108 protein-coding genes, 1 tRNA gene, 1 other RNA gene, 2 pseudogenes and 1 riboswitch (2 of these 113 cut by a window edge) are annotated in these 114,815 nt (G+C 67.9%); of the genes and pseudogenes, 43 read left to right on the forward strand and 69 right to left on the reverse strand.

The genetic code is table 11. The features are described 5' to 3' along the window. The 3 genes in view from ABLE92_RS08425 to ABLE92_RS08435 are tightly spaced (at most 16 nt apart) and all read right to left on the reverse strand, a layout consistent with a single transcriptional unit that may run on beyond the window. A protein-coding gene (locus tag ABLE92_RS08425) for a flavin-containing monooxygenase (protein WP_005195353.1) crosses the window boundary here: on the reverse strand, positions 1–871 show its 5' portion. Its footprint begins 170 nt before the window's first position; the window shows 871 of its 1,041 coding nt (coding positions 1–871); its start codon is at positions 869–871; the stop codon falls past the left edge of the window. Between the two features lie 16 nt (positions 872–887). Next, positions 888–2,111, reverse strand: coding sequence for an MFS transporter (locus ABLE92_RS08430; protein ID WP_005195350.1), 1,224 nt, complete (start codon positions 2,109–2,111; stop codon positions 888–890). 4 nt (positions 2,112–2,115) lie between these two features. Continuing rightward, positions 2,116–3,456, reverse strand: a complete 1,341-nt coding sequence (locus ABLE92_RS08435; RefSeq protein ID WP_074852727.1) for an NAD(P)-binding domain-containing protein — start codon at positions 3,454–3,456, stop codon at positions 2,116–2,118. A gap of 95 nt (positions 3,457–3,551) precedes the next feature. Here ABLE92_RS08435 and ABLE92_RS08440 point away from each other — a divergent pair, with 95 nt between their 5' ends. The 5 genes from ABLE92_RS08440 to lspA all read left to right on the forward strand — a co-directional run bounded on the left by ABLE92_RS08440 (position 3,552) and on the right by lspA (position 7,964). Then, a complete protein-coding gene (locus ABLE92_RS08440; protein ID WP_005195334.1) occupies positions 3,552–4,457 on the forward strand; it encodes a GNAT family N-acetyltransferase in 906 nt (301 codons plus the stop codon). 5 nt (positions 4,458–4,462) lie between these two features. Beyond that, the gene (locus ABLE92_RS08445; protein WP_005195331.1) at positions 4,463–4,780 is read left to right on the forward strand and encodes a hypothetical protein; all 318 of its coding nucleotides are present in this window, start codon (positions 4,463–4,465) and stop codon (positions 4,778–4,780) included. 351 nt (positions 4,781–5,131) lie between these two features. Then, on the forward strand, positions 5,132–5,509 hold the full coding sequence (locus ABLE92_RS08450) for an ArsR/SmtB family transcription factor (RefSeq protein WP_005195330.1): 378 nt from the start codon (positions 5,132–5,134) through the stop codon (positions 5,507–5,509). Next, the gene (locus ABLE92_RS08455; protein ID WP_005195329.1) at positions 5,506–7,464 is read left to right on the forward strand and encodes a heavy metal translocating P-type ATPase; all 1,959 of its coding nucleotides are present in this window, start codon (positions 5,506–5,508) and stop codon (positions 7,462–7,464) included. The genes ABLE92_RS08450 and ABLE92_RS08455 overlap by 4 nt, the downstream gene beginning before the upstream one ends. Further along, entirely contained in the window at positions 7,461–7,964 is a 504-nt protein-coding gene (gene lspA, locus ABLE92_RS08460) for a signal peptidase II (protein ID WP_005195328.1), read from the forward strand. The genes ABLE92_RS08455 and lspA overlap by 4 nt, the downstream gene beginning before the upstream one ends. A 97-nt stretch (positions 7,965–8,061) precedes the next feature. On the opposite strand, the gene ABLE92_RS08465 is transcribed toward lspA, so the two are convergent. Genes ABLE92_RS08465 through ABLE92_RS08490 form a run of 6 tightly spaced genes read right to left on the reverse strand, consistent with a single transcriptional unit; the run spans position 8,062 to position 12,787 of the window. Then, complete coding sequence (locus ABLE92_RS08465) at positions 8,062–9,123, reverse strand: ArsO family NAD(P)H-dependent flavin-containing monooxygenase (protein ID WP_005195327.1); 1,062 nt, start codon at positions 9,121–9,123, stop codon at positions 8,062–8,064. Between the two features lie 2 nt (positions 9,124–9,125). Continuing rightward, positions 9,126–10,109 (reverse strand): thioredoxin-disulfide reductase, encoded by a 984-nt coding sequence (gene trxB / locus ABLE92_RS08470; RefSeq protein ID WP_005195324.1) that lies wholly within the window; start codon positions 10,107–10,109, stop codon positions 9,126–9,128. Positions 10,110–10,161: 52 nt separating this feature from the next. After that, positions 10,162–10,593 (reverse strand): arsenate reductase ArsC, encoded by a 432-nt coding sequence (locus ABLE92_RS08475; protein WP_005195323.1) that lies wholly within the window; start codon positions 10,591–10,593, stop codon positions 10,162–10,164. Between the two features lie 27 nt (positions 10,594–10,620). Continuing rightward, complete coding sequence (locus tag ABLE92_RS08480) at positions 10,621–11,280, reverse strand: arsenate reductase ArsC (RefSeq protein WP_005195321.1); 660 nt, start codon at positions 11,278–11,280, stop codon at positions 10,621–10,623. A gap of 23 nt (positions 11,281–11,303) precedes the next feature. Next, positions 11,304–12,389: an ACR3 family arsenite efflux transporter gene (gene arsB / locus ABLE92_RS08485; RefSeq protein ID WP_005195320.1), complete on the reverse strand. Its 1,086-nt coding sequence runs from the start codon at positions 12,387–12,389 to the stop codon at positions 11,304–11,306. After that, entirely contained in the window at positions 12,386–12,787 is a 402-nt protein-coding gene (locus ABLE92_RS08490; RefSeq protein WP_005195318.1) for an ArsR/SmtB family transcription factor, read from the reverse strand. The genes arsB and ABLE92_RS08490 overlap by 4 nt, the downstream gene beginning before the upstream one ends. A 78-nt stretch (positions 12,788–12,865) precedes the next feature. Between ABLE92_RS08490 and ABLE92_RS08495 the strand changes: the two genes are divergently transcribed. From ABLE92_RS08495 to arsA, 3 genes are read left to right on the forward strand one after another with little or no spacing between them, the layout of a single operon-like run. Next, entirely contained in the window at positions 12,866–13,273 is a 408-nt protein-coding gene (locus ABLE92_RS08495; RefSeq protein WP_348804321.1) for an arsenate-mycothiol transferase ArsC, read from the forward strand. Between the two features lie 19 nt (positions 13,274–13,292). Then, positions 13,293–13,703, forward strand: a complete 411-nt coding sequence (gene arsD, locus ABLE92_RS08500) for an arsenite efflux transporter metallochaperone ArsD (RefSeq protein ID WP_074848795.1) — start codon at positions 13,293–13,295, stop codon at positions 13,701–13,703. Positions 13,704–13,714: 11 nt separating this feature from the next. Continuing rightward, positions 13,715–15,499 carry an arsenical pump-driving ATPase gene (gene arsA / locus ABLE92_RS08505; protein ID WP_074848794.1) on the forward strand — a complete coding sequence of 595 codons (1,785 nt, stop codon included), beginning with the start codon at positions 13,715–13,717 and terminating at the stop codon, positions 15,497–15,499. 105 nt (positions 15,500–15,604) lie between these two features. Here arsA and ABLE92_RS08510 read toward each other — a convergent pair whose 3' ends face one another. From ABLE92_RS08510 to ABLE92_RS08525, 4 genes are read right to left on the reverse strand one after another with little or no spacing between them, the layout of a single operon-like run. Next, a complete protein-coding gene (locus ABLE92_RS08510) occupies positions 15,605–17,944 on the reverse strand; it encodes a tyrosine-type recombinase/integrase (RefSeq protein ID WP_005195315.1) in 2,340 nt (779 codons plus the stop codon). Further along, positions 17,938–19,173 (reverse strand): tyrosine-type recombinase/integrase, encoded by a 1,236-nt coding sequence (locus ABLE92_RS08515; RefSeq protein ID WP_348804322.1) that lies wholly within the window; start codon positions 19,171–19,173, stop codon positions 17,938–17,940. The genes ABLE92_RS08510 and ABLE92_RS08515 overlap by 7 nt, the downstream gene beginning before the upstream one ends. Next, entirely contained in the window at positions 19,163–19,618 is a 456-nt protein-coding gene (locus ABLE92_RS08520; protein WP_348804323.1) for an MMPL family transporter, read from the reverse strand. Before ABLE92_RS08520 ends, ABLE92_RS08515 begins: the two co-directional genes overlap by 11 nt. Continuing rightward, positions 19,615–20,943, reverse strand: a complete 1,329-nt coding sequence (locus tag ABLE92_RS08525) for an MMPL family transporter (protein WP_348804324.1) — start codon at positions 20,941–20,943, stop codon at positions 19,615–19,617. The genes ABLE92_RS08520 and ABLE92_RS08525 overlap by 4 nt, the downstream gene beginning before the upstream one ends. A 259-nt stretch (positions 20,944–21,202) precedes the next feature. On the opposite strand from ABLE92_RS08525, the gene ABLE92_RS08530 reads away from it, so the two are divergent. Further along, positions 21,203–22,078, forward strand: a complete 876-nt coding sequence (locus tag ABLE92_RS08530) for an exodeoxyribonuclease III (protein ID WP_348804325.1) — start codon at positions 21,203–21,205, stop codon at positions 22,076–22,078. Positions 22,079–22,114: 36 nt separating this feature from the next. Here the strand turns inward: ABLE92_RS08530 and ABLE92_RS08535 are convergent, their stop codons facing one another. Then, a complete protein-coding gene (locus ABLE92_RS08535) occupies positions 22,115–22,972 on the reverse strand; it encodes a CPBP family glutamic-type intramembrane protease (protein ID WP_348804326.1) in 858 nt (285 codons plus the stop codon). A gap of 174 nt (positions 22,973–23,146) precedes the next feature. Here ABLE92_RS08535 and ABLE92_RS08540 point away from each other — a divergent pair, with 174 nt between their 5' ends. Next, positions 23,147–24,517: an LLM class flavin-dependent oxidoreductase gene (locus ABLE92_RS08540; RefSeq protein ID WP_348804327.1), complete on the forward strand. Its 1,371-nt coding sequence runs from the start codon at positions 23,147–23,149 to the stop codon at positions 24,515–24,517. A gap of 32 nt (positions 24,518–24,549) precedes the next feature. Beyond that, positions 24,550–25,485 (forward strand): alpha/beta hydrolase, encoded by a 936-nt coding sequence (locus ABLE92_RS08545; RefSeq protein WP_348804328.1) that lies wholly within the window; start codon positions 24,550–24,552, stop codon positions 25,483–25,485. Here ABLE92_RS08545 and ABLE92_RS08550 read toward each other — a convergent pair. Continuing rightward, the gene (locus tag ABLE92_RS08550) at positions 25,476–26,525 is read right to left on the reverse strand and encodes a PHP domain-containing protein (RefSeq protein ID WP_348804329.1); all 1,050 of its coding nucleotides are present in this window, start codon (positions 26,523–26,525) and stop codon (positions 25,476–25,478) included. The genes ABLE92_RS08545 and ABLE92_RS08550 overlap by 10 nt on opposite strands. A gap of 66 nt (positions 26,526–26,591) precedes the next feature. Between ABLE92_RS08550 and ABLE92_RS08555 the strand changes: the two genes are divergently transcribed. The 4 genes from ABLE92_RS08555 to ABLE92_RS08570 are packed head-to-tail and all read left to right on the forward strand — an operon-like array spanning position 26,592 to position 30,553. Continuing rightward, positions 26,592–27,512 carry a hypothetical protein gene (locus tag ABLE92_RS08555; protein ID WP_348804330.1) on the forward strand — a complete coding sequence of 307 codons (921 nt, stop codon included), beginning with the start codon at positions 26,592–26,594 and terminating at the stop codon, positions 27,510–27,512. A gap of 2 nt (positions 27,513–27,514) precedes the next feature. Then, positions 27,515–28,465, forward strand: a complete 951-nt coding sequence (locus ABLE92_RS08560; protein ID WP_348804331.1) for a hypothetical protein — start codon at positions 27,515–27,517, stop codon at positions 28,463–28,465. A gap of 10 nt (positions 28,466–28,475) precedes the next feature. Next, positions 28,476–29,870, forward strand: a complete 1,395-nt coding sequence (locus tag ABLE92_RS08565; RefSeq protein ID WP_348804563.1) for an adenylosuccinate synthetase — start codon at positions 28,476–28,478, stop codon at positions 29,868–29,870. Continuing rightward, complete coding sequence (locus tag ABLE92_RS08570; protein ID WP_425476239.1) at positions 29,867–30,553, forward strand: NUDIX hydrolase; 687 nt, start codon at positions 29,867–29,869, stop codon at positions 30,551–30,553. The genes ABLE92_RS08565 and ABLE92_RS08570 overlap by 4 nt, the downstream gene beginning before the upstream one ends. Position 30,554: 1 nt before the next feature. On the opposite strand, the gene pgm is transcribed toward ABLE92_RS08570, so the two are convergent. Beyond that, positions 30,555–32,195 (reverse strand): phosphoglucomutase (alpha-D-glucose-1,6-bisphosphate-dependent), encoded by a 1,641-nt coding sequence (pgm, locus tag ABLE92_RS08575; protein WP_348804333.1) that lies wholly within the window; start codon positions 32,193–32,195, stop codon positions 30,555–30,557. A 106-nt stretch (positions 32,196–32,301) separates the two neighbouring features. Here pgm and ABLE92_RS08580 point away from each other — a divergent pair, with 106 nt between their 5' ends. Continuing rightward, positions 32,302–32,961, forward strand: a complete 660-nt coding sequence (locus ABLE92_RS08580; RefSeq protein ID WP_348804564.1) for an alpha/beta fold hydrolase — start codon at positions 32,302–32,304, stop codon at positions 32,959–32,961. Here ABLE92_RS08580 and ABLE92_RS08585 read toward each other — a convergent pair. The 10 genes from ABLE92_RS08585 to ABLE92_RS08630 form a co-directional block, all read right to left on the reverse strand. Continuing rightward, on the reverse strand, positions 32,904–34,700 hold the full coding sequence (locus ABLE92_RS08585) for a long-chain-acyl-CoA synthetase (protein ID WP_348804334.1): 1,797 nt from the start codon (positions 34,698–34,700) through the stop codon (positions 32,904–32,906). The two genes, ABLE92_RS08580 and ABLE92_RS08585, sit on opposite strands and share 58 nt — an antisense overlap. A gap of 103 nt (positions 34,701–34,803) precedes the next feature. Further along, complete coding sequence (locus ABLE92_RS08590) at positions 34,804–35,514, reverse strand: hypothetical protein (protein ID WP_348804335.1); 711 nt, start codon at positions 35,512–35,514, stop codon at positions 34,804–34,806. Between the two features lie 66 nt (positions 35,515–35,580). Then, a complete protein-coding gene (locus tag ABLE92_RS08595; protein ID WP_348804336.1) occupies positions 35,581–36,540 on the reverse strand; it encodes an MlaD family protein in 960 nt (319 codons plus the stop codon). Further along, positions 36,537–37,577 carry an MlaD family protein gene (locus ABLE92_RS08600; protein WP_348804337.1) on the reverse strand — a complete coding sequence of 347 codons (1,041 nt, stop codon included), beginning with the start codon at positions 37,575–37,577 and terminating at the stop codon, positions 36,537–36,539. Before ABLE92_RS08600 ends, ABLE92_RS08595 begins: the two co-directional genes overlap by 4 nt. Beyond that, complete coding sequence (locus ABLE92_RS08605; protein ID WP_348804338.1) at positions 37,574–38,686, reverse strand: MlaD family protein; 1,113 nt, start codon at positions 38,684–38,686, stop codon at positions 37,574–37,576. Before ABLE92_RS08605 ends, ABLE92_RS08600 begins: the two co-directional genes overlap by 4 nt. Positions 38,687–38,688: 2 nt before the next feature. Beyond that, the gene (locus tag ABLE92_RS08610) at positions 38,689–39,726 is read right to left on the reverse strand and encodes an MlaD family protein (RefSeq protein WP_348804339.1); all 1,038 of its coding nucleotides are present in this window, start codon (positions 39,724–39,726) and stop codon (positions 38,689–38,691) included. After that, positions 39,723–40,769 carry an MlaD family protein gene (locus ABLE92_RS08615; RefSeq protein ID WP_348804340.1) on the reverse strand — a complete coding sequence of 349 codons (1,047 nt, stop codon included), beginning with the start codon at positions 40,767–40,769 and terminating at the stop codon, positions 39,723–39,725. Before ABLE92_RS08615 ends, ABLE92_RS08610 begins: the two co-directional genes overlap by 4 nt. Further along, complete coding sequence (locus tag ABLE92_RS08620; protein ID WP_348804341.1) at positions 40,766–41,806, reverse strand: MlaD family protein; 1,041 nt, start codon at positions 41,804–41,806, stop codon at positions 40,766–40,768. Before ABLE92_RS08620 ends, ABLE92_RS08615 begins: the two co-directional genes overlap by 4 nt. Continuing rightward, positions 41,803–42,669 carry an MlaE family ABC transporter permease gene (locus ABLE92_RS08625; RefSeq protein WP_348804565.1) on the reverse strand — a complete coding sequence of 289 codons (867 nt, stop codon included), beginning with the start codon at positions 42,667–42,669 and terminating at the stop codon, positions 41,803–41,805. The genes ABLE92_RS08620 and ABLE92_RS08625 overlap by 4 nt, the downstream gene beginning before the upstream one ends. Before the next feature lie 8 nt (positions 42,670–42,677). After that, positions 42,678–43,502, reverse strand: a complete 825-nt coding sequence (locus tag ABLE92_RS08630) for an MlaE family ABC transporter permease (protein WP_348804342.1) — start codon at positions 43,500–43,502, stop codon at positions 42,678–42,680. A gap of 163 nt (positions 43,503–43,665) precedes the next feature. Here ABLE92_RS08630 and ABLE92_RS08635 point away from each other — a divergent pair. The 4 genes and pseudogenes from ABLE92_RS08635 (at position 43,666) to ABLE92_RS08645 (ending at position 46,511) form a co-directional block, all read left to right on the forward strand. Beyond that, a pseudogene (locus tag ABLE92_RS08635) lies at positions 43,666–44,909 on the forward strand (CaiB/BaiF CoA transferase family protein). Next, on the forward strand, positions 44,909–45,817 hold the full coding sequence (locus ABLE92_RS08640; protein ID WP_348804343.1) for a hydroxymethylglutaryl-CoA lyase: 909 nt from the start codon (positions 44,909–44,911) through the stop codon (positions 45,815–45,817). Before ABLE92_RS08635 ends, ABLE92_RS08640 begins: the two are co-directional and overlap by 1 nt. A 198-nt stretch (positions 45,818–46,015) precedes the next feature. Continuing rightward, positions 46,016–46,246: pseudogene (locus ABLE92_RS26135) on the forward strand (hypothetical protein). A 19-nt stretch (positions 46,247–46,265) separates the two neighbouring features. After that, positions 46,266–46,511, forward strand: a complete 246-nt coding sequence (locus tag ABLE92_RS08645; RefSeq protein WP_348804344.1) for a hypothetical protein — start codon at positions 46,266–46,268, stop codon at positions 46,509–46,511. Positions 46,512–46,555: 44 nt separating this feature from the next. Here ABLE92_RS08645 and ssrA read toward each other — a convergent pair. The 9 genes from ssrA to ABLE92_RS08690 form a co-directional block, all read right to left on the reverse strand. Further along, positions 46,556–46,930, reverse strand: a transfer-messenger RNA (tmRNA) gene (gene ssrA / locus ABLE92_RS08650). 104 nt (positions 46,931–47,034) lie between these two features. Next, the gene (locus tag ABLE92_RS08655) at positions 47,035–48,249 is read right to left on the reverse strand and encodes a glycoside hydrolase family 27 protein (RefSeq protein WP_348804566.1); all 1,215 of its coding nucleotides are present in this window, start codon (positions 48,247–48,249) and stop codon (positions 47,035–47,037) included. A gap of 77 nt (positions 48,250–48,326) precedes the next feature. Then, positions 48,327–48,800 carry an SsrA-binding protein SmpB gene (gene smpB, locus ABLE92_RS08660; RefSeq protein WP_348804345.1) on the reverse strand — a complete coding sequence of 158 codons (474 nt, stop codon included), beginning with the start codon at positions 48,798–48,800 and terminating at the stop codon, positions 48,327–48,329. Between the two features lie 69 nt (positions 48,801–48,869). Next, positions 48,870–49,784: a permease-like cell division protein FtsX gene (gene ftsX / locus ABLE92_RS08665; RefSeq protein WP_348804567.1), complete on the reverse strand. Its 915-nt coding sequence runs from the start codon at positions 49,782–49,784 to the stop codon at positions 48,870–48,872. 82 nt (positions 49,785–49,866) lie between these two features. Continuing rightward, positions 49,867–50,553, reverse strand: coding sequence for a cell division ATP-binding protein FtsE (gene ftsE / locus ABLE92_RS08670; protein WP_348804346.1), 687 nt, complete (start codon positions 50,551–50,553; stop codon positions 49,867–49,869). A gap of 78 nt (positions 50,554–50,631) precedes the next feature. After that, positions 50,632–51,204 (reverse strand): Rv3103c transmembrane domain-containing protein, encoded by a 573-nt coding sequence (locus tag ABLE92_RS08675; RefSeq protein ID WP_348804347.1) that lies wholly within the window; start codon positions 51,202–51,204, stop codon positions 50,632–50,634. After that, complete coding sequence (locus ABLE92_RS08680) at positions 51,201–52,211, reverse strand: mechanosensitive ion channel family protein (protein ID WP_425476235.1); 1,011 nt, start codon at positions 52,209–52,211, stop codon at positions 51,201–51,203. The genes ABLE92_RS08675 and ABLE92_RS08680 overlap by 4 nt, the downstream gene beginning before the upstream one ends. Continuing rightward, on the reverse strand, positions 52,198–53,313 hold the full coding sequence (gene prfB, locus ABLE92_RS08685) for a peptide chain release factor 2 (protein WP_348804348.1): 1,116 nt from the start codon (positions 53,311–53,313) through the stop codon (positions 52,198–52,200). Before prfB ends, ABLE92_RS08680 begins: the two co-directional genes overlap by 14 nt. A 43-nt stretch (positions 53,314–53,356) precedes the next feature. Beyond that, entirely contained in the window at positions 53,357–53,731 is a 375-nt protein-coding gene (locus ABLE92_RS08690; protein ID WP_348804349.1) for a hypothetical protein, read from the reverse strand. Positions 53,732–53,749: 18 nt separating this feature from the next. Here ABLE92_RS08690 and hisN point away from each other — a divergent pair, with 18 nt between their 5' ends. Further along, positions 53,750–54,553, forward strand: coding sequence for a histidinol-phosphatase (hisN, locus tag ABLE92_RS08695; protein ID WP_348804350.1), 804 nt, complete (start codon positions 53,750–53,752; stop codon positions 54,551–54,553). Positions 54,554–54,767: 214 nt separating this feature from the next. Continuing rightward, the gene (locus ABLE92_RS08700) at positions 54,768–55,169 is read left to right on the forward strand and encodes a VOC family protein (protein ID WP_348804351.1); all 402 of its coding nucleotides are present in this window, start codon (positions 54,768–54,770) and stop codon (positions 55,167–55,169) included. Between the two features lie 22 nt (positions 55,170–55,191). On the opposite strand, the gene ABLE92_RS08705 is transcribed toward ABLE92_RS08700, so the two are convergent. Further along, a complete protein-coding gene (locus ABLE92_RS08705; protein WP_348804352.1) occupies positions 55,192–55,851 on the reverse strand; it encodes an MBL fold metallo-hydrolase in 660 nt (219 codons plus the stop codon). 171 nt (positions 55,852–56,022) lie between these two features. Here ABLE92_RS08705 and ABLE92_RS08710 point away from each other — a divergent pair, with 171 nt between their 5' ends. From ABLE92_RS08710 to ABLE92_RS08720, 3 genes are all read left to right on the forward strand, one after another. After that, a complete protein-coding gene (locus tag ABLE92_RS08710) occupies positions 56,023–57,393 on the forward strand; it encodes an acyl-CoA dehydrogenase family protein (protein WP_348804353.1) in 1,371 nt (456 codons plus the stop codon). A gap of 34 nt (positions 57,394–57,427) precedes the next feature. Further along, positions 57,428–58,648 carry an acyl-CoA dehydrogenase family protein gene (locus ABLE92_RS08715; RefSeq protein ID WP_348804354.1) on the forward strand — a complete coding sequence of 407 codons (1,221 nt, stop codon included), beginning with the start codon at positions 57,428–57,430 and terminating at the stop codon, positions 58,646–58,648. Between the two features lie 207 nt (positions 58,649–58,855). Then, entirely contained in the window at positions 58,856–60,187 is a 1,332-nt protein-coding gene (locus ABLE92_RS08720) for a hypothetical protein (RefSeq protein ID WP_348804355.1), read from the forward strand. A 26-nt stretch (positions 60,188–60,213) separates the two neighbouring features. Here ABLE92_RS08720 and ABLE92_RS08725 read toward each other — a convergent pair whose 3' ends face one another. The 8 genes from ABLE92_RS08725 to ABLE92_RS08760 form a co-directional block, all read right to left on the reverse strand. Next, positions 60,214–60,747: a universal stress protein gene (locus ABLE92_RS08725; RefSeq protein WP_348804356.1), complete on the reverse strand. Its 534-nt coding sequence runs from the start codon at positions 60,745–60,747 to the stop codon at positions 60,214–60,216. A gap of 12 nt (positions 60,748–60,759) precedes the next feature. Beyond that, entirely contained in the window at positions 60,760–61,125 is a 366-nt protein-coding gene (crcB, locus tag ABLE92_RS08730; RefSeq protein ID WP_348804357.1) for a fluoride efflux transporter CrcB, read from the reverse strand. Then, complete coding sequence (crcB, locus tag ABLE92_RS08735; protein WP_348804358.1) at positions 61,122–61,631, reverse strand: fluoride efflux transporter CrcB; 510 nt, start codon at positions 61,629–61,631, stop codon at positions 61,122–61,124. The genes crcB (ABLE92_RS08730) and crcB (ABLE92_RS08735) overlap by 4 nt, the downstream gene beginning before the upstream one ends. A 20-nt stretch (positions 61,632–61,651) precedes the next feature. Continuing rightward, positions 61,652–61,740, reverse strand: a riboswitch (Fluoride riboswitch). 20 nt (positions 61,741–61,760) lie between these two features. Beyond that, on the reverse strand, positions 61,761–63,641 hold the full coding sequence (locus ABLE92_RS08740) for a propionyl-CoA synthetase (RefSeq protein ID WP_348804569.1): 1,881 nt from the start codon (positions 63,639–63,641) through the stop codon (positions 61,761–61,763). Positions 63,642–63,841: 200 nt separating this feature from the next. After that, complete coding sequence (locus ABLE92_RS08745; RefSeq protein WP_348804359.1) at positions 63,842–64,090, reverse strand: DUF2630 family protein; 249 nt, start codon at positions 64,088–64,090, stop codon at positions 63,842–63,844. Between the two features lie 74 nt (positions 64,091–64,164). After that, on the reverse strand, positions 64,165–64,497 hold the full coding sequence (locus ABLE92_RS08750; RefSeq protein ID WP_348804360.1) for a histone-like nucleoid-structuring protein Lsr2: 333 nt from the start codon (positions 64,495–64,497) through the stop codon (positions 64,165–64,167). 207 nt (positions 64,498–64,704) lie between these two features. Continuing rightward, positions 64,705–64,781 (reverse strand) — tRNA-Met (locus ABLE92_RS08755). 110 nt (positions 64,782–64,891) lie between these two features. Next, positions 64,892–67,894 carry a UPF0182 family protein gene (locus ABLE92_RS08760; protein ID WP_348804361.1) on the reverse strand — a complete coding sequence of 1,001 codons (3,003 nt, stop codon included), beginning with the start codon at positions 67,892–67,894 and terminating at the stop codon, positions 64,892–64,894. Positions 67,895–68,210: 316 nt separating this feature from the next. Here ABLE92_RS08760 and ABLE92_RS08765 point away from each other — a divergent pair, with 316 nt between their 5' ends. Beyond that, the gene (locus ABLE92_RS08765; protein ID WP_348804362.1) at positions 68,211–68,726 is read left to right on the forward strand and encodes a PPA1309 family protein; all 516 of its coding nucleotides are present in this window, start codon (positions 68,211–68,213) and stop codon (positions 68,724–68,726) included. A gap of 11 nt (positions 68,727–68,737) precedes the next feature. On the opposite strand, the gene ABLE92_RS08770 is transcribed toward ABLE92_RS08765, so the two are convergent. Next, positions 68,738–69,787, reverse strand: a complete 1,050-nt coding sequence (locus ABLE92_RS08770; protein WP_348804363.1) for a YlbL family protein — start codon at positions 69,785–69,787, stop codon at positions 68,738–68,740. A 130-nt stretch (positions 69,788–69,917) separates the two neighbouring features. Between ABLE92_RS08770 and ABLE92_RS08775 the strand changes: the two genes are divergently transcribed. From ABLE92_RS08775 to ABLE92_RS08785, 3 genes are all read left to right on the forward strand, one after another. After that, a complete protein-coding gene (locus ABLE92_RS08775) occupies positions 69,918–71,393 on the forward strand; it encodes a zinc-dependent metalloprotease (RefSeq protein WP_348804364.1) in 1,476 nt (491 codons plus the stop codon). An 84-nt stretch (positions 71,394–71,477) separates the two neighbouring features. Further along, a complete protein-coding gene (locus tag ABLE92_RS08780; protein WP_348804365.1) occupies positions 71,478–72,434 on the forward strand; it encodes a TOMM precursor leader peptide-binding protein in 957 nt (318 codons plus the stop codon). Between the two features lie 17 nt (positions 72,435–72,451). Beyond that, positions 72,452–73,765, forward strand: coding sequence for an ABC1 kinase family protein (locus tag ABLE92_RS08785; protein WP_348804366.1), 1,314 nt, complete (start codon positions 72,452–72,454; stop codon positions 73,763–73,765). Between the two features lie 70 nt (positions 73,766–73,835). Here ABLE92_RS08785 and ABLE92_RS08790 read toward each other — a convergent pair whose 3' ends face one another. The 7 genes from ABLE92_RS08790 to ABLE92_RS08820 form a co-directional block, all read right to left on the reverse strand. Beyond that, positions 73,836–74,147, reverse strand: coding sequence for a WhiB family transcriptional regulator (locus tag ABLE92_RS08790; RefSeq protein ID WP_348804367.1), 312 nt, complete (start codon positions 74,145–74,147; stop codon positions 73,836–73,838). 515 nt (positions 74,148–74,662) lie between these two features. Then, positions 74,663–76,789: a UvrD-helicase domain-containing protein gene (locus ABLE92_RS08795; RefSeq protein WP_348804368.1), complete on the reverse strand. Its 2,127-nt coding sequence runs from the start codon at positions 76,787–76,789 to the stop codon at positions 74,663–74,665. Between the two features lie 84 nt (positions 76,790–76,873). Further along, positions 76,874–77,140, reverse strand: coding sequence for a mycoredoxin (locus tag ABLE92_RS08800; protein ID WP_348804369.1), 267 nt, complete (start codon positions 77,138–77,140; stop codon positions 76,874–76,876). Between the two features lie 61 nt (positions 77,141–77,201). After that, entirely contained in the window at positions 77,202–78,131 is a 930-nt protein-coding gene (gene nudC / locus ABLE92_RS08805) for an NAD(+) diphosphatase (RefSeq protein WP_348804370.1), read from the reverse strand. Between the two features lies 1 nt (position 78,132). Beyond that, on the reverse strand, positions 78,133–79,209 hold the full coding sequence (locus ABLE92_RS08810) for a potassium channel family protein (protein ID WP_348804371.1): 1,077 nt from the start codon (positions 79,207–79,209) through the stop codon (positions 78,133–78,135). 39 nt (positions 79,210–79,248) lie between these two features. Next, positions 79,249–82,701 carry an ATP-dependent helicase gene (locus ABLE92_RS08815; protein WP_348804372.1) on the reverse strand — a complete coding sequence of 1,151 codons (3,453 nt, stop codon included), beginning with the start codon at positions 82,699–82,701 and terminating at the stop codon, positions 79,249–79,251. After that, on the reverse strand, positions 82,694–86,239 hold the full coding sequence (locus ABLE92_RS08820; protein WP_496560782.1) for an ATP-dependent helicase: 3,546 nt from the start codon (positions 86,237–86,239) through the stop codon (positions 82,694–82,696). Before ABLE92_RS08820 ends, ABLE92_RS08815 begins: the two co-directional genes overlap by 8 nt. A gap of 65 nt (positions 86,240–86,304) precedes the next feature. Between ABLE92_RS08820 and ABLE92_RS08825 the strand changes: the two genes are divergently transcribed. Continuing rightward, positions 86,305–87,090, forward strand: a complete 786-nt coding sequence (locus tag ABLE92_RS08825) for an alpha/beta fold hydrolase (RefSeq protein ID WP_348804373.1) — start codon at positions 86,305–86,307, stop codon at positions 87,088–87,090. Next, a complete protein-coding gene (locus ABLE92_RS08830) occupies positions 87,087–87,389 on the forward strand; it encodes an MGMT family protein (RefSeq protein WP_348804374.1) in 303 nt (100 codons plus the stop codon). Before ABLE92_RS08825 ends, ABLE92_RS08830 begins: the two co-directional genes overlap by 4 nt. Positions 87,390–87,415: 26 nt before the next feature. On the opposite strand, the gene ABLE92_RS08835 is transcribed toward ABLE92_RS08830, so the two are convergent. The 3 genes from ABLE92_RS08835 to ABLE92_RS08845 form a co-directional block, all read right to left on the reverse strand. Further along, complete coding sequence (locus ABLE92_RS08835) at positions 87,416–88,270, reverse strand: TIGR02569 family protein (protein ID WP_348804375.1); 855 nt, start codon at positions 88,268–88,270, stop codon at positions 87,416–87,418. A gap of 88 nt (positions 88,271–88,358) precedes the next feature. Further along, on the reverse strand, positions 88,359–89,534 hold the full coding sequence (gene moeZ / locus ABLE92_RS08840; RefSeq protein WP_348804376.1) for an adenylyltransferase/sulfurtransferase MoeZ: 1,176 nt from the start codon (positions 89,532–89,534) through the stop codon (positions 88,359–88,361). Between the two features lie 72 nt (positions 89,535–89,606). After that, on the reverse strand, positions 89,607–90,827 hold the full coding sequence (locus tag ABLE92_RS08845; RefSeq protein ID WP_425476237.1) for a DUF3152 domain-containing protein: 1,221 nt from the start codon (positions 90,825–90,827) through the stop codon (positions 89,607–89,609). A 137-nt stretch (positions 90,828–90,964) separates the two neighbouring features. Between ABLE92_RS08845 and fasR the strand changes: the two genes are divergently transcribed. Continuing rightward, the gene (gene fasR / locus ABLE92_RS08850) at positions 90,965–91,630 is read left to right on the forward strand and encodes an HTH-type transcriptional activator FasR (RefSeq protein ID WP_348804377.1); all 666 of its coding nucleotides are present in this window, start codon (positions 90,965–90,967) and stop codon (positions 91,628–91,630) included. 84 nt (positions 91,631–91,714) lie between these two features. Here fasR and ABLE92_RS08855 read toward each other — a convergent pair whose 3' ends face one another. Beyond that, positions 91,715–91,945 carry a DUF3107 domain-containing protein gene (locus ABLE92_RS08855; RefSeq protein WP_348804378.1) on the reverse strand — a complete coding sequence of 77 codons (231 nt, stop codon included), beginning with the start codon at positions 91,943–91,945 and terminating at the stop codon, positions 91,715–91,717. A gap of 171 nt (positions 91,946–92,116) precedes the next feature. After that, complete coding sequence (locus tag ABLE92_RS08860; protein ID WP_348804379.1) at positions 92,117–92,830, reverse strand: ferritin-like fold-containing protein; 714 nt, start codon at positions 92,828–92,830, stop codon at positions 92,117–92,119. A 280-nt stretch (positions 92,831–93,110) separates the two neighbouring features. Between ABLE92_RS08860 and ABLE92_RS08865 the strand changes: the two genes are divergently transcribed. Then, positions 93,111–94,769 carry a DEAD/DEAH box helicase gene (locus ABLE92_RS08865; protein WP_348804380.1) on the forward strand — a complete coding sequence of 553 codons (1,659 nt, stop codon included), beginning with the start codon at positions 93,111–93,113 and terminating at the stop codon, positions 94,767–94,769. Between the two features lie 93 nt (positions 94,770–94,862). Beyond that, positions 94,863–96,122 (forward strand): Rv3212 family protein, encoded by a 1,260-nt coding sequence (locus tag ABLE92_RS08870; RefSeq protein WP_348804381.1) that lies wholly within the window; start codon positions 94,863–94,865, stop codon positions 96,120–96,122. Positions 96,123–96,138: 16 nt separating this feature from the next. Here the strand turns inward: ABLE92_RS08870 and ABLE92_RS08875 are convergent, their stop codons facing one another. Next, positions 96,139–96,930 (reverse strand): ParA family protein, encoded by a 792-nt coding sequence (locus tag ABLE92_RS08875; RefSeq protein WP_348804382.1) that lies wholly within the window; start codon positions 96,928–96,930, stop codon positions 96,139–96,141. A 103-nt stretch (positions 96,931–97,033) separates the two neighbouring features. Further along, entirely contained in the window at positions 97,034–97,540 is a 507-nt protein-coding gene (locus tag ABLE92_RS08880; RefSeq protein WP_348804383.1) for a hypothetical protein, read from the reverse strand. A gap of 85 nt (positions 97,541–97,625) precedes the next feature. Here ABLE92_RS08880 and ABLE92_RS08885 point away from each other — a divergent pair, with 85 nt between their 5' ends. After that, positions 97,626–98,576, forward strand: coding sequence for a diacylglycerol/lipid kinase family protein (locus ABLE92_RS08885; protein ID WP_348804384.1), 951 nt, complete (start codon positions 97,626–97,628; stop codon positions 98,574–98,576). Positions 98,577–98,940: 364 nt separating this feature from the next. Beyond that, on the forward strand, positions 98,941–99,195 hold the full coding sequence (locus tag ABLE92_RS08890) for a WhiB family transcriptional regulator (protein WP_006330074.1): 255 nt from the start codon (positions 98,941–98,943) through the stop codon (positions 99,193–99,195). 72 nt (positions 99,196–99,267) lie between these two features. Here the strand turns inward: ABLE92_RS08890 and ABLE92_RS08895 are convergent, their stop codons facing one another. Next, positions 99,268–100,782 carry a sensor histidine kinase gene (locus tag ABLE92_RS08895; protein ID WP_348804385.1) on the reverse strand — a complete coding sequence of 505 codons (1,515 nt, stop codon included), beginning with the start codon at positions 100,780–100,782 and terminating at the stop codon, positions 99,268–99,270. Positions 100,783–100,794: 12 nt separating this feature from the next. Next, positions 100,795–101,010 carry a biotin/lipoyl-binding carrier protein gene (locus ABLE92_RS08900; protein ID WP_348804386.1) on the reverse strand — a complete coding sequence of 72 codons (216 nt, stop codon included), beginning with the start codon at positions 101,008–101,010 and terminating at the stop codon, positions 100,795–100,797. A gap of 112 nt (positions 101,011–101,122) precedes the next feature. On the opposite strand from ABLE92_RS08900, the gene ABLE92_RS26140 reads away from it, so the two are divergent. Further along, positions 101,123–101,197: a 50S ribosomal protein bL37 gene (locus tag ABLE92_RS26140; RefSeq protein ID WP_373279550.1), complete on the forward strand. Its 75-nt coding sequence runs from the start codon at positions 101,123–101,125 to the stop codon at positions 101,195–101,197. Between the two features lie 101 nt (positions 101,198–101,298). Here ABLE92_RS26140 and rsrA read toward each other — a convergent pair whose 3' ends face one another. Both rsrA and ABLE92_RS08910 read right to left on the reverse strand, forming a co-directional pair. Continuing rightward, positions 101,299–101,589: a mycothiol system anti-sigma-R factor gene (rsrA, locus tag ABLE92_RS08905; RefSeq protein ID WP_348804572.1), complete on the reverse strand. Its 291-nt coding sequence runs from the start codon at positions 101,587–101,589 to the stop codon at positions 101,299–101,301. Between the two features lie 20 nt (positions 101,590–101,609). Beyond that, positions 101,610–102,443, reverse strand: a complete 834-nt coding sequence (locus tag ABLE92_RS08910) for a sigma-70 family RNA polymerase sigma factor (RefSeq protein WP_425476238.1) — start codon at positions 102,441–102,443, stop codon at positions 101,610–101,612. A gap of 197 nt (positions 102,444–102,640) precedes the next feature. Between ABLE92_RS08910 and ybaK the strand changes: the two genes are divergently transcribed. Together ybaK and ABLE92_RS08920 are read left to right on the forward strand one after the other, a co-directional pair. Beyond that, positions 102,641–103,132, forward strand: a complete 492-nt coding sequence (gene ybaK / locus ABLE92_RS08915) for a Cys-tRNA(Pro) deacylase (protein ID WP_348804387.1) — start codon at positions 102,641–102,643, stop codon at positions 103,130–103,132. 47 nt (positions 103,133–103,179) lie between these two features. After that, on the forward strand, positions 103,180–103,947 hold the full coding sequence (locus ABLE92_RS08920; protein WP_348804388.1) for an SOS response-associated peptidase: 768 nt from the start codon (positions 103,180–103,182) through the stop codon (positions 103,945–103,947). A gap of 27 nt (positions 103,948–103,974) precedes the next feature. Here ABLE92_RS08920 and ABLE92_RS08925 read toward each other — a convergent pair whose 3' ends face one another. The 3 genes from ABLE92_RS08925 to ABLE92_RS08935 form a co-directional block, all read right to left on the reverse strand. Beyond that, positions 103,975–104,985, reverse strand: a complete 1,011-nt coding sequence (locus ABLE92_RS08925) for a zinc-binding alcohol dehydrogenase family protein (RefSeq protein ID WP_348804389.1) — start codon at positions 104,983–104,985, stop codon at positions 103,975–103,977. 39 nt (positions 104,986–105,024) lie between these two features. Continuing rightward, the gene (locus tag ABLE92_RS08930) at positions 105,025–106,506 is read right to left on the reverse strand and encodes a flavin-containing monooxygenase (RefSeq protein WP_348804390.1); all 1,482 of its coding nucleotides are present in this window, start codon (positions 106,504–106,506) and stop codon (positions 105,025–105,027) included. An 87-nt stretch (positions 106,507–106,593) separates the two neighbouring features. Further along, positions 106,594–107,778: an ATP-grasp domain-containing protein gene (locus ABLE92_RS08935; RefSeq protein WP_348804391.1), complete on the reverse strand. Its 1,185-nt coding sequence runs from the start codon at positions 107,776–107,778 to the stop codon at positions 106,594–106,596. A 98-nt stretch (positions 107,779–107,876) separates the two neighbouring features. Here ABLE92_RS08935 and ABLE92_RS08940 point away from each other — a divergent pair, with 98 nt between their 5' ends. After that, positions 107,877–109,079, forward strand: coding sequence for an MFS transporter (locus tag ABLE92_RS08940; protein WP_348804392.1), 1,203 nt, complete (start codon positions 107,877–107,879; stop codon positions 109,077–109,079). A gap of 13 nt (positions 109,080–109,092) precedes the next feature. Here the strand turns inward: ABLE92_RS08940 and malQ are convergent, their stop codons facing one another. Then, complete coding sequence (gene malQ, locus ABLE92_RS08945; RefSeq protein WP_348804393.1) at positions 109,093–111,255, reverse strand: 4-alpha-glucanotransferase; 2,163 nt, start codon at positions 111,253–111,255, stop codon at positions 109,093–109,095. A gap of 129 nt (positions 111,256–111,384) precedes the next feature. On the opposite strand from malQ, the gene ABLE92_RS08950 reads away from it, so the two are divergent. After that, the gene (locus ABLE92_RS08950) at positions 111,385–111,999 is read left to right on the forward strand and encodes a cysteine hydrolase family protein (protein ID WP_348804394.1); all 615 of its coding nucleotides are present in this window, start codon (positions 111,385–111,387) and stop codon (positions 111,997–111,999) included. Between the two features lie 21 nt (positions 112,000–112,020). On the opposite strand, the gene ABLE92_RS08955 is transcribed toward ABLE92_RS08950, so the two are convergent. Together ABLE92_RS08955 and ABLE92_RS08960 are read right to left on the reverse strand one after the other, a co-directional pair. Further along, complete coding sequence (locus ABLE92_RS08955) at positions 112,021–113,373, reverse strand: FAD-binding oxidoreductase (protein WP_348804574.1); 1,353 nt, start codon at positions 113,371–113,373, stop codon at positions 112,021–112,023. A gap of 79 nt (positions 113,374–113,452) precedes the next feature. Beyond that, positions 113,453–114,097 (reverse strand): SDR family oxidoreductase, encoded by a 645-nt coding sequence (locus tag ABLE92_RS08960; RefSeq protein ID WP_348804395.1) that lies wholly within the window; start codon positions 114,095–114,097, stop codon positions 113,453–113,455. A 142-nt stretch (positions 114,098–114,239) separates the two neighbouring features. Between ABLE92_RS08960 and ABLE92_RS08965 the strand changes: the two genes are divergently transcribed. After that, entirely contained in the window at positions 114,240–114,713 is a 474-nt protein-coding gene (locus tag ABLE92_RS08965) for a MarR family winged helix-turn-helix transcriptional regulator (RefSeq protein WP_348804396.1), read from the forward strand. Between the two features lie 64 nt (positions 114,714–114,777). Then, positions 114,778–114,815: the beginning of an MFS transporter gene (locus ABLE92_RS08970; protein WP_348804397.1), read on the forward strand. 1,777 nt of this gene lie beyond the right edge of the window; only the first 38 of its 1,815 coding nucleotides appear in the window; it begins with the start codon at positions 114,778–114,780; its stop codon lies beyond the right edge, outside the window.

Below are 114,815 nucleotides of genomic sequence, written 5' to 3' on the forward strand. Positions count from 1 at the left end.
CGGCGAGGTAGGGCAGGTGGGGTGTGTATCCGGTGGCAAGGACGATCGCGTCGACGTCGCTGGAGGTGCCGTCGGGCCATACGGCGGTGTCGCCGTCGAGTCGGGTGAACATCTCGCGGGCAACGGGTTGGGATGCGGCGAGGGCGGCGCGGTAGCGGCCGGTGTCGAAGACCGGCACGGTGGGCGGGTTGGTGATCCGGTGCCCGATGGGGAGGGCGTCGATGCCGGTGATGGTGAACCAGAAGTGCATGTCGCGGCCGAGGGGGCGTTGCGGGGCGAACTTCACCGGTGTGCGGCTGGCGAGGGTGACTGTGGTGGTGTCGGCGAGTTCCGCGGCGATCTGGACCGCGGAGTTGCCGGCGCCGACGACGATGACGTTCTCCCCGGTGTGGTCGGCGGGGGTGCGGTAGGTGCTGGCATGCAGCAGTTTTCCGGTGAACGTGTCTTGTCCTGGCAGTGCCGGGAGGTGGGGTGAGCCGAATCCGCCTGTGGCGGCGACGAGCCGGGGTGCGGTGAAGGCGGTTCCGATGTCGGTGTGGGCGGTGAAGGTGTGGCCGTCGTGGTCGACGGCGTCGACCCGGTGGTTGAGGTGGATGTCGACGTCGAGGCCCTTGGCGTAGCGGCGCAGGTAGTCGACGACTTCGTCGCGGTGCGGGTAGTGGTCGGGGTCGCCGGGGAAGGAAAGCCCGGGTAGGGAGCTGTATTTCGCGGGCGAGAACAGGGTGAGGCTGTCGTAGTAGTGCGGCCAGGATCCGGCGGTGTCGTCGGAGGCTTCGAGGATCGCGGCGGTCAGGCCACGCTGGCGGAGGGAGTGGGCAGTGGCCAGGCCGGACTGGCCGGCGCCCACGATGAGGGCGTCGTAGTGGGACATGTGGGGGTCCTTCGAATCAGGGAGTGGCGTCGACGGTGCGGCGGGGGACGCTGGCGGCCGCGACGAGGGCTGCGAGGAGTGCGATGGCACCGAGGACGAGGTAGGCGTGGGCGTAGCTGCCGGTCCAATTCGACAGGGCGGTGCCGGCCCACGGGGCGAGTGCCATCACGATGACGATGGGGGCGGACATCAGGCCGTTGAGGCGGCCGTAGTGGACGGCGCCCCACCGGTCGGTGATGGCGGTGGCTTGGACGAGGGTGAACAGTCCACGGATCAGTCCGGCGCCGATCGCGACGGTGATCAGGGTCACGACCGTGGTCACGACACCCAGTAGTGCGGTGCTGACGGCGGTCGCGACGAGAACACCGATGGCACGGCTGCGAGCCGAGGTACGGGCCGCGAGGGGCAGGTAGCCGATGCGGCCGAGGAGCTGTCCCGCCCCACTCAGGCCGAGGGTCAAAGCCGCCAGAGACGGGGAGAAGCCTTGTTCGATGAGCAGCGGCACGAGGTTGAACACGCCAGCGAAGGCGGCGAACGCGCCGAGGCTCAAGGCGGCGACGAGGGCGAGGAACGCGGGGCTGCGGGAGGCGTCGCGGTGATCGGCCGCGTCTCCGTGCGCCGGTGCCGGTGGGTGCGGCCAGCGCCCGCGCAGCCCCCACAGGTGGGCGGGGATGGTGATGACGGCGAGGATCGCCGCGAGGATGAGATAGGTGGCGCGCCAGTCGGTTCGCTCGACCAGCGTCGCGGCGAGCGGGGCGAAGACGGTGCTCGCCAGGCCCGCGGCGAGGGTGAGGATCATCAGCGCCTTGACGTAGCTGTCGCCGTACCAGCGGGTCAGCGCCGCGAACGCGGGCGGGTAGAGAACGCCGCCCATCGCGATGCCGGCGAGGATCCAGCCGGCGTAGAACGTCGGCAGGTTGTGTGCGGTCGCGATGAGGAGCAGTGCGGGCACGGCGAGTACGGAGCCGGCGGTCATGATGGCGCGCGGGCCGATGCGGTCGATGATGCGGCCGACGGGGATGCCGGTGAATGCGGCGGCGAGCTGGCCGATCGAGAACGCGGCCATGATCGTCTGTAGGGACCAGCCGGTGTCGTCCGCGATGGACACCGACAGCACGGGGAAGGCGTAGTAGAGGATGCCCCAGCTGGTGATCTCCGTCAGGCACAGGATCGCCAAGACCCGCCGCAGACCAGCCGCGGGAAGGGTGTCGGTCTGCGGCGGGGCCTTGGTGTCCGTCATCGGGCTATCGTGACCCGCCGGGTGCGGTCAGGGTCACCAACTCTGGCTGCGGCGCGCCGCAGCAGCCGCCTTCCGAGGCGTCGGCGTCGGGCTCGTCGAATACCCCTGCGCCGCCGCAGACCCCGGTTTCGGGGAGGATCAGCTCGACGCGGGCGGCGGCCTCGTGGTCACCGGCGATCGCGGCGGCGATGCTGCGGACCTGCTCGTACCCGGTCATGGCCAGGAACGTCGGTGCGCGGCCGTAGCTCTTCATTCCGGCCAGGTAGAAGCCGGGTTCGGGGTGGCTGAGTTCCTCGGCGCCGTGCGGGTAGACGGTGCCGCAGGAGTGCACGTTCGGGTCGATCAGCGGGGCCAGCTCGATCGGGGCCTGCAGGACCGGATCGAGGCCGAGGCGGATCTCCGACAGCCAGGACAGCTCGGGCCGGAAACCGGTGAGCACCACGACACGGTCGACACCGTCGACCCGCTGACCGTTGTCGGAGGTCAGGGCAACCCGGTCCTGATCGGCGGGTTCGACTGCGGCGGTGCGGAACCCGGTGACGACGTTCAGCAGGCCGTCGTCGACGGCCTTCTTCGCCTTCAGGCCCAGGGCGCCGCGGGCGGGCAGCTGGTCGGATTCGCCGCCACCGAATGTGGAGGCGACGTCGCCGCGGCGCAGGATCCAGGTGATCCGGGTGCCGGGTGCTTCCTTCTCGAGCGCGGCGAGGGCAACGATGGCGTTCAGTGCCGAGTGGCCGCCGCCGGCGATCGCGGTGTGCTTGCCCGCGTACTGCGCGCGCACTTCCCGGTCGTCGAGGTCCGGGACGCGGTAGGAGATGACGTCGGCCGCGGCCTTCTCGCCGAGCGCGGGTAGTCCTTCGCCGCCGAGCGGGTTCGGGGTGCCCCAGGTGCCGGAGGCGTCGATGACCGCCTGCGCAAGCACACGTTCCTCGGTGCCGTCGGCGCGGCGGATGTGCACGGACAGCGGTTCGGTGTCGCGGCCGGAGTCGACGACGAGGTCGCGGCCGCGGCGGGCGACGCCGATGACCTCGGTGCCGAACTGCACGGCGTCACCGAGTGCGGCGGCGAGCGGGACGAGGTAGTCGCGGACCCACTCCTGCCCGGTCAGATACGCCTCATCGTCGGGGGCATTCCAGCCGGTCTGGTCGAGCAGGCGGCGGGCGGCGGGGTCGATGACCTCGGCCCAGCGGGAGAACAGTCGCACGTGGTTCCACTCGGCCACGGCAGCTCCTGCGCGGGGGCCCCGCTCGAAGACCAGCGGGGTGAGCTGGCGTTCGCGCAGTTCGGCGGCGGCGGCCAGACCGATGGGTCCGGCACCGATCACGACGACGGGCAAGTCGTTCATCATTCGACCTTTCATCGATGTTCTTCGATCAATGCCCACAGTATCGATGGCCATCGATGAATGCAACCATCGATGCCGATCGATATACTGAGTTCATGGTTACGTCCACTGAGTCCGCCGAGTGCCGTGTCCCGCCGAGTGCAGGTGCCGGGCATCCGTCGGCCGGTTTGGCGGCCGAGGACGCGGCCACCTACGCCGGTTGGTTCGCCTGCCTGGCCGAACCGACCCGTGTCCGGCTTCTCCACGAGGTCGCCAGCACCCCGGCCGGCGTCAGCATCGGGGAGCTGGCCACACGGCTGGGCATCGGCCAGCCGACCATCTCGCACCACGTCCGCAAGCTCGCCGACGTCGGCTTCGTGACCGTCCACAAGGACGGCACCAGCTCCGTCGTGGTGGTCAACCCGGCGTGCTGCACCGGCCTGCCGAGCGCGGCCGACGCAGTCATGGGCCTGCTCACCCAGCGCCCGTGCTGCCCGGACGATCTCCCCGGCGACGTGACCGTTCGACCGATGACCGACGAGGACTGGCCCGCCGTGCGCCGCATCTACAGCGACGCCATCGCCACCGGTCTCACCACCTTCGCCACCGAGGTGCCGCCTCGGAAGACGCTGGACACCCAGTGGCTCCCGGATCACCGGTGGGTCGCCGAGATCGACGGCACCGTCGTCGGCTGGGCCGCCCTAACCCCCGCGTCGCCCCACGAGCACTTCCGCGGGGTCGCAGAAAGCGCGGTCTGTGTCGCCGAAGGCTGGCGCGGCCGCGGCGTCGGCAAGGCCCTGCTCCGAACGCAGGTGATCGCCGCCGACCAGGCCGGCCTGTGGACGCTACAGACCTCGGTCTTCCCGGAGAACCGGGCCGCGATCGCGCTGCACCACTCCGCCGGGTTCCGCACCGTCGGGGTCCGCGAACGCATCGCCCAACTCGGCGGCGAGTGGCGCGACACCGTCCTGCTCGAACGACGATCCGAGACCGAGGCCGCCACCAGCTGCGCGGCGTTCTGACCGTCGTGGACATCGAGCTGCTCTACTTCGACGGCTGCCCCAACTGGCAGATCGCCCGGGACCAGATCGCCGAGGCCCTCGCCGCGACCGGGAACGCCGGAACGCCGATCGTGCTCCGGGCGATCGACACCCAGGACGAGGCAGAACGCGAAGCGTTTCCGGGATCGCCCACCATCCGCATCGACCGGGTCGACGCGTTCGGGCCGACCACCGGGGTGGGACTGACCTGCAGGGTCTACCACACCGCCAACGGCCCCGCCGGAGCACCGACAGTTCCCGACCTCGTCGAGGCGCTCCGCCAGGCGGAGCTGCGGCGACACTGACGTCAGACACTCAGTCCGCGTATGCGGACCGTGCGTTCGAGCATCGTCGAAATGTCGAATTGGCGGAAACCGACCCGATCAGTGACCTCGCGAGTGAGGGCAAAGATGCCCGCTCGTTCCGCCCACAGCGCAGCACTGCACCGAAGGCGACACGAGCGGGTTCACGGCCGAAGCAACATGCGACCTAGCAGCAGCCCGTCATCGGCGTGCACGCGCACATCTCACATGTTCCGTTCGCCATCATTACCTGACAGGTCCACCAGGCCTGCAGATTCGTCAGCCAGTTCTCCATGTCCTCACCTGATCTCCAACCCCCATCTAACATCGTAGTTCATCGGTTATCATCGCCGTATGACGATTGATCGTGCGGATGGTTGCCTGACAGCCGGGAGTACCGGCTCGACCCTCGATGCGGCGGTGGCGTTGTTCCACAGCCTGTCGGACGGGACCCGGTTGGCGATCGTGCGCCGCCTCGCTGCGGGTGAGGCTCGGGTGGCGGATCTGGTCGGCGAGTTGGGGTTGGCGCAGTCGACGGTGTCGGCGCATGTGGCGTGTCTGCGGGACTGCGGGCTGGTGACCGGCCGCCCGCAGGGGCGGCAGGTGTTCTATGCGCTGGCCCGGCCGGAGTTGATGGATCTTCTCGCCTCGGCGGAGACGCTGCTGGCGGCGACCGGGAACGCGGTCGCGTTGTGCCCGAACTACGGCACCGATGCCGAGGAGAAGTCATGAGCGACGCGTGCGGCTGCGGCCACGACGAACCCCGCCCCGAAGGCGAGGAAGAACACGAGCCCGAAAAGCTCTGGCACATCACCGAGATCCGCGCCGCCGCCGCGGCCGGCGTGCTGCTGGTCGCGGCGCTGATCGTTCGCGTGACCGGCGGAGCCGATGCGCTCGCTGTGGGGTTCGAGGCGGCCGCGCTGATCGTGGCGGGTTACACGTTCGTCCCGTCCACGCTCAAGAGGCTGGCCAAGGGCAAGATCGGCGTCGGCACGCTGATGACGATTGCCGCCGTCGGAGCGGTGCTGCTCGGCGAGGTCGGCGAGGCCGCCATGCTCGCGTTCCTGTTCGCGATCAGCGAGGGGCTCGAGGAGTACGCGGTCACCCGCACCCGCCGCGGCCTGCGGGCCCTGTTGTCCCTGGTCCCGGACACCGCCACGGTGCTCCGCGGCGGCCGCGAGGAGACCGTCCCGCCGGCCGAGCTCGCTCTCGGCGAGATCATGATCGTCAAGCCCGGGGAGCGGATCGCGACCGACGGCGTCATCCGCACCGGACGCACCGCCCTGGACACCTCCGCGATCACCGGCGAATCGGTGCCCGTCGAGGCCGGTCCCGGCGACGAGGTGTTCGCCGGGTCGATCAACGGCACCGGAGTCCTCGAGGTCGAGGTCACCGCTGGCGCGCAAGACAACTCGCTGGCCAAGATCGTGCGGATCGTCGAGGCCGAGCAGTCCCGCAAGGGCGAAGCGCAACGCCTGGCCGACAAGATAGCCAAGCCGCTTGTCCCGGCCGTGATGGTCGCGGCCGCGGTCATCGCCGCAGTCGGCAGCCTCGCCGGTGATCCGCGGGTGTGGATCGAACGCGCCCTCGTCGTGCTCGTCGCCGCCTCACCGTGCGCGCTGGCGATTGCCATCCCCGTGACGGTCGTCGCCGCGATCGGCGCCGCGTCCAAGCTCGGCGTCCTGGTCAAGGGCGGTGCCGCCCTCGAAGCACTCGGCCGCATCCGCACCGTCGCGCTGGACAAGACCGGCACTCTCACCCGCAACCAGCCCGTCGTGATCGACGTCGCCGCCGCTAACGGCGCCACCCGCGGCGACGTCCTCGCGGTGGCCGCGGCGTTGGAGGCCCGCAGCGAACACCCGCTGGCCCGAGCGATTCTCGCCGCCGTCGGCCACTACGTGCCCGCCGACGATGTCGATGCCGTGACCGGCGCGGGCCTGACCGGCCGCATCGACGGCGCACCGGTTCGGCTCGGTCGACCCGGCTGGATCGACCCCGGCCCCCTCACCGCCGACATCGAACGGATGCAGCGTGCCGGCGCCACCGCGGTCCTGATCGAGCGCGCCGGAACCGTGATTGGGGCGGTCGCCGTCCGCGATGAACTCCGCCCCGAGGCACACGAGGTGATCGCCGGCCTGCGCCGCGACGGCTACCAGGTCGCGATGCTCACCGGCGACAACGACCGCACCGCCCGCGCCCTGGCCGCCGACGTCGGCATCGACGAAGTGCACGCCGACCTGCGCCCCGAGGACAAGGCCCGCATCGTCGGAACCCTCCGCGCTGCGCGACCGACCGCGATGGTCGGCGACGGAGTAAATGACGCCCCCGCCCTCGCCACCGCAGACCTCGGTATCGCGATGGGCGCAATAGGAACCGACGTGGCGATCGAGACTGCCGACGTCGCTCTGATGGGCGAGGACCTGCGCCACCTACCTCAGGCGCTGCACCACGCGCGCCGGTCTCGGACGATCATGCTGCAGAACGTCGGCCTGTCCCTGGCGATCATCACCGTCTTGATGCCGCTGGCCCTGTTCGGTGTCCTCGGCCTGGCCGCGGTCGTCCTCGTCCACGAAGTCGCCGAGATCGTCGTCATCGCCAACGGCGTCCGCGCCGGACGCGCCCGAACCCTCACCGCAGCGACACCCTCGGCGATCACGCGCGAACCGATCGCCGGGACTCGGTCATGACCTACGCCGAGCCCACCACCTCGACCTCAGCCAGGTGGCGCCGCGGCCGCCGCACCCTCGTCGCGGTCGCCGTCGCCTTAGCTGCGATCGCGCTGGTCGTCGATCCGATTGCACGCGACACTCTTTCCTGGGGTCGGACCGTCGATCTCGGCCTGCTGCAACTGCGCCTGACCTACAACACCGGGGTCGCTTTCAGTCTCGGCGACCAACTCCCCACCGCCGTCGTTCTTGCCGCCACCGCGGCCATCACCGCCACGATCAGTGTGTTCGCGTGGCGTACCGCACCGGACAGTCACCCGATCCAGACCGTCGGGCTCGCCGCGATCGTCGCCGGCGCCGCCGCCAACGTCATCGACCGTCTTCTCGACGGCAAGGTCACCGACTACTTCCACACCGGATGGTTCGCCACCTTCAATATCGCCGACACCTACATCACCTGCGGCGTCGTCCTCGTCATCGGCGCATTGCTCCTCGAATCCAACGAGGACCACTCACCATGACCCGCATACCCGAGCACCTTGCGCAACGCCCACACCGCGGAAGCGTCCGGGTGAACGTGGGCGCGCTCGTCGCCGGTCCCTTATCGGACGAGTGTGGTCAGTCGTCGAGGTCGAGTTGGGCGACTGCAGCTTTGGCAGTGCGTCCGACGCCGAGGATGGTCGCCGAGCCGGGGCCGGTCCAGTCCCCGTAGCCGAGCAGGTGCAGGCGGGGCTCCTTGAGCGCCTTCGTGCCCGAGACGGCGATCGTGCCGTCGTGCTCGCGCAACCGCAGCGGACGCAGGTGGGCCAGCGCGGGCCGAAAGCCGGTGGCCCACACAATGACATCGGCGTGCTGAACCGTGTTTCCCCAGGCGACGCCGTCTCGGGTGAGACGGTCGAACATCGGTAGCGCCTGCAGGACACCACGATCGCGGGCCTCACGCACCTCGGGCACCATGACGATGTCGCCGAGGGAAGCCGGTCCGCCGGGATCGGGTTTCCCGGCGGCGATCGCCGCGGCGCGCTCGGATGCGACCTGGAACAGCACCCGCCCGTCGACGTCGTCGGCGAGGAAGCGGGGTGGCCGGGTCGTCACCCACGTGGTGGTGGCCACGGTGGAGATTTCGGCGACGAGCTGGGCGGCGGAGTTGCCGCCACCGACGATCACCACCCGGGCGCCAGCGAAGTCCGACGGTTGCCGGTAGTCGACCGTGTGGAGTTGGCGGCCGGTGAACTCCCGCGCACCCGGGTACAGCGGCCAGAACGGTTGCTGCCAGGTGCCGGTCGCGCTGATCACCCGCCGGGCCCGCCAGATCCGTTGGTTCGTGGTGACGGCGAGGTGCTGCCCGTCGCGGTCCACACCGGTGACCCGGACGGGCCGCTTGATCGGCAGGTCGTAGCGCTCCTCGTAGGCGGTGAAGTAGTCGACCACGTGCGAGGCGGGCGGGAAACCGTCCGGCCACGGCGGCATCGGCCATCCCGGCAGGGCCGCGAACTCCGCCGGGGAGAACAGCCGCAGCGACGGCCACGTGTGTGGCCATGCCCCGCCGGGTACCGGTTGGTCGTCGAGGATCACGAACCGGTGCCCGGCTCGCCGCAGGTAGTAGCCCGCGGCGAGCCCGGCCTGTCCGCCACCGATCACGACCACATCCATGTCGGTCACCGATCGCTGCTGCATCATGCTCAGACGGTGACGGGCTCGCCCGCGGCGGCGAGGGTGTTCTCGGTGATCTCCCCCTGGTCGGCCAGCCAGCGCTCGGCGTCGATCGCGGCGGCACAGCCGGTGCCGGCCGCGGTGATGGCCTGACGGTAGGTGTGGTCGACCAGGTCGCCGGCCGCGAAGACACCCTCGGTGGAGGTGGCGGTGGTCGGCGACTGCACCTGGACGTAGCCGGCGGCGTCGACGTCGACCTGGCCCTTGACGAGCTCGCTGCGCGGGTCGTGGCCGATGGCGACGAACATGCCGGTGACGTCGAGCGTGGACCGCTCGCCGGTGACCGTGTCGCGGACCACCAGGCCGGTGACGCTGTTCTCACCCAGCACCTCGACCGGCTCGGCGTTGGTGACGAAGCGGATCTTCTCGTTCGCCTTGGCGCGCTCGAGCATGATCCGGGACGCGCGGAACTCCTCGCGGCGGTGCACGAGGGTGACGCTGCGGGCGAACTTGGTCAGGAAGGTGGCCTCCTCCATCGCGGAGTCGCCGCCGCCGACCACGACGATGTCCTGGTCGCGGAAGAAGAAGCCGTCGCAGGTGGCGCAGGCGCTGACGCCGCGGCCGAGGAGCTTCTCCTCCCCCGGGATACCGAGGTAGCGGGCAGCGGCACCCATCGCGAGAATGACGGCGCGGGCGTAGTACGTCTCACCGTTCGCGACGACCTTCTTGACCGGGCCGTCCAGCTCGATCTCCTCGACGTCCTCGGTGCGGATGTCCGCGCCGAAACGCTTGGCCTGCTCGCGCATCTCGTCCATGAGATCCGGGCCCATGATGCCCTCGCGGAAGCCGGGGAAGTTCTCCACCTCGGTGGTGGTCATCAGCGAGCCGCCGAACTGGGTGCCCTCGAAGAGCAGGGGCTCGAGCTCCGCGCGGGCGGCGTAGACGCCGGCCGTGTATCCGGCGGGTCCGGAGCCGACGATGATCAGGTCGTGGATGGTCGCGTCAGTACTCAATGAGGAGCCTTCCGTGCGGCCCCCGCAGGGGCGAAGAGGTGGACGTTGTCGGTCAGGAACGGGCGGGCTCGGCGGTCAGTTCTGCGATCAGCGCCTCGACCTTCGCCTTGATCTCGTCACGAATCGGGCGGACCGCGTCGACACCCTGACCGGCCGGATCCTCGAGAACCCAGTCGCGGTAGGACTTTCCGGGGAAGACCGGGCACGTGTCGCCGCAGCCCATCGTGATCACCACGTCGGAGGCCTGTACCGCGTCCACGGTGAGGATCTTCGGGGACTGCGTCGAGATGTCGATGCCGACCTCGGCCATCGCCAGGGTCGCGGCGGGGTTGACCTGGTCGGCCGGGGCGCTGCCCGCGGAGCGGACCTCGATCCGGTCACCGGCCAGCGCGGTGAGGAATCCGGCGGCCATCTGGGAGCGGCCGGCGTTGTGCACGCAGACGAACAGGACCGACGGAGTGGCGTTCGGGGAATCGGTGGTCATCGAGAACCTTTCGGGAAGATGGAGGGGTCAGGCCTGGGTGGTGGTGGTGAGTTCGGTGAGCAGGCCGCGGACACGAATATCGATCTCGTCGCGGATCGCGCGCACCATGTGCGGCGATTGCCCTTCCGGGTCGGGTACCGACCAGTCGAGATACCGTGTGCCCGGATGGACCGGGCAGGCGTCGCCGCAGCCCAGGGTGACCACCACGTCGGCGACGGCGACGACCTCGTCGGTCAGCGGCTTGGGATACGCGGCGGCCAGGTCGATTCCGGTTTCGGCCATCACCGCGAGGACGGCGGGATCGATCCCGCCGGTCGGGGCCGAGCCCGCCGAATGGACGTGGACACGGCCGCCGCTGTGGTGGTCGAGCAGCGCCGCCGCCATCTGCGAGCGGCCGGTGTTGTGGGCGCAGACGAACAGCACCTCGGGCGCCGTCTTCACCACGGAACCGTCGGTGTGGGCGCGGGCGGTGAGGCGTTCGGCGGCCAGCCTGGGCGCGAGCGCCGTCAGATGGGTGTGCACCGTGGCGGTCTCGCGGAGCGCGGCGTACGACTCGAACACCGTCCGCTCCACCGTTTCCGGGGAGAAGACCCCGACGTATCTGCCGGCGAGATGCTCGGCGGCCCGCCGCAGGACCGCCTCGGGGACGAGTAGTTCGGACTGATGGCGGTCGACATGCTGGGACATGTTCGTCTCCTGGCCTTCTCGGGTCACGAAGCGATGGGTGCGGGAGAGTCCGTGCGGTTGAAGCGTTTGCGTAGCGCGAGGGAGACGTAGACCAGGCCGACGAGGACGGGGACCTCGATCAGCGGTCCGACGACCCCGGCGAGGGCCTGGCCGGAGGTGACGCCGTAGGTGGCGATGGCGACCGCGATGGCGAGCTCGAAGTTGTTGCCCGCGGCGGTGAACGCGAGGGTGGTGGTGCGCTCGTAGCCCAGTCCCATTGCGGCGCCGAGTGCGTAGCCGCCGCCCCACATGATCGCGAAGTACGCGAGCAGCGGGATCGCGATCCGGACGACATCGAGTGGCTGCGAGGTGATCTGGTCGCCCTGTAGCGCGAAGAGGATCACGATGGTGAACAGCAGGCCGTAGAGCGCCCAGGGGCCGATCTTCGGCAGGAACCGCTCCTCGTACCACTCGCGGCCCTTGGCCTTCTCCCCGAAGTGGCGGGTGAGGAACCCGGCGAGCAGCGGGATGCCGAGGAAGATCAGTACGGACTTGGCGATCTGCCACGGTGAGGTGTCGATGGTGGTCTGTTCGAGGCCCAGCCAGCCGGGCAGCACCGAGAGGTAGAACCAGCCGAGGACGGCGAACATGATTACCTGGAAGACGGAGTTGATCGCGACCAGGACGGCGGCCGCTTCGCGGTCGCCGCAGGCGAGGTCGTTCCAGATGATGACCATCGCGATGCAGCGCGCGAGGCCGACGATGATCAGACCGGTCCGGTATTCGGGCAGGTCGGGCAGGAAGATCCAGGCGAGCGCGAACATCAGCGCCGGGCCGAGGACCCAGTTCAGCAGCAGGGAGCCGAGGAGGAGTTTGCGGTCGCCGGTGACGGTGTCGAGGCGGTCGTAGCGCACCTTCGCGAGGACCGGGTACATCATGATCAGCAGACCGAGCGCGATCGGCAGGGAGATGCCGTCGAGTTCGACGGCCCCGAGTGCGTCACCGAGGCCGGGGATCATCCGGCCCAGGAGCAGGCCGGCGACCATCGCCACACCGATCCACACCGGCAGGAACCGGTCCAGGGTCGAGAGCTTGCCGACAACAGCGGGATGGGTGGTCGTCTCGGTCACCGGGCCACCTCCACGACCGCAGCTGCGGGCACGCAGGCCGAGCCTTCGACGACACCGACCTCGGACGCCAGCACCGCCGACAACTGCGCGAGCGCGGACGGGATCACCCGGTAGTAGACCCAGGTGCCGCGGCGCTCACAGTCGAGCAGACCGGCCTCGCGCAACACCTTGAGGTGATGCGAGATCGTCGGCTGCGACAGCTCGAACGCCGGGGAGATGTCGCACACACAGCTCTCGCCGTTCTCGTGGCTGGCGATCAGACTCAGCATCCGCAGACGCACCGGATCCCCGAGCGCCTTGAACATCCGGGCCAGGTCAGAGGCCCAATCTGAGGTCAACGGCTCCCGCGTGATGGGCGAGCAGCAGGCCTCGACCCCACTCGACGATTGATTCGACATACGTCTATATTGACTCTTATCGATTCAACTCGTCAACCGAACGGCCGGTGAACACGGCCACCCCGGAAGGATCCGAGCGTGAACAAACCTTCGGTGCTGTTCGTCTGCGTGAAGAACGGCGGCAAGTCCCAGATGGCGGCCGGGCTGATGCGCAAGGCCGCCGGCGACGCGGTCGAGGTGCACTCGGCCGGCACCAAGCCTGGCGCCGCGGTCAACGCCCTGTCCGCGCAGTCGCTTCTCGAGGTCGGCGTGGACATCACCGCCGAGACCCCGAAGGCGATCGACCCGCAGCTGCTGCGGGCAGTCGACGTGGTGGTCACCCTCGGCCGCGAGGCCCACGTCGATCCCGTCCCGGGGACCCGGTTCGAGAACTGGGACACCGACGAGCCGTCCGAACGCGGCATCGACGGCATCGACCGCATGCGCCTGGTCCGCGACGACATCGCCGCCCGCGTCGACCGGCTCACCGCCCCCACCCACCCCTGAGAACTGAGAGGCCCCCCTGATGACCCGTATCGAGGTTTTCGAGCCCGCACTGTGCTGCAACACCGGAGTGTGCGGCGACGACGTCGACCAGGCCCTGGTCACCTTCACCGCCGACATGGACTGGATCAACACCCAGGGCGGCGACATCGCCCGCTTCAACCTCGCCAATGAGCCCCTCGCCTTCGCCGAGCGGGAACCGGTCAAGGCGTTCCTGCAGCTCTCCGGCTCAGAGGGCCTGCCCCTCGTCCTCGTCGACGGCGTCACCGCCGTCACCGGCCGCTACCCCGACCGCGCCCAGCTCGCCAAGTGGGCCGGCATCGCCCCCGAACCGGTGGCCGCGCCCGCCGCGATCCAGATGCTCGGCCTCACCGACACCACCGACGCCGGATCCTGCTGCGGCGACGGCCCGGACAACACCAGCTGCTGCTGAAAGGTCGACCCATGAAGTTCCTCGACGGTGCACCGCGGTTCCTGTTCTTCACCGGCAAGGGTGGGGTCGGGAAGACCTCGATCGCCTGCGCCTCCGCCGTCGCCCTCACCCGCGAGGGCAAGAAGGTCCTGCTCGTGAGCACCGACCCCGCCTCCAACGTGGGGCAGGTCTTCGGGCTGAGCATCGGCAACACAATCACCGACGTCCCTGCCGTCCCGGGACTCTCGGCGCTCGAGATCGACCCCGAACAGGCCGCCGACGCGTACCGCGAACGCATCATCGGCCCCGTCCGTGGGCTGCTCCCCGAGAAGGAACTCGCGTCGATCACCGAACAGCTCTCCGGGTCGTGCACCACCGAGATCGCCTCGTTCAACGAGTTCACCGCGCTGCTGACCGACGAGACCACGATCGCCGGGTTTGACCACGTCCTGTTCGACACCGCCCCCACCGGCCACACAATCCGGTTGCTGCAGCTGCCCGGGTCGTGGACCGAATTCCTCGACGACGGCAAGGGCGACGCCTCCTGCCTGGGCCCGCTGTCCGGGCTCGAGAAGCAACGCACCATCTACGCCGGCGCCGTCGCCGCCCTGGCCGACCCGCAGCGTACCCGCCTGGTCCTGGTCGCCCGGCCGCAGCGGTCCCCGCTGGCCGAGATCGCCCGCACCCACACCGAACTCGCCGACATCGGACTGACCGAGCAGCACGTCGTCATCAACGGTGTCCTCCCCGCCCCCGACCGCAGCGACGCCTTGGCCTCCGCGATCTACGACCGCGAACAGGCCGCCCTCGCCGCCCTACCGGGCGACCTGCGGAAGCTGCCCCTCGACCAGGTCGAGCTCAAGGCCACCAGCATGGTCGGCATCGACGCCCTGGGCACCCTGTTCATCACCGAGTCGAACACCGCACCGGCACAGGCCGATTCCGAGACCGCTGCCGCCGTGCCGGAAGCGCCGCTGTCCGCGCTCGTCGACGAACTCGCCGCCGACGACCACGGCCTGATCATGTGCATGGGCAAGGGCGGGGTCGGGAAGACCACCATCGCCGCCGCCGTGGCCGTCGCGCTCGCCGAGCGCGGCCACCAGGTGCACCTGACCACCACCGACCCGGCCGCGCACCTCACCGACACCCTCGCCGGCAACCTCGAGAACCTGACCGTCTCGCGGATCGATCCGGCTGAGGCTACCGCCGCGTACCGGGACCGGGTCCTGACCAGCAAGGGCGCCGCCCTCGACGAGCAGGGCCGCGCCAACCTCGCCGAGGACCTCAAGTCCCCGTGCACCGAGGAAGTCGCTGTCTTCCAGGCCTTCTCCCGCATCATCCACGAATCCCGCCGGCACTTCGTCGTCGTCGACACCGCCCCCACCGGCCACACCTTGCTCCTGCTCGATGCGACCGGCTCCTACCACCGCGAGATCGCCCGGCAGATGGGCGAGAACACGAACTTCACCACCCCACTGATGCGGCTGCAGAATCCCGACGAGACCAAGATCCTCATCGTCACCCTCGCCGAAACCACACCCCGCCTCGAAGCCGAAACACTGCACGCCGACCTCGAACGCGCCGGGATCCACCCGTGGGCCTGGGTGGTCAACAACTCGATCGCTGCAGCTCACCCGACATCACCGCTGCTCCGACGGCGTGCCGGGACAGAAGTCGTCGAGATCAGCTCCATCACCAGCACACACAACCGGAGTGCGATCGTGCCGATGCTGGCCACTGAACCTGTAGGGATCAACGCACTGAATGCACTGACCCGCCCGTCCGAGACGACCCAGTCGAACCTCCCGCCGACCTAGAATCTCCCGCACCACTGGAACTTGGTCTGGTCATCCAATTCCCGACGTTCTTTTGAACTTCGGCGTGCCGCTGGTTCACTGAACGACCGTCTCGCCCTGAGCGGATCAGCGAGCCGACGGGATACCCAAGTCGGCCAGGCCTGTTCGGCCGTACGGGCCCGATCGGTCGAGGACCGTGAGCTTGCGGATCGCCGCGTCTCGGCTGGTCTCGAGCCCTTGGATTTCGCCGAGCCACCCGTTTGTTCGCGCTTCAGCGATCCTCTCGCGCAGGTTCGCGATGATCGCGACCAATCGTGGTCGCGCCCGGGGGTCGACACGGAGCATCGGGCAACGGATACAGGCGTGTTCATGGTTGCAGGGGGATCCGTAGGGGCGACCGCAGGTGCCGAGTTCAAGCTGTCGGGTCGCGAAGTGCTGCTCGAACTCAGCCCACTCTGTATCGGTGGGTTCCCGGTACTCGACGGCGGGGCGCATCGCTCGACGGTGGTCGAGGTAACGGCGGTAGGACCCGATCAGCTCATCCTGGAAAACCGCGACGTACCCCTGCGTGGTGGTGATGTTGGCGTGTCCGAGGAGCTTGGCGGCGATGTGGACCGGGAGTCCGCCCGTAACCGCGTCCGTGGCGAACAATCGCCGGAAGTCGTGCGGTGTGAAGTGCAACGGCTCGCCGGCCGCGTCACGAAGGCCGATGCGCTCGATCGCCTCTTCGAGAAGGCGTCGCAGGGTTCCGTACCCGATCACTGAACGTCGGTGCCCGTTGCGGCACTGGAAGAGGTGCGGAAGCGCTGGACCTGTCGTCCGCTCATGCTTGTCGTATCTGGCGACCAGCGGGATCACTCCATCGTTCTCACCGCGTAGTCGAGTGATAATCGAGGCGAGGACGCTGGCGAGTTCGGGGCTGACGAGCAGCAGGCGCTCCTCGTTGCTCTTCGAGGGAAGAATCTGCAGAAGTGGCACCGTCTCGCCCGTATCCGGCGGCCTGTAGGTGACGAGTGCGAGGTGAGTGAGTTCGCCGAGCTCTTCCACTCGTATTCCGGTGTGGCGCAGTGTCTCGATAACAGCCCAGGTCCAGAAGGCGTCGTCTTCCTCCTTGACGACGTCGATGCGCCGGCCCGCTGGATCGATGACGTGAACGAACGTCGTGTTGCCGTTGACGCGTCGCTTGTCGCTGGGGTCGACCCTGCGGTATTTCGTTGCGCGGTACTCGAACTCTTCGCCGGGTTGGGCCCTCCGCGCATGGTCGAGAAGCGCCGCCCGGTCTTCGCGATGGTCGTTTGCGCTGTCCACGAGACGGTCGAGATGTGGAAGCCGAGTGCGGACGCGTTGGTGCATCCGGGCTTGTCGGGTGCGCTTGGCCTTCTCGATTCCCTTTGTGTCCATACGGTGCACGGGAGACGGAGCCGCCCACGGAGCCCAATAGGGATCCGCGAGGGCCCACTCCTGGATGTCGAGGTAGAACGCGCGCACAACCATCAGCACGTCCAGGTAATTCAGCCGCGGTCTGGTGGACCCATCTCGATTCGTGACGGTACGCAAGCGCAGCTTCCAATCTCGCGCGGCATTGTCGCTGAGGTGCAGGGAGTCGACACCCGGATGGTGGGCTTCGATATCAGCCCAGAAGGAGCCGAGTAGGCGGGCTGTTGAGTCGAAGGAGGTGTAGTCCAGCGCTGGCTTCCTCTCGTTGAGATAGCGAACGAGGAGATCCCGGATAGCCGAGTTCTGGATGGCGAATCGGTCGATGATCTGTTCGGCGCTGCGCTGGCCGACTCTCAGACACGTCAGCAGGTCGTTGTCGGGAATGGGGGCAATCCCGCGGACGAGATCCCAGGCCGCGTGGACGCCGTTCGGGTTGGACCCGTTGGAGTGCCGGTTGTCTGCAAGATAGTCGGTGAAGTCATGTAGCTGCAGTTGGTTGAGGTCTCGGCCGGTTGCCAGGACCATCTTGCTCAACACCAACCGCGCTTCGCGGAACTGGTACGCCGTCAGTTTGGCGCGCGGTGCGTTGGCGGCGATGCGTTCCCAGAGATCGGGGCGGAGCCTCTCTCGAACCGTCTCGTACAGGCTTCGTGCCCTGTATGCGCGCAGGAACGCGTAGTCGACGATCACCACTCGATGGATGAGGAGCGCCGGCACTGTGTCGATCACGTTCCTGCGGGCGACTCCGCGCGCCGAGAGATGCTCGGTCATGGTGGTGATCCAGCTCGGGTAGTCGTTCCCCGATGCGGCTGACCACCGCTCTTGCCAGCCGGTTCCGGGGAATGTGGAGAGCCACTCGAGGATGCCGCGCAGCGCGATCGCGGCCCGCTCGCCGCGTACCGGGTGATTCCGCCAGCGAAGGTCTGCCTCCACGGCGGCAAGCACCTCATCGATCGAGTGGCCGTCGTGGTGTCCGTGAACGCGCTCGGGGCGGACGGTCACTGAGGGAGTTGCCACTGTCGTCAGCACAGATCCTCACCGCCAAACAGAACAGACATGTCATGGTCCCGGTATCCCAGCGACTTCCCCGCGAGGGGGTGTGGTGGTGAAGGCCTGCTCAGGTGCTCGAGTACACGCGACGCCACCTGGACATCTGATTCGTGCAGGTACACCTGGACGGTCGTGGCGATTTGTCGGTGGCCGAGGATTGTCTGAACGTCACGGAGCGAGAGCTTCGAGTCGTCGGCCATACGTCGTGCGGCAGTGTGCCGCAGATCGTGCATGCTCCAGTTGGTTCCGAGCGCGACGTTGGTGCGACGGAAGACGCCTCGGAGCGTTTCGTAGTTCATCGGTTGGCGGGACGCACCAGCCCGACGATTGCGGACGCGAAGGGTCCACCACAGTGGGGCGTTCGGTTGCACATCATCGATCTCGGACAGATACAGGCGGAGCCACAGCAGCGCCTCCGCGCTCACAGGTAGCCATTGTTCGTCCCGTGAACCTTTACGAGTCACCCGCACCAACTGCTCGCCCCAGTCGACGTCGGCCATCCGCATCCCGAGGATCTCCCCAGCTCGGGCACCATTGCTGACCGCCATCGACAGCAGTGCCCTGTCGCGATTGGAGGTGAGCGCACCGAAGAGCCGAACCCATTCCGGATCGGGAAGGACCCTCGGACGACGTTTCGGTATGGGCGGGTTGTAGCGAAGCCGGCCGTCGGTTCGGAATGATTCGAGGGGGTTGTGGTGCGCATGGGCGCGCCGGCTCGCGTTGCGCAACTGGACTGGGTTTACCAGGGGCCCAGTCCCTTCGATGATGGCCCATTCGTAGAAGGTGCGCAGCACCGCATTGCTGTGGCGGATGGTCCGCGGCTTGTAGCGGTCGTCGAGGTACTGCTTGCGTGTGACGGCGTTGATCGTGCCCGCGGTCGAGACGGACACGGTCCGCCGACCACTTTCCGGCTTGATGGCATCAGACAACCAGAGAACGAACTCGCGCAGGTCTTCTTGTGTGGCACGGTTCCACGGCCGGTCGATCACACGCAACCAGCGCCACCATAGCAGCAGGTCATACGCATAGCTCCGAACCGTCCCGGCGCGGTGACCACGAGTGACCAACTCCTTCAGAAACTCGCCGACCGGCTCGATCTCACGATCGTCCGGTCCAACCAGAGACCAGAACGGAACCCCATCTACTGGGTTCACACGACCCCAGGCCGGAAGCCTCGTCGGCACACCCTTCGCGTCTTCACGGTTCACGGACACTCCCTTCAACAGTGCCCTCGACAATGACCACGCTGACCGCCCCCGCCTCGATCGTCCTCGGCGTGTCCGAACTTAGTCCGGTCAACATCCCGTAGTCCATTGACAATCCGAACATCACACCGACGATCAGCACGGGCACCACGGACTCGACCGGACCCGCCGATCCTGCGCCGAGCAATGCCGAACCCCACCCGTGGCCGAATACCAGCACGATGATCCCCGCAGCAGCGCCGAGCACTGCCGTGTTCGCTACGGCGGCGATCACCACGATGAGGACACTCCGAAATGTCATGAGCAGCACCAGCATCCCAGCGATGAGCATGATCGCCACCAGTATCGGCAGCTTGTCAGTGATGGTGTCGGCGAAGTCGAACCCACCAACGGCGGCCCCGGTGACCGTGACACGAAGCGATGTATCGGCCGCCGCAGAAGGGATCACGGCCGCCCGCAGGTGTTCGACGAGGTCCTCCGTACGCTCATCCGACGGTCCGGTCTGGGGGTGACCGTCACCACAGCCCGACCCGGTGCCACCTGACTCTCGGTGACGCGTGCGACGCCGGGCACATGAGGCAGTTCTGAGATCAAGGTCGAGTAGGCCTGCTCTGCAGCCGGATCGGGCGCATCGATCAGCAGCGTGAGGGGACCGTTGATGCCGACGCCGAAGCCCTCGGCCAGCATGTCGTAAGCCTGGTGCCGTGACGTCGATTCCGGTGCACTACCAGCGTCTGCTGCGCCGAGGCGCAACGAAAGCGCGGGGATCGCGACGAGTGCCATCACTGCCGCGGCGCTGATCGCGACCACCACGGGGCGTCGTTCGACGAAGGCCACCCACCGCCTGGTGCGAACACCCGCCTCGGTGTCGTCGCCGATCCGCTCGCGCTGAGCAGCACTGAGCGCTTTGCGTCCCGCAACCGATAGCAGCGCGGGCAGCAACGTCAGCGCGGCGACGAGGGTCAGCAGCACGGTAAGGGCGGCGCCGATGGCCATCCCGGTGAGTGTCTGCACGCCCAGGACGGTCATGCCGAGCAGCCCGACGATGACCGTGGCCGCGGCGAACACCACCGCACGACCCGACGTCGACACCGCGCGTCCCACCGCGACGTCGACTGCGGCGCCACGCATCAGCTCCCGGCGAAAGCGGTAGGTGATGAACAATGCGTAGTCGATGCCGACTCCGAGACCAATGAGCGCTCCGAGAGTCGGTGTCGAGTCCGGAAGTGGCACCACATCGCTCAGCAGCATTGCGGCCATCAGTCCCGCGACAACGCCGGCTGCCCCGGTGACAATCGGCAACAGCGCCGCCCACGCCGAACGGAACATCACCACAAGGATGATCAGCGCGCCTGTCACACCCACGATCTCAGTGATCTCCGATACCGCGATCGTGCCCGCAAAGGCCTGCCCACCGGCCGCCTGAGTGAGTCCGGATTCCGCAGATTCCGACTCGAGGATGTCGGTGACGACGTGCTCCGCTCCCGACGAATTCGGGCCGAATGTGACCACCGCGTACGCGGTACGGCCGTCGGCGCTGACCTGCCCCGGATGGTCGATGGGTGAAGCCACTGAAACGACTCCCTCGGTCTGACCGACCTTGGTGAGCACGGAGTCGATGTGGTTGTGCCCGTGAGCCAGTACATCGTCGCCCTGCCAGACCACCTCACCGGTCACCGCCGTCGCGCCGCCGGTGGCGGACTCGAACGATGCCCCCACCGACAGCGCTGCACCGGTGAGCGTCACGATCGCCAGCACCCATCCGATGATCACCCCGATCCTGTGGTCGTGACACCATCTGCCAACTGCCGACATCCGTCTCCTCCTCAGCTGAACTCGGGCCCGTTGGCCCCGTGTTCCAGTCAAGTGGAGGACGATGCGCGGCGCCTCATGCCCGCCGACGAGATCCGACTACTCCATTCGTAGTAGTTCTCCATTCGTGGTAGCCGGCACATCTCGGGCCGGTCCTCGACCGGCCCAGGTCGTCGGATCACGCCGCCTCAACGGAACTCCCACTGGCACAGTGGTGATCATGGCTTCACGCATCGCCGAAACGTTCACGGTCGCGACATTCAACGTCAACGGCATCCGGGCAGCGCGTCGCCGCGGCTTCGACGAGTGGCTGGCACAGCGATCCGCCGACGTCATCGCACTGCAGGAACTGCGGTGTCCCGCACCGGAGGTGGGGGTGTTCCCCGGCTATTCGACCGCCCTCGACGTCGGATCGGTGCCGGGGCGTAACGGTGTGGCCGTGCTGACCAGAACACCCGCCGCCGCGGTTCGGACGTGGGTGACCCACCCACCCCGGGCCCGCGTGCTCGGCGAGTTCGCAAAGCACGGTCGCTACATCGAGGTCGACCTGGCCGACCATCCCGTAACGGTGGCCTGCCTGTACCTCCCCAAGGGCGGACTGCCCGCACACCTGCAACGTCCGGGCTCGATGCGTGAGCAACCCGACGGCGGGGCGAAGTACGAACGCAAGCAGCGATTCCTCGCCGCGTTCGCCCGTGAGGTGAGCCGCAACCGACTGGCCGCCCTGCGCGCGGGGCGCGAGTTCCTCCTCGTCGGCGATCTGAACATCGCCCACACCTGCCACGACGTGACCAATTGGCGCGCCGCACGCACCATGGACGGTTTCCTCCCGTCCGACCGCGACTGGTTCGACGAACTCCTCGGCACGCGCAGGCTCGTCGACGTGGTGCGCGCCGTCCACGGCGCCCGACCGGGACCGCTGACCTGGTGGAGTTGGGCGGGTCAGTCCTTCGTCAAGGATGTGGGCTGGCGGGTCGATCATCAACTCGCGACGCCCGGACTGGCTCGGCTGGCCACCCAGGTCACCGTCGACAAGGAGCCGTCGCCCGCCGAACGACTGTCGGATCACGCACCGCTCGTGGTGACCTACGGATGAGTCGAAAAACCGCGGCTGTCAACAGCTTCCCGGAAGTCAGCCGGGTGAGGCGACCCCGGACCGCGACTTCGCGTTTCGACGACGCGCCACCCCTGCCGCCACGGGGATCGCGACCGCGGCGATCATCACCAGCGTCGAACTGAGCGCGGCCGGCAGACCCGCGGCCGCATCGGTCGCCGAGGTGAGGTTGAACGCGGTATGCCACAGCGCGACGATCAGCACGCTATGCCCCGAGCGCGCGTAGATCCAGGCCAGCACGATCGAGCCGGCCGTCAGACCGACGAGCCATCCGACGGTGCCCGCCACACCGAAGTCGCGAAATGATCTGACCACCCAGAACATCGGCAGGTGCCACAGCGCCCAGGGCAGCGCGACGATCAGACCGGTGGTGGTGATGCCGAACCGCCCCAACAGCCCCTCGGCGAGGTATCCGCGCCATCCCGTTTCCTCGCCGAGTCCGTTGACGACGACGACGTAGATCAGCATCACGACCACCGGCCATGCGCCGACGCCGGAGTACGCGGCGAAGTCGGCGGCCGTGGGCGCAGCCGAGTCCGATAGCCACGCCGCCGGATAGGCGAGCAAGGCGCATGCGGCGGTGGCCAGCACCAGGACAAACCACCACCAGGACACTCGCCACCGGATCACCCGCGCCCACAGCCGCCGCAGGCCTTCCCGCCCTTCGGTCACCGCGACCACGACCACCGCGGCCACGGCCGGCCCGAGCAGCCCAGGCAGATGACTGGGCCATCCCTGACCGGGACCCACCGCGACATCGGTGAGCGCCAGCGGAATCCACCACGACCACGAGAACGCACAGGCCAGCAGCCAGTAGGCCACCAGTCGACGCCACCGCACGCTCTGATCGCCGAGGGGACCCGCACTCGCCTCCACGTCCCCACTGTGGCCCGATCCGCCACAATCGGGCAAGTGCCGTTGGACACCATTGGCCGATCCGTCGGTCGCTCCCCACCGCATTCACCCACCCTGACTTCAACCGTGGCATTCGGCACCCCGCAGCGATTAGCTGTGCGGCGTAGACGATTCCCGACACCACAAGGACATCCGATGACACGACAGCTGCACCTCGGCGGCTTCCTGATCGCCTCCCCCGTCACCCACTCTCATGCGGCGTGGCGGCATCCGGGCTCGGTGACCGACTACTTCGGGCCCGACCACTATCATCGCGTCGGCCGCATCCTCGAACGCGGAAAGTTCGATTTCGCCTTCTTCGCCGACCTCCTCGCGGCCCCGGTCCGGTTCGGCGGTGACCAGTCCGAGCCGTTCCGACGCGGCACCCAGGCCGCGGCCACCATCGATCCGTCGCTCGTGGCCGCCAGTATCGCCGCCGTGACCACTCACCTCGGCATCGCGGTCACCAAGTCCACCACCTACTTTCACCCGTATGAGCTGGCGCGTGTCTTCGGCTCGCTCGATCACCTCACCCGCGGCCGCATCGCCTGGAACATCGTCACCTCGCTGTCGGAGGCCGAGGCCCACAACTTCGGACGTGAGACCCATGTCGAGCACGACGAACGCTATGCGCGGGCCGAGGAGTTCGTGCAGACCGCGGTCAAGCTGTGGTCGAGTTGGGAGGCCGACGCTGTGGTCGCCGACAAGGAGTCCGGTGTCTGGGCCGATCCCGCCAAGATCCGGCCCGTCGACCACGACGGGAAGTATCACCGCACCCGCGGCCCACTCAACCAGCCACGCTCACCACAGCATCGTCCGGTCCTCATCCAGGCCGGATCGTCGAACACCGGCAAGGACTTCGCCGCCCGCTGGGCGGAGGCCATCTTCGAGATCGACCCCACCCCGGAGGGACGCCGCGCCTACTACGACGACGTCAAGTCCCGCGCCGACAACTTCGGCCGAAATCCAGATCACGTCAACATCTTTCCGTCGTTCATCCCGTTCATCGGGGAGACCGAATCGATCGCGCGGGAAAAGCAGGCATTCCACAACGAACTCGCCGACCCGATTTCGGGTCTGATCACGCTGTCGGTGCACACCGACCACGACTTCTCCCAGTACGACCTCGACGCACCCGTCGAGGATGTCCAGGTGAGCGGAACGCAGGGACTCTTCGATGTGGCACGCCGCCTCAGCCACCGCGATCGACTGACGCTGCGCGACATCGGGAAGCTCTACGCCCAGGGCGTCTTGCTGCCGCAGTTCGTGGGGACCGCATCCGATGTCGCCGACCAGATCGAGCAATCGTTCACCGGCGGCGAGGCCGACGGGTTCATCGTCTCCAGTGCACAGACGCCGGGCACGTTCAACGACTTCGTCGACTACGTCGTCCCGGAATTGCAGAGGCGCGGGCTGTTCCGGCGTGAGTACGAGGGCCGGACGCTGCGCGCACACCTCGGCCTGGGATCACCGGAGGAGGATCTGCCCGCCGACATCCGGGAGGGTTCGGGACTCGTCGCGGTCTAAACTGCGGTGTGACGTCCGCAGCGCAGGATCCGATGAGCGTGCGGCGAGCAGCACTGGTGCCGGTGGCCGCCGGTGACCTCGCCGCCACCCGCGAGTTCTACGCGCACCGTCCGAGTGGGGTGGGTGCACAGTCGCTCGACGAGGTGCACCGCGCGCGGTCGGCGCACACAGCGCCGCCCGCGGCCGGGCGCACGTCGGCCCTCACCATCGAGACCGGTGACCGCGAGGTCGCGATACGCATCACCCTGCCGCACCGATCTGCGATCACCGGCGTCCACCTCGCCATCCACGGTGGCGGTTTCTACCTGCGGCCCTCGGCCCGTGATGACGCCCGGAACGAACGCATGGCAGATGCGTTGGGTGTCGCCGTGATCGGGGTCGACTACCGTTTGGCTCCGGAGAATCCGTGGCCCGCGGCACCCGACGACTGCGAGGCGGTGGCCCACTGGATCATCGACCACGCGCAGCATCGCTTCGGCACCACCCGGCTCACCATCGGTGGGATGTCGGCGGGCGCGACCCTGACGATGACCACCCTGCTGCGGCTTCGGGATCAGGGATCGGCCGAGAGTTTCGCGGGGGCCGTACTCGAGGCGGGAACCTACGACCTCAGCGGCGCGACCCCCGCCGGGGCCACCATCACCGGCGAGTATTTCATCGAGGCATACGCCGGGCACGTCCGCGATCGCACGATTCCGGACATCTCCCCCATCTTCGGTGAGGTGTCCGGGCTCCCGCCGACGCTGGTCGTGATCGGCACCGACGATGTGCTCCTCGACGACAATCTCGCAATGGTGGAGCGTCTGACCGATGCCGGAAACAACGTCGACCTTCGCCTGTATCCCGATGTGCCCCATGGCTTCACCGGTCATGCCACGCCGGTCGCCACGCAGGCGCAACGAGACATCGACAACTGGTTGGGCGGCCGGGCCGATGGCCACGGCCGTGGTACACCGGGTCAGGAGTGATCGGCAAACGCGAGCACCCGTTCCACCGGCCACGTCGTGAGGATCCGATCCGGCTCGATACCGTGCTCCTGGGCGCGCCGCGCACCGAGAATGGGGAACTCCAGCTGACCGGGCGCGTGCGCGTCGGAATCGATGGCGAACAGACATCCCCGATCCCGCGCGATGTCGATCAGGTCGTCGGGTGGGTCGACACGCTCGGGACGTGAATTGATCTCCACCGCAGTGCTGTTCGCCGCGCACGCCTCGAAGACGGCGTGCGCATCGAAGGTGGACGGCGGCCGGTGACCGCGACCGGTCAGCACTCGACGGCCGGTGCAGTGCCCCAGGACGGTGACCCGCGGATCGCTCGCCGCCGCCACCATCCGCGCGGTCATCGCATCGTGATCCATCCGCAGTGCCGAGTGCACGGACGCCGTCACGACGTCGAGACGGTCCAGCATCTCGTCGGACTGATCGAGCGAGCCGTCGTCGAGGATGTCCACCTCGATCCCGCGCAACAGACGAAATCCGGTGCCGGATCGAGCATTCCACTCATCGATCTCATCGATCTGTCGGCGCAGTCGCTCGACACTCAACCCGTTGGCGACGGCGAGTCGGGGCGAGTGGTCGGTGATGGCCATCCAATCGAGCCCGAGTGCTTGTGCCGCAGCGGCCATTTCGTCGATCGATGCGCCACCGTCACTCCAGGTGGTGTGGGCGTGCAGATCTCCGCGCGCCTCGGCGACGAGTTCGGCGGCCACGCCGGGGTCATGGTGCGAACCCTCATCCTGCAATCGCGCGAGGTAGTCCGGTAGCCGACCATCGAGCGACTCCGCGATGACGGCGGCGGTGGTCTTCCCGATTCCCGGAATCGCCGTGAGAGTCCCCGCCACCGCGCGCGTGGCCAGATCCCCGGCCGGGTGCCCGGCGACGGCATGCGCCGCCCTACGGAAGGCCTCGACGCGGTAGCTGCTCTCCCGGCGGCGCTCGAGCAGCCACGCGATCCGCGTCAGGGCCGTCTCCGGCGACAACGGAGCCTCTACGGGCGCGAACGGCATCATCGAGCCAGGGTAACTGCCGATAGCGGCGATCTTGCGGCCAAGCTATTACTCAGTTAGAGTAATTTCATGTTCGCCACCACCCCCACCGACGCGATCACGCTCATCGAGGCGGCACGTCGACCCGCCGACGTCTTCAGCGGATCGGCCACCGACGCGGCCGATCGACGAGCAGCCCGTCGTCGCCATCGCATCCTTCTCGGCGCCGTCCATCCCGACCGCGCCGTATCGGTGGGCATCGACCCCGACGTCGCACGTGACGCGACGATGACCCTCAACGCGCTCTACGCCGCATTCACCGCCACCGCGGACGTCTCGGCCCCCACCGAGCCACATGTCCGTGGCTCATCCGGCATATACGCTCTGCGAGAAAGGCTCTGGGCGACCGACTCCGTGGCCGGCTATCGAACCGACAACCCGTCTGTACGCATCGAGATCGCCCGCACGCGATCAGCGAACGATGCCATCGGCACCGTGGGTCACGCGATATGCCGGCTGGACCGACACGGGATGTCCCGATTCGCCGCCGACATCGTCGACGACGCCGTCACCGCCAACCGACGCTGGATCGCCTATCGGCTCCCCGACGGACTGGTGTCGTTGCGTGCGGTGCGTGCCGCGAGCCCGCAGGGACTCGACGGGCGGGACTGGGCCTGGATGGCACGTCGCATCCTGATGACCCTCGACGCCGCGGCCACCCGTCACGGAAACCTCGGACTCGATACCGTCCTGATCCACCCGGGCGACCACGGTGTCGTGCTCACCGGCTGGTGCGGAGCACACGGCGGAGCCACATCCGACGGCGCCGCCCTGGCCGACCTCTTCGCGACGATGCTCGCGGATCGGGCACCGCGGCAGACCACCTTCGCACGGCGCAGCGCCGCACTCACCCCACGGGAGTCGCTCCGCGAATACGACCTCCTGATCGGAGTCCTGTACGGCCCCCGCAGATTTCGACCCTTCACCACACCCGTTCGAGAAAGGAATTGATCATGGGACAGGGATACTGGGACACCGGCGCCTACCAGGCGGCCGCCGACGCACGCCGCGCCGCCGGAGCCGACGATTTCGGCTACTCGGCACGGATGCGTAACACCCCGCGCCACCTGCGGATGGCCGCACCGGCACTCGATGCGTATGGCGCCACCGTCCGGGAGGCACGAGACAGCGCCGATCACCCCCGCTCCACCCCGATCGTCGTCCTGTTCGACGTCACCGGTTCGATGGGCCGGGTACCGATCACGGTGCAGAAACGATTGTCGGATCTGCTCGGGTTGTTGACGCGCGGCGGCTACGTCGACGACCCGCAGATCATGGTGGGCGCCATCGGCGATGACCAGTTCGATGCCGTCCCCCTGCAGATCGGGCAGTTCGAATCCGACAATCGGATCGACGAGCAGTTGCGTGAGATCTACCTCGAGGGCGGCGGCGGCGGCGACAAACGCGAAGGGTACGCCCTGGCCGCCTACTTCCTCGCCACTCGCTGCGTCACCGACGCCTGGGAGAAGCACGGGCGCAAGGGATATGTGTTCTTCATCGGCGACGAGATGAACAAGCCCGCGCTGTTCGCCGACTCGGTGCGCCGCTTCGTCGGCGACGACATCGGTGAGGATCGTGACGTCGCCGATGTGTACCGGCAACTGGCGCAACGCTTCCACCTCTTCTACGTGCTGCCGAATCTGACGAGTTACTACGACGATCCGGAGGTCGAAGACCACTGGCGGGCCATCGTCGGGGAACGCTTCGTCAAGCTCGACGATCCCGACGGGGTCGCCGACCTGATCGCCGTCACCATCGGTGTCACCGAGGAGTCGATCAGCGTGGCCGAAGGGGTGGCCGACCTGGCCGCGGCCGGCAGCAGTGCCGGTGCGGCGGTCGGAACGGCGCTGGCACGACTCACGCCCATCGCCGACGGCGGTGGCATCCTGCCCACAGATCTGTGAGGAGCACACCATCTTTCACACAGAGAACCGGACGCCCGCCACCCGTCCCCACGGGTCACCGATCGTGGTCGTCGGCCTGGGGTACGGCGACGAGGCCAAGGGCGCGACCGTCGACGTCCTGGCGTCGACGATTCCCGACACGGCCGCGGTCGTCCGGTTCTCCGGGGGCGCGCAGGCAGCCCACAACGTCTGCCACGGTGCCCGGCACCACACCTTCCGGCAGTTCGGTTCGGCCACCCTGCTGGACGTGCGCACCATCCTGCGCGCACCGATGATGATTAACCCGCTGCTCCTGGCGGTCGAGGCCGACGAGTTGGCGCGCCTCGGCGTCGTCGATCCGTTCGGCCTGATCGGCGCCGACACCCGCGCCCTGATCACCACGCCGATCCACGCGGCCATGAATCGGGCCCGGGAATCGTTGCGCGGCAACGCCCGTCACGGTTCGTGCGGGGAGGGCATCGGGGAAACCCGGGCCTATGACCTGGCCGTGGCACGCGGCGCCCGCACCGGCGAGACGATCGGGAATTTCCGGGTGTACGCCGACGCTCCCGACGTCGCGCCCCTGACGATGGGAATGCTGCGTGATCGACGGGCCACCATTCGGGCACTGGATGCGTTGAGCACTTTCGCCCGACCCTTGTTGACCGCGGCCGGTGCCGACGAGATCGAATCGGTCGGGACGATCGCCGACGCACTGGGCGACGTCGCCTCGGCGATCACCATTCTCGACGACGCCGACGCACATCTGGCGGCGACGCTGGCCTCGGGCACCGTGATCTTCGAGGGCAGTCAGGGTGCCCTGCTCGACGAGTGGCACGGTTTCCATCCGCACACCACGTGGGCGACGGTACTGCCCGGTGCGCTGCGACGAGAACTCACCGCCGCCGGGCACCGCCCGACGGTGCTCGGAGCGACCCGGTGCTACGCGACACGTCACGGCGCCGGCCCGATGCCGACGGAGGCCGCCCGTCCGAAGTTGCCCGACACCCACAATCGGGAGGGGCGATATCAGGGCGCGTGGCGCACCGGCCACCTCGACCTGCCCGCCCTGCGGTACGCGGCGGCGATCTGCGGTGGACTCGACGGCGTCGCCGTGTCGCACCTCGACGTGCTCGGCACACCCGGCCTGGCGGTGGCCGACAGTTGGGATGGCGCACGCACCCCGTTGCACCCGACACCGGCCGGGGATCTCGACCGGTTGGCGGAGCTGACCCGCATCGCCGGGGCGGCACGCCCGGATCTGCGACCACTGCCCACGTCGGCGGACGAGGTGACTAGGTTGATCTCCGAGGCAACCGGCGCTCCGGTCGTGATCACCGCGGACGGGCCCCGACGGACCGACAGGAGCATCACGTGGACAGCGCCGAGGAACACAACACCGAGGAGCGCACCGATCTCGGCATGACCTCGGCCGCTATCGACCCGGCCATCCTGAGCGTCGTCAGCGTCGACGTGGTGGCGCTGACCTACGACGTCTCCGCACGCCGGGTGCTGGTGGCCACCCATGCCCGCGAGACCGAGCCGTATCGGGGTGAGCGGGCGCTTCCGGGGGTGGTGGTGCGCAGCGGTGAACGACTGCGCGAGGCGGCACTGCGGGCGGTGGCGAAACTCGGCATCGACGTGCCGCCGAGCGCACTCGGTCAGTTGCAGACCTTCGACGAGCCGAGCCGGGACCCACGTGGGCCGTCGTTGTCGATCGCGATGTGGGCGACCTTCTGGAACGACGAGAGAATCCACACGCCCCACACGTTGTGGGAGCCGTTGGATCACGCTCCGGCACTGGTCTTCGATCACTCGACGATCGTCACGACCGCCCGTCGCTTGCTCGCCGAGCGGCTGTGGAGGGACCTCGATTTCACCCGCGGGTTGACCGGCGCCGAGTTCACCGCCACCGACGCCGTCGCCATCACCCGGCAACTCACCGACGCCGAGGTGCACCGCGCGAACCTCAATCGCGATCTCGCCCGGATCGATGTGCTCACCGAGGCCGGCGTGGCACCGACCTCCGGCGGACGCCCGCCCAAGTTGTGGCGGTGGGCGGCCGACGATGCAGGTCTCCTTCCTCCGGGGCGATCCGACCTAGCCTGACCTAGCCGAGCGCGGCGTCCACGACCTCCTGCGCCTGCACCTGGACCTCCTTGAGATGGTCTGCGCCCTTGAAGGATTCGGCGTAGATCTTGTAGACGTCCTCGGTGCCCGACGGGCGGGCGGCGAACCAGGCGTTGTCGGTGGTCACCTTGACCCCGCCGATCGCCGCATCGTTGCCGGGTGCGTGGGTCATGATCGCGGTGATCTTCTCGCCGGCGAGTTCGGTCGCGGTGATCTGATCCGACGACAACTTCGACAGGACCGCCTTCTGCTCCCGCGAAGCCGGTGCGTCCACCCGCGCGTACGCCGATTCCCCGTACTCGTCGGCGAGTTCCCGGTACCGCTGCGACGGTGTCTTGCCGGTCACCGCAAGGATTTCCGAGGCCAGCAGGGCCAGGATGATGCCGTCCTTGTCGGTGGTCCACGGTCCGCCGTCGAACGTCAGGAAGGATGCTCCCGCACTTTCCTCCCCACCGAAGGCGATCGACCCGTCGAGCAGTCCGCCGACGAACCACTTGAAACCGACGGGGACCTCGACGAGTCGGCGGCCGATACCGGCGACGACGCGGTCGATCAGCGAGGACGACACGAGTGTCTTGCCGACACCCGCGTTCTCCGACCATCCGGGACGGTGGGTGAACAGGTAGTCGATGGCGACGGCGAGGTAGTGATTGGGATTCATCAGGCCGGCGTCCGGGGTGACGATGCCGTGGCGGTCGGCGTCGGTGTCGTTGCCGGTGGCGATGTCGTAGTGATCGCGCGCGGCGACCAGCGATGCCATCGCGTTGGGTGACGAGCAGTCCATCCGGATCTTGCCGTCGGTGTCGAGGGTCATGAACGAAAAGGTCTTGTCCACCGTCGGGTTGACGACCGTGAGTTCCGGCAGGTTGTAGCGCAATCCGATTGCGGCCCAATACCCCACCGATGCCCCACCGAGCGGGTCGGCGCCGATCCGGATGCCGGCCGAGCGGATGGCCTCCATGTCGATGACCCCGGCCAGCGCATCGCAGTAATGCATCATGAACGGATACTCCGACACGTATTCACTGGCCCGCGCGGTTTCGAACGGGATGCGCTGGACGCCGACGAGTTTCGCCCGCAGCAACTCGTTGGCCCGGTTGGCCACCCACGAGGTGATGTTGGTGTCGGCGGGTCCCCCCGACGGCGGGTTGTATTTGAAGCCACCGTCGCGGGGCGGATTGTGCGACGGGGTCACCACGATGCCGTCGGATTCCACACCGGGATTGTCCGCGTTGAACTTCAGGATCGCGCGACTGACGGCCGGCGTCGGGGTGTACCCATCCCCCTCCGCGGTCAGGGTGGTCACCTTGTTGGCGGCCAGTACCTCGAGCGCCGAACGCCACGCCGGGATCGACAACGCGTGCGTGTCGTAACCGATGAACAGCGGGCCGGTGATCCCCGCGCCGGTGCGGTATTCGACGATCGCCTGCGTGGTGGCGAGGATGTGCGCTTCGTTGAAGGCGGTGTCGAGGCTCGAACCGCGGTGACCCGAGGTGCCGAACACCACCTGTTGCAGCGGGTTCTCGGGATCGGGAATGTTGTCGTAGTAGGCCTTTTCCACTGCGGCCACGTCGATGAGGTCTTCGGGCAGTGCCGGCGTGCCGGCGCGAGGATGTGCCATATGCCAAATTGTGCCATCGATCCGCCGGTCCGGAAGGCCTGCCGGGCCGAACGGTTACTGTGAACCCCGATCCCCTCGGCTGTGAAAGGAAACCCGCGTGACGCTGATACCTCTGCGCCCGGCGGCCACGCCGGAGTTGTTGGTCCTGGTGTTGCCGGGCGGCACCGACGCCAGCTATCGACGCTTCTCGCCCTGGCAGGGCTCGGCGCTGCGGATGTATCCGTTCACCTGGTCGATCCGGTTGCGGTTCGGTCGCCGCGTCGAGGTCCGTCAGGTGCGCTACCGCGTCTACGGCTGGAACGGCGGACAGGCCTCACCGATGCCCTACGCACGGGCCGCCCTCGAGACGATCACCCGCGACCATCCCGACACCCCGGTCGCGGTGATCGGCCATTCGATGGGCGGCCGGATCGCCGCACGACTCGCCGCCGACGAACGGGTGACCGGTGTACTCGGCCTGGCGCCGTGGTGGCAGTTCGCCGACTGGCGCGTCATCCACGGCACCGCCCGGGTGGTCGCGATCCACGGTGAGGCCGATACGGTGACGTCCGCCAAGCGAACCGCTCAGGGTGTCGAAGAACTGCGCGCCGCCGGGAACGATGCCGCCTACCTCCCGGTGCCCGGCGGAGGACATCCGATGCTCGACCACCTCCGGCTATGGCAGGGTGCGGCACTGGATTTCGTACGCGATCAGTTGGCGCGCGGTGGTCACGACGACGTGGCGGTCGGGCGCGCCGAACCCAGCGAGTCGACGAACTCCTCGTAGAACTCCACATACTCACCGCCGGAGAACACGTACACCGCGTCGTCACCGGCGCCGGAGAACGATTCCCGCCGTAGGTCCGAGCGCATGTTCTTGAAGGTCGAGGTGTGTTCGAGGTGATCGGTGATCCGGACGAAGAGCGGCACGGCGTAGCCCGGTAGACCGTCGGCGACGTGGCGGGCCAGATCGGCCGCGTCGAAGGTCGCGCCCTCGACGAGGCTGATCGCGGCCATCCCGGCCTTCCCGTCGGCACCGGGAACCGGCACGCCGAACACCACCGCCTCCGCGACGGCGGGGTGGGCGTCGAGGACCGCCTCCACCTCGGTGGTGGCGACGTTCTCCCCCTTCCACCGGAAGGTGTCGCCGATCCGGTCGACGAACCCGATATGCGAAAATCCTTGGTCGCGAACCACATCGCCGCTGTTGTACCAGCGGTCACCGGTCTTGAAGGCGTCGGTGACGATCTTCTTCGCCGACGCCTTCGCGTCGGTGTAGCCGTCGAAGGGCACCCGGCGATTGATCTCGGCGAGCAGCAGTCCGGTGCCACGTCTGCCGACCTTGATGACGCGGCCGGCGGCGTCGCGTCGCGGTTCACCGGACTCCTCGTCGTACTCGACGATGGCGTACTTCAGAACCGTCCATCCCGCCGTCTTCGGGATGCCGAGGATGTTGACGAATCCGATGTTGGCCTCGCTGGCGGCATACAGTTCGACGATGCGATCGATGCCGAAACGCTCGGTGAACTCGTCCCAGATGTCGGGTCGCAGCCCGTTGCCGACGGCCAGCCGGAGCCGATGGGCGCGGTCGGTGGATTTGGCCGGTTGCGCGAGCAGATACCGGCACAGTTCGCCGATGTAGCAGAACGCCGAGGCGTCGTTCTCGATGATCTCGTCGATGAACCGCGACGCGGAGAAAGTTCGGCCGACGGCCAGGCACGCCCCCGACGCCAGCACCGACGACACCGAGATGGTCAGTGCGTTGTTGTGGTAGAAGGGTAGCGCGGTGTACATGACGTCGTCGCTGCGCAGCCGGATCCCCACACCCCCGATGCCCGCCATCGCGGTGAGCCACCGGAAGTGACTCATCTTGGAGGCCTTGGGATATCCGGTGGTTCCCGAGGTGAAGATGTAGAAGGCGGTGTCGCCCAAGGTGATCGAGTCGGTGACGACCGGGTTGACCGGCGAGCACGTCACGACCTCGCGGTGCAGTTGGTCGAAGGAGACACGCTGCGGCGGGAGCACATGCTCGGGAACCGAGTCGAAGGCCTCGGCGAGGTCCTCCTCGTAGATCACCAGCGACGCATCGATCAGCCCGAGGCTGTGTTCGAGCACCGCCCCGCGCTGATGGAAGTTGAGCATGCCCGCGATGGCACCGACCTTCACGATCGCCAGCATCGTGATCACCACGTCGGGGTGATTGCGGGACAGCACGGCGACGACGTCGCCCTTCGAAATACCCTGGCGTGTCAGGTAATCGGCGATCCGGTTGGCCTGGGCATTGGCCTCCCGGTAGGTCATCGACCGGCCCTCGAACCGCAGAAAGTCGTTGTCCGGGTACTTCTCGACGGCCTGCACGAACCGCTTCCCGATCGACATGCGCCGGGTCGGTGGTTGCGGAATCAGGGCGGGCAGCGTCCGCACGATGCTCCCGAGGTCGCAGCGGAGCGACGCGATTCCGCGAAGGATGTCCCACAGTGAGATGTCGGGCAACAACCCGGAATCGGATGTCGTATGTGCGGACATGGTCCCTCCTGAACTCATTGGACAACGATGACGCGTGGGCAACACTAGCGGGTCGGTATGACGTCGAACACAGCCAGATCTCAGTGAATCACCGACGACGGCATCAGTTCCCCGGAAGCGGTGCCACACCGCCGGCGATGTCGGTGATCCGCCAACCGTTGCGATCCACCGTGATCGGATACAGCGCCGTCGTCTTGACCCCCTCCGGTGATTGGACGTTGCTGGTGGTGACGTTGACGAAGACCTGCACCTCGTACTTCCCGTCGTTCTGCGAGGCGATGTCACTGCCCACCAACGTGCCGGAGGACACCCACTGCAACTGTCCGAGCAGGTCACGCAGGGCGGGTTCACTGGTGGTGAACTGCTGGATCAGCGGATCGGCCACATTCGTGTTCAATGCCGCGAACCAGGGGTCGAAGTTGCGGTAATCGATCTTCGCGGCGGCCACCGCATAGTCCGAGGCGATCTGACGGGCGTGCGCGGCGTCGGCCTGTTGGGCCCGCAGCGTGGACAGTTCGTCGGCGGCCTGATGTTTCTGCCACGCCAGCACACCGGTCGTGACGGCCAGTGCGATCACGACGGCCGCGAGCAGTGCGGTCAGCAGACGCCCGCGGCGATGGTCGGGCCGGCGTCGATCCGGTGCGGCGTCGCGCGCGGTGATCGGGCCATCGGCGGTGTCGGTCGCGGTGGCGTCGGTGTCGGTGCCGGCGTCGGTGTCAGTGGTCTCGGTGTCGGCGGTGTCGGTGTCGGTGTCGACATCGGTCATCGCCGTGTCGCTCACTGCCATGTCGCTGGTTGCCGTGTCACTGCTCATCGTCAAACCTCGTTCGGGGTGTCGTCTGTGTGGGTGTCATCTGTGTGGGTGTCATCTGTGTGGGTGTCATCGGGGACCGGCCACCGTCAGTCGCAAGGTGCCGTTCTCGTCGACGATGGCGAGTCCCTGCCCGACCAGGGTGGCGAGGTTGACGCGACCGGCCGGTGCCACCGCGTTCAGGGTGGGTTGCAGTACGCCGAGGATGGCGGCCGCATCGGGCAGGATCGTGGCGAGGTAGTCACCGATCTTCTGGGTGAACGGGATGATCACGTCGTACCACCCGGTGGCGCCCTCGGTGGCCTGCGCCAGGCCGGGCAGCAGACTCCACAGTGTCGCGAACGGCACGTTCATGTGGGCGAGTTTCGGTGCGGTGGCCCGCATCACGGCTCCGATCCGGTCACCGTTGAGGCGAACCAGCAGTTGTTGCGCGTGATCGAAGACCCCGGCGAACTCCGAGCGATAGGTGCCGATGGTGCGTGCGGTGCGTGCGGAGAAGTCACCGATCACGGCGAGGTCGGCGTCACGGCCGCGCCAGCCCTCGGTGATGGTGCGGGCGAGTTCGTTGAGGGTGTCCGGATCGAATTGGCCGGTGAGTCCGCGCATGGTGGTGAGCATGTCGGCCACCGACACTCCCGGATCGACGTGATCGCTCAGTTCGGCGCCGTCGGCGATGTACGGCCCGGTCGCCCGGGTGGAGGAGAACTCGATGTACTGCTCGCCGACCATGGACAGGTTGGCGACGCGGATCTGCGCGTCCGCCGGTATCTGCGCCTGCGGGTCGATCTGCAGGTCCGCACGCAGACCCGCGGCTCCGGCGCTGATGGTGGTGACCTTGCCGACGGCGATCCCGTTGTAGAGGACCGCCGAATCCGGTTGCAGCCCTCGCGATGTGGACAACTCGACGCTGACGTGGTGATACCGGGTGAAGGGATGCAGGTGCAGTACCCCGACGACGAGGTAGGCGGTCAGCAGGATCGAGACAACCACCAGCATCACCAGGCTGATGAGTGTGCGGCGCGCGCTCATCGCATCGCTCCGATCATCCGGAGTACCGCGGCGACGGTTCGGGTGTCGACGCCCGACTGCCCCGACGGCCGCCCGTCGGGGCGGGTCACGTCGACGATGTCGATGGCCGGGTCGGCCAGCCAGGCGACCATCCGGTCGTTGATGAGGCGATCGAGTTTCTCCATGTCGGCCGGCGCCTGCGCGTCGAGACGCACGGCAGTCGCCACCAGGGGGTCGATGATGCCGATGAGCCCCTGCAGGGTGGCGTAACGCGGGAGGATGAGGTTGCCGATGGGATCGACGTTGGGGCCCAGGGCATTGAGAACGTTGGACAGACCCAGGAACGCCGACACCGCACCACTGACCCGGCGCGGACCGAATTCGAAGGCGAATCCCAGCCTCGTCCGGTTGGCGTCCAGGGTCGCCGCGACCGACGCCACCGAATCGATGATCCCGGTGACCGACCGGCTCTGCGACGCGCTGCGCGCGATCAGCGCCCGCAACACCTCGATCCCGACGTCGCGGTCGGCGGTGTCATCGGGAAATGCGTTGTTGGCGTTGCTGATCACCCGTTGCAGGGTGGCGACCGTGCCACCGTTGGCCAGGGCCGCGATTCCGCCGAGCAGTTCCTCGACCTGTGGCGCGACGGTGGTGCGGGCCAGCGGGATGACCGCGCCGGGGGCGAGGGTCCCGGCCGAACCGGTCGGCGGCGCGCTGAGGCTGATGAAGAAGTCACCGAGCAGTGTGGCCTGGGTCAGTTCGGCGGTGGTACCGGCCGGCAGGGAGACCTCGGAGCTGATGTCGACGGTCGCGACCGCCACTCGCGTGCCGTCGCGTTCGGCGACGTCCACACCGCGCAGCACCCCGATCCGGGAGCCGTTGTAGATGACCTTGCTGCGGGCGGGCAGGTTGAGTACCGACCCGAATTCGAGGTCGAGCGAATAGCTGTCGCCGTCGACGCGGGTGCCGGGCAACGGCAGATCCGTCGGCGAGACGCCGCATCCGGCCAGCAGAACCGTCAACGCCGACAGCGTCACGGCGACCCATCGTCGGATCATCGGGTACCTCCGGCGGTGGCCAGCACCATCTGCACGAGTGCGAGGTCGACGTGCCCGCCGGCGCCGGGGACGGGACGGCAGGCCTGCGGCATGACCGCGTTCACCTGAGCGCACACCGCCGCACTCGAGGTCGCGCCGACCCGCACCGCCGGCGGGGTGACGGTGATCCCGCCGGCTGCGGCACCGCCGGCGAGGATGCGCTGCAGCCCGGTCGACACCGTCGGCAGTCGACGCAGGACGGCGACGATCTCCTCGGTGGGGACCTTGTCCAGCAACGGCATCAGGGCGTCGAGCACCGAGAACACACCCGGGGAATATGTCCGGATGAGCCGCAGCAGCGACGGCGTCAGTTCGGTGGTCTGCACCACCGCCGGGTTCAGGACCGAGAACCACGCGTCGAAGGTCACCGCGAAGTCGCCGAGTTTGGTGAGTCCGAGTTGCAGGTCCGGCCATCGTTGCACGAAGAACTCGGTCAGTTCGTCGACGTTGGTGAGCAGGGATCGTAGTTGATTGTCGCGCAACGCCGGATCGCCGAGTGCCGCCGCGAGACCACCGACCGCGTCGTTGAAGTCCGCACCGGTCCCGCGCAGGCTGTTGTTGACACGATTCATGGTGTCGCGCACCAGTTCCCGACTCTGATCGGAGTGTGATGCGGCAGCGGTCACCTGCGCGGCGAGTTTGTCGAAGGCGGCGTAGGCCTCGCTGACGCTGGTGGGAGTGTGGGTGCGGGCCAACGGAATACAGGTGCCCATATCCCAGGCGGGTCCGGTGGTGCGGCCCGCCGGGATCTCCAGATGCCGGTCGGTGACGATGGAATCCGAGGTGGTGACGGCGGACACGTCGGCCGGGAAGTCGATGTCGCCGCCCACGGTGAACCGCACCACCACGTGCCCGTCGTGGGAAGCGATCGACGTGACCGACCCGATGGGCACCCCGCGCATCGTGACGTCGTTGCCCGGGTACAGCCCGACGGCGTCGGCCATCTCGGCGCATCCGGACCGGTCGTCGGAGCGATGGCGGACGAGGATCACGGTGGCCGTGGCGACCAGTGCGATCGCCACCAGTGCGATCAGGATTCGTGGAGCCATCCGTGTGGTCGGCAGACGCATGCTCAGCACCGCCGTTCCGTGCTCGGCACGCACAATCCACCGGCACCGAATTGTCCGGGCGCCACGCTCACCTGCGGCGCGTTGACGACCACCGAGGACAGGTCCACCCGGCCGGCGGTGTCGACCACACCCATCGAGTCGGCGATCTCCGCGACGATCGACTTCAGCCGCGCCAGCAGGTCATCGATGCGGGAAAGTTGGGCATTGAGGGTGTTCACCAGGTCGAGGACCTGCGTCACCTCGGGTTCGATGGTGCCGGTGAACGCGTCGACGGGTTTGCCGATGAAGGCGAACAGCGCCCCGATCGACCGGACCGTCTCCACGCCTTCGGCCTTGACCTGGTAGGCCTTGGCGCCGACGTACCCGATGAGCCGCAGCATCTCCACCAGGTCGGCGCGACCGGAGTTGAGGCCGGCGATGTACTCGTCGCTCAATGCGACGGCGGCGTCGAGGTCGTCACTGCGGTCACCGATCGCCGTGGTCAGTTGCCGGGTTTCGGCGATGATGTCGCGGATGGCGTCGGGTTGTCCGTCGAGGGCGGCGTCGACCTTCTCCAGGGTGTCGGCGATGGTGACGCCGTCGACCTTCGCGATCACCTTCCCGGAGTCGGCGATGACGTCGGAGAGGGTGTAGGGCACGGTGGTGCGTTCGGTCGGGATCACATTGTCGCCCAGCCGATTGTGTCCGGCGGGTCGCAGCGCCACATAGTGGCCGCCGACCGCGGTGAGCAGACGCACGTCGGCCGCGGTCTGATCGCCGAGCGCCATCCCGGAATCGACCTCGAGGGTCACCTCCACCCGGTCGGGGTGCAGCGTCACCGCCGACACCTCCCCCACCCGCACCCCGGCGATGCGGACCTCGTCGCCGGCGGTCAGTCCTCCGCTGGTGGTCAGCGCCACCGTCACGTCGTCGTGGCCGAACGGATCGAGGTAGACCACGCCGCAGATGACCGCGAGAATCACCGCCACCAAGACACCGAGCATGCCGATGCGGAACTGCCTGCGCCGCAGGGAGTGTTCGTCCCGTCGCCCGCGGATCATCGGCACATCACCACCGGTACCCCGGCGAGCAGGACCTGGGTGAGTGGGGTCGGGATCGCTTCCCCGGAGCTGCAGGTCAGCGAATTGTGCTGGGCCGCATGGACGGAACCGTCGAGGGCGTCGATCAGTCCGGGCAGGCGGCTCAAGGCGCCGGTGGCGGTGTTCATCCCGGGTATCCAGGTGCGCAGCAGATGGTCGACGGTCGCATAGTTGCCGTAGTAGGACTGCTCGAGGTTCTCCAGCAGCTGCCGGACGGGCCCCAGGCTGCGCGCCGCCAGACGCATCGACACCTGCGTCTTGTCCGCGGACGCGGCGAGCACACCGAACGCCTCACCCATCCGGGCGATCAGATCGTTGAGTTGGGGTGACTTGTAGCGGATCTCACCGGCGACCCGTCCCAACTGCGTCACGATGGTGGCGATGAGGGCCGACCGATCCGACACGACGCCCGCGATCTGACGCAGTTGCGCCAGCACCGATCCCACGTCGGGACCTCGACCCTCCACCACCGCAAGCAGATTGGTCATCAGCTCGTTGAGTTGTTCGGGCTGCAGGGTGCCGAACAGGGGCCGCAATCCGTTGAACATCTCGGTGATGTCGAACGAGCCGATGGTGCGATCGGCGGGGATGGTGGTGCCGGGTGCGACCGTCGGCGCGGTATCGGTGGGCGACGCGGAACCGGCTCCGGACGTCTGCAGGTCGAGGTAGCGCTGCCCGACGAGGTTCAGGTAGCGGATCGCGATCCGGGTGTCGGTGTGCAGGGTGGTCGTGGTGGTGACGGAGAACCGGACTTCTGCCTGCGCACCGGAATTCAGGTCATCGTCGACGAGGCGGATGGATTGCACCTTGCCCACCCGCACCCCGAGTTCGCGGACGTCGTTGCCCACGGCCAGTCCGGAGACGTCGGTGAATCGGGCGGTGAAGGTGTTCTGGTCACCGGGGACCGACGGGTTGAGCGCCTCGACGATCACCCAGCCGGCCACCAGGACGGCGACCACGAAGACCACGAAACCTGCTGTGGCGGTGGGGCGGACGCGGTTCATCGGCCACCGCCGGTCCCGGACGCGGCGAGCCCGGCGGTGATCGCGGGCAGGGATTGCAGCGTGAGCCCGAGGCGCAGCCGCACCTGGCCGTCGACCCGCAGCAGCATGCGGTCGAGACGACCGATCAGTTCGTGTGCGTCGTCGGCGGCGGCCGGCACTGTGGACAGCGTATAGCCCAGTGGCGCACCGAGTGTCAGGGAGGCGTCGAGGACGGTGGCGAGGTCGGTCGGGTTGTTCCCGACGGTCTGACCGAGGGTGATGAACGTCTGCACCAGGCCGGTCAGCGCACCGGTCACCTTCTCGGTCTGGGCCGGGTCGGCGTACATCTCGGTCTTCTCCACCAGCGTGGTGAAGAGGTTGACGAACGGATCGGCGAGGCTGTCGGCGCCGCGCAGGGTGTCGTCGGCGATCGCGAGCATCTGCGCGAACGGCATCTGCTGATGTTCGTGCGCCAACACGAGCAGGTCGAAACCCGAACGCATCAACGGCGAGATCTGTGCGACGACCCCGTCGAGCCGGTTGATCATCGCGGTGACGTCGGCCCCGGTGAGTGTGCTCGTGATCGAGCCGACGTCACGCAGCACCGCCACCGCCGAGACCTGCGAGCCGGATACGGTGGCCGCGATCCTCGCACCGTCGTGCAGTGTCGGGCCGGGACCGTCGGGCATCAACTCGATGCCGACCACACCGAAGATGTTCGACGGGACGAACCGCGCGGAGAGTCCACCGCGGATGTCGGCGGCCTGCCGGGCGTCGAGGGAGAGTCGAATATCTTGTCGCCCTGCGGTATCGATGTCGATGGAGTCCACCCGGCCGATGAGCAGACCCCGGTACTTGACGTCGGCGCCGGCGGCGAGGGAATCGGCGACACGGTCGGAGGTGACGGTCACCTCGATGCGGTCGTCGAAGACTCCGCGCGCGTACAGGGTGACCGGGACCGCGATCACCAGGATCACCGCCACCGCGATCAGCCCCCACCGGACCAGCGAACCCTGGGAGGGTCCGCGTCCGGACATGTCGACCGGCGGCCCGATCATCCGGAGAACCTGAATCCGACGTCGGAGCCCCAGAACACCAGGGTCAGCACCATGTCGAGGACGACGATGACGATGAAGCTGAACTTGATCGCCCGTCCGGTCGCGACACCCACACCCTCCGGACCGCCGCGGGCGTAGAAACCCTGATAGCAGTGGATGATCACGACGGCGACGATGAACACCACCGCCTTGATCACCGAGTACACCACGTCGACGGGTCGGAGGAAGGCGTTGAAGTAGTGCTCGTAGGTGCCCGGCGACTGGCCGTGGAAGCCGGTCACCACCAGCGTGCACGCCAGATAGGCCAGCACCAGGGTGATCAGGAACAGCGGGATGATGGTGACGATCCCGGCGACGGCGCGGGTGCTGACGACGAAGGGGATCGGTTGGACCGCTTGCGCTTCGAGGGCATCGATCTCCTCGGAGATGCGCATGGAGCCGATCTCGGCGGTCATCCGGCACCCGGCCTGCGCGGCGAAGCCGATGGCTACGACGATCGGCGCGATCTCCCGGGTGGTCGCGTAGGCGGACAGGAATCCGGTGAGCGGACCCATGCCGAACATGTCCAGCGAGCCGAACGCCTCGACACCGATCGATCCGCCGACCGACGCGCCGAGCACCACCAGCACCGCCACGGTGCCGCCGCCCACGATGATCGTTCCGTTGCCCCACATCATGTCGCCGAGCACGGCGAGGGTTTGGCGGCGGTAGCTGCGCAGGGCGTGCGGTATCGCGCCGAGGACCAGGGCGGTGAATCGCAGTTGATGGCCGAGCATCGCGAGCAGCCGCGCCGGTGCGCCGGCGTGCGCCGCGGCCCGACGCGCACGAGGGTGTGACGCCAGGTAGACATCAAGACCGAGCACCGCGTCGTTCACCCGACCTTGGTATGCAGGAACATCGAGATGATTTGCGTGGCAATCAGATTGAGTACGAAGCTGGCCACCACACTCAGCACCACCGCCGCGTTGACCGCGTCGGCGACACCGCGGGGACCGCCCCGCGCCTCGAGTCCTCGTTGACAGGCGATGGACACGACCACGAGTCCGAAGATCTCCGCCTTGGCCAACGCCGCCCACAGGTCGACGAGGCCGGCGAACTCGCCGAACGAACCGAGGTAGCTGCCGGCGGCACCACCCTGGAAGGCGACGTTGACGAAGTAGCCGGTGCCGACGCCGACGAAGATGATCTCGACGCAGATCAGTGGCGCGATCACGGCCACCGCCGCCAGCCGGGGCGCGATCACCCGTCGGGCGGGATCGATACCCATGGTGCGCATGGCGTCGATCTCGTCGCGCACGGTCCGGGATCCGAGGTCGGCGGCGACCGCGGAGCCGACCGCGCCACCCATCAGCAGTGCCGTCGCGATCGGCGCACCCTGCCGCAGCACCCCGAGCGCCCCGGCCGCGCCGGCCATCGACGACGCCCCGATCTGGGCGGTCAGGCTGCCCACCTGCACCGAGATGATCACGCCGAACGGGATGGCGACGAGCGCCGCGGGCACCGCCGCCACCCCGGTGAAGAAGACCATCTGCCGATAGGCCTCGCGGAACGGGAACCGCCCGCGGACCAGATCCGCGCACCCGCGGCTCGCGGCGGTGGCGAACAGTTCGAGCAGCCGACCGAGCGTCGCGATCGCCGAGCCCGCGGTGGACGCCACGCGCCCCGCAGACATCTGCTCGAACAGCTTCACCGTCACCAATGCCACCCCATTGTCGATTCGCGAACCAGTGTGGCAGAGATTTCAAATTCTGGCTTCATTTTCAGTTTTTCGCCGCCACTCAGGCGTTTTAGCACGTCAGAGGGCATTTGAACGTGGTGACGGATTGCTTCGGAGGCCGTTCACCGGCCACACTGGAGGGATGAACGCTTCCGCATCCCGGCCGACGGCGCCGCCGGACGACGAGCCCACCGGCCCCCTCGACGGGGTCACCGTGCTCGAACTCGGCACCCTCATCGCCGGCCCGCACGCCGCCCGGCTCCTCGGCGACATGGGCGCCGACGTGATCAAGATCGAACCGCCGAATCGACCCGACCCGATCCGAACCTGGGGCAGGCCGAGGTCGACGGGAACCGCTTCTACTGGACCGTGCACGGCCGCAACAAGCGGGCGATCACCCTCGACCTGCGCTCCGATCGTGGCCGGGAGATGTTTCTCCGTCTCGCCGACCGCGCCGACATCATCGTCGAGAACTTCCGGCCCGGAACGCTCGAACGTCTCGGCATCGGACCCGACGTACTCCTCGAACGCAATCCCCGCATCGTCGTCGTCCGGGTGTCCGGGTACGGACAGACCGGACCCGATGCGTCGCGTGCCGGATACGCCTCGGTCGCCGAGGCGGCGAGCGGGTTGCGCTACATCAACGGCTATCCCGGCCAATTGCCGCCGCGATTGTCGCTGTCGCTCGGCGACACCCTGGCCGGAATGTTCGCCGCCCAGGGCGCACTGGCCGCGCTGTATCGGCGCAGCGTCACCGGCAAGGGTCAGGTGGTCGACACCTCGCTCCTGGAATCCTGTGTCGCCGTGCAGGAATCGGCGATCGCGGACTACGACGTGGGTGGCGTGGTGCGCGGACCGTCGGGTACCCGACTCGACGGGATCGCCCCGTCGAACCTCTACCCCACCGCCGACGGCACGCACGTGATCATCGCCGCCAACCAGGATTCGGTGTTCGCGCGGCTGTGCGCGGCGATGGGGCAACCCGAGTTGGCCACCGACCCGCGTTTCGCCGATCATGCGGCGCGCGGCCGCAATCAGGACGAGCTCGATGCGTTGATCGGTGAATGGTCGGTGCGGTTCTCCGCCGACAAGCTCACCGACGTGCTGTCGGAGGCGGGCGTCGTGGTCGGCCCGGTGAACACCATCGCCGAGGTGGTCGCCGACCCCCATCTGCAGGCGCGCGGCATGATCGCCGATCATTTCGACGAACGGGCCGGTCGGGTGGTGCGCGGTCCGGGTGTGGTGCCGCAGTTCAGCGAGACGCCGGGACGGATCCGCAATGCCGGTCCACCCGAACCGGGATGTGACAACGCGGCGGTTTACGGTGAGGTACTCGGCCTCTCCGCGGAGCAGGTGGCCGAGTTGGCCGACGAGGGAGTGATCTGATGGATGTGACCATTCGCGACGTCGCGATGCGCGACGGCCTGCAGATCGAGGAACCGATCTCCACCGCCGCGAAACTCGAACTGCTCGAAGCGATCTGCGACACCGGCGTGCGCGAGGTGGAGGTCACCGCCTTCGTCTCACCGAGCAAGGTCCCGGCCCTGGCCGACGCCGCCGAGCTGTGTACCCATCTCGATCGCTTTCCGGGCGTGAGCTTCTCGGCCCTGGTCGCCTCGGTGGGCGGGGTGCGACGGGCACTCGACGCGGGTCTCTCCAACCTCGAATACGTGGTGTCGGCATCGGATGCGCACAGCCGCGCCAATGTCGGCCGGGACACCGAGGCGTCGGTCACCCTCATCGACGAGATCGTTGCGATGGCGCATGCGGCCGGTGCCGGCGTCGAGGTGATCGTCGCGACCGCGTGGGACTGTCCGTTCGACGGTCCGACGCCTCCGGAGCGGGTCACCGGAGTGATCTCGCGGGCCGTCGACGCCGGCGCGGACCGCATCAGCATCGCCGACACCATCGGCACCACTACCCCGGGACGCGTCAGTGATCTTGTCGCACAGGTGGTTCCGCTGATCGGCGAACTCCCGTTGGGCGCACATTTCCACAACACCCGCGGCAGCGGCCTGGCGAGCGCGTATGCCGCTGTGCAGGCCGGTATCTCACGTCTCGACGCATCGGTCGGCGGACTCGGCGGTTGCCCGTTCGCGCCCGGGGCGAGCGGCAACATCGCCACCGAGGACCTCGTGTACCTGTTACGTGACAGCGGGATCGAGACCGGAATCGACCTCGACGCCGCAATCCGCGCCGGGCGGGTGGCGATCGGCGCCGTCGGCGGTGGCACCGGGAGCGCGTTGATGCGGGCCGGCGATCGGAAGTTGGTGGCGCCCGCGGTGGCGCGGTGAGCGGCCGGCCGAACGAGGATCCGTTCGTCGCGCTGTAGTCAAAGTCCCGTGCAGGCAGGTTGTCATCGCCTTGACACTGCCCAATAGGTCACGGACCCCGAGTAATGATTGGGGTGTCAAGGCTAGGTTTGCACAGCCGAGTGCTGTAAAGATATTATTGACAGTGGAGTGGGGACGGACCCCGACGAAAGAAGCACAGTGCAGATCCGCGACAACGCCCGCAAGCACAGGGTGACTGACGCCGACATTTGCACGGGCCAACGCACTGCGTCTGGTCGAATACAACTACAACGGCGAAGACCGCCTCCTGATCATCGGCGCAGACACAGCCGGACGGTACTCGAACTGGTTGCGGTTCCCGCCGACGAACCAATCCGCATCATCCACGCAGATGCGTTGCGCGCCAAGTTCTACGACTACCTACGATGATGAACGAACGGTGATGACAATGGCCACGAGGCTACACAAGTCCGACACAACCGGTCTCGATGAACTCAACCCCGCCGACCATCCGGCCCGCGATGCCCGCCACATCCGGCGCATTATCGCCGCCGTGGAAAATCAACGCGCCGCCGACGCCGAGCTGCGAGCCGCCGTACGAGAAGCGCATGCCGCCGGGGACTCGTGGACCGTGATCGGCGCAGCACTGGGCGTCAGCAGGCAGGCGGCGTTTCAAAGGTTCGGCCGCGACTGACTGCATGAAAAACCCCTCACCTGCCGAAGCAGGTGAGGGGCCTCGAGTGGAGCTGCCGGGAATTGAACCCGGGTCCTCCGTCGTGTCAGCGGGGCTTCTCCGTGTGCAGTTCACTGTGTCTCTACTCGGATCTCCCGGTCACGCGAACAAGCCGAGATGACGATCCCAGTCGCTGTTGAATGTCCCATCCGCACCCGCGACCGGTGCGAGCGGTGAGCTCCCGAAGATGATGCCGGCACCGGATCCGGGAGCATGATCCGGGCCGACAGATTACGGGCTCGCTGTCAGGCAGCGAGAGCGTAATCGCGCTGATTCTTATCGGCGCTTAATTGGTTGCCGCGACGCTTATACGGTGGTCTCTGGCCTGCACCGACACGCTTCCCCCGCCTCGGCGAACGTAGTCGAAACCGATCAGCCCCGAGACGAGACCCGCCCGGTGAGGGGCGAGCAGTTCATTGTAACAACCCGGACGGACAGGTTCATTCCCATTTCTCCCAGCCGTCCCCGCACCGCCGCGACCACGTCACTGGATCGACAGCATCGCGGTGTCGGCGACACCCACGGGAACCGACAACTGCCCGTCGGAGGCCTGGTAGCGCTTACCGGTCCAGGCGTCGACGCCGGCCACCGACGCATCCCCGTTGAGACCGAGACTGGTCAGCGACACCGACATCGTGCGCGCATGATCGCCCCGGTTGGTCAGCGAGACGACGAGGCCCTTGTCGCCGAGTGCCCGGCTCCAGATCTCGGGATCGTCGCCGACTATGGCACCGGCGCGGACCCGCGGGTCCTGATCGACGCCGATGATCGCGTCATTGGCGAGGATGTCGCGGGTCTGGGTGCTCATCGTGGTGAGATCGTTGCCGGCCATCAGCGGCGCGGCCATCATCGCCCACATCGACATCTGGGTGCGTTGCATCGCCGGCGTGAGTGCGTCGCCGACCCCGACCACCAGCATGTCGAGGTCGACGAACCGACCGTCGGAGACCCGATCGCCGAGCGGGGCAACGGCGTCGACGATGTCGGTGATGCCCTGATAGCCCGACGGACCCGCGTCGGTGGACCACGCCGGGGTGATGTCGTTGGTGGCCCGCGTCATCGTTGCCACACCGCCCCAATCGAATTCGGCCCCGGGCACCGATTCGGACACACCACTGTTCGGGTTGATGCTGTAGACGATGGGCCGGCCGGTCGCCCGGATCGCATCGCGCATCGCGATGAAGGACGCCACCTGATCGTCGTGCGACGACGTGCCGGAGCACCAGTCGTACTTGAGGAAGTCCACTCCCCACGACGCGAACGTCGCCGCGTCCGTCGTCTCGTGGCCGCCGCTTCCGGTCGCGCCGGGGTAGCTGCCGGTGTACTGCGCGCACGTCTTGTCCTGCGCGCCGGCGTAGATGCCGAACTTCAGTCCGCGGGCGTGGATGTAGTCGGCGAGCGCGGCGATCCCGGCGGCGAAACGCGTGGGGTCGGCACGTAGTCGGCCGTCGTCGTCCCGGGTCGGGGCCATCCAGCAGTCGTCGACGACGACGTAGCGATACCCCGCGTCACGGAGTCCGGAGGAGACCAGCGCGTCGGCCTGAGCGCGCACGATCTGCTCGGTGATACCGCAGCCGAAGGTGTTCCAGCTGTTCCAGCCCATCGGCGGGGTGGTGGGCAACCCCGCGATCGCCGGCCCGGAGCCGCCGATCTGTTCGGCGGCGGACCGCTCGGGAGCGCACCCGGCCACCGACAGCATCGCGACGAGCAGAGCGCTCAGCAAGACCACCCACCGTCGACGACGGCGACCGGGTCCGGGCGCTGTCACCGCAGCGATCACATACCCTTCACGCGCCGGCCGACCTCGCGGGCCACCTCACGCTGAGCGGTGCGACGGGCGAGATCCTGGCGCTTGTCGTGGGCCTGCTTACCGCGGGCCAACGCGATCTCCACCTTGGCCCGACCGTCGTGGAAGTACATCGACAGCGGCACCAGGGTGAGATTGCCGTCGCGGATCTTGCCGATCAGGTTGTCGATCTCGCGGCGGTGCATCAGCAGTTTGCGGTTACGCCGGGGTGCGTGATTGGTCCACGACCCGTTGCCATATTCCGCGATGTGCAGTCCGCGCAACCACACCTCGCCGTCGTCGATGGTGGCGAACGCGTCCACCAGTGAAGCCTTGCCCTCACGCAGACTCTTGACCTCGGTGCCCAGGAGCGCGATGCCGGCTTCGTAGGTGTCGAGAATGGTGTAGTTGTGCCGGGCCTTGCGGTTGGACGCGATGAGGTTGCGTCCCTTTTCCTTTGCCATGTCGGCTACTCACCTCCTCGGTGCTGTTTGTGGAAATCCTCCGGGTGTACAACGCGCACGACGGCTCGTTCACTCCCGGACATAGACACGCAGCGTGACATATCCGGTCGCCGCTGCCAACACAATTCCGCCGATGATGAGCCAGGGTGACACCAGCAGGACGTCACCCGCGGTGACACGTGGCACGATGTTGACGCCGTAGAGCCCGGCCAGGGCACGGTCGAAGAAGAAGATCTTGGCCAGGAACAATCCGCCGACGGCCAGCAAGGAGCCGATGAGGGCGGCGAGCACCGCCTCGAGCAGGAACGGCAGCTGCGTATACCACCGCGTGGCACCCACGAGGCGCATGATGGACACCTCGGTCCGGCGGGTGAAGGCGGCGACCTGCACCGTGTTGACGATCAGCAGGATCGCCGCCACCGCCAGGATCGCCGCCACGGCGAACGCGGCGTTGCGCACGCCGTCGAGCACCCCGAAGATGCGTTTGACCAGCTCTCGTTGGTCGAGTGCGCCCTCGATACCGAGGTCCTGTCGGCCGGCGAAGGTGGTGTAGACCTCGTCGAATCGATCCGGGTCCGACATCCGGACCTTGACCGAGGACTGGGCGAAGGTGTCCGGGGTGATCTGATCGGCGATCTCGGGCGAGGTCTCCTCGAACATCGCCTTGGCGGCCTCATACCCTTCCTGGGCACTGACATAGGTCACCGAGCCCACGCCCGGCTGCTTCTCCAGCTCGGTACGCAAGGTCGTACACGGCGCCTGCCGGCAATTGGGGTCGGCCTTGGAGACGTCCTCGTTGAGGAAGAACTGCATCTCCACGCGGTCGAGGAAGATCTTCTGACTCTTGTCGGCCATCTGGATCACCAGCAGACCGCCGCCGAACATCCCCAGCGTGATGGCCGTGGTAATGATCATGGCGATCGTCATGGTGACGTTGCGGCGGAAGCCGTTCAAGACCTCGCTGATGATGAAATGCGCTCGCATGGTCGCTCGGATGTCCTTCGTGGTCGTGGTGTCTTCGGCCCGGAGTTCGCGGCGCACCCACACACGGTGCGCGCGCATGTCCTCAGCCGATCCCGTAGACCCCTTGTTCGTCGTTGCGGACGAGTTTCCCGTTGTCGAATTCGAGTACCCGCCGGCGCATCGCGTCGACGATGTGGCGATCGTGGGTGGCCATCACGACGGTGGTGCCGCGGCGGTTGACGCGGTCGAGCACGTCGACGATCTCTTCACTCGTCTCCGGATCGAGGTTGCCGGTCGGCTCGTCGGCGAGCAGCACCAACGGCCGGTTGGCGATGGCCCGCGCGATGGCGACGCGCTGCATCTCACCGCCGGACAGTTCGTAGGGCATCCGCTCGAGTTTGCCTTCGAGGCCCACGTAGTCGAGGACCTCCGGCACGATCTTGCGGATCATCGACGGCGGTTTGCCGATCACCTCGAGGGCGAAGGCCACGTTGTCGGCCACCGACTTCTGCTGCAGCAGGCGGAAGTCCTGGAAGACGCACCCGATCGACTGCCGCAGCTTGGGGACCATCCGGCCCTTGAGCGTGTTGACGTGGAAGTCACCGACGTAGATGTCGCCCGAGGTGGGTTTGTCCTCCTTGAGCAGCAGCCGGAAGAACGTCGACTTGCCCGATCCCGAGGGTCCGATGAGGAAGGCGAACTCGCCCTTGTCGACCTCGAGGGACAGGTCCGACAGGGCGGGGCGGCTGGAGGCCTTGTACTTCATCGTGACGTTGTCCAGCTTGATCACGGTGAGCCAGTGTAACGACGACGCCTGAGAAGCCCGCTCAGGCGCCGCGCCCGGCGCGTTGCCCCGGTAAGGCGCAGGTCAGCGGGACGGAACCGTCGTCGTGGTGTTGGTGTTGTTGGGCTGCAGCCACTGGAACGGATTGTTGTTGGTGGTCGTCGTCGACGATTCGTCGGAGCCCGGGGTCGACTCGGCACCCTCTTCCCCGCTGGTTCCCGACTCCGACGGCTCCCCCGAGACCGACCCGGACAGGCTGGGTGTGGTCGACGAGTAGGTGGTCGACGGCTCGGAGTAGTAGGTCGGCGTGGTGGTGCGTGCGACCTGAGCGGGTGCGGTGGGCGTCGGTGCCGGCGCGTATCGCTGCGAGGTGAAGCCGTACAGCGTCCAGCAACCCAGGAACGCCACCAGCAGGATCGCCGTGCTGGTACGAATCCGGGTGCGGTAGATGTGCTTCCAATTGCGGTCGCGCAGGGGCCGCCGACGCGGATGGGGCTGTCCCGCCGGCAGGCCGCCGGTGGGCGTGTCCGTGGGCGCATCGGCGCGTGGGATCTCGCCGGTGATCTCGTTGTCGGGGTTGGTGGCGGCGGCAGGCTTGGGGCCGGCGGGAATGTTGCCCTCGGGCTTGTCGCCGTCGGGGTCGTTGCGGTGGGTCATGAGTCCCCGTTCTTGCCGATGGTGTCGGCCAGCGTCGCCGGGGGTGCTCCGCCGGACTGCGCGTCGCGTCCGGGCGCCACGGTGATGCCCTCGCGGGCCAGCGCCTGAACGATCGCGACACGCAGCGCGCGGCTGACCTCGAACTGTTTGCCGGGCAGCGTGCGGGCCACCATGCGGACGGTCACCGAGTCGAGTTCGAGGTCGGTGACGCCCAGCGGGGACGGCGCGTCGAGCAGCAGGTCATGCCAGTTGCGATCCTCGAAGAAGTCGCGGCCGACCCGGTCGAGGGTCTCGTTGACCAGACCGATGTCGGCCTCGGCGGGCACCGGGACGTCGACGACGGCGCGCGCCCAGTCCTTGGACAGGTTGGTGGCCTTGATGATCTGGCCGTTGGGTACGGTGATGACCTCGCCCTCACTGGTCCGCAGCTTGGTGACGCGCAGGGTCACGTCCTCGACGGTGCCGTCGGCCAGCCCGTTGCCGGTGACCGTCAGGCTGACGACGTCGCCGTAACCGTATTGGCGTTCGGCGACGACGAAGAATCCGGCGAGGATGTCCTGCACCACCCGCTGGGCGCCGAAACCGAGTGCCGCGCCGATCACCGCACCGGGACCGGTCAGACCGGTGATGGGAACGTGGAGAATCGAGAGGAAGCGGATCAGGACCACGGCGATCACGGCGACGATGAGAACCCACGCCACCACGTCGACCAATGCTCGCCGATGCTTGGAATCCTCGGTCTGCACGATCAGGTCACTGTTGTGGAAGTTCGCCTCGAGGCGCGCGGCGTACCTGTCCGCCGACCATCGGATCAACCGGATCGTCAGCAGCCCGCCGAGCACCCAGGTCAGCATCTGCAGACCGCTGGTCGCCAGCCACACATAGATCGATCCGAGCAGTTGCTCGAACGCCGACTCGGCGGGGTTGGCGGCGAGCGGCTGGGCGGCCACCGCCCACACTCCGGTCGGTGTGCTCACGTGCGACAGTGCGAGATCAGGCGTCGGCATCGGCCATGCGCCAGCGGATTCCGGCCTCGATGAAGTTGTCGAGATCGCCGTCGAGGATGGCGGTCGGGTTGTTGCTCTCGACGTTGGTCCTCAGGTCCTTGACCATCTGGTACGGGTGCAGCACGTAGGAGCGCATCTGGTTACCCCAGCTCGAGCCGCCGTCACCCTTGAGGGCGTCGAGTTCGGCACGCTCCTCCTGACGTTTGCGTTCGAGCAGTTTGGCCTGCAGCACCCGCATCGCCGACGCCTTGTTCTGCAGCTGACTCTTCTCGTTCTGACAGGTGACGACGATCCCGGTGGGCAGGTGGGTCAGGCGGACCGCGGAGTCGGTGGTGTTGACCGACTGGCCGCCGGGACCCGACGACCGGTAGACGTCGACCTTGAGCTCGTTCTCGTCGATGTCGATGTGATCGGTCGTCTCCACCACCGGCAGCACCTCGACCTCGGCGAACGACGTCTGGCGCCGGCCCTGGTTGTCGAAGGGGCTGATCCGGACGAGGCGATGGGTGCCCTGCTCGACCGAGAGGGTGCCATACATGTACGGAGCCTTCACCGCGAAGGTCGCCGACTTCAGCCCGGCCTCTTCGGCGTAGGAGGTGTCGTAGACCTCGACGGAGTAGTTGTGCTGTTCGGCCCAGCGCACATACATCCGCATCAGCATCTGCGCCCAGTCCGCGGCGTCGACGCCGCCGGCGCCCGAGCGGATGTTCACCAGGGCATCACGCTGGTCGTATTCGCCGGCCAACATGGTCTTGACCTCCATCGCCTGGATGTCGGTCCGCAGTGACTCGCGTTCGGTGTCGGCGTCGGTGAGTGCGGCGGTCCGGTCGTCACCCTCCTCGGCCTCGGCCAGCTCGTAGAGCACGGGAAGATCCTCGAGGCGCTGGCGCAGTTCGGTCACACGCCGCAACTCCGACTGGGCGTGGCTGAGCTCGCTGGTCACCTTCTGCGCATGTTCCTGGTTGTTCCACAGCTCCGGGTCGGAGGCCTGCATCTCCAGCTCGTCGATCCGGCGGCGCAGCTCATCGACGTCGAGCACCTTCTCCACGGTGGTGAGGGTGGCGTCGAGGGATTCGAGATCTGCGGTCACGTCGGGATGCACGGTTAACCAGGGTACCGATCCGCGACTGTGAGACCCAGTCGGCTCATGACGAGGTCGGTGGCGGGGTCACCGGCGGCAACTCCCCGAATCGCCAGCTGGTCTCCGCCTTGCCCGGCCGGTAGACCACCGGATGGTCCGAGCCCACCTGCGGCCATGGCGCCCCGTCGGCCAGCACCATGGTTCCGTAGACCTCGGTCGGCGAGGTTCCCGGACCGTTGATGACGCCCGACACCGTGCAGAACACCTCACCCTTGCTGTCCGGTTGAGGTCGGTCACTGACGCCGGTGACCGTGAGCGTGCCCTGCTCGTATCCGGCTCCGCCACCGGAGAATCCACCGATGCTCCGTCCCCGCATCTGCATGATCATCCCCACCGCGAGCGCGGCCAGCAGGACGGCGATGGTGATGGTGATCCACATGCCGCTACCCTACCGGTCATGACCAGCCCCGCCGCCGACGTCGACCTGCGCGATGACCTCGATCTGGCCCTGTCGATCGCCGCCTCCGCGGACGCCCTGACCACCCGCCGATTCGGGGCGCTCGATCTACACGTCTCGGACAAACCCGACCTGACACCGGTCTCCGACGCCGACCTCGACTGCGAACGCCTCGTCCGCGAGCGACTCGCCGCACGCCGACCCGATGACGCCGTGCTCGGTGAGGAGTTCGGCGGCGAGGCCAGGCTCACCGGCCGGCAGTGGATCGTCGACCCGATCGACGGGACGAAGAACTTCGTCCGGGGCGTACCCGTGTGGGCCACGCTCATCGCGTTGCTGGTCGACGGGGTGCCCGTGGTGGGTGTCGTCAGCGCCCCGGCGCTCAAACGTCGCTGGTGGGCGGCAGCCGGATTGGGCGCGTTCACCGATTTCGACGGTGGCGAGGTCCGTCGTCTGTCGGTGTCGGCGGTGGCCGATCCGGCGTCGGCGAGCCTGGCGTTCTCCAGCCTGTCCGGGTGGGCCGATCGGGGTATCCGCGAGAAGTTCATCGCGCTGACCGACGAGGTGTGGCGTGTCCGCGGGTACGGGGATTTCTACAACTACTGCCTCGTCGCCGAGGGTGCCGTCGACATCGCCGCCGAACCGGAGGTCTCACTGTGGGATCTGGCCGCCCTCGACATCCTCGTCCGTGAGGCCGGCGGAACCTTCACCTCACTGGACGGCGCCGACGGCCCCTCGGGCGGCAGTGCCGTCGCCACCAACGGCCTGCTGCACGACGGTGTGCTGAACGCGCTGCGCGGCTGACCGCCAACCCCGTCGAGTGGGCGCCGTTCCCCGTCGAGTGGGCACCCTTTCCCGTCGAGTGGGCGCCGTTTCGCGTCGAGTGGGCGCACGCCCCGGTCGAGATGCAGCCCTGTCCGTTTGGTGAGTCCTTCGGCGAAACCGCTTGCCACACCGAACCATTACCTACCGTCGTGGTGAGCAAGGTCTCTCGTCACCGACGCCGAAGGAGTTCCCCATGCCCGGCTTTCCCGCACTCACCCACGTCGCGATCACCGTCCGCGACCTGCGGATCAGCATCAACTGGTACACGCGACTGTTCGGTACCGACCCGGTTCTCGACGAGGACGAGGAATCGGGCACGTACCACCACGCCGTCTACGCGCTGGACGGGGGAACCCTGTTCGGGCTGCACACGCACGTCGACACCACTCCCGCGGAGACCTTCGACGAGAAGCGCACCGGGCTCGATCATGTCGCGTTTGCCGTCGGACGTGACGAATTGGAGTCCTGGGTGACGCGTCTCGACGAGCTCGGTATCGCACACGGCGGGATCAAGCATGCGCACTACGGGTCCGGGATCTCCTTCCGCGACCCCGACAACATCGCGCTGGAGTTCTTCGCTCCCCCGGCCGAATAGGCGCTCCGGAGCCGGATCGCCCTCAGACGTCGGTCGCCGATTCCTTATCCAACACGGTGAACTCGGTGGCCGGATCCTTCATCTCGGTCAGTCGGCCGTGGTGAATTCCGGTGCCCGCATCCGACAGGATCGCCTGATGGATGGGCACCGCGACCCGTGGTGCCATCGCGCGGAGGTAGTCCACCGATTCCGACAGCTTCATCCAGGGCGCCGCCGACGGCAGGGCGAGGACGTCGATCTTCTCGAACGGGATGTAGAACGAGTCACCCGGATGCATGAATCGGCCGGTCTGTCCGGCCGTGTCGAGGACGTAGGCGACGTTGTCGATCACCGGGATGTCGGGGTGGATCACCGCATGCCGACCGCCGGTGACCCGCGCCGTGACGTCGCCGATCGGCACCGCCTGGCCGGCGTGTGCCGCGGTCCACTCACCCGCGGAATCGGCGTCGTTGAGCTGCTTGGTGGTCTGGGGGTCCGCGAACCGCAGGGCCTGAGGGTTGTCGGCGACGAGGTTGGGTAGCCGCGCCACGTCGCAGTGATCCGGGTGCTGATGGGTGATGAGGATGGCGTCGAGGCCGGTGATGCCCTCGAATCCATGCGAGAAGTTTCCCGGATCGAACAGGATCTTCGTCCCGTCCAACTCGACCAGCAGGCAGGAATGACCGAAGTGGGTGAGTTGCATGGTTCCACCATGCTCCTGCCATCGATGCGGTGCCAGCGTCGCGGCCCACCGGCCGGAGTTCGCCAAGTTCGTGACAAACTTCTTACCGAGGAGTAAGGTTCGTTCTTACTACCGGGTAAGTTCCACCGGAGTCCTACGCACGAAGCCACACGCTCGAGAGAAATGGTGACCATGTCGACTCACACCGAGCCCCGCGACACCTCTGCGGTCGGCAAGACCAAGCATCCCCGCAACTTCATCGGCACCGCGATGCGGGTGCTGACCACCGTCACGGGATCGGAGTTCGCGGACAAGTATCAGATCCGCGAACCGATCAACCGGATCGCCTACCAGGCGACCAAGACCGGCTTCCAGACCCTCGGTGCGGCCAACCGCGCCTTCAAGAAGGTCCAGGGCGGATCGGGACAGGCAGCCCGCCTGACGACCACCCCGAAGGACTACTTCAACCTCACCCCCGACGACGAACAGCAGATGATCGCCGAGACGGTCAAGGAGTTCGCCACCGAAATCCTGCGTCCCGCGGCCTATGACGCCGACGCCGCCGCAGCGGCACCCGAGGACATCGTCAAGCGTTCCGCGGAACTCGGCATCACCATGATCAACGTCCCCGAGGAGTTCGAGGGTGCCGCCACCGAACGCGGCGTGGTCACCAACGCGCTCGTCGCCGAGGCGATGGCCTACGGCGACATGGGACTCGCCCTTCCGCTGCTCGCGCCGAGCGGTGTGGCCACCACACTGACCAACTTCGGCAGCGAGGGACAGCAGAAGACCTATCTCCCCGATTTCGCCGGTGAGGACGTCCCGCAGTCGGCGGTCGTCATCGCCGAGCCGCGTCCCCTCTTCGACGCCTTCGCGCTGCAGACCAAGGCCCATCGGGTGCCCAGCGGCTACCGCCTCAACGGCGTGAAGTCCTTTGTCCCCGCAGCGGGTTCGTCGGAACTGTTCATCGTCGGCGCGCAGCTCGACGGACAGCCCGCCCTGTTCATCGTGGAATCCGACAGCAAGGGCCTGATCGTCGAGGCCGACCCCGGCATGGGCGTGCGCGCCGCCGGCATGGGCCGCCTGCTGCTGCAGGACGTCGCCGTACCGGAGTCCGCGCTGCTCGGCGAAGAGACCGGAGAGGCCGCGCTGGCCGCCTACCGCGACGTCGTGCGCCTGTCGCGACTGGGCTGGTCGGCTCTGGCCGCCGGCACCGGCCGGGCCGTCCTCGACTACGTGATCCCCTACGTCAACGAGCGTGAGGCCTTCGGCGAGCCGATCTCCAACCGCCAGGCGGTGGCCTTCATGGTCGCCACCATGGCCACCGAACTCGACGCCATCCGCCTGGTCACCCTGCGCGGCGCATCGCGTGCGGAGCAGGGCCTGTCATTCGCCCGGGAGGCCGCGCTGGCCCGCAAGCTCACCATCGACAAGGGCCTGCAGATCGGTCTCGACGGCGTGCAACTCCTCGGCGGCCACGGCTTCACCAAGGAGCATCCGGTCGAGCGTTGGTACCGCGACCTCCGTGGCGCCGGCATCGGCGAAGGCATCGTCGTCCTCTGAGGCCGACCCGGGAAGCAACGAGGAATCTCAACTCATGAGCATCAATCTGGAACTGCCACGCAAGCTGGGCGTCACCATCGACCAGGCCCATCAGGCCGCGGCGGAGATCTTCCGTCCCATCTCGCGCAAGTACGACCTGCGTGAGCACGACTACCCCGTCGAACTCGACACCCTGGCCAGCCTGTACGACGGGCTCTCCGAGACCGGACAGGCCGGTGCGGGCGCCGACGCCGGTCGGAGCAAGGACAAGGGCAAACAACGTCCCGAGGGCGTCGTCGTCAACGGCGGCAACATGCAGTCGGTGGTCAACGTCATGGAGACCTCCTGGGGTGACGTCGGCCTGATGTTGTCGATTCCCTATCAGGGACTGGGCAATTCGGCGATCGCTGCGGTCGCCACCGACGAGCAACTCGAACGCTTCGGCAAGGTGTGGGCCGCGATGGCCATCACCGAACCGAGCTTCGGCTCCGACTCGGCCGCGGTCACCACGACCGCCACCCTCGACGGCGACGAGTACGTCATCAACGGTGAGAAGATCTTCGTCACCGCCGGTTCGCGCGCCAGCCACATCGTGGTGTGGGCGACGGTCGACAAGAGCCTCGGCCGCGCCGCCATCAAGAGTTTCGTTGTGCCGCGCGAACATCCGGGCGTGGAGATCGTGCGTCTCGAGCACAAGCTCGGTATTCGCGTCTCGGACACCGCGGTGATCCGGTTCGAGAACTGCCGCATCCCCAAGGAGAACCTGCTCGGCAGCCCGGAGGTGGACACCAAGAAGGGCTTCGGCGGTGTCATGCAGACCTTCGACAACACGCGTCCGCTGGTCGCGGGTATGGCCGTGGGTGTGGCCCGCGCCGCGCTCGAGGAGTTGCGTCGCATCCTGGAAGAGGCCGGCATCGAGATCGACTACGATCGCCCGGCCGCCGATCAGCATGCCGCCGCAGCCGAGTTCATCCGGATGGAATCCGATTGGGAGGCAGCGTATCTGCTCACCATGCGGGCCTGCTGGATGGCCGACAACAAGCAGCCGAACTCGCTGGAGGCCTCGATGGCCAAGGCGAAGGCGGGCCGTACCGGCACCGACGTCACCAACAAGGCCGTCGAATTGGCCGGTACGCCAGGCTATTCCGAGCGCACCCTGCTCGAGAAGTGGGCGCGGGACTCGAAGATCCTGGACATCTTCGAGGGCACTCAGCAGATCCAGCAACTCATCATCGCCCGACGGGTGCTGGGTAAGAGCAGCGCAGAACTGAAGTGAGGCAACCGATCATCAACTGATCACAGACATCGTCCACGACCTCGTCCCCCGAGTGCCACCGGCACTCGGGGGACGAGGCCGTTTCAGGACATAGGTGCCGGCCGCCCCAGACCGGCAATCACCCGCCTGGGTGACATACAGAACTCCCGGCTCACCGATATGGTTCGCGCAACGTACACACCACGTCGTCGTCACGGGGAGTCAACCATGACTTTCGAACAGCCACCTCAGGTGCCGCCGCCTGCTTCGTTCGAGTCCGATCCCACGCCACCACCGCCACTTCCGACACCGCCGCCACCACCTACGCCGTCACCGGCACCGCCAGACGGACTCAGCCTGAAGAAGGCCCCACCGCCGACGGAAGAGCCGTCCACCAGCCCACCTCCCCCGCCGGCGGCCCCGCCGATGCCGCCGGTATTCGCGCTGGAGCCGTGGCATGCCCTGGCCGCGTTGTCGCTCATCTCGTTGGTCACCGCGATCTTCACTCTCGGTATCGGGTGGTTCTTGGTCGGTGTGGCCGCCGCGGTAGGCGCGTGGAAAGCGTGGGAGAAAAAGGTCGTCTGGACAGGCGGCGCGCGCGATGGCCTCAGCCGACTCCGGTTGACCAGGCCCTCGTCGGCGGAGATCACCGACACGGTCAACACCGTCCGTCAACCGCCGGTTCCCTTTCAGCCCTTGACATTCTCCGAGACTTTCCGAGGCGCCGGGCGAGTCATGGCGCGCAACTGGGTTGCTCTCATCACGGTTCCGCTCGCCGTGTTCGCTGCCATGATCGTGGTTCTCTACGTGGTGATCTCGATTGTGATGAAGGCGCTGTACTCCGGAAACACCTTCTTCGGCGGCGATGTGATCGTCAGCGACGTGAGCAACGGTGTGTCGTCGGTACAACAGTTTCTGGTCGCTGCGCTGGTCATGCTTTCCCTGTGCCTCGTCGTCGGGTTCTTCGCCGATGCCGCACTGCTTGCTCTGACCGTGGTGGCCACCTACCGCGCCGCGACCGGTCGGCCAGTACGAATTCTGGACGTACTACGGGAATGCCGCCCAAGGGTTTTCGCGGTGTGCCGTCTCAATCTCGTCTTCTACGCGCTCATCCTCATTCCCGACTTCGTGATCCAACTCGCCACACTGCCACTCCTCTTGAAGGGGAGTGTCAGCGGAGTGATCGCGATGATGCTTCTCAACATCATCGTCGCGTTCACCATCGGCGTGCTCGTCAGCTTGTCGCCGATCATCCTGATGATCGAACAACGAGGCGTCATGGACACGTTCAAGCGCACCATCGCGCTCTCACGGCCCGCGTGGGGGCGTCTGATCGCGCTTCATCTGTGCTGGTTGGGATGCGGGATACCGCTGGCGATCGTGTTGACGATCAACGGGTTCAGCGTCATCCTCTACGCCACCGTGATTTCGGTGATGCTCGCGTTCTTCCGCACTCTGCAGACAGTCGTCTATCTCGACCTTCGGATGCGAGAACGCAGCGGGTTCGATCAGTGGCTCGCCGAAGCCTGGAACCAGAATGTGGGACAGCCCAACGCCTGACCGCGGACGCCACCTCGACAGCAATCTCACCGGCCTCCGGCCGAGGAATCCGCCGGCACCAACAACAGGGGTACCCCACGCCGCCCGATGAGACGATGCGCAACCGATTGTCCCAGAACAGAATCCAGGTATCCGAGCATCCCAGGTCGCGGACTGCCGATCACCACCATCAGCGCGGAGTAGCGATCGGCGACGACGGCGAGGAGGTCGGCGGGCGAGCCGTGACCACCGTGGTAGGTCCACGACGCCGGGACACCGTCGAGCAGGGCACGCGCGGCGATCACCTCGTCGGTCACCGTGTTGCGGTAGTCCTCGTCCCACTCCGGGGAGTCGAGATCGATCGGGGCGTCGTCGAGATCGACGATATGCACCAGATGGATGTGGGCGTCGAGATCGCCGGCGAGTCGGACCGCGAAAGCCATGGCGGCCATGCTGTCGGGGTGGCGATCCCAGCCGACCACCAGGGCCGCTCGCGCCGCCACTCTCGGCTCGGGACCGGATCGGCTGCGCTGCAGCGGACCGTCGCCACCGAGCTGACCGAAGTCGTTCTCATCGTTCATGGCGAAACTCCTTCACACCGACGCCAACCACAACCCGAACCCGCACGCCACGACGGCCGCCACCACACTGCCGATCGCGTTGGCGGCGGCCAGGATTCCGCGGCGTCCCTCGGCGAGGCGCACCGTCTCCACACTCGCCGTGCTGAATGTCGTGTAACCGCCACAGAATCCGGTGCCGACGATGGTCTGCAGCGCATGCGGTGCCGAGTGGTCGATCACCAGACCGGCGAGCACACCCAGCAGCAGCGAACCGGTCACGTTGATGGCGAACGTCGCCCACGGGAACGTCGCCGGCCGCCACCTCTTGATCGCGCCGTCGACGACGAACCGGGCCACCGCGCCGAGCGCACCGGCCAGCAGAACCGCGAGGACCGTCACGACACCGCTCCCGTCCGGCGCGCGAGTATCGACCCGGCCGCCACGATTCCCAGCCAGGCACAGGCGATTCCGGCCACCACCGACGTCACGGCGTAGGCGATCGCGATACCCGCCGCGCCGTGTTGTCCGAGCTGCGTGGTCTCCAGCGCGAACGTGCTGTAGGTGGTCAACGACCCACAGAAGCCGGTCCCGACGAGTAGCCGAACCCGTTGGCGCCAGCCGGAATCCGGTCCGGCGAGAATCATCACCTCGAGGATCACACCGAGGATGAACGCGCCGGCAAGGTTCACTCCGAACGTCGCCCACGGCCAGCCGGTGCCGACCGTCGGGAACAGTTCCTCCATCAGGTAGCGCAGTCCGGTGCCCGCGACCCCGCCGGCGAACACCAGACCCAGCGCCGGCAGTTGCAGGTGCAGCGGCCGCGCCGGTGGCGTGTCGGGATCCACTGGGATCGGTATCCGGTCCGCTCCCCCGGTGTGATCTCGGCCTGTGTGATCTGCGCCCATGACAATGCCCCTTCCGTCTACTCGGAACAGGAACTATCAGCCGATACCGGCGGTTCGGGGCGGCGCACAGACACTGTCGCCCCGGGCGAGATCCATCACCCTGCTCGACAGCCTATACCGACACCGCTTTCAGCCCCCGAGCTGACGTGCGAGGTCGGCGAGTACGTCCGGGTCCTCGATGGTGGAGGGCACCGCGTACTCCTCGTGGTCGGCGATCTGACGCATTGTCTTGCGCAGGATCTTGCCCGATCGCGTCTTGGGCAACGCCGGGACGACGGTGACGTCGCGGAACGTGGCGACCGCTCCGATCTCGTTGCGCACCATGGCCACCAGCTCGTTGCGCAGCGTGTCGGGTTCGATGTCGACGCCGGCCTTGAGCACCACGTAGCCGCTGGGTCGTTGCCCCTTGAGATCGTCGTGGATGCCGATCACCGCGCATTCGGCGACCGCGGGATGCGACGCGACGACGGCCTCGATGCTGCCGGTGGACAGGCGGTGACCGGCGACGTTGATGACGTCGTCGGAACGTCCGAGCACGAAGACGTAGCCGTCGGCGTCGATGTATCCCGAGTCGCCGGTCAGGTAGTAGCCCGGGAACGCCTTCAGATACGAACTGCGGTAACGGTCTTCGTCGCGCCAGAGTCCGGCGAGGGTACCGGGCGGCAGCGGCAGCGTGATGACGATGTTGCCTTCGACGCCGGCGTCGACGGTGTTGCCCTCGGCGTCGACGATGCCCACCTGATAGCCCGGCACCGGCACCGTCGGTGAGCCCGCCTTGATCGGCATCGGTTCCAGCCCACGCAGATTCGCCGCGATCGACCAGCCGGTCTCGGTCTGCCACCAGTGATCGACCACAGGCACGCCGAGCACCTCACTGGCCCAGGTGAAGGTGTCCGGGTCGAGGCGCTCACCGGCGGCGAACAGCGTCGTCAGCGACGAAATATCGTACTCGGCAAGTAGTTTGGCGTCCGGATCGGCCTTGCGGATCGCCCGGATCGCGGTCGGCGCGGTGAACAGGGCCTTGGCCCGATGTTCGGAGATCACCCGCCAGAACGCGCCCGCGTCGGGGGTGCCCACCGGTTTGCCCTCGTACATGATCGTGGTGGCGCCGGTCAGCAACGGACCGTAGACGATATAGGAGTGGCCCACCACCCAGCCCACATCCGATGCGGTCCACCACACGTCGCCGGGAGCGACGTCGTAGATGTTGGTCATCGACCACCGCAGGGCGACGGCGTGGCCACCATTGTCACGGACCACACCCTTCGGCTTTCCGGTGGTCCCCGAGGTGTAGAGGATGTAGAGCGGGTCGGTCGCCGCGACATCCACCGGATCGACCGGTGACGCGGCCTCCATCACGTCGTCCCAGTCCAGCCAGCCGCCGTGATCGGCAGCCGAGCCGGTGACCTGCTCGCGGTCTTTGACGATGACCGTCGAGGGCGGGTTCGCCGACAGTTCGAGCGCCTTGGCGACCATCGGGAGGTATTCGACGGTGCGCCCGGGCTCGAGGCCTCCGGATGCGGTGATGATGGCGACGGGTTCGGCGTCGTCGATGCGGGTGGCCAATTCGGGCGCCGCGAAACCGCCGAACACCACCGAATGCACGGCACCGATGCGCGCACACGCGAGCATCGCGATGGCGGCCTCGGGGATCATCGGCAGATAGATGACCACCCGGTCACCGGCTGCCACGCCCTGCGACGCGAGCACCCCGGCGAACCGGGACACCTCGTCGAGCAGTTCGGCGTAGGTGTAGCGGCGGATCTCGCCGACCATCGCCGAATCCCAGATCAGGGCGAGGCGGTCACCGTGCCCGGCGGCCACGTGCCGGTCGAGCGCATTGAAACAGGTGTTGAGCCGGCCGTCGGGGAACCACCGGTACATCGGCGCCGCGGAGTCGTCGAGGGCGGTGGTCGGCGGGACGGACCACTCGATCTCTGCCGCAGCGGCGAGCCAGAACGACTCCCGATCATCGATGCTGCGCGCGAATGCGTCGCTGTAGCTGCCCACTGTCGTCCTCACGTCGTGTCCTCGCGGTCGTGCGCGTCACACGACTCTGCCGCTATGAGGGTAATGACGGTCACACCGGGACGCGAGCGCTTCGTCTGTTCTGCGCCCACCGGTAGCCGTAACGCGCCGAACGGCGTCGTGGGCCCTGTCCGATCGGAGAGTACGAACGGGGCAGCGCAGTGCGGCGCGGTCCGATGATGTCAGTCCAGATACTTCTCGACGGTGTCGGCCGGACGCACCGCGGCGTCGTCGGGGTCCTGACCGGCGCGGCGGCGGGCCTGACGCTGGCGCAGCAGATCCCAGCACTGATCCAGCGACACCTCGATCGCCTTCAGACGGGCGTTCTCCTCGTCCCTGCCGATGTCGCCGCGACCGAGTCGTTCACGCAGATCGTGCTCTTCGCCGATCAGGTCGGTGATGTGATCGTGGATCGCCTTGTCGGTGGTCATACCTCGACGGTAGCGCCGAGGCGGCGGGACGCGCACCCACATTCACGACGGATGCGCCGATGGACACGCAGGTGTCAGTGGGCCGCGTCGTAGGCCTCGATGACCTCGGTGGAGATCCGGCCACGCTCACTGATGTCGAAGCCGTTCTCACGCGCCCATTCACGCACCGATTTCAGGTCACGGGATGAGCGTGCCCGTCGGCCTGAACCCCCACCCGAGCGTCGTGCGCCGGCCACCCGCGACGCCGCGATGTACTTCTCGAGGTCACGGTGGAACTCTTCGGCGTGCGCGGCCGAGGTGTCGAATTCGTAATTCTTGTTGTCAACGCTGAATGCGATCGTGACGGCTTCTTTGAGTTCTTTCCCGTCAAGATCGTCGACAAAGGTGACGACGGTACGTCGTGCCATGCTGGGTCCCCCCCATTAGTTCCTTCTGAATAACCACCCGAACAATAGCATCGGGTGGGTTTTCGATCTCGAAACCACGCGTTCATGGCCGGGGCTGTGAGTGTATTCAGCGGGGCGCGCACACCCGCATCGATGGTGTCCGGCGACCGAGTCACACGACAATGAATTCGGCCCCCGATCGCCTGGCGATCGGGGGCCGAATCTTCGTGGTAGCGGGGACAGGATTTGAACCTGCGACCTCTGGGTTATGAGCCCAGCGAGCTACCGAGCTGCTCCACCCCGCGTTGGTGAATACCACGTTACATGGTGGTTCCCAGCGGATGCAAATCGCCTCCCGTATCGGCCCTGAACTGGGCAAACACGTGTGAGCGCAACCACATTCGGGCCTGGCATGTCAGTTGCCGCCACCCAGATTCTCGTAGGTCTGGACGGCCTGATTGAGCTGATCGAGCGCCTGCCCGTACGCCGTGAAGTCGCCACTGCTCTGCGCCTCCTTGAGCTTGGCCAGCGCATCCCCGATCGCCTTCACCGCGGCGTCGCGCTGCGCGCTGTCACCGGTGGTCGGTGTCGGGGTGGTGGGTGTGGTCGGCGTCGTCGGTTCCGGTTCGGTGGTGCCGCCAGTGGTGGGCTCCCCGCCCAGTGGCGACGTCACATCCTCCGGGCTGATGCCCACCTGCTGCAGGGCCTGCGCCACCGTGGCCGCATACCCGACCTTGGGCTGCGCGGCCGCGGCGTTGTAGTAGACCAGGATGCGATGCAGTTTGGGCACACCGCCGCCCGAGTCGACCTCGGTGTACATCGGCTGGACGTACAGAATGCCGCCGCCGCCGACCGGGAGGGTCAGCAGGTTGCCGTAGGTCACCTTGGTGGTGCCCTCCAACTGTTTTCGGTCCGAGGCCACGGCACCGGCCGACTTCATGTTGTCCTGCGCCTGGATCGGTCCGACACCCGATTGCCGATCGGTGGGCAGCACCTTCACCGTGATCTGCCCATAGGTCCCGGGGTCGGACGAAACGGTCATATACGAGGCCAGGTTTCGTTCCCGGAATCCGGTGAACACCGTCGTCAACTGGAACTGTGAACCGGATCCGGAACCGCCACGGGGCTCGCGTGCGCTGAAATAGTACGGCGGCTGGTTCAGCTGACGATTCGCATTGTCCTCATTGCTCGGGTCCGGCGGCACCGACCAGAAGTTGTTGTTCTGGAAGAAGGCAGTCGGATCGGTCACGTGATACTTCGCGAGAAGTTCACGCTGGATCTTGAAGAGATCTTCCGGATAACGGACATGCGCCGCCAGATCGGCTTTCTTGTCGAATTCCGAGCGGGGTTCGACCGTGCCCGGGAACACCTTCATCCACGTCTTGAGCACCGGATCGGTGTCGTCGAACTGATACAGCGTCACCTTGCCCGTGTAGGCATCGACGGTGGCCTTCACCGAATTACGGACATAGGACACCTGCTCGTTGGCCTGCGTGCGCTGGGCCTGATTGTTGATCAGGTCCTGGGCGTCGGTGGTGACCTCCTGCAGCGACGTCGACTGCGAGTACGGGTAGTTGTCCAGGGTGGTGTAGCCGTCGACGATCCACTTGATCGACCCGTCGGCCATCACCGCGGGGTAGGTCTTCGAATCGACCGTCAGCCACGGCGCGACCTGCTTGACCCGGTCCCGCGGGTCGCGGTTGTAGAGGATCCGTGAATTGCTGTTGATGGCATCCGACAGCAGGAAGTTGCGTTCGGTGTACTTGACCGCATACATCGCGCGCACAAACCAATTGCTCAGGGAGACACCGGAATCGGCGGTGTAGCTGTAGGTGCGGCCGTCCTCGTCGTACTCGCGGTCGCCGCCGGAGGTGCCGACGATGGCGTAGTCCGGCGTCACATTGGCGATGAGTTCACCGAAGTAGATGCGCGGCTGGCTGACCTTGATCGGCGCCGTCTCCTGATACTGGGGATCGCGGATACTCTGCAGGTCGCTGACGTAGAAGACCGGGAGTCCGCCGCGGTCACTGGCGCCGGCCGACGTGTCGTCCGAGGCCTCGTCGACCTGATTGGCCGGCGCCGCGACGAACCCGTTGCCGTGGGTGTAAACGGTGTGCTTGTTGAGCCAGTTCTGCTGCTGGTCACCGTACTTGGTGGGGTCGAGTTCACGGACCGCGACGATGAAGTCGCGCTGCTGTCCGTCGACGGTGTAGCGGTCGATGGCCAACTGCGACGGGAACCCGTAGAAGTTCTTGAGGAACTGACGCTGATTGAACGTCGGTGCGATCACGTTCGGGTCGAGGATGCGGATGTTGGACAGCGTCGGCTCGTCGGTGTTGACGGCCTCCGCACTCGGTGGCGTCGCACCCCAATTCTCCTGGTAATCCACGTTTTTGTCGGGTTCGATCCCGTACGCGGCCGTCGTCGCCGCGATGTTACGGCTGATGTACTCGGCTTCCTTCTGCGCGGCGTTCGGCTTGACGGAGAACTGCTCCATGGTCAGCGGCCAGCCCACCCCCATCAGCAGCGCCGCCAGCAACATCAGCACCGTCGCGATCGCCGGAATGCGAAGGTCCTTGAGCACCACACCCGCGAAAAACGCGAGCGCACAGATGATCGCGATGGCCATCAGGATCAGCTTGGACGGCAGGACGGCATTGATGTCGGTGTAACTCGCGCCGGAGAAGATCTCCTGCTTGCGGTCGCTGGAGAGCAGCTGATACCGGTCGAACCAGTACGACACCGCCTTGAGCAACAGGAAGGTGCCGGCCAGCGCCGCGAGTTGGATGCGCGCCGGATTGGTCAGCGACCCACTGCCGCCGCCGAGGCGAATGCCGCCGAAGAGGTAGTGCGTGATCAGGTTCGCGAAGAACGCGATGACGATGATGACGAACAGGAAGTTGAGGATGAACCGGATGAACGGCAACTCGAACGCGTAGAAACTGATGTCGAGTCCGAACTGCGGGTCGGTGACGCCGAAGTCGGTGCTGTGCAGGAACGTCTGCACCGTGACCCACGACCCCTGCGCGACCAGTCCGGCCAGCACGCCGATCAGGACCGGCGGGATGATGGCGAACCAGCGGACGCGGCCCATCACCACCGCGCGATATCGCGCCAGCGGGTCACCCGGACCCGACGTCGGGACGAACACCGGCCGTGAACGATAGGCCATCGCGATGGCGCCGAAGATGATCAGCCCGACCACGACCGCGGCGATCAGGAAGAGCAGCACCCGTGTCCAGAGGATGGTCGAGTAGACCTTCGAATAGCCGAGATCGGAGAACCACAACCAGTCCGTGGCGATGCCGACGATGCGCGGCCCCACCAACAGAATGATCAGCAGCGCCACCGCGATGCCGATGGCGATCTTGCTCCTGCGCGACAGTGTCGGCAGTCCTGCCGGCCCGCGTACGCCCACCTGATCCACTCTCCAAATATTCTCAATACGGACACACGTCAACCGGCTGTGCCGACTCCCTGCGATGTGGTTCCCCACTGTACTGGTGCCCGCCAAGCGACCGCCCGGTCACCGTGCCGGGCGACCGTGCCGCCCATCGAAACCGTGCCGCCCATCGAACCTGGTGCCCGCCAAGCGACCGCCCGGTCACCGTACCGGGCAGCTGTGACGCCGCTCATCGGAGAAACGGCACCGGTGCGGATCGAGTTCCCGATGCGGCCCCGGCACACGACATGCCGGCACACGACATCAGGGCACACGGCATGATGGGTGCACCATGTCGCAGCCCCACCGCTTCTCCCCCGACGATCTCGGTCGCACCCTGCGTGATGCGCTGGGATTCCTGACGCCGCACCGATGGGGTCAGTCGCCGACGGTGTTCGCGCTGGTGCCCACCGAGGTACTGGCCGCGTTGCATCCCGAGGTCGTCGACGCCGACGACGATTCCGTCCTCAGTCCGATCGCCGAGGAACCCCTGGAGTCCGCCGATCGGGACGACCCGTTCGCCGCGCTGGAGGAGTTCCTGGCGACGGCGTCGTGGCAGGAACCGGTGGTCGGGGCGGCGGTCGTCGTCGACATCACGGTGCTGCCACCCGACGCCCGCGACGAACTGGCACACGACCATCCCGATGCGCGTCGCGCCCGGCTCGCGGTCGGCGCACTACGCGGCGGACCCACGCTGGCGCTGCTCGAACTCGAACCCGACGACACCGATCAGGTCCGCGAACTACGGACCCACCCCGACCTCGCCACGGACCTCCGAGCGGCGCTCGCCGCGGCGCTGGAGGACTGAGCCGGTACCGCTCAGCAGTGCGGCGCCGACCCGCCGGCACCGATCGTGTCCAGCGCGTCGACGGCCGAGGTCAGGGAACTCACCTTGATCAGTTCGAGACCGTCCGGGGCGTCGGACTTCGCCTCGGTGCAGTTCTCGTCGGGCACCAGGAACACCGACGCGCCGGCGTCACGCGCGGCACGCGTCTTGTGTGTGATGCCACCGATCGGACCGACGTCGCCGTCGTCGTCGATGGTGCCGGTACCGGCGATGAACTTGCCGTGGGTCAGCGAATCGCTGCCGAGCTGATCGATCACCGACAGGCTCAACATGAGTCCCGCCGACGGCCCACCGATCTCGCCGACGTTGTAGGTGATGCGCAGGCCGGGGTCGGCGCTGCGCACCTCGGGCGTGACGCCGATGTAGGCGACGTCGGCCTCGCCGGGACGCGCGGCGGCGGTGACGGTCACGGTCGACTCGGTGCCGTCGCGGCGGATCCGGAACGGGATCTGCTCACCCGGCTTGTGCGTGCGCACCGCCTTCTGCAGGTCCTCGGTGGTCGCCACCGCGGTTCCGTCGACCGAGATGATGACGTCGTTGGCCTTGAGCACCTTCGCCGACGGACCGTCCGGCGCCACCACCGCGACCGCCAGTGCGGTCGGCTTGTTCAGATACCGCAGGGCCGCGGCCGTCGCGCTGCCCTCCGAGTCGGTCATCTGCTGGGTGTTCTGCTGCTGGGTCTCCTCGGTCGTCTGACTCGGCGGGAACACCGTCTCGCGTGGCTGCACCGAATAGGTCCCCGACAACCACATTCCGAGCGCACCGAACAACGACAGCCCGTCGCTCACCGAGACGGTGGTCAGATTCAGATGCCCGTCGGTCGGATGGGTTTGCGCTCCGGCGATCTCGACGACCGGCACCTCACGGTTGTCCAGATCGATGGTGCCCAGCGTGTTGACGGTCGGGCCCGGTCCGAGTGCGACGAACGGCACCTGGACGGTGGTGCCGACCACGATCAGCACCAGCATCACGAGAGCGGTGACGGCCACGGTGAAGGTGCGGCGCGAGGAGAGCCCTGTCATTCCGACCACCCTAGGGCACACCGTGCGGGACCCGGGCCGCACGGCCGGGGGAACCCGACCTGCGCGAACTACGCTCAAGGCGAAACCGCTCGAGGGCCACACCCGGCGATGGTGGCGGTACCGTGGACTCATGAGTGATTTGCCCTTCGGATTCTCGTCCTCCTCCGATGATGACGGCGGCAAGGACAAGAACCCCGACCGCAGCGGCGATTCGGGCGCCGGCGCGCCGGGCGGTGCCCAGAATCCCTTCGGATTCGCCATGGGCGGAGAGGGTTTCGATCCGTCCGCCGGCCTCGATCCCGCCGCGCTCGGCCAGATGTTCAGCCAGCTGGGCAGCATGCTCAGCGGGATGGGGACGTCGATGACCGGCCCGTCCGCCGGTGGCCCGGTCAATTACGAGCTCGCCGCGAAGCTCGCGCGTCAGCAGATCGGGAACTTCACCCCGGTCCTCGACAAGGAGACGAAGGCGGTGGCCGACGCGGTGCGCCTGGCCGACGTCTGGCTCGATGACGTCACCACACTGCCCGGTGGCGTCAGCAAGGCCGTCGCCTGGACGCCGGTGCAATGGCTGGACGAGACGCTGCCCACCTGGAAGGGACTGTGCAATCCGGTGGCCGCCCAGATCTCGCGGACCTGGGAGCAGAACCTGCCGCCGGAGGCCGCGCAGTTCGCCGGTCCGATGATGGGCATGATGACCCAGATGAGCGGCATGGCCTTCGGCACCCAACTCGGCCAGGGCCTCGGCCAGCTCGCCAAGGAGGTGCTGACCTCCACCGACATCGGCCTGCCGCTGGCCCCGGAGGGCACCGCGGTGCTCCTGCCCGAGGCCATCGCCTCCTTCGCCGACGGCCTGAACCTGCCCGCCCAGGAGATCATCGTCTTCCTCGCCGCGCGCGAGGCCGCGCACCTGCGGCTGTTCACCCACGTGCCGTGGCTGCGTCAGCGACTGCTCGCCACCGTCGAGGAGTACGCGCGTGGCATCAGCATCGACTTCTCCGGGATCACCGACGCCACCGCTGGTATCGATCCGACGCAGCTGTTGGCCGATCCGTCCAAGCTCGAGGAACTGATCAGTTCGTCGGCCTCGTTCGAACCCACCACCACACCCGAGCAGAAAGCGGCCCTCGAACGTCTCGAAACCCTCCTCGCCCTCATCGAGGGCTGGGTGGAACACGTTGTCACCGAAGCACTTTCGGACCGGATTCCGAGCACGGCCGCACTGACCGAAACCATCCGTCGCCGCCGCGCCACCGGCGGCCCGGCAGAGCAGACCTTCGCCACCCTGGTCGGTCTGGAACTGCGTCCGCGCAAGTCGCGCGAGGCGTCGGCGTTGTGGGCCTCGCTCAAGCAGGCCTCCGACATCCCGACTCGTGACAAGGTGTGGGAGCACCCGGATCTGCTGCCCGACAGTGACGACCTCGATGCGCCGGCCGGATTCATCGATCGCGTGATCGGCGGCGACACCTCCGAGATCGATTCGGCGATCGCCGAACTCGAGAAGTCCTTCGCGGCCGACGCCGAGGGCTCCGGCGACCCCAAGTCCGTAGGCGACACCGACGGTTCGGGTGAGGACACCGGCGACGGGGACGACACGCCTCAGCGCTGAACGGACCACCGGTGTTCGCACCGCGCTGTGGATAACCGCCCTCGGCGCGGCCGATCGGGGGCGTCCGGATGGCACAGTATCCCCATGACAGCGGATCCGCTTGCGACGGGGCGACGCGCGGCACGCCTGCCGGTGCTCCGCGAGGGCGTCACGGTGCTGCTGCGCCCCGGCAACGAGGTGCACGTCGGCAGCGATCCGCACACCGCGCTCATCCTCCGCCTACCCTCGACAGTGTCCGGCAGAAGTGTTGCGGCACTGCTGGATTCGCTACACGAATCCCGCATCCCGGCCGAGGTGTTCTCCGATCTCGTCGATGCGGGACTGACCCGTGCGGAGTTCGCGGCCATCCTCGACCGCCTGGTGTCCGAGCAGAAGGCACACGCCGGAGCGCCGCGGCACCCGCGCCGTGCGCTGCGCATCCGGGTCCACGGCACCGGGGTGTTGACGCAATTGCTGACAGCCTCGCTTGCCGACGCCGGTTTCCCGACGGTCCGCACCGCGCGACGGCGCGTCCACCCCGACGACACCCGCGTGCACCCCGACGACGCCCCCGAGACGCCGCCGGCGGCGGTCACCGCCGCTGTCCCGAACCTGGTGATCCTGACCGATCACCTCGTGCACGAATCGTGGGTCACCGACGAACTGATGCGCTCCCGGACACCACACCTCCCGGTGCGTCTGCGCGACGGGACGGGCCTGATCGGTCCGCTCGTCCTGCCCGGGCTGTCGAGTTGCCTGGAGTGCGCCGACCGTCACCGCACCGACCGCGACGCCGCCTGGCCGGTCCTGGCCGCCCAACTGAACCGGGTGACCGGGCATGCGTCGACGGCGATCGCCCGGGCCACCGCCGCCCTGGCGCACGACCAGATCGAGCAACTCGCGGCCGCGTCGTCGGCGGCCGACGCCGCTCCACCGCACCTGATCAACCGGATGATGCACCTGCACGGCACTCCGCCGCGGATCGAATCGACGACGTGGGTACCGCATCCGCTGTGTCGATGCACTACCGGGACGATCACCGCCGGCGGTCCTCTATTCTGATTGGGGGAAAGGACACTATGACCGACATCACGCGGGGGCAAGGTCGCCGCAACGCAAAGCTCGCCTCGTTGCCGATCGGCATGGCCGGTCGGGCGGCCGCCGGCCTCGGCAAGAGGATGGTCGGCAAGGACAAGGACGAGGTCAACCAGGAACTCCTGGAGCGCTCCGCCGAACAACTGTTCGCGGTGCTCGGTGAGCTCAAGGGCGGCGCCATGAAGGTGGGCCAGGCGATGTCCATCATGGAGGCCGCGGTCCCCGACGAGTTCGGCGAGCCGTTCCGGGATGCCCTCACCAAGCTGCAGGCGGAGGCACCGCCGCTGTCGGCGTCGAAGGTGCACAAGGTTCTCGATCAGCAGCTCGGCACCAAGTGGCGGCAGCGATTCCGCGACTTCTCCGACGAGCCGGCCGCGGCGGCCAGCATCGGACAGGTACACAAGGCGGTGTGGTCGGACGGCCGCGAGGTCGCCGTCAAGATCCAGTACCCGGGCGCCGACCACGCACTGAAGGCCGACCTGAAGACCCTGTCCCGGATGTCGGGGTTGATGCAGAAGCTCTCCCCCGGCACCGACGTGAAGTCGATGATGGACGAGCTCATCGACCGCACCGAGGCCGAGCTGGATTATCTCGGTGAGGCCGACAACCAACGCGCCTTCGCCAAGGCCTTCGCCGACGATCCGGACTTCGTCATCCCCAAGGTGGTGGCGAGCTCCCCCAAGGTCATCGTGTCGGAGTGGCTCGACGGCACACCCCTGTCCCGGATCATCACCGACGGCGACAAGGCCACCCGTGACCGGGCCGCCGCGCTCATGTCGACCTTCGAGGTCAGCTCGCCGTTCCGCGCGGGTCTGCTGCACGGCGATCCCCATCCGGGCAACTTCTTCATCACCACCGACGGCCGTTTCGGGGCGCTGGACTTCGGCGCAGTCGGGCACTACCCGAACGGTCTGCCGCCGGAGACCGGACCGATCCTGCGGCTCGCGCGTGACAAGGAGTACGACGAGCTCAAGGAACACATGGTGGCGGCCGGGTTCATCCTCCGTTCCCAGGTGGACAAGGTCAGCGCCGCCGACCTGCAGGCCTACCTGCGTCCCTACGTCGATCCGCTCTACACCGAGTCCTTCCACTTCACCCGAAAGTGGTTGCAGCGGGCGGCCGGTCAGGCCACCGACGTGCGCGGAGACGTGTACAAGACCTCACGCCATCTCAATGTGCCCAAGCAGTACGTGATGGTGTTCCGGGTCCTGGCCGGCTGTGTGGGTATCGCGGCGCAGCTCGACGCCGAGGCCCCGTACCGCTCGATCATGGAGGAGTGGGTGCCCGGGCTGGCGTGAGCCCAGCGCCCCCCAAACGAACAACACCGGCCGTCCCCGGGTCATCATGACCTCGGAAACGGCCGGTGTCTCATGCCGCATTCTTGCGCGGGCGGCCGCGCGGACGCTTACGCGCCACCACGGTGCCGCGGTCGAAGATCTCGCCACCCCACACGCCCCACGGCTCGGCGCGCTCGAGCGCGGCCTGCAAGCAGACCTCGCGCAGCGGGCAGTCGACGCACAATGCCTTGGCACGCTCGAGGTCGCGGGGATCCTCGGCGAACCACAGGTCGGCGTCGGTGACCTGGCAGGGCAGTTCGGGGGCGTGGCCAACCGCGTCAGCGCCGAGGGCGGCGACACCGTCGGCCGGCATACAGGAGTCGAGGACGCATTCGGTCGTCATAACTGTTCTCCACCTCGTGATCGGTTTCATCGGATTGTTCGACCCGAGCCTCCGGCGGAGTCGCCCCGACGGTGATGTCAAGGCGGACAACGAAAAAGGCCACGGGTTCGCTTGGTGCGATTCGCCCGTGGCCGAAAATCTGACGCTTCTCTAGCGTCTCGATCTGCGGAAATGTACGGGGAACCGCGTGCTCGCTCGAGCTGCGATGGCCGCGGGTGCGGTCAGTGGCATCTCGACAGCCGGTACGGCGATGGCGCCGATCGGTTGGGCGGCACGATGCGAGCAACGTGCATCGAGCCAGAAGCGGTCTCGATGCGCGTACGTGCCTAGCTGCGCAGAACACTTCTGTTCCGCAGCGTTGACGATGATTCCGTTCACTGATCCACTCCTTTCGGTCTCGATGATGACTGTTGCTGTCGCATCCGCTGGGATTCGGCCCGCCCGCTCGGCGCACACGAACACTCCCCGTGCTGATGTGCGTACCAGCCTAAGGGTGCCGCGACATTCCGCACAACCTATTTTTGACCTGCACTTTTGACGATCTCGATGACGTCGGCGCCGTACTTGTCGAGCTTGCTCGCCCCGATCCCCGGAATCGCCACCAGTGAATCGTCGTCGGTGGGCTGCTGCTCGGCGATGGCCAGCAGCGTCTTGTCGGAGAACACCACGAAGGCCGGTACGTCATTCTCCGCGGCCCGCCGCTTGCGCCACTCCTTGAGGGCGACGAGCAGATCGTCGTCGAGATCCGACGGACATCCCTCACAGCGACCCAGCAGGGTGGCGGTCGAGTCGATCAGCCGGGAACCGCAGACCCGGCAGGTCGGGCCGCGCCGGAGTTTGCGTTCCGGCGCGATCCGCGAGGCGGGCGAATCGTCGGGGATCAGACCGGAGAGGAACCTCGAACGGCGGCGGGCCCGGCCGCCCTCGTTGCGGGCGGTCGCCCAGGACACCTGCAGATGTTCCCGGGCCCGGGTGACACCGACGTAGAACAGCCGACGCTCCTCCTCGACCGCCTCGGGTGATCCCTTGATCGCCTGGCTGATCGGCAGCGACCCCTCGGTGAGCCCCACCAGGAACACCGCATCCCACTCCAGGCCCTTGGCCGCGTGCAACGACGACAACGTGACACCCTGCACCGTCGGTGGGTGCCGGGCCTGCGAACGGGTCTGCAATTCGGCGACCACGTTGCTCAACGTCAGATCCGGATTCTCGGCGACCATGTCGTCGGTGAGCTCGACCAGCGCCTTCAGCGACTGCCACCGCGCCTTGGCCTGCGCGCCCGTGGGTTCCTCGTCGGAGAGCCCGAGTTCGCCGAGCACTGCGCGCACCACCTCGGGCACGTCGACGCCGTCGCGGACCCCGCGTTCGGCGGCCACCCCGAGCTGCCGCATCGCCTGGCGCACCTCGGTACGGGTGAAGAACGCCTCCCCACCGCGCACCTGATAGGCGATGCCCTGCTCGGTCAGCGCCTGCTCGTGATTCTCCGACTGCGCGTTGACGCGGTAGAGGATCGAGATCTCCGACGGCGAGACACCGTCGTTGATCAGCTTCTTGATGCGTCGGGCGACGGCGGCGGCCTCCGCGGGCTCGTCGTCGTAGTCGACGAACCGCGGTTGCGGTCCCGGCGCGCGCTGTCCGATCAGTTCGAGACGGGTGCCCGCGATCCGGCCGTGTGCGGCGCCGATCACCCGGTTGGCCAGGCCCACCACCTGCGGCGTCGACCGGTAGTCGCGGACCAGCCGGACCATCGTCGCCTCCGGGAAACGGCGCGGAAAATCGAGGAGATAGTCGGCCCGGGCTCCGGTGAAGGTGTAGATCGTCTGATTGGCGTCGCCGACGACGGTCAGATCGTCACGCTCCCCGAGCCACGCGTCGAGCAGGCCCTGCTGCACCGGGGTGACGTCCTGGTATTCGTCGACGACGAAACAGCGGTAACGCGAACGGAATTCCTCGGCCACGCCCGGGTCGACGTCGATCATCTGCGTCATGTAGATCAGCAGGTCGTCGAAATCGAGGAGCCGGTCACCCTCGGGTGAGACCTTCGAATCCTCGTAGGCGGCATAGACCTTGGCGACCTGCTCGGGCGCGGCCGGCGTCTCGCGCTGCAACCGCGCGGCGGCGGCCACATAGCCTTCCGGACCGATGACCGAGGCCTTGGCCCATTCGATCTCGCTGAGCAGGTCACGCACCGTGTCCGTGGAGGTCCCCAGACCGGCCCGCCGGGCGGCACGTCCCATCAGCGGGAACTTGTTGTCCAGCAACTCCCACCGGGCGTCGCCGAACACCCGGGGCCAGAAGTAGCGCAGTTGCCGCAGTGAGGCGGCGTGAAAGGTCTGTGCCGACACCGACGGGCCTGCCGCACCGATTCCCAAGGAGCGCAACCGGGTTCGCATCTCCCCCGCGGCGCGCGCGGTGAAGGTGACCGCCAGCACCTGCGACGGATTGACCTGACCGGCGTCGATCAGATGGGCGATACGCCGGGTGATGGTGCGGGTCTTGCCGGTGCCCGCCCCGGCCAGCACACACACCGGCCCCCGGGGCGCGAGCACCGCTTCGCGCTGCTCGGGATCGAGACCGTCGAGGATCCCGCCGGAGGACGGAGCTGATGGCCCGGAAGCGGAGTCGGTGGAGCGTTGCGGCACGCCTCCACTATGTCAGCCGACACCGACACCGGCATCGGCCCATCCACACCCCACGCCCACCCCCACGTCATCGCGGGATGAGCGTCACACCCCCAGCTTGGCCTTGACCTCGTTGACCGACGGGTTGGTGGCGGTGCTGCCGTCGGCGAACAGAACCGTGGGCACCACGTGATTGCCGCCGTTGACGCTGCCGACGAACTCGGCGGCCTCCGGATGGGCCTCGATGTCGATCTCGGTCCACTCGATACCGGCACTGCGCAGACCGGTCTTGAGTCGGGCGCAGAAACCGCACCAGCTCGTGGTGTACATCGTCAGGGCAGCGTTGGACGTCGTGTCACTCATGGCACCCATAACACCACCCTGCGCCGAACTGTTCCGGACTGGGGACCGCCGGCACGTGACTGCCGCCGGCTCAGACCTCGTGTCCGGCCCACGCGGTGATCAGTGACCGCGCGATCGAGATGGACCCGGGCAATAGCAGCCGCGGCCCGGAATCGTCGTCGGGCACCGGATCGCCCCGCATCCACTCGTCGCCACGCGCGAGTGCCTCACGCACCTCGTCGCGGTGGAACCACACGGCGTCGCCGATCTCGCCGTCGAGGAACCGCAGCGGTTCGGCCGGATCGGCGAGCGCACTGAAACCCAGCATCAGCGACCGCGGGAACGGCCACGGTTGACTGCCCAGGTAGCGGGGCTCGGTGACGGCGAGCCCGACCTCCTCGTGCACCTCCCGGATCACGCACTGCTCCAACGATTCTCCCGGCTCGACGAAACCGGCGAGGGTCGAGTACCAGCGATCCGGCCACACCGCCTGACGGCCGAGGAGGATCTGATCGGCACCGTCGTGCACGACGGTGATGATCGCCGGATCGGTGCGTGGGAATTCGTCGGCGCCGGTCTCGACGTGCCGACGCACCCAGCCACCCCGGGCCGGTCTGGTCGCGCCACCGTCGACCGGCGAAAAGCGGGCGGCGGCATGCCAATTCAGGATTCCGAGGGCGGTGGCCAGCAGGCCCGCCTCATCCGCCGACAGCCGGACCGCACCGCGTCGCGGATCGGCGGTCCGCCCGTCGAGCGAGTCGACCCGCAGGGCCCACAGGTCGGTGTCGGTGTGCGCGAGGAACACCGCGTCCTGCGGTGGCGCGTCGCCGAATTCGGCGGCGGGCATCCACGCCAAGCCCCGTGCGTCGGTCACCGGGTACCGGCCGTCCGGTCCGATCGGCAGGACCAGCGCCGTGGGCCATCCGGAGGCCATCCGCGCCGGATCGTCGCGGATCTCGTCGGCGCGGTCGAAGGTGCCACGCGACAGCAGCGGGGGTTGATCGAAGACGAACTCACCCATGTCAGTCGCCCGCACTCTTGCGGATGTAGAGCAGGCGGTCGCCCACCTCGATCTGCTCGACCTCGCTGGCGTCGACCCGGTGCAGGACCCCGTTGCGGACGACGCCGAGCACGATGTCGCGGGTATGCGCCGGGGAGCCGCCGGTTTCGGTGGGGTCGACCTCACGTTCGGCGATCGCATATCCGGCATCCGGTGTCAGCAGGTCCTCGATCACCTCGACCACCGACGGCGTCATGGTGGCGATGCCCAGCAACCGGCCCGCCGTCTCCGAGGACACCACCACCGAGTTGGCGCCGGACTGACGCATCAGATGGGTGTTTTCCGATTCCCGGATGGAGGCGACGATCTTGGCGCGCGGATTGATCTCCCGCGCGGTCAGGGTCGCCAGCACTGCCGTGTCGTCGCGGTTGGTGGCCACCACGATGCTCGCCGCATGCGCCACCCCGGCCAACCGGAGGATGTCGGACTTGGTGGCGTCACCGCGCACCGTCACCAGGCCGTCGGACTCCGCGGCCTCCAGGACGGTCGGATTGGCGTCGACGACGACGATGTCGGCCGGCTTGATGCCGTCGCCGATCATCGCGTCCACCGCGGTGCGTCCCTTGGTGCCATAGCCGATGACGACGGTGTGATTGCGCAAGTTGTTCCTCCAGCGCTGGATCTTGAGGGCCTGACGAGAACGTTCGGTCAGCACTTCGAGCGTGGTACCGATCAACACGATCAGGAACAGGACGCGCAGTGGCGTGATGATCAGCAGGTTGATCAGCCGCGCCGACGGCGTGTACGGAGTGATGTCGCCATAGCCCGTGGTCGACAGCGTGACCGCCGAGTAGTACATCGCGTCGAGGAACGACAGCGAATTCTCCTGCACGTCCCGGTAACCGTCGCGGTCGACGTAGACGATGATGGCGGTGGCGAACAATGCGATCACCGCGAAGACGACACGCTTGCCGATGGCGCGGCCGGGGCTCTGCCGCAGCTCGGGGATCCGGATGACACCGACGAGGGCGTAGTCGGGCCCCTCGGAGAGGTCTTCCCCGGTGAATCGGCGACGCAGCCCCCGCGCCCGCGCTCTCATCGGCAGTACCTCCGGTGTGTCACACGAAGAGAATCTAGCTCATCGGGCCAGCAATGCGGCGAGTGCGGCCGCATCGGGGAGGTCGTCGGGGGAAAAGATGTGGCCGTGGCGCACATAGTGGAAGGCGGCGCCGACGCGTTCGGTCGGCACACCGGCCAGTTGCGCCCAGGCGATGCGGTAGGCGGCGAGTTGGATGATCAGTGACGACAGTTCCGGCGACGCGGTCGGGACGGCACCGGTCTTCCAGTCGACCACCGTCCACGATCCGTCGGGTTCGGCGAAGACGGCGTCGATGCGACCGCGGATCACCGTCTCCCCGATCACCGTCTCGAACGGCACCTCCACCTCGCTGGGGCTGCGCGCGGCCCAGCGCGACGCGAGGAACGCCTCGCGCAGCGCGTCGAGTTCGGTGTCGGGTGCCGCGCTCTCGTCGGCGGCGCCGGGGAGTTCGTCGATGTCGAGCAGCCTGCTCGCCCCGAACCAGCGTTCCACCCACGCGTGAAAGGCGGTGCCGCGCCGGGCGATCGGATTGGGCCGAAACGGCACCGGCCGCCGCAGTTTCCGGGCGAACGCCCGTTCATCGGAGTCGAGATCGACCAGCTGACTCACCGACAGATGCGACGGCAACTCCACGTCGACGACGGCCTGATTGCTGCGGTGATGTTCGGCGAGCAGTGCATCGACCTCCGCGGTCCACGTATCGATCTCGCCCACACCGCCGACCGCGTGCTCGTCGCCATCATCCGGCGTGGTCGGCGGTGCGTCGAACAGGGATGGCGCCTCACGCGCCGCCAGTTCGTCGAGCACCAACCGGGCCGCCGCCGTCACCGCGTCACGTTGCTCGCCGAGCCGATCCGGCGGCCAGGAGCGGGCATCGACGACGTCGGCCAGCGGATTGTCGGCACCGTCGGGCGGATCCGGCGCCAGCACGTCGATCCTCAGGCCGTCGGCGTCGGTACCGGATTCGATGCTGCCGGATTCGATGGTGGCGGATTCTATGGTGGCGGTGACCAACGCGAGGAGTTCGTCGAAGAACACCGACCCGCCGCGCGGCGAGGTCGACGTCTCCGACCAGTGGTGGGCGGAGATCAGCAGGTCGTGTCGCGCCCGGGTGATCGCGACGTAGAGAAGTCGCCGGTCCTCCTCGAGTCGCCGTTCGGCGATGGCCTCCTTGTGCTCGGTGAGGGCGTCCTCGAGTTCCTTACGATCGGCCACCCGACTCAGGTCGAGTACCGGAAATCCTTCGGCGGCACCGGATTTCGCGGCGGCCGCAGCACGCTTGCCCGCCTCCGGGCCCCGCGGATCGGCCACCGCCAGATCACCTCGCAGCGGCCCGGGAAGCTCCCGCGCGCTGCGCATCCAGGTGGTCTCGGACTTGGAACTGGGAAAGATCCCGTCGGCCAGATGCGGCAACACCACCACGTCCCATTCGAGCCCCTTGGCGGCGTGCACCGTCAGGATCTGCACCCGCTGCTCGGCGACCTCCACCCGGCCCGGCTCGAGTCCCTTCTCGATCGTCTCCGCGGTATCGAGGAAGGCCAACAGGCCCGGCAGGGTGGCGCCCGGCCGTTCGGCGTAATGGGTGACGTAGTCGGCGAAGGCGTCGAGGTGCTCGCGCCCGGTGATCGCTCCGCGCATGCGTCGGGCCCGGATCTGGGCCTCCACCGCCACCCCGATGGTGGTCTCCACGTCGGCGACGAGTTCGGGCAGCGGCTGGCCGATGCGGCGTCGCAGCGATTCCAGTTGCGCCCCGAACGCCCGGATCCGCGCAAACCCTTCGGCGCTGTAGGCCTCCGGATCACCGGGATCGGCCACGGCGTCGGCGATCCCGGCACGATCGACGATCTCGGCGGGCAGGACCGCGTCGAGCGCATCGTCGAGCTGTTCGCGGGTGGTGACCACACCACCCGCGGCGATCTGTCCGGCGGCCAGGTCGGTGGCCCGCCGCCACAACGCCGCGAGGTCACGGGCGCCGATCTGCCACCGCGCGCCGGTGAGCAATCGCATGGCGGCGGTGCCGGCCATCGGATCGGCCATCAGCCGCAGCGTGGCCACCACATCGGTGATCTCCGGGACGTGCAGCAGCCCGCCGATGCCGACGACCTCGGCGGGAATGCCACGCCGTTCCAGTTCGGCGGCGATCGGGGCCGAATCCTCGTTGCGGCGCACCAGGACCGCGACGGTGGGCGGCGCGGAGCCGTCCTCGACGCGGTACCGTGCGGCCACCTGATCGGCGATCCAGTTGCGCTCGTCGATGATCGTCTCGGTCAGCGCCATCGTCACCGTCCCGGAGTCCGCGTCGGGCCGCGGGCGCAACACACTGACCGGCACGCCACGGCGTCGTAATTCCTCGGAGGCGGCGTTGGCCAAACGCAGCGTCTGCACCGGATTACGCCAACTCGTCAGCAGTTCACGCCGACGTGCCGGTGTCCCGTCCGCGCACGGGAAGTCGGTGGCGAAGCGGGGCAGGTTGGCGGCCGAGGCGCCGCGCCAGCCGTAGATCGACTGGATCGGGTCGCCGACGGCGGTCACCGCGATCGGGGCGCCGCGCGCGGTATCGCGGCCGCCGAACAGCGCCGACAGCAGCACCCGCTGCGAGTGCCCGGTGTCCTGATACTCGTCGAGCAACACCGCCTTGAACGATTGCCGTTGGGCCGCAGCCACTTCCGGATGCCCGGCGACGAGTCGGGCGGCCAGCGACATCTGACTGCCGAAGTCGAGGACCGCCTGCTCGGCCATGGTGCGCATCAGGGTGGCCACCAGCGGCAGCAGTTCGCGGCGTTCGTCGATGACCTCCTGCACGGTGCGCAGCGCGGCATTGGGTCCGCCACGTTGACGAGGCCCCTTGGGCAGCTCATCGACCATCCGGTAGAGGTCATCGCCCCACTCGGCAAGCGTGTCGAGATCCACCAGGTGCTCGGCCATCTCCCCGTAGAGGCGCAGCACCGCCTCGGTGACACTCGCCGGCATCTTGGTGGTGTGCAGGTCACCGGTCCAGGTGGACACGATCGAGAACGCCATCTGCCACAACTCGGTCTCCGACAGCAGCGTCGCATGCGGTTCGACCGGCAGGAGCAATCCGTAGTCGGCGATCAGCCGCCCCGCGTACGCGTGGTAGGTGCTCACCTCCGGATCGCCGGCCCGCAGCCGCGCGGCGAGGCTGCCGTCGGGATCCCAGCCGATCAGCGCCGGCGATCCGGCGAGCATCGACAGTCGCCGTCGGATGCGTGCGCCGAGTTCGCTGGCCGCCTTCCGGGTGAAGGTGAGCCCGAGGATCTCGTCCGGCCCGACGATCTGATTGGCGACCAGCCACACCACCCGCGACGCCATGGTCTCGGTCTTGCCCGCACCGGCACCGGCGACCACCAGCATCGGTTCGCTGGGCGCCTCGATGACCTCGATTTGTTCGGGGGTGGGCGGCGGCAGCCCGAGCGCAGCGGCCAGCGACGTCGCCGGGATACGATGCCGCACAGCGCTATCGCGGTCAGTCATCGGTGACCGCCTTGCCACGCAACTGGGCCGGACAGCTCGTGACGAGCCCGCAGTGCGCACAACCGGCGTTCGGGGTCGCTCGGAACTCCGGTCCGATACCCGAGCGGGCGGCATGACGGACGACGCTCACCCACTCGTCGAGCAGTTCCGGCGTCAGCGCCGGCTGATCCCGTTGCGCCGCACCGGTGGACCGGTTCGCCGAGGACACATACACCAGCCGCCCACCCCCGGGCTCGACCGATTCCCCGGCGAAATCCCGTGCGCCACCGTGCGCGATGGCCACCTGATAGGCCGCCAACTGTGGGTGTTCGGCGGCGTCGGCCTTGGACACCGGCGTCTTGGCGGTCTTGACGTCGACGATGACCGGACGTCCCTCCGTGTCGCGTTCGAGACGGTCGACGCGACCACGGAGCCGGATCGGGAGATCGGATCCGTCCTCGGCCGGGACCTCGCCGGCCGGTTCGGCCGCCGGCGCGATCGTCGCGTCGATGACCGACTCGACGCCCACCTCGGTGAGATCGGCACGCGAGACCCGCAGCCATTCACGGAAATTCACCAACATCGCCTCGGCGCGTTCGAGTTCGTGCGCCGAATGCCAGACGGCTCCGACCTCGACGCGATCCCAGATCTCACGCAGCGCACCGGTCACCTCGTCGGGGTCGATCTTGCCGGCCACGGCCTGCACCAGGGTGTGCACGAGGCTGCCCGTGAGCGCGGGGGTACCGTCACCGTCGCGGCCGCCGTTGCGTTCGAGCACCCACCGCAGCGAGCAGTGCTCCAGCTGGTCGACGTTGGAGGGAGACAACGTCACCGGGCCGTCCTCGCGCCGCCACAGTGGCGCGCCGGTACTCGATCCGGACAGCCCGAACCACTCCCGCGGGTGTGCGCCGGCGATGTCGGAGTCGGCCAGCCGGGCCAGCAACTGCGCGGCGGCGCGAGTGCGTTCGTCGGGCTCCCCCGCCTCTGGGCTTCCCGCCTCCATTCCCCCGACCACCACCGACCGCAGCGTCGCCACCAGCGACGGCAACGACAAGACGCGGTCCACACCGGGGTCGATCGGCAGGTCCGACTCCGGGTCGGTGTCGAGCGAATCGCCGTCGGCGGGCTCCGCGTCACCGCCGCCGCGTCGTGCGTCGGCGCGCAGCGCGTCGGCGATCTCGGCGAGGAATCGCGAGGGCGACGAGTCCCCACCGCCGTCCTCGACCGCGGTGATGAGGAGTCGGCGTCGCGCACGGGTACAGGCGACCAGCAGCAGCCGGCGTTCGTCGGCGAGCGCGCCGGCGCCGCGCGCCACCTTGTCCACCGCGTCGGGATCGATGCCGTCCAGGATGTCGACCAATTGCGCTGTGGCCAACACACTTCCACGGCTGCGCAATGACGGCCAGAGCCCGTCGAGCACGCCGGCCACCGCGACCACCTCCCATTCGCGACCGGCTGCGGCGTGTGCGGAGAGCACGGTGACCGACTCCGCGGCGGCGGCCGGGGTGCGGCCGTCGCGCGGGATCTGCAGCTGGGACAGGTAGTGCACGAAGCCGGCCGGACCGGCGGCCGGAAGATTGTCGGCGAATCCGCCGGCCGCCTCGAACATCGCCATCATCGCGTCGAGATCGCGATCGGCCTGCTCCCCGGCCGGGCCACCGCGGATGGCGGCCCCCGCCCAGCGCCGTTCCAGACCGGTGGCCTGCCAGGCCGCCCACAGCGTTTCCTCGATGCCGCGGCCGGCGACGTGTGCGGCCACACCCGCACCGATCACCCCCAGCGCCCGCGACAGCGGCGCACCCTCCTGCTCGGTGAGCGCGGCCAGGTAATCGGCACCGAGATCCGGATCGAGCAGGGCCAGCCGCAACGAGGTGAGGGTGTCGCGGTCGGCGCGGTCACCGCCGGCCCGCTCGTCCCGGCGCCGGATGCCGCGACGCAACCGCCGCATCGCCCCGGGATCGGCCATCCCGACCGGCCCGCTCACCAGCGCGACGGTGTCCTCGACGGAAAAGTCCTCGTCCCCCGGCTCACCGAGGTCGCGGGCCGCGACGACCCGCAACACCAGCATCAACGCCGCCACCGAACGCTGACGGTGCAACGGAAGATCGGTGGTCGGCGTCGTCAGCGGCACCCCGGCCGACCGGAATGCGCGGCGCAACGCCGGCAACGCGAGGTGCGCGGACCGGACGATCACCGCCATCTGCGACCACGGCACCCCCTCGAACAGGTGGGCACGCCGCAGCAGGTCGGCGACCGCGGTGGCCTCCTTGGCGGCCGAGCTGAACACCCGCACCGAGGCGCCCCCGGGTATGACCTCAACGTCGCCGTCGTCCGTACCGTCGATGTGCGGAAACGCGTGCGGCCGGGCCCCCGGCAGCCGGGCGGTCAGCGCCCGCCCGACGACGGCGATCTGGCGATGATGACGGAAGTCGCGGTCGAGCACGACGTCGCGCTCTGTGCCCGGCTCCACCAGCTCGTCGGCGAAACGTGCACTGGCACCGCGGAATCCGAAGATCGACTGATCGGAGTCGGCGGCGATGATCGTCGACGACGTGCCGGTGCCGATCAGTTTCACCAGGGCGGCGGCCTGCGGGTCGAGGTGTTGGGCGTCGTCGACGATGAGGTGCCGGATGCGGCGACGCTGCCCGGCGAGGAGCTCCGGATCGGTCGCGAACGCCGACAGCGCCGACCCGACCAATTCGGCCGCGTCGACCGCGGGTGCCGACGCGCCCGGTGTCTGCGAACCGACCGCACCGCGCAGCAGCATGTTCTGCTCGTATTGGGCGTAGGCGTGCCCGGCGGCGACCCACTCGGGGCGGCGATGACGACGTCCGAGGGCGGCGAGTTCCTCCGGGCCGACACCGCGTTCGGCCGCGCGCATCAGCAGATCACGCAGGGCCTGGGCGAATCCGTCGGTACCCAACGCCGGACGCAGATGTTCCGGCCAGTAGAGGGCACCGTCCTCGATGTCACCGGCGAGGAGTTCCCGCAGCACCACATCCTGCTCGGACCCGGTGATCAGACGCGGGGGCGGATTGCCGTGGGCCTGCGCCTGCAAACGCAGGATCGCGAAGGCGAACGAGTGCACGGTGCGGACCAGGGGTTCGCGCAGGGCCCCGCCGAGCGCCGGGGAATCGGATGTGGCGGCCAGGACCCGGCGGGTGATCTCCTCGCGCAGGGCGACGACGGCCCGTCGGTTCGCGGCGAGGACCAGCACCGACTCCGGGTCCGTTCCGGGTCGCGTCAGTCGCGCGACGCTGGCGTCGACCACGAGCGCAGTCTTGCCCGAGCCCGGACCGCCGTGCACCCGGTACGGCCGCCACGGCTGCGCCGCCGCCTGCCCCGCGCCGGCATCGGAGGCCGCATCGATGTCGTCGATCATGGTCTGCACGTGCGGTGCCCAGCTCCGGGGCGTCACCTCGTAGCGGCCCGACCCCACCAGATGCGCGCGCAGCGCCGTACCCCCGGAACCGCCCGCCGCCTTCTCCGGCCGACGGGTACGCCGCTTACCCGTCCCGGACGCGGCCGGGCCGGCGGAGGTGGAACGTGTGCGGGCCATGTGTCCATGCAAGCATGCCCCACCGACACATCCGTTCCGCGGCGCCGTACGGCACAATCGTCGGGGTGAGCGGACTGCAGCACGTCGAGTTCGGTGATCGCACCGGCCCCACCGTCCTTGCGCTGCACGGCCTCACCGGCCACGGGTTGCGCTGGGCGCCGCTGGCCGACGAACACCTGCCCGACCTCCACGTCGTCGCCCCGGATCTGCTCGGACACGGGCATTCACCCTGGCGCCCGCCCTGGTCGATCGACGATCACGTCGCCGCGTTGTCGGCCTTCGTCGACGCCACCATCCCCGCCGGGAAACGTCCGCTGATCGTGGTGGCCCACTCGTACGGCGGGGCGCTCGCCATCCATCTGGCCCACGAGCGACCCGATGCCGTCGGCGGGCTGGTGCTGCTCGATCCGGCGCAGGGACTCGACCCCGGGTTCGCGTTGACCGTCGCCACCGACAGCCTGCAGAACTGGGATTATCCCGACGCGGCGGCGGCGCGGGCCGCCAAACGCTCCGAGGGCTGGGCCGAGGTCTCCGACGCCATCCTCGACGCCGAGATCGCCGCGCATCTGATCGACCTCCCCAACGGGCGGGTCGGTTGGCGGGTCAGCGCCCCGATGGCCGCGACCGCGTGGAGTGAGATGAGCCGCCCGGCAGTCCTTCCGCCGGCCGGACTGCGAACCCACATCGTCGTCGCCGATCGTGTCGACCCACCGTTCGTCGGTTCGGACTTCCTCACCGACTGCGCGCGAGACCGCGGCCCCGAGGTCGAGATCCATCACGCCGACTGCGGCCACATGGTGCCCTTCGACGCACCGGAGTTGACGGCGTCGCTGATCAGATCACTGCTGTGAGTGCGATCACCGACGACGACGTCGAACGCGTGCGCGCGCTCGTCGCGGCCATCCCGCCGGGGCAGGTGAGCACCTACGGCGATCTCGCCGAGGCCGCCGGATTGTCCTCACCGCGCATCGTCGGCGCGATCATGCGTACCGATTCGGCGGATCTCCCGTGGCATCGGGTGATCTCGGCGAGCGGGCGCCCGGCGGCCCACCTCGCTCACCGGCAGCTCGACCGACTGGCGCAGGAGGGCGTCCCGATTCGCGACGGCCGCGTCCTGCTCCGCGAATGTCGTTGGGAAGCCCCACTTTAGAGAAGTCAGACCGGAGCGGATCAGCCCTACACCATCAACCGCACGATATCGACGACCCGCTTCAACCCCGGCAGCGCGCCGGCGGTGGACCGCGGATGCAGGGCATGAACGGCGAGGCGGAACATGGTGGCGCGCAACATCATCTGCGGCCACTCCGGCTCATCCGACCATCGCTGGACCAACTCGTCGTCGGCGCCACCCCAGGCCAGCGAATCCACCACCACGACGGCGGCGGCCCACGACGCCGGACGCCAATACGGCACGATGTCGGTGATCCCCGGCGCCGCCGCCCCGGCGAACAACACGGTGCCGAACAGATCCCCGTGCACCACTTGGTTTTTCAGATCGACATTCTTACGCAGCGAGGCGAGGGTCTTGAGGATCTCGATACTCTCCTGGCCATCCGGCGACGTCGGCTCCGCCATCCCCGCCGCCCGCGCCGAACGCATCGGCACGTCCTCCCACGCCGCCCGGTCCGCGGCCGCGAAGACGTCTACGTCGGTATGCGGGGGCGCCGGCTGCTGCAACAGGAAGCGGGGACGCTCGAGATCGGCGATCGCCACATGCAGCCGCTCGGCCACCGACACCACCTCGTCGTGCCGCGGCTCCGGGGCGCCCGCGATATAGGTATCGGCCCGCCACCCCGACACCACATAACGGCCGTCGGTGGCGCGGAACGGCCGGGCAATACGCAGACCCTCGACAAACAGGTTCTCCCGCACCGACGCCGACCACGCGGCGCGCGCGTGATCGGGCACCAACGACAGCACCACTTCACCCACGCGCCATCCACCGACCCAGGTATCGCCCATCGCGATGGGCGGGTGGGCGGTCAGCCCGAATGTGTTGAGCACATGCTCGGGCGGCTCGACGCTGTTCACGTCTGCAGAGATTACCTCCGGTCACCGCCCGATCACGTGCAGCGACGCGGCGACATGCTCGATTCCCCGGCGTGAACCGACCGGGGAGTCAGTACACCGGCAGTTCCTTGTCCACCTGATTGGCCCAGGCGGTGATCCCGCCCTGCAGATGACGAGCATCGGCGAACCCGGCACGCTTGAGCGCGGCCAGGGCCTCCGCCGACCGGATACCGGTCTTGCAGTACAGCACCGTCGGACGATCCTGCGGGATCTCGGCGAGCGCCGCCCCCGACAGGATCCGGTCCTTCGGGATCAACGTCGCACCGTCGATGTGCACGATCTCCCACTCGACCGGCTCGCGGACATCGATCAGCGCGAGCTTCTCCCCCGCGTCGATCTTCTCCTTCAACTCCACGGCCGTCAGCGTCGCACCGGCAGCGGCCTGCGCCGCCTCATCCGACACGACACCGCAGAACTCCTCATAATCGATGAGGCCCGCGATCCGCTCACCCTCGGGATCCTTGCGGATCCTGATGGTGCGGTAGGTCATGTCGAGGGCGTCGTACACCATCAGACGGCCCAGCAACGGCTCCCCGATACCGCAGATCAGCTTGATCGCCTCGGTCCCCATGATCGACCCGATCGACGCGCACAGGATGCCCAGCACCCCGCCCTCCGCACACGACGGCACCATGCCCGGCGGCGGCGCCTGCGGATACAGATCGCGATAGTTCAGGCCACGCCCATCCGGCGCGTCCTCCCAGAACACCGACGCCTGACCCTCGAACCGATAGATCGACCCCCACACATACGGCTTGTGCGCCAACACCGCGGCATCGTTGACCAGATACCGCGTGGCGAAGTTGTCGGTGCCGTCGAGGATCAGGTCGTACTGCGAGAACAACTCGATGGCCCCTTCGGGTTCGAGTCGCTGATCGTGGATGTGCACGGTGACGAACGGGTTGATCTCCGCGATCGAATCCCGCGCACTCTCGGCCTTCGGCCGCCCCACATCCGACTGCCCGTGAATCACCTGACGTTGCAGATTCGACTCGTCGACCACGTCGAATTCGACGATGCCGATCGTGCCCACACCCGCCGCCGCCAGATACAACAGCGTCGGCGAACCGAGGCCACCGGCCCCGATCACCAGCACCTTCGCGTTCTTCAGGCGCTTCTGCCCCTCCATCCCGACATCCGGGATGATCAGGTGCCTGCTGTAGCGCGCAACCTCGTCATTGGACAATTCGGCCGCGGGTTCCACCAACGGCGGCAAGGACGACACGGTACGGGCCTCCCGAAATAGATCAACCAAGAACTGGTGAGCACAACGACGGCCCGGACCCGGTCATTCCCCTCAGGTCGACGAACGCTCCGGGAACGGCCACGGATTGGGCTTGCAGACGAACGAGCGATCCGCCTGCGAGATGTCCGGATCGAGCAGGATCAGCCCCGAATTCGACGTTCCGTACGACTGCTGCATCATCACCGGCGCCAGAGCCCCGTTCGCCGGGCACGGCACGTGCTTCTCGTAACCGATGCCATGGCCGGTCTCGTGGTTCACCAGGTACTGCCGGTAGGCGACGTCGTCACCCTGATACGACGTGGCGCCACGCACCCACCGGGCCTCATTGATCGTCACCCGTTCCATCGGCGGATAGAAGCACGACGTCTCCGCCTGAACCTGGTACCCGCACAGTTCGCGCGTCGTCGCCGACGACGTCAACGAGATCCGCAGATCCGGCTCGCCCCGATCGATCCGCCGGAACGAGACCTTGCCGTCGCCGATCCAGCTGCGCTGATTGGCCAGGGTCGCATCGACCATCCGACCGAACACCCGGTCCCCGCCATAATCGGCCGGCGTCAGCCCGTCCTCCACCTCGACGGTGTAGGTGTACACCTGACCACCGCTGCCGACCTGCGCGGTCGTACCGGGGACGACGTGAAATGTCTTCTTCCCGTCGACGGTGAAGTGGCCACCCTCCGGTAACACGGCCGCGGCCAGATCGACACCCTGCCCATCCCCGGTCGGCGCACCGATCGCACGGGTCTGCGTCGTCACGTTGGCGTTGCGCGACATCGGATCCGGGGTGATCGGCGCCGACGAATCGTCGTCACCGGTGTCCCGCACCGTGAACACCAACAACACGATCGTCAGGATCACCAGCATCGGGATCGCATACGCGCGCCAGCCGTAGGTCGTGACGAAACGCCCCACCGCGCTCTGCTTCTTCCGGGTCGACACCGCATCCCGATCCGACCGTTGCCGCCCACTGTCATCGGTCGGATCCCAGCGGGCCCGCAACGGTTGATCCGGAATCGGGCGACGACGCATCGGCGACTCGCCGGTCCCGGTATCGCCGACGCCGGTCTCACGATCGGCACGGCGAGCACCACCCGAGCGCGTACTCGACCGGGCCCGCGACGCACGCGGACCCACATCCCTGGCCCGGACCCGACCGCTCGCATCGCTGCCGGCGCCGGCGAAACCAGGCCCGCTCGCATCGCTGTCGGCGCCCCCCAAACCGGGCCCGCTCGCTTCGCTCCCGGCGCCCGGCACGTCATCTGTGCGGCTCACGGTTCACACCCTCTCACAGCGACAAGCCACTACCACGTAGGACATGAACCGACATCGACGATCCCTGTGCATTCACGTGACGTCTCACTCGGTGATCCGGGGGCCATCGCCGAGGTTCACCCGAGTACCCTCGAACCATGTCTACCGCCGCAAACGTGTCCTCCGGACGCAATGGCGCCCGCCTGCCACGGAGTGCCCGGCGCCTGCAACTTCTCGAGGCCGCGAGCGAGATCTTCGTCGAACGCGGCTATCACTCCGCAGGCATGGATGAGATTGCCATCCACGCCGGCGTCAGCAAGCCGGTCCTGTACCAACATTTCCCGTCCAAGCTCGACCTCTACATCGCCGTCGTCGACTCCCACGCCGAAAAACTGGTCGTCGACGTCAACAACGCACTACTCACCACCACCGACAACCGGCAACGTGTCCGAGCCGCCGTCCAGGCGTTCTTCGACTTCATCGACTCCGACAACTCCGGCTATCGCCTGATCTTCGCCTCCGACGTGATGGATCCGGCCGTCATCCGGCGCACCGAAGGTGCCACCGAGGCCTGCGTCGACGCGGTGTACGGGCTGGTCATGCACGATTCCGGACTCGACCCCTACCGGTCCCGGATGCTGGCCGCCGGACTCGTCGGCGCCAGCCAGGTCAACGCCCGCTACTGGCTCGAGGCCAAGCGGCCCATCGACAAGCAAACGGCCGTCGACACCACGGTCGCACTGCTGTGGGGCGGTTTGTCCCACGTACCGCGCAACGACCTCGGTGACCCGGCCGACGACGACGGCTCGTTCGCCGCCGAATAGACACAGGCGCCACGCCTGCCACCCCATACAAAAGCGCACCGGGCCCCTTCGGCCTCGGTGCGCTTTTCGTTGTCCGGCAGCGGGTCAGGAACCGAATCCGACCCGACGATTCTCGGCGGCGCCGACCTCGACATAGGCGATCTTGGTGACCGGCACGAGGTACCGGGCGCCACGGTCGTCGGTCAGGGTCAGCAGCTGTTCCTTGCCCGTGAGGGCCGCCTCCACCGCCGCGAGGGCCTTGTCGCTGTCCAGGGGCGACTGGATCGCCAATTCGCGGGGGCTGTCGGTGATACCGATCTTCACTTCAATGGTCATGGCCACCCTCTCTACGGCTTTCGTCGACATCACTGCGTGTCGAACACTCGGCTCGACGACGCTCGCGCCACGATCGGGCACGACCACGCCTGCGGCACCAGATTAATCGAGTCACGCGCGCCGGTGGCACCCACTCCGCTCACAGCGAAACGCGCACGGTCCGATGGCAGGTCAGCCCAGATCCATGTCCGACATCCGCTCGGCGTGACGCGCCGTCATCGAGTCGAAGAAGTCGGCGACGCCGGACAACGACGACGTCCCCGAGAACAACAGGTCCATCACGCCTTCCTCGGCGGCCAGCACCCACTGCGCATGGGTCACCGCCTCGCCGAGCAACCGCCGTCCCCACAGTGTCAGCGGTGAGCGCAATGCCGGATCGGCCGCGATCGCCTTGCGGACCTGATCGCGGGCGAACTGCGAATTGCCGGTCTCGGCCATCACCTCGGAGATGACGTCGTGGGCCGCCGGCGGCAGCATCTCGGCGAGTTCGACGTAGAAATCGGCCGCCAGTCCGTCACCGACATACGCCTTGACCAGCACCTCGAGCCAGGTCTGCGGCGTGGTCGCCTCGTGATACTGGTCGAAGACGTTGCGATACCGCACGACCGATTCGGCCGGGTCCAGACCCCGACGGGTCACCTGCTCACTCAGCTTCTCGAAGTGGGCGATCTCCGAGGCCGCCATCCGGGCGATCGCGATGCCGCTGGGCACGTCGGGGGCCATCGCCGACTCCTCGATCAGCCGGTAGAAGGCGGCGTACTCGCCGGCCAGCAGCACGGCGAACAGGTTGCCGACGGCAGGGTCCTCCTGCCCGGCGGAGTCGGCCGGCAGTTCCGCGGCGGGGTCGGTCGGCACGGGCTCGGAGGAGGCGGAGGGCGTCGACATGCCCCGATGGTAACGGGCCACCGGGCCGACCACGTACACTCGTGGTCGGTGTAGTACCGCGGACAACGGCGCTCGGGGGTCAAGGCCACCTGAGCCCGGACCGTCGCCAGGTCGCCGTCCGGCGCCCGACTCGTTCGCGGACCACCAGAAATGTGCGCGCACTTCGAGCCCACTGTCGCCCGCCGCGGCCTTTCCGCCGCGCGGTGACGCCGCGAGACGCCGGTATCCGTGGAACCCTTCGTGCGTGCTCGACCACACATGAAAGGCTCCACAACCCCATATGAGCGACTCCGACGTGCAGACAGACGACACGCAGACAAGCGATGCCCAAACAAGCGATGCGCAGACCGACGACGTCCAGACGACCATCGTCGACGACACCCACACCTCGCCCACCTTCGCCGATCTCGGCGTCGACGACCGCATCGTCGACGCCCTCGCCAAGGACGGCAAGACCCACACCTTCGCGATCCAGGAACTGACCCTGCCACTGGCGCTCGCCGGCGACGACCTGATCGGCCAGGCCCGCACCGGCATGGGCAAGACCTACGGCTTCGGTGTGCCCCTGTTGCACCGGCTCGTCCATCCCGAGCAGTCCGGTGTGCGACCACTCGACAACACCCCCCGCGCCCTGGTCATCGTTCCCACCCGCGAACTGTGTCTGCAGGTCACCGGTGACCTCGAGGTGGCCGCGAAGACCCTCGACGTGACACTTCCCGACGACACCCAGCGCCCGCTGAAGATCACCGCGATCTACGGCGGACGGCCCTACGAATCGCAGATCTCCGAGCTGCGGGCCGGCGTCGACGTCGTCGTCGGCACCCCCGGTCGCCTCCTCGATCTCGCGCAGCAGGGTCACCTGATCCTGGGCAAGGTGTCCGTGCTGGTGCTCGACGAGGCCGACGAGATGCTCGACCTCGGCTTCCTGCCCGACATCGAACGCATCATGGCGGCACTGCCCGAGAAGAAGCAGACGATGCTGTTCTCGGCGACGATGCCCGGTCCGATCGTCACCCTGGCCCGCACCTTCCTGCATCGGCCCACCCACATCCGCGCCGAGCACGCCAACGACTCGGCCGTGCACGAGCGCACCACGCAGTACGTCTTCCGCGCGCACGCCCTCGACAAGGCCGAACTGGTCGCCCGCATCCTGCAGGCCGACGGCCGCGGCGCGACGATGATCTTCACCCGCACCAAGCGGACCGCCCAGAAGGTGGCCGACGACCTCGCCGAACGCGGCTTCTCTGTCGGCGCGGTCCACGGCGACCTCGGCCAGATCGCCCGCGAGAAGGCGCTCAAGAAGTTCCGCACCGGTGAGATCGACGTCCTGGTCGCCACCGACGTCGCCGCCCGCGGCATCGACATCGACGACGTCACCCACGTCATCAACTACCAGTGCCCCGAGGACGACAAGACCTACGTGCACCGCATCGGCCGCACCGGTCGCGCCGGCCGTACCGGCACCGCGATCACCCTGGTCGACTGGGATGAGCTGCACCGCTGGGAGCTGATCAACTCCGCCCTGCAACTCGGTGTGCCCGAGCCGGTCGAGACGTATTCGACCTCGGAGCATCTGCGCGAGCAACTCGGTATCCCCGCCTCGGCCACCGGCCGCATCGCCAAGCCGAAGCGCGAACGCGACTCGGCGGACGCCGACGCCGGTGAACGCCGCCCCCGGTCGGAGCGACCGGCCCGCACCCGGACCCGTCGCCGCACCCGCGGGGGTCAGACGGCCAACGGCGACACCGCCGCGGCGGGTGCCGCGTCGCCGGCGGCCACCTCGGATGACGCTGCCGCCGACGCCGGATCGACGGGGTCGGAATCGGCCGATCCCGCAGCGCGCAAGCGTCGACGCCGGCGCGGTGGTTCCCGCCGCCGAAGTGGCGCCGGCGCGAGCGCGGGCGACTCCTCGTCGAGCCCGGTGGCCTCCGCCGAGTAACCCGGCCGATCAACCTCTGACACGGCCGACCTACACCGAACAGACAAGGGACAACAAGCCATCTCGACGCCGACCGAACCCCGGACACCGCCGGTGAGACGGCTCCGACCGGAGCGACGTACCCGGCTCGATCTCATCGTGAGCGCCCTGATCGTGGTGGTGCTCGTCGTGGGTGCCGTGGCGGTGTGGTCGGTCAGCCCGGCTCGTCACACCACCAGCGAGCAGGCCGACGCCACCCCGGCGGCCGTCGAACCGGCGGCCGCGGTGCCGGCCTCCTTCACCCCCCGCTGGCATGCCGCCTCCGGCGCGACGACGGTTCCCGCGGTGGCGGCGTCGACCATCATCACCGCCGACGGTGGGACCGTCACCGGACGCGACCCGTCGACGGGCGGGCAACTGTGGACCTACTCCCGCGACGCACCCCTGTGCACCGCCGTCGCCGCGTGGCCGGACAGCCTCAACGAGGCCATCGCGGTCTACCGCAATTCGCGGGGATGCTCGGAGGTCACCGCACTCGACGCGGCGACCGGCGGGCGCAAGGGTGCCCGGACCAGCGACGCCGACGACGAGGTGACCGTGACCGCGGGATCGGGATACGTCCTGGCGCAGGGTTCGGGCCGGTTGGAGACCTGGGGATCGAACCTGGTCCGCGGAATCGAATACGGCCGGGTCACCGCGCCGGTCAAGCCGGGCGTGCAGCCCGGACGCAGCGACTGCCACCTGTACTCCGCCGCGATCGCCGGTGATCGGATCGCCGTCATCGAGCGGTGCGCCGGCGACACCGGTTATCGGCTGACGGTGCTCGGTGCGGTCCTCGACAGCGACGAGCGGGTCAGCCAGTACGGTTCCTCACTGATCACCGACCGCGCCACCGGCGCACCGCCGGTGGTCATCGGGATGAGCACCTCGGCCATCGCGGTCTACGACGGCGGTGCCAACGCCGCCGCACCCACCCCGCCGAGCGTGCGTCAGTTCGGTTCCGACGGCGCGCAGACGGGTTCCAACACCGTCAACGGGCTCGCGAGCCCGCCCGCCGACAGCGTCGCACTCACCTCGGGTGGGCTGGTCACCTACTTCACCGGCACCGACACCCTGGTGCTCGACGCCGGCACGATGCGCCCGAAGTATCAGGTCCCGGCGGCGCTCGGCCCGGGCGAGATGATGGGCGACGAACTCCTGCTTCCCGGGCCGTCGGGGATCAGCGTGCGCAACCCGGCGACCGGTGAACCGGTACGCACCATCCCGCTGACCCGCCACGACTACCAGGGTGGCGTGATCAGCCTGCGGGTACTCGGCGACAAGGTGATCGAACAGCGCGGCGGCATCGTCGAGGCGTTCGCACCGCAGAGCTGACAGCGGAGTCCCTCGGTCAGCTCAGATCCGAGGTGACCACGTCCGCGCCGCCATCCCAGTGCTTCCACAGATTCTCGGCCAGCTGACGATATGCGGTGGCGCCCTTGTTCTTTCGTCCCCGCATCACCGACGCACCGGATGCCGACGCCTCGGCGAAGCGCACGGTACGCGGGATCGGCGGATCGAGCACCGGCAGGTCGTAGCGGTCGGCGACATCGGAGAGCACGTCACGGCTGTGGGTGGTGCGGGCGTCGTACAACGTCGCCACCGCACCGAGCATCGTCAGGTTCGGATTCGTGATCTGCTGCACCTCGGTCACCGTGCGCAGGAGTTGACCCACCCCACGATGTGCCAGCGTCTCGCACTGCAACGGCACCATGACCTCGTCGGCCGCGGTCAGTCCATTGAGCGTCAACACCCCCAACGACGGCGGGCAATCGATGAGGATCACGTCGAAATCCTCGGCCACCTCCGCCAGCGCGCGCTTGAGCGCGTATTCGCGCCCGGGTCGCATCAGCAACAGCGCCTCGGCGCCGGCCAGATCGATGGTCGCCGGCAGGAGGGTCACCTTGTCCTCGGTGTCGAGGAGGACATCGGCGATCTCCTCGTCCCCCAGGAGGACGTCATGCACCGACGCCTGGATCTGGTCGGGATCGTGTCCCAACGAAAACGTCAGGCACCCTTGGGGATCCAGATCCACCACCAGAACCGACACATCCAAGTCGGCCAACGCCGCCCCCACGGATGCGACGGTCGTGGTCTTGGCCACCCCGCCCTTTTGGTTGGCAATCGCGAGAATGCGCGTCATGGCGTCCACCATACGGCCACCGGTGTGCTTATTCTGTGCGGCCGACCACATCGGCGACGCGGATCCGATCACACCACGCCGCGCACCGCCATACCCGCTCGGATCAGCGCGTTCCCCGCCGCTTCGACCCGGGCGGCGAACCCTTCGGGCGGCCCGATCGGGCGGGCGGCTCGGGTTCGGAGATCTCCAGATCGCCGGCGATCCAGCGCAGCGACGCCGGGGCGAACAGGAAGCCGAGTGTGATCAGGGCCAGCAGACCCAGCGGCACCGCCCACAGCGGCTGATGGCTGGTGAAGAGGTAGTAGGACACCGGCAGCAGCAGGATCTGCGCGACCACCGAGATCGCCCGGCCCCACCGCCGTCCCGTAACCAGCGCCACACCGCCGGCCAGCACCCCACCGAAGATGATGGCCAGCCACAACGCCGTTCCGATGCCGTTGAACGCATCGTGCCGATCCTCGGTCAGTCCCCGGATCACCAGGACCGCCGCCACGATCAGGGCGAGCACTCCCTCGAGGGTCGTCAGGGCGCCGGCGACCCGGATCGGGGTCGGTGGCCGATCGGTGTCGGCCGCGTCCGTACCGGTGGCGGGATCACTGCGCTTGCTCACCCGTCCAGGGTAAAGGGGATGATGTGGCACGCCCTCGCCACCCGAACCTGCGCCGGTCGGGGTCGACCCCATATCCTCGGATGTCGTGCGCGTCATGCTCATCGTCAATCCATTCGCCACTGCGACCAGTCCGGCCGGCCGTGATGCGCTCGTGCACACCCTGGGCGCGCACTTCCCCGTCGACGTCGAACACACCACGCATCGGGGACATGCCGGCGAGCTCGGTGCCCGGGCGGTCGCGGAGAACTACGACGCGGTCATCGTCCACGGGGGCGACGGTTCGGTCAACGAGACGGTCAACGGCCTGCTCGGCCCGCCGACACGCACGCCGCCCGCCCGCCTTCCCGCGCTGGCGGTGATCCCCGGCGGCAGCGCCAATGTGTTCTCCCGCACCCTGGGCATCGACGCCGATCCCCTCCAGGCCACCCGGCAGGTGATCGATCTCCTCGACCGCGGCAGCCACCGGCGCATCGGATTGGGACATTCCGCGGACCGCTGGTTCCTGTTCAACGCCGGCATGGGCATGGACGCGATCATCGTCCACGCCATGGAGGACAAACGCCACGCGGGCAAGCCGGCCACCCCGGTCCGATACCTCACGACGACCATCACCAGTTTCTTCACCAATGCCGGGGGCACAAGCACTTTCACCGTCACCGCCGACGGCCACGAGCCGGTCGACGGGGTGCGTTTCGCATTCGTCAGCAACACCAGTCCGTGGACCTACCTCGGGCGCCGCGAGATCCGCACCAATCCGACGACCGGTTTCGGCACCCGCCTCGGCGTCTTCGCGGCCACCACCACCGGAGTGCTGCGTAATCTCCCGCTGGCCCTACGACTTCTCGGCGGCGCCGACCCGAAGGCCCGTCACCTGTTCCGCGACGACGACGTGACGTGGGTGGCCTTTGCCGCCGAAGAGCCGATCGACGTGCAGATGGACGGCGACTACATCGGCGCCTTCACCGACATCCGGTTCGACTTCTTGCCCGACGCCCTCGACGTCGTCGCACCCGAACTCGGCACGCCCCGAGGGTGACCGACGCCACTGCGCGTAACACCCGCGTCGCTTCGGCTGTGTCACGAATCACCACCCCGCGCGCGGGCGACGTGGCACCCATCGGTGACGACCTGCGAAAACACCTGACGAAAACGCCAAAGCCAGCGTAGAATAGAACATCGGAGTTCGAGCTGACACACCGCCCCCCTGCAATTCGGGCGGGACCGACAGTGATATTGCACACGTGTTAACGGAACACCATTGACTTCGGCTGGATTCGTGAAAGTATTCACAAGCAACAGCGCGGAAACATTTGGTGCCTCCGCGTGAACTATCGGTTACAGCCAACACGAACCAACCAACGGTTATCGAGTGGTGCGCACGCGCACGTGAAGGAGAAGGAATGGACTGGCGTCACAAGGCCATTTGTCGCGACGAAGATCCGGAACTGTTCTTCCCGGTGGGAACCAGTGGTCCGGCCATCGCGCAGGTCGCCGATGCGAAGCTCGTCTGCGCGCGGTGCCCGGTCACCGCAGAGTGCCTGTCGTGGGCACTGGAATCGGGCCAGGACGCAGGCGTCTGGGGCGGGATGAGCGAGGATGAACGACGCGCACTGAAGCGCCGCACCGCACGCACCCGCACACGCAGCAGCGTCTGAGCGATCAGATCAACACGCCGCCACTGTCCGGCGGCACCCAGAAGACCCGGCCACGGCCGGGTTTTTTGGTGTTCAGCGCATTGTCTCGCGTCGCAGCGGCACGGTGATCTCCACCTGTGTTCCCGCCCCGACCGGGTTGGGTCCCGCCGACACCTCGCCGCCGAGCTCGATCGACACGAGTGTCTGCACGATCCGCAACCCCAGCCGGTCCGACGACGCCAGGTCGAATCCCTCGGGCAGTCCCGAACCGTTGTCACGCACCAGGATTCGCAGGCGCCGTACGTCGCGATCGGCCCGGATCTCGATCAGCGCGTCGGGCCGTTCGGCCGCGAAACCGTGCTCGATCGCATTCTGGATCAGTTCGGTGAGGACCATCACCAGCGGCATCGCGAGATCCGAGGCCAGCACACCCAGCCGGTCGACCCGTCGCACCATCACCGGACGTTCGCCGGAGGCCACGTCGACCAGTGTGGGGACCAGACGATCGACCGCCTCGTCGAGATCGACCTCCTCGTCGACACTGCCGGAGAGCAACTCGTGCACCAGGGCGATGGAACCGACGCGACGCACCGCCTCGGTGAGGGCCGCACGGGCCTCGGCGTTACTGGTCCGCCGGGCCTGCAGACGCAGGAGCGCCGACACCGACTGCAGGTTGTTCTTGACCCGGTGATGGATCTCGCGGATCGTGGCGTCCTTGCTGATCAGGGCCAGATCGCGGCGTTTGACCTCGGTGACGTCGCGGATCAGGACGATCGCGCCGGTGCTCTCTCCACGGGGACGCAGCGGCACCGCACGCAGCAACACCGAGGCACGGCGGGCGTCGGCCTCCATCCGCATCCCGACGTCGCGGTACGGCCCGGCCGGCGGTGCGCTGACACCCGCCGCGGCGTCGATCATCAGGGCGGCGTCCTCGGAATCGAAGGGATCGGTGAGCAGCGAGGCGGTCACCGCCGACAGTCGTGCGCCGGTGAGTTCGGCGGTCCAGCCCATCCGATGAAACGCCGACAGCGCGTTCGGACTCGAATACACCACCATGCCGCGGGCGTCGACGCGCACGAATCCGTCTCCGGCGCGCGGCGTCGACAATCCACGCGGATTTCCCTCCAGTTGGGGGAACGTCCCGTCGGAGACCATCTGACAGAGGTCGTTGGCGCAGTCCTGATAGGCCAGTTCCAGCGGCGACGGCAACCGCGGATGCGTCAGGTCCACCGCACGGGTGAGCACCCCGATCACCGCACCGTCGTACCCCACCGGCACGGCCTCGCGCCGGATCGCCATCGCACCGAACCACGTCGGGTCCTCGTCACGCAGAATCCGCCGTTCCTCGAATGCCCGCGGCACCTGCGGATTCTTGGCCGGGTCGACGACGGTACCCACCTCATCGGCGGGGAAGACGGTGGAGGCGGTGTTGGGTCGGCATTGCGCCACGCTGACGATGTCGGAGGATTCGGTGCGCACCGACAGCACGAAGTCCGCGAACGACAGGTCGGCGAGCAATTGCCACTCGGCGACCAGCCGCTGCAGATGGGCGGCGGCGTGATCGGAGAGTGTGGTGTGTTCGGCCAGCAGATCGGCCAGGGTCGACATGGGCGCCCGCGGTCACCGGTAGACGGCGATGACGTCGCCGGCCTGGACGACGTCGCCGACGGCGACCTTGACCTCGGCGATCACACCGGGCTCCTCCGCGAGAACCGGGATCTCCATCTTCATCGACTCCACGAGCACGATCGTGTCACCGACGTCGACCGCTTGTCCCGCGGTGACCAGCACCTCCATCACGCTCGCGACGATCTCGGCCACGACGTCTTCTGCCATAGGGACAACCTAGCCGGGATGCGCGGGCGAGCCCCGACCACCGGCCGATTCTCGGATGCGGGCGACCTCATGGGACACTGGTGGGTGCACATTTCGACGAAGGAGGCCCGCCATGGGTAAGCGCGGACGCAAAAAGCGCGCACGTAAGAAGAACGCAGCCAATCACGGCAGGCGCCCCAACTCCTGAGCATCTTGCACAGCGACACGGGAAAACGCCCGGAACGGTGACGCCGGTCTGATCGACCGACTCCCGACCGGGCGTTTTTTTGTGCCGTCACTCCCCGGTGGTCACTCCCCGGTGGAGTACCGCGTCTCGGTGACGACGACGGTCCGGCGGATCTCGACGCGCAGCCGGTCACGCAGGCCCTTCGGCGCCTGATCCCCTCCGCACTTCCGGTTGATCAGGGCCTTCAAGTCGCTCTCGATGCCGTAGTGGGCCAGGCACGACGGGCAGTTGTCCAGATGCGACTTGAGCCGTTCCCGCGCGTCGGGGTCGCATTCGTTGTCCAGCAGCAGCCAGACGTCGGCGATGACCGCCGAGCAGTCCAGCGAGGTGAACTCCGGGTCGTCGTCGGGTATGGGTGTCGTGGTGTTCTCGCTCACTGGGTCACCTCGCTCTTCGCCGTGGCCGACCGGTTGAAGCCGCGTTCACGTGCGACGTCGGCCAGCAGTTCCCGAAGCTGACGGCGTCCCCGATGCAGCCGCGACATGACGGTCCCGATCGGTGTGTCCATGATCTCGGCGATCTCCTTGTACGGAAGACCTTCGACGTCGGCGTAGTAGACGGCCATCCGGAAATCCTCCGGCAACGCCTGCAGGGCCGCCTTGATCTCGTCGTCGGGGAGCGCGTCGAGCGCCTCGATCTCCGCCGATCGCAGCCCCGTCGAGGTGTGCTCGGCGGTGGCGGCGAGCTGCCAGTCGGTGATCTCGTCGGTCGGATACTGCGCCGGTTGCCGCTGCTTCTTGCGGTAGCCGTTGATGTAGGTGTTGGTCAGGATGCGATAGAGCCACGCCTTGAGATTGGTGCCCTCGCGGAACGATGCGAATGCCGAGAAGGCCTTGACGTAGGTCTCCTGCACCAGGTCCTCGGCGTCGGCCGGATTCCGGGTCATCCGCAGTGCGGCGCCGTACATCTGGTCGAGCAGCGGAAGCGCGTCGCGTTCGAACCGCTCGGTCAGGTCCTGGGACGATTCATTCGGATCGGCCCGGCGCGGCGCGGCGGATCCGGGTCCTTCGGCCGGCGCACCGGCAGCAGGAGCCGCGGCCTGGTCGGTCTGCTCCTGCTCGGTTGGGTCGGCTTCGGTCACTGCGATCCCTTCGACGCTGACGCTCGCGGGCACCGCCTCCGGCTGCCCGATGATGTCGATCAAGTCTACCGAGCGCAGCCCGTCCAACGGCTCGCGAGGGGGATCGAGGAGCATGTCCGCGGTCACCGGCCACCTGCCTTCCTCTGCATCGAGTGTGTTGCCGGACGCCGTGTCCGGTCAGTGTGGTGGGCGCCGCCGACGTCGTCACCGACGAATCGAGGTGCCCCGACATGTGGTCACAACAGGCTCGACGCGACAATTGTTCCGGTCTGTGCCAGACATGTTCGGTCCGCGCCGGACATCCGAACCCAGGAGGTAACCCGGTGGCCGCCACCCCCGCCATCGCCGCGCTCACCGCGGCGGGCATCGCACACGAGGTGCACCGCTACGCCCACGACCCGCGCAACGACAATTACGGATCCGAGGCCGTCGAGGCGCTGGGGCAGGCCCTCGGCGTCACCGCCGAGCAGGTGTTCAAGACCCTGGTCATCGAACTGTCGGGATCCCGGACGGGCCTGGCGGTCGCGGTGATCCCGGTCCCGCGGAAACTGTCGTTGAAGGCGGCCGCGGCAGCGTTGGGGGCGAGCAAGGCGGTGATGGGTGAGGCCAAGGCGGTGACCCGTTCCACCGGGTACGTCCTGGGCGGGGTCTCCCCGATCGGTCAGCGCACGGCACTGCCCACCGTCGTCGACGTCTCGGCGCTGTCCTGGCCGCAGGTCCTGTGCAGCGCCGGACGACGCGGCCTCGAGGTGGCCCTGGCGCCGGCCGACCTGGTGTCGGTGACGGCCGCGGTGACCGCCGACATCTGCGCCTGACCAGCGACGACACCGCGGGTGTCGGGGCCCCGTGCCACGATGGACCCATGTGTGGACGTTATGCGGTGACCACCGACCCGGCGAAGCTCGCCGCCGAGATCGATGCCGTCAACGAGGTGCCGGTGGTACTGGACGGCGCGACGGGCGACTCCGATGGCGGTGCGGCACCGCGGGCCCTGGGACCCAACTACAACGTCGCCCCGACCACGACGGTGATGTCGGTGGTCAAGCGGCACGACCATGACCATCCCGACGACGACCCCACGCTGCGCATCCGCGCGATGCGCTGGGGTCTGGTGCCGCCGTGGGCAAAAGAGGTCGGCAAGGGCCCGTTGCTGTTCAACGCGCGCGCCGAGACCGCGGGTGAGAAGAGTTCGTTCCGGTCGTCGGTGAAGTCGCGTCGCTGCCTGATCCCGATGGACGGGTGGTACGAGTGGAAGAAGGGCCCGCCGGATACGAAGGGCAAGCCCACCAAGGTGCCGTTCTTCATGTCGCCGGCCGACGGCACCCGGCTGTTCATGGCCGGCCTGTGGTCGGTGTGGCACGACCGTACCGACGAGGCGGCCGCTCCCCTGCTGAGTTGCTCCATCCTGACCACCGACGCGGTCGGCGATCTGGTCGAGGTGCATGACCGGATGCCGCTGATCATGCCGTATGCGCATTGGGACGCCTGGCTCGATCCCGATCACCGGGCCCCCGACGAGCTGTTCGCACCGCCGAGCGCCGAGGTGGCCGCCGCGATCACGATCCGCGAGGTGTCACCGTTGGTCAATCGGGTCGCCAACAATTCCCCGGAGTTGCTCGAACCGGTGTAGCGCGCCCCGCCATCCGTCGTCCCCGTCTCACTCGTCGGCGACGAGCACCGCGGCGCCGTCGAAGCGTCCGGCCTTGAGGTCGGCGAGGGCCTCATCGGCGCGGGTCAGCGGGTAGGGGTGGGTGGTCGCGGTGATGCCGTATTCGGTCACCAGCCGCAGGAATTCGTGGCCGTCGGCCCGGGTGTTCGCGGTGACCGAGCGGATCTCCTTCTCGTAGAACAACTCCCGCTCATAGTTGAGCTTCGGGATGTCGGTGAGGTGGATTCCGGCGATCGACAGCACCCCACCCCGGTCGAGGGCGGCCATCGCGACCGGCACCAACTCGCCGACCGGGGCGAAGGTGATCGCGGCGTCGAGCGGTTCCGGCGGTGCGTCGTAGGCACCGCTGACCGAGGCGACCCCCAGCGACCGCGCGAGTTCGGCGGCCTGCTCGCCGCGGGTCATCACGTGCACCCGTGCGCCCTGGGCGATCGCGATCTGCGTGGCCAGATGAGCGCTGCCACCGAAGCCGTAGATGCCCAGCCGCCCGCCCTCGGGCAGTGCGGCGCGCTTGAGTGCGCGGTAGCCGATGATCCCCGCGCACAGCAACGGTGCGAGTGTCACGTCGTCGACGTCGTCGGGCAGGCGGTAGGCAAAACCGGCGGGAACCGTGGTGAACTCGGCGTATCCGCCGTCGACGTCCCATCCGGTGTATGTGGATGCCGGACAGAGGTTTTCCGCGCCGCGGCGACAGTAGGCGCAGGTGCCGTCGGTGTGATGCAGCCAGGCCACCCCGACCCGGTCACCGAGCGTGAACTCACCGGTGTCGGCGCCGGGGCCGAATCCGGCGACCTCGCCGACCACCTCGTGGCCCGGTGTCACCCCGGCGCGATGGACCGGCAGGTCACCCTCGCTGACGTGCAGGTCGGTGCGGCACACCCCGCACACACGTACCCGGACCAGCAGCTCGCCGGCCGCCGGTTCGGGTACCGGCCGCTCGATCAGATCCAGCGGTCCGCTCTCGATCGGCCCCGGACGGTTGACTGCCCATGCGCGCATGACGCCACGGTAGTCCCGTGCATCGTCGAGCACGAGCCGTCAACGAAAGCTGTAGTCCTCGAGCGGGAATCGTTGCATCTGACGCAGGGTGGTGAGGGTGGAGTTGGGCCGGAGCAGGGCGGCCTCACCCTGGTGGTTGAAGTAGTAGCTGCGGGCCGATGCGCAGTCGCCCCGGTAGAAGACCGAGGACTGCAGGTGGTAGGTGACCTCGTCGAGGAACTCGGCGTTGGCCGATTCGGTGACCTCGAACGTCCGCGTACCCCGGCGTCGCAACTCACCGAAGAGGCGCGCCATGTGGCGCATCTGTCCCTCGATGGTGGTGAAATACGACAATCCGCTGTAGGAGTAGGGGCTGTTGAGCGACAACAGGTTCGGGAACCTCGGCACGGTGATGCCCTGATACGCCTGGAATCGGGTGTCGCGCCACCACCGGCCGAGGTCGACGCCGTCGCGGCCGACGATCTCGAAGGCCGGGAAGTTGGTGTCCCACAGGTCGAATCCGGTGGCGAGCACCAGGGTGTCGATCTCGATCCGCCGGCCGTCGCCGGTGACGATCGCGCCCGGTTCGAGGTGTCCGATGCCGCCGGTCTCCAGGGTCACGTTCGGGCGGGTGAAGGCCCGAAAGTAGGTGTTGGAGAAGGTCGGTCGTTTGCAGCCGAAGTCGTAGTCCGGGGTGAGCGCCCGGCGCAGCGCGGGGTCGGGCACCTGCGCCCGCAGATGCGCCTTCGCCAACAGGGCCGCGGCACGGTTGCCGAGACGCGCCTGCCGGAAGTGCAGCACACCGACCACCATCAGCAGTTCCAGCATCGAGGTGTTCACCAGGCGCACCGCCCGCTGCGTCAGCGGGATACGGGCGAAGAGGCGCTGCACCACACGTGGGATGGGAAAGTCGACCTTGGGCACCACCCAGATCGGCGTGCGCTGGAACACGGTGAGGTGGGCGGCTTTTCGGGCCGCCTCCGGGATCAGCTGGACCGCGGTGGCGCCGGTGCCGATGACCGCGACGCGACGGCCGGACAGATCCAGGTCGTCATCCCAGTCGGCGGTGTGGGCGATGGTGCCGGCGAAGGTGTCGAGGCCGTCGAAGTCCGGGGTGTGCGGTTGGGAGAGGAAGCCGGTGGCGGTGACCAGGTATCGGCAGGTGCGCTGTGCACCGTCGGCGGTCGACACCGTCCACACCGCGGCCTCGTCGTCCCAGACCGCGCGTTCCACGACGGTCCCGAATTCCATCCGCCGTTTCAGGTCGTACTTCTCGGCGACGTCGGCGGCGTAGCGCTTGAGTTCGGGCCCGGGCGCGAACAGCCGCGACCACCGCGGATTGGGTTCGAAGGAGTAGGAGTAGGTCGCCGAGGCGATGTCGACGGCGAGACCCGGATAGTGGTTCACATGCCAGGTGCCGCCGAGATCGTCCTCCCGTTCGAGGATCACGAAGTCCTCGATGCCGAGCCGGCGGAATTCGATCGCGGCGCCGATCCCGCCGAATCCGGCGCCGACGATCACCACCTCGTGGTCAACGACCATGCCATCACCTCATGATTGCGTGTTACCCACGACACACTAACGTGATGCGGTCGCCGACCGGAACCCCCCGGCTCCCGGCGATCGGCGTCAGGCGATCGGCGAACCGTCGTAGAGCACGTCGAAGAACTGGGTCGCGACGAGCGTCTCACCCTTCTGACGGTTGATACCCAACTGTTTGCGGTAGGCCAGGATGTGCTGCAGCGACAACGCCGAATACAGCAGCGGCATGTGGTCCTTGCGCTGGTCGTAGACACCCTTGGCGCCCTTGGCCGCGGCGACGTTGCCGCGGGCGTGCGACGGATGCATCAGTGCGTCGCGGATGACGGCGGCCTTGATCATCTTCTTGCGGCCAGGCGGTACGACGACGAGCCCGCCCGGGTTGAACAGCGCGGTGTCGAACTCCTCGGCGGTGGCGACGGTGCAGCCGGCCGTCGGACGCGGATTGCACTCCACCATGTGATGCACACCGTCGTCGGTCATCAGGTAGTCGAAGGAGAGTTGACCGTGCCAGTTGAGTTCCCGGGCGATGCGCTGCGCGGTCTCCAGCGACTCCGGCGAATCGACGGACTGGAAGATGACGCCGCCGCGGTTGTCGATCGCGAGGGGATGCTCGTAGCAGGAGTGCAGCACCACCTCGCCGTGGTGGACGACGCTCCAGCTGCAGCGGTCGACGCCGGAGAGGAACTCCTGCACGAGCCACGGGTCGTCGGCGCTGGGGTGGATGTCGTCGAGATCGGTCTCGCCGGCCAGCGGGCCGGTGTTGGTGGCGATGTCGAGGCCGCCACGGCCGAAGGCGGCGCGGGCGAACCAGTGATCCCAGTGCCCGGCGGCCGCCCGCAGTTCGTCCTGGCTGGTCGCGGTGATCGTCTCGGCGACGGGCAGGCCGAGGGTGCGGCACAGGTCGGTGAAGCTGACCTTGTCGTGCACCCGGCGCAACGTCTCCAGGTCGGGGAAGAACAGTTCGATGTCGCGTCCCTGCGCGAGCCGATCCCGGTGTGCGGCGAGGTAGAAGACGTCCTCGAACATCGGCAGCAGCCAGTTGATCTGATACTCGTCGAGGATCTCGACGACGGCGTCGACGAAGGCGAGGGTCTCCTGCGTGGGTGCGGGTACCGTCACGTGCTTGCTCGCGCCCCGCGAGTGACTGCCGGGGGCCGCGCGGAAGGTGTCGGAGGCGACCACGAATCGCCCGGTCTCGCCGAGCTTGTGGATCTCGTCGACGGCAAAGGGCGTTCGGGAGGTGGTGGCGAGAATCCGCGGATCTGTCGACATGTTTGTGAAGGCTAGCGCACCCGGTGACCTTCTCCGCGCCACGTCGTGTCTGAATCTGTGCCGGAATAGATCGACGAGACCCCGTGCTTGGATGAGGCATGCCCGCTCACCGCACGATCGGCCCCTCGGCCGCATTCGCCGCCGCGGTCGCCGCCTTCGCGGTGGTGATGCTGGGAACCACTCTTCCCACCCCGCTGTATGCGATCTACGGCGCCGAACTGGACTTCGGGGTCGCCACGACGACCATCATCTTCGCGGTGTACGCCGCCGGCGTCATCACGGCGCTGATCGTGTTCGGCAGGTGGTCCGACGTCGTCGGGCGCCGGCCACTGCTGATCGCCGGTGTGGCGCTCTCGGCGATCAGCGCGATCGTCTTTCTCGCCGCGGGCGGACTGAGTCAACTCCTGGTCGGCCGCATCGTGTCGGGGTTGTCGGCCGGGATCTACACCGGCACCGCCACCGCGGCGGTGATCGAACTCGCGCCGCCGAATTGGCGATTCCGGGCACCGGCGATCGCCACGGCCGCCAACATCGGCGGGCTCGGCCTGGGACCGCTGCTCGCCGGCGTGCTCGCGCAGTACGCGCCGTCACCGTTGCACACCGTCTTCGTCGTCGACCTCGCGTTGCTGCTGGTGGTCGGGGTCGCGATCTGGTTCATCCCGGAACCGGCACGGCCGACACCCGGTGCGCGCGTGGGAGTGCAGCGGCTGTCGGTGCCACCGCAGGTGCGTGCGGTGTTCACCGGGCCGGCCATCGCGGCCTTCGCCGGCTTCGCGGTGCTGGGGACGTTCACCGCGGTCGCACCGTCGTTCCTCGCCCACGTCATCGGGATCGACAATCACTTCATGGCGGGCGCCCTCGTCGCCATCCTGCTCGGCACGTCGGCCCTCACCCAGATCGTGGGGCGGCGCGCCCCCACCGGGACCGCCCTGATCGCCGGTTGCGCGGCGCTGACCGTCGGGGTGGGGGTGATCGCCTGGGCGCTGGCCGCCGAGTCCCTGCCGCTGCTCATCGTCGGTGCGGTGATCTCCGGTGCCGGGCAGGGCATCTCGTTCAGCAAGGGCCTGGCCGCGGTGGTCGCGGCCAGTCCGGCCGATCGTCGGGCCGAGGTCACCTCCACCTACTTCGTGGTCGCCTACGTCGCCTTGTCGATCCCGATCGTCGCCCAGGGACTCGCCGCCGCCCGGTGGGGGCTGGTCCCGACGGGCATCGCCTTCAACATCGGAGTGGCGGTGCTGTGCGCCGTCGCCGCCGCACTGGTTGCCATCGCCATCCGGCGCGGGGCCACGGACGTCGACTGAGCGGCGGGGCGGGTCAGGCCCCGGCCGACTCCCCGCCCACGCCGACCGCCTCGAGGGCGGCCACCAGCGACGCGAACCGCGCATTGGCGGGCAGGTCCTCGACGAGCACCGGACGCCGCTCGTCGTCGGCCAGCGGGATGCACCAGTTGGGGTACTGATCGGCGTCGGTGCCGGGCTGATTCTGGATGCGCCGCTCGCCCACCGCATCCACCAGGGCGACGCTGAGCAGCACCGACGGGCTCGCCGCGATCAGCTGGTACAGGGCGTTGATCGTGTGCTTGTCGGTCAGTGGGGTGTCGGGTGCGAGCAGTCCACGTTCGATCGCCATCGCGAGGACCGCGTCACGGTCACGTTCCTCACGTGCCCGATCCTCGTCCTCGCTCTCGGTGAGCAGGCCGAGCTCGGCGCGCAGCGTGATGTGGTCGCCCGCCAGGTATCCGACCGTCGGTGGGAGGTCGTGGGTGGTGACCGCGGTCAGGCACAGCTCCCGGTAGCGTTCCGGCGGGATCGGCGCGTACGGGCCGTGCTCGAACCACAGGATCGAGCAGCCGAGGATTCCGCGGTCACGCAGGGTGTCCTGCACCGTGGGTTCGAACACCCCGAGATCCTCGCCGATGACGACGGCACCCGCGCGCTGCGCCTCGAGCGCGAGGATGCCGATCAACGCGTCGTGGTCGTAGCGGACGTAGGTGCCGTCGGCGGCCGACCCGCCGTCGGGAATCCACCACAGCCGGAACAGTCCGAGGATGTGGTCGACGCGTAGTCCGCCCGCGTGCCGCAGGACGGTGCGCAGCATGTCCCGGTACGGCGCGTACCCGGCCGCCGCGAGCTTCTTCGGGTGCCACGGCGGCTGATTCCAGTTCTGTCCCTGCTGATTGAATCCGTCCGGCGGCGCCCCCACCGTCGCCCCGGTGGCCAGGACGTCGCCGAGCATCCAGACGTCGGCGCTGTCGCGTCCGACGCCGACCGCGAGGTCGGCGATGATCCCGATGGACATGCCCGCCAACCGTGCCGCCTTCTGCGCGGCGGCGAGTTGTTCGTCGCAGATCCACTGCAGCCAGGTGTAGAACTCGATGCGGGTGGCCAGTCGCCGACGCTGGCGCGCCACGTAGGCGGGATCCCGCAGCTTCCCCTGCCATTTGGGACTGTCCGAACCGAACTCCTCCACCAGCGCACACCAGGTCGCGAAGTCGAGGAGGCCGTCACCCTCGCGGCGCCGGAACGCCCGGTACGACGCCTCCCGGGCGGCGCGTCGGGGCACCTCGTGGATCAATTCCAGCGCGGTCAGTTTGGCCCGAAATGCCTTGTTGCGCTTGATCTTCTTGGTCGACACATTGTCGGCCACGAAGCCTTTGGCCAGCCGGTCGATCAGTTTGCGGTGCCGTTTGGGCAGATCGGCCACCTCCGGGATGTCGACGACGGCGATGTAGAGCGGATTGACGAACCGCCGCGTCGTCGGCAGGTATGGGGAGTTCTCCACCGGGGGCACCGGCTCGGCGGCGTGTAGCGGATTGACCTGGATGAAGTCGGCGCCGTAGGTGCTGGCCGTGGACGCGGCGAGTTCGGCGAGGTCGGCGAAGTCCCCGACGCCCCACGACCGCGCCGACCGCACCGAGTACAGCTGCAGTGCCAGGCCCCACCGCTGGTCTCCGGTCAGGTCGTCGGCGGTGGTGAGGTGACGCGGGGTGACGATGAGTGGGGTGGTCTCGGTGCGCCCGGCCGCCGGATCGGTGGCGGCGATCTCGTGATAGCCCGGTTCGAGGTCGGTGGGCACGGTGAAGCTGGCACGTCCGGTGAGGACACCGTCGACCTCGACCGGTTCCCACCAGTGATCGACCTGATGCGGGCGACGCTGCACCCCGGATTCGGTGGTGATGTGCACATCGAGCGGATTGCCATGTGGCACATGGACCCAGAAGACGTCGCCGGCGCCCTCGGTGGTCACGGTGACCGGCGGGAGAAAATCCCGCCAGGGCGCCACCTCCGACTCGGCGATCGCCCGCTCGATCTCCTCGTCGGTGCCGACGGCCACGCCCAGGGCGGTCAGCACCGACCTCAGAGTCTGATCGCTCACCGTGTGTTCGAGGGAATCCCATCCCACGTAGCTGGTGGCCACTCCGCTGCGGCGCGCCAACTCTGCCAACCGTGCATCCACGTGATCGGTCACGACTTGCATCGTCTCACCGACGACGGGTCCGCGCGCGGCTTGCCGCCAAGGGTTTCCGTGGTCTTCCATTGACTGTGGCGCAGGTCACCCGGCATTGTCTTCTGGGAGCCACCCCGCATCGCGCGAAGGAGAATCACCATGACCGACGCCCTCACCCTCGACCCCGCCACCACCGCACTGGTGCTCATCGAGTTCCAGAACGAATTCACCTCCGACGGCGGGGTATTGCACGACGCGGTGGCCGAGGTGATGGACAAGACCGACATGCTGGCCAACACCGTCGCGCTCGTCGACGCCGCGCGTGCCGCCGGGGTGACGATCATGCACGCACCGATCACCTTCGCCCCCGGATACGGCGAACTCACCCGCCACCCCTACGGAATCCTCAAGGGGGTCGTCGACGGCAACGCCTTCGTCAAGGGCACCTGGGGTGCGAGCATCGTCGACGACCTGACACCGGCCGACGGCGACATCGTCATCGAGGGCAAACGCGGGCTGGACACCTTCGCCTCCACCAACATCGATTTCATCCTGCGCAGCAAGGGAATCGAGACGGTGATCCTCGGTGGCTTCCTCACCAACTGCTGTGTGGAGTCGACGATGCGCTCGGCGTACGAGAACGGCTATCGGGTGATCACCCTGACCGACTGCACCGCCGCGACGTCGGTGGCCGAACACGACAACGCGATCTCCTTCGACTACCCGATGTTCTCCCATCCGGTGGAGTCGACGCAGGTGCGTGCCGCATTCTGAGCCTCCCGCACCCAGTTCGGCTCAGCCGAAGATGACTCCCGGGTTGAGCAGCCCGTCGGGGTCGAGTGCGTCCTTGATCGCCCGCATCGTCGCGAGGTCGACCGGCGATCGTCCCAGATGTGTCCACGCGGTCTTGGCGCGGCCGATCCCGTGTTCGGCGCTGATGCTGCCGCCGTGACCCGCGACGATGGTGAACACCCGGTCGGTGACCTCGGCGGTGCGCTCGACCGGCACGTCGAGCAGATTGACGTGTACGTTGCCGTCGCCGACATGCCCGAAAAGAATGGGGCGGCAGGCGAAATCGAGCTCGCCGGGCAACGCCTCGAGTTCGGTGACGGCGCTCGGCAACTCCCGGATCGGGAAGGACACGTCGAGTTTGACGACCGGTGTCGTGGTGGAGCGCGCGATGGATTCGGTGTGGCTTTCACGCACCTCCCACAGCGCCCGCGCCGGCCCCGGTTCGAGGACCGCGTCGACGATGCCGGTGCCGTTCTCGAGGAGGTCGACCACCAGCTCCTCGGGGTCACCGGCCCCGGACACCTCGAGCAGCAGATAGTACGGGGCCGGGGTGGCCACCGGCCGTCGGGTTCCGTGCTCGTGCACCAGGTCCAGACCCGCCTGCGTCATCAGTTCGGCGGCCTCCACGGTCAGACCCGCCTCCCGGGCCTGACCGATCAGGGCGATGGCATCGTCGACGCGATCGTGCGCCGCCACCAGCACGACGGTGGCCGAGGCGGCGGTGACCAACCGGAACAGCACCCCGGTGATCACCGCGAGGGTTCCCTCACTGCCGGCCAGGAAGCCCGGGATGTCGTATCCCACATTGTCTTTCACCAACGGGGACCAGCGTCGCAGCACCTGCCCGTCGGCACGGACCGCCTCGATCCCGAGGATCTGCGCACGGGTGTTGCCGTGCCGGATCATCCGCACACCGCCGGCATTGGTCGACACCACCCCACCGGCCGTCGCGGACTCCCGGGAGGCCAGGTCGACCGGAAACATCAGACCCACCGACTCGGCGCGGGCATCGATCGCGGCGATGGTGGCACCGGCCTGCGCCCCGACGGTCGCGCCGACCTCGTCGACGTCGTCGATGTCGGTCATGCGTGCGGTCGACAACAGGATGAGACCGTCGTCGCCCGGGGCCTCCGGCGGCGGAACCGACCCGCCGACCAGCCCGGTGTTGCCACCCTGCACGCAGATCCTAATCCGTTGTGCCGCACACTCTCCGACGACATCCGCGACCTCGGCGGTGGTGCGCGGCCGGATCACCGCGTCGGCGTGGCCGTGGTAGCGGCCCATCCAGTCGGTCAGATACCCCGCCATCGCGTCGGGGTCGGTGAGGACGTTGGCATCGCCGACGATAGAACGCATCCGATCGAGGACACTCGGGTTGATGGTCACCTCTCCATTATCGACGCCGGGGCCACTCGTGCGGAGGAGTCGGATGTCCTCAGATCGCCTCGGTCACCGGAACGTCGCCGTCGTTGAATTCGATGACCTTGCCGACGGTGTCCGGTGCCGCGATCACCGCGGCGGCGACCTGCGCCACATTGTCCCGGCTCACCTCACCCTTCGAGTCGACCCCGCCACCGACCTCGACGCGGCCCGAACCGGGTTCGTCGGTGAGCCGCGACGGCCCGAGGATCGTCCACTGCAGTGGCGAGTCCTTCAGATGTGTGTCCGCGGCGGCCTTGGCCTCGGCGTAGGCGAAGAACGAATTCTCCTCCGGCACACCGTGATCTGGTCCGGCACCGTAGTAGGACACCATCACGAAACGATTCACTCCGGCCGAGGATGCGGCGTCGATGGTGCGGATCGCCGCATCGCGGTCGACGGCGTAAGTGCGGGCCGGGTCGCCACCACCGGCCCCGGCCGACCACACGATGACGTCGTGTCCGGCCAGCACCGACGCGATCGACGCGGTGTCCAGGTTCTCCACGTCCGCCACCACGGGGCTCGCGCCGGTGGCCGCGACGTCGTCGACCTGCGATTCCGTCCGGATCACCGAGGTCACCGAGTCGCCGCGTCCGGTCAGGATGCGGGCCAGCCGCAACGCGATCTTGCCGTGTCCTCCGATGATCACTACCTGTGTCATGTCGCCTCACTTCGTCGTCGTCGATGAATGTCTGCGTATCTCCCAACGTAGCGATCCGGACTTGTAGTCCGCTTTACCATTCGATTACTTAGCAACAAGCAACTATATTTGTCGGTATCCCACCCACCGAAAGGCGTCCGCCATGTCCGCATCCACCGATGAACTGCGCACCGCGCCGACGGTCGATGTCGCCGTGCTCTACCACCAGTGGGTGCGCATCACACGGGCGTTGCGGGCCGGCGGGCAGGGAAACCTCAGCGCCGGGGTCGCCTCGGCACTGTGGACGATCATCAACCACGGCCCACTTCGCCTCTCCGCGCTGGCCGAACGCGAATCGGTCTCACTGCCGACGATGTCACGGATCGTGGGCAACCTCGAACAGGGCGGTTACGTCGAACGGCTCCCCGACCCCGACGACGGACGTGCCCGCCAGCTCGCCGCGACCCCGGCCGGCACCGAACTCATCAACCACGCCAAGTCGAAGAAGGCGCTGATGCTCGCGGACGCGCTGGACCGTCTCGACCCGCAGACCCGCGCCGAACTCACCCGCGGCATCGCCGCCCTCGCCGACGTCCTGACCGACGGCGAGTGCTCCACGCTCGGAGTCGATCGATGACGCGATCCGACGAGTGACGCCACGCCCCGTCAGCCGACCCAGCCCCACCACGTCAGGAGACACCATGACCGCCGCCACCGCGGCCCCCACGGCTTCCGATCT

Origin of the sequence: Gordonia oleivorans (genome assembly GCF_040044975.1) — a bacterium.
Classification (GTDB): Bacteria; Actinomycetota; Actinomycetes; order Mycobacteriales; family Mycobacteriaceae; genus Gordonia; species Gordonia oleivorans.

Excerpts from the sequence above, each read along its gene's own strand:
- ABLE92_RS08430 (WP_005195350.1), bottom strand. The coding sequence starts at position 2,111 with ATGACGGACACCAAGGCCCCGCCGCAGACCGACACCCTTCCCGCGGCT.
- ABLE92_RS08435 (WP_074852727.1), bottom strand. The coding sequence starts at position 3,456 with ATGAACGACTTGCCCGTCGTCGTGATCGGTGCCGGACCCATCGGTCTG.
- ABLE92_RS08440 (WP_005195334.1), top strand. The coding sequence starts at position 3,552 with ATGGTTACGTCCACTGAGTCCGCCGAGTGCCGTGTCCCGCCGAGTGCA.
- ABLE92_RS08450 (WP_005195330.1), top strand. The coding sequence starts at position 5,132 with ATGACGATTGATCGTGCGGATGGTTGCCTGACAGCCGGGAGTACCGGC.
- ABLE92_RS08455 (WP_005195329.1), top strand. The coding sequence starts at position 5,506 with ATGAGCGACGCGTGCGGCTGCGGCCACGACGAACCCCGCCCCGAAGGC.
- lspA (WP_005195328.1), top strand. The coding sequence starts at position 7,461 with ATGACCTACGCCGAGCCCACCACCTCGACCTCAGCCAGGTGGCGCCGC.
- ABLE92_RS08465 (WP_005195327.1), bottom strand. The coding sequence starts at position 9,123 with ATGATGCAGCAGCGATCGGTGACCGACATGGATGTGGTCGTGATCGGT.
- ABLE92_RS08475 (WP_005195323.1), bottom strand. The coding sequence starts at position 10,593 with ATGACCACCGATTCCCCGAACGCCACTCCGTCGGTCCTGTTCGTCTGC.
- ABLE92_RS08480 (WP_005195321.1), bottom strand. The coding sequence starts at position 11,280 with ATGTCCCAGCATGTCGACCGCCATCAGTCCGAACTACTCGTCCCCGAG.
- ABLE92_RS08490 (WP_005195318.1), bottom strand. The coding sequence starts at position 12,787 with ATGTCGAATCAATCGTCGAGTGGGGTCGAGGCCTGCTGCTCGCCCATC.
- arsD (WP_074848795.1), top strand. The coding sequence starts at position 13,293 with ATGACCCGTATCGAGGTTTTCGAGCCCGCACTGTGCTGCAACACCGGA.
- arsA (WP_074848794.1), top strand. The coding sequence starts at position 13,715 with ATGAAGTTCCTCGACGGTGCACCGCGGTTCCTGTTCTTCACCGGCAAG.
- ABLE92_RS08530 (WP_348804325.1), top strand. The coding sequence starts at position 21,203 with ATGGCTTCACGCATCGCCGAAACGTTCACGGTCGCGACATTCAACGTC.
- ABLE92_RS08540 (WP_348804327.1), top strand. The coding sequence starts at position 23,147 with ATGACACGACAGCTGCACCTCGGCGGCTTCCTGATCGCCTCCCCCGTC.
- ABLE92_RS08545 (WP_348804328.1), top strand. The coding sequence starts at position 24,550 with ATGAGCGTGCGGCGAGCAGCACTGGTGCCGGTGGCCGCCGGTGACCTC.
- ABLE92_RS08550 (WP_348804329.1), bottom strand. The coding sequence starts at position 26,525 with ATGATGCCGTTCGCGCCCGTAGAGGCTCCGTTGTCGCCGGAGACGGCC.
- ABLE92_RS08555 (WP_348804330.1), top strand. The coding sequence starts at position 26,592 with ATGTTCGCCACCACCCCCACCGACGCGATCACGCTCATCGAGGCGGCA.
- ABLE92_RS08560 (WP_348804331.1), top strand. The coding sequence starts at position 27,515 with ATGGGACAGGGATACTGGGACACCGGCGCCTACCAGGCGGCCGCCGAC.
- ABLE92_RS08570 (WP_425476239.1), top strand. The coding sequence starts at position 29,867 with ATGACCTCGGCCGCTATCGACCCGGCCATCCTGAGCGTCGTCAGCGTC.
- pgm (WP_348804333.1), bottom strand. The coding sequence starts at position 32,195 with ATGGCACATCCTCGCGCCGGCACGCCGGCACTGCCCGAAGACCTCATC.
- ABLE92_RS08585 (WP_348804334.1), bottom strand. The coding sequence starts at position 34,700 with ATGTCCGCACATACGACATCCGATTCCGGGTTGTTGCCCGACATCTCA.
- ABLE92_RS08590 (WP_348804335.1), bottom strand. The coding sequence starts at position 35,514 with ATGAGCAGTGACACGGCAACCAGCGACATGGCAGTGAGCGACACGGCG.
- ABLE92_RS08595 (WP_348804336.1), bottom strand. The coding sequence starts at position 36,540 with ATGAGCGCGCGCCGCACACTCATCAGCCTGGTGATGCTGGTGGTTGTC.
- ABLE92_RS08600 (WP_348804337.1), bottom strand. The coding sequence starts at position 37,577 with ATGATCCGACGATGGGTCGCCGTGACGCTGTCGGCGTTGACGGTTCTG.
- ABLE92_RS08605 (WP_348804338.1), bottom strand. The coding sequence starts at position 38,686 with ATGCGTCTGCCGACCACACGGATGGCTCCACGAATCCTGATCGCACTG.
- ABLE92_RS08610 (WP_348804339.1), bottom strand. The coding sequence starts at position 39,726 with ATGATCCGCGGGCGACGGGACGAACACTCCCTGCGGCGCAGGCAGTTC.
- ABLE92_RS08615 (WP_348804340.1), bottom strand. The coding sequence starts at position 40,769 with ATGAACCGCGTCCGCCCCACCGCCACAGCAGGTTTCGTGGTCTTCGTG.
- ABLE92_RS08620 (WP_348804341.1), bottom strand. The coding sequence starts at position 41,806 with ATGATCGGGCCGCCGGTCGACATGTCCGGACGCGGACCCTCCCAGGGT.
- ABLE92_RS08640 (WP_348804343.1), top strand. The coding sequence starts at position 44,909 with ATGGATGTGACCATTCGCGACGTCGCGATGCGCGACGGCCTGCAGATC.
- ABLE92_RS08645 (WP_348804344.1), top strand. The coding sequence starts at position 46,266 with ATGGCCACGAGGCTACACAAGTCCGACACAACCGGTCTCGATGAACTC.
- ABLE92_RS08655 (WP_348804566.1), bottom strand. The coding sequence starts at position 48,249 with ATGCTGTCGGTGGCCGGGTGCGCTCCCGAGCGGTCCGCCGCCGAACAG.
- smpB (WP_348804345.1), bottom strand. The coding sequence starts at position 48,800 with ATGGCAAAGGAAAAGGGACGCAACCTCATCGCGTCCAACCGCAAGGCC.
- ftsX (WP_348804567.1), bottom strand. The coding sequence starts at position 49,784 with ATGCGAGCGCATTTCATCATCAGCGAGGTCTTGAACGGCTTCCGCCGC.
- ABLE92_RS08675 (WP_348804347.1), bottom strand. The coding sequence starts at position 51,204 with ATGACCCACCGCAACGACCCCGACGGCGACAAGCCCGAGGGCAACATT.
- ABLE92_RS08680 (WP_425476235.1), bottom strand. The coding sequence starts at position 52,211 with ATGCCGACGCCTGATCTCGCACTGTCGCACGTGAGCACACCGACCGGA.
- ABLE92_RS08690 (WP_348804349.1), bottom strand. The coding sequence starts at position 53,731 with ATGTGGATCACCATCACCATCGCCGTCCTGCTGGCCGCGCTCGCGGTG.
- hisN (WP_348804350.1), top strand. The coding sequence starts at position 53,750 with ATGACCAGCCCCGCCGCCGACGTCGACCTGCGCGATGACCTCGATCTG.
- ABLE92_RS08700 (WP_348804351.1), top strand. The coding sequence starts at position 54,768 with ATGCCCGGCTTTCCCGCACTCACCCACGTCGCGATCACCGTCCGCGAC.
- ABLE92_RS08705 (WP_348804352.1), bottom strand. The coding sequence starts at position 55,851 with ATGCAACTCACCCACTTCGGTCATTCCTGCCTGCTGGTCGAGTTGGAC.
- ABLE92_RS08710 (WP_348804353.1), top strand. The coding sequence starts at position 56,023 with ATGTCGACTCACACCGAGCCCCGCGACACCTCTGCGGTCGGCAAGACC.
- ABLE92_RS08715 (WP_348804354.1), top strand. The coding sequence starts at position 57,428 with ATGAGCATCAATCTGGAACTGCCACGCAAGCTGGGCGTCACCATCGAC.
- ABLE92_RS08720 (WP_348804355.1), top strand. The coding sequence starts at position 58,856 with ATGACTTTCGAACAGCCACCTCAGGTGCCGCCGCCTGCTTCGTTCGAG.
- ABLE92_RS08725 (WP_348804356.1), bottom strand. The coding sequence starts at position 60,747 with ATGAACGATGAGAACGACTTCGGTCAGCTCGGTGGCGACGGTCCGCTG.
- crcB (WP_348804358.1), bottom strand. The coding sequence starts at position 61,631 with ATGGGCGCAGATCACACAGGCCGAGATCACACCGGGGGAGCGGACCGG.
- ABLE92_RS08745 (WP_348804359.1), bottom strand. The coding sequence starts at position 64,090 with ATGACCACCGACAAGGCGATCCACGATCACATCACCGACCTGATCGGC.
- ABLE92_RS08750 (WP_348804360.1), bottom strand. The coding sequence starts at position 64,497 with ATGGCACGACGTACCGTCGTCACCTTTGTCGACGATCTTGACGGGAAA.
- ABLE92_RS08765 (WP_348804362.1), top strand. The coding sequence starts at position 68,211 with ATGTCGCAGCCCCACCGCTTCTCCCCCGACGATCTCGGTCGCACCCTG.
- ABLE92_RS08770 (WP_348804363.1), bottom strand. The coding sequence starts at position 69,787 with ATGACAGGGCTCTCCTCGCGCCGCACCTTCACCGTGGCCGTCACCGCT.
- ABLE92_RS08775 (WP_348804364.1), top strand. The coding sequence starts at position 69,918 with ATGAGTGATTTGCCCTTCGGATTCTCGTCCTCCTCCGATGATGACGGC.
- ABLE92_RS08780 (WP_348804365.1), top strand. The coding sequence starts at position 71,478 with ATGACAGCGGATCCGCTTGCGACGGGGCGACGCGCGGCACGCCTGCCG.
- ABLE92_RS08785 (WP_348804366.1), top strand. The coding sequence starts at position 72,452 with ATGACCGACATCACGCGGGGGCAAGGTCGCCGCAACGCAAAGCTCGCC.
- ABLE92_RS08790 (WP_348804367.1), bottom strand. The coding sequence starts at position 74,147 with ATGACGACCGAATGCGTCCTCGACTCCTGTATGCCGGCCGACGGTGTC.
- ABLE92_RS08800 (WP_348804369.1), bottom strand. The coding sequence starts at position 77,140 with ATGGGTGCCATGAGTGACACGACGTCCAACGCTGCCCTGACGATGTAC.
- nudC (WP_348804370.1), bottom strand. The coding sequence starts at position 78,131 with ATGGGTGAGTTCGTCTTCGATCAACCCCCGCTGCTGTCGCGTGGCACC.
- ABLE92_RS08810 (WP_348804371.1), bottom strand. The coding sequence starts at position 79,209 with ATGAGAGCGCGGGCGCGGGGGCTGCGTCGCCGATTCACCGGGGAAGAC.
- ABLE92_RS08815 (WP_348804372.1), bottom strand. The coding sequence starts at position 82,701 with ATGACTGACCGCGATAGCGCTGTGCGGCATCGTATCCCGGCGACGTCG.
- ABLE92_RS08820 (WP_496560782.1), bottom strand. The coding sequence starts at position 86,239 with ATGGCCCGCACACGTTCCACCTCCGCCGGCCCGGCCGCGTCCGGGACG.
- fasR (WP_348804377.1), top strand. The coding sequence starts at position 90,965 with ATGTCTACCGCCGCAAACGTGTCCTCCGGACGCAATGGCGCCCGCCTG.
- ABLE92_RS08855 (WP_348804378.1), bottom strand. The coding sequence starts at position 91,945 with ATGACCATTGAAGTGAAGATCGGTATCACCGACAGCCCCCGCGAATTG.
- ABLE92_RS08860 (WP_348804379.1), bottom strand. The coding sequence starts at position 92,830 with ATGTCGACGCCCTCCGCCTCCTCCGAGCCCGTGCCGACCGACCCCGCC.
- ABLE92_RS08865 (WP_348804380.1), top strand. The coding sequence starts at position 93,111 with ATGAGCGACTCCGACGTGCAGACAGACGACACGCAGACAAGCGATGCC.
- ABLE92_RS08875 (WP_348804382.1), bottom strand. The coding sequence starts at position 96,930 with ATGACGCGCATTCTCGCGATTGCCAACCAAAAGGGCGGGGTGGCCAAG.
- ABLE92_RS08890 (WP_006330074.1), top strand. The coding sequence starts at position 98,941 with ATGGACTGGCGTCACAAGGCCATTTGTCGCGACGAAGATCCGGAACTG.
- ABLE92_RS08895 (WP_348804385.1), bottom strand. The coding sequence starts at position 100,782 with ATGTCGACCCTGGCCGATCTGCTGGCCGAACACACCACACTCTCCGAT.
- ABLE92_RS08900 (WP_348804386.1), bottom strand. The coding sequence starts at position 101,010 with ATGGCAGAAGACGTCGTGGCCGAGATCGTCGCGAGCGTGATGGAGGTG.
- ABLE92_RS08920 (WP_348804388.1), top strand. The coding sequence starts at position 103,180 with ATGTGTGGACGTTATGCGGTGACCACCGACCCGGCGAAGCTCGCCGCC.
- ABLE92_RS08925 (WP_348804389.1), bottom strand. The coding sequence starts at position 104,985 with ATGCGCGCATGGGCAGTCAACCGTCCGGGGCCGATCGAGAGCGGACCG.
- ABLE92_RS08930 (WP_348804390.1), bottom strand. The coding sequence starts at position 106,506 with ATGGTCGTTGACCACGAGGTGGTGATCGTCGGCGCCGGATTCGGCGGG.
- ABLE92_RS08935 (WP_348804391.1), bottom strand. The coding sequence starts at position 107,778 with ATGTCGACAGATCCGCGGATTCTCGCCACCACCTCCCGAACGCCCTTT.
- ABLE92_RS08940 (WP_348804392.1), top strand. The coding sequence starts at position 107,877 with ATGCCCGCTCACCGCACGATCGGCCCCTCGGCCGCATTCGCCGCCGCG.
- malQ (WP_348804393.1), bottom strand. The coding sequence starts at position 111,255 with ATGCAAGTCGTGACCGATCACGTGGATGCACGGTTGGCAGAGTTGGCG.
- ABLE92_RS08950 (WP_348804394.1), top strand. The coding sequence starts at position 111,385 with ATGACCGACGCCCTCACCCTCGACCCCGCCACCACCGCACTGGTGCTC.
- ABLE92_RS08955 (WP_348804574.1), bottom strand. The coding sequence starts at position 113,373 with ATGCGTTCTATCGTCGGCGATGCCAACGTCCTCACCGACCCCGACGCG.
- ABLE92_RS08960 (WP_348804395.1), bottom strand. The coding sequence starts at position 114,097 with ATGACACAGGTAGTGATCATCGGAGGACACGGCAAGATCGCGTTGCGG.
- ABLE92_RS08965 (WP_348804396.1), top strand. The coding sequence starts at position 114,240 with ATGTCCGCATCCACCGATGAACTGCGCACCGCGCCGACGGTCGATGTC.